General features: G+C 68.5%; 96 protein-coding genes and 2 pseudogenes (2 of these 98 running past the window's edge). 51 read left to right on the plus strand and 47 right to left on the minus strand.

Annotation, left to right across the window (positions count from 1 at the left end):
• Window positions 1-583, minus strand: partial view of a sensor domain-containing diguanylate cyclase gene (locus tag ASD28_RS21890; protein ID WP_056133256.1) — the 5' portion only. The gene continues 359 nt to the left of window position 1, outside the view; 583 of the gene's 942 nt are visible here — the first part of the coding sequence; its start codon is at window positions 581-583; its stop codon lies beyond the left edge, outside the window.
• Window positions 584-702: 119 nt separating this feature from the next.
• Between ASD28_RS21890 and ASD28_RS21895 the strand changes: the two genes are divergently transcribed.
• From ASD28_RS21895 to ASD28_RS21910, 4 genes are all read left to right on the plus strand, one after another.
• Complete coding sequence (locus tag ASD28_RS21895) at window positions 703-1,251, plus strand: Dps family protein (RefSeq protein ID WP_056133262.1); 549 nt, start codon at window positions 703-705, stop codon at window positions 1,249-1,251.
• A gap of 128 nt (window positions 1,252-1,379) precedes the next feature.
• The gene (locus ASD28_RS21900) at window positions 1,380-2,156 is read left to right on the plus strand and encodes a sensor histidine kinase (protein WP_056133264.1); all 777 of its coding nucleotides are present in this window, start codon (window positions 1,380-1,382) and stop codon (window positions 2,154-2,156) included.
• The gene (locus ASD28_RS21905; protein WP_056133267.1) at window positions 2,149-2,781 is read left to right on the plus strand and encodes a response regulator transcription factor; all 633 of its coding nucleotides are present in this window, start codon (window positions 2,149-2,151) and stop codon (window positions 2,779-2,781) included. Before ASD28_RS21900 ends, ASD28_RS21905 begins: the two co-directional genes overlap by 8 nt.
• A 9-nt stretch (window positions 2,782-2,790) precedes the next feature.
• Window positions 2,791-3,744 carry an MBL fold metallo-hydrolase gene (locus ASD28_RS21910; RefSeq protein ID WP_056133272.1) on the plus strand — a complete coding sequence of 318 codons (954 nt, stop codon included), beginning with the start codon at window positions 2,791-2,793 and terminating at the stop codon, window positions 3,742-3,744.
• Window positions 3,745-3,747: 3 nt separating this feature from the next.
• On the opposite strand, the gene ASD28_RS21915 is transcribed toward ASD28_RS21910, so the two are convergent.
• Entirely contained in the window at window positions 3,748-4,059 is a 312-nt protein-coding gene (locus ASD28_RS21915; RefSeq protein WP_056133275.1) for a hypothetical protein, read from the minus strand.
• A gap of 194 nt (window positions 4,060-4,253) precedes the next feature.
• Between ASD28_RS21915 and ASD28_RS21920 the strand changes: the two genes are divergently transcribed.
• Window positions 4,254-4,889 carry a response regulator transcription factor gene (locus tag ASD28_RS21920; RefSeq protein WP_056133278.1) on the plus strand — a complete coding sequence of 212 codons (636 nt, stop codon included), beginning with the start codon at window positions 4,254-4,256 and terminating at the stop codon, window positions 4,887-4,889.
• Window positions 4,890-4,900: 11 nt separating this feature from the next.
• Entirely contained in the window at window positions 4,901-7,885 is a 2,985-nt protein-coding gene (locus ASD28_RS21925) for a sensor histidine kinase (RefSeq protein ID WP_056133281.1), read from the plus strand.
• Here ASD28_RS21925 and ASD28_RS21930 read toward each other — a convergent pair.
• Window positions 7,855-8,769 (minus strand): annotated as a pseudogene (locus tag ASD28_RS21930) (LysR family transcriptional regulator). The gene ASD28_RS21925 and the pseudogene ASD28_RS21930 overlap by 31 nt on opposite strands.
• A gap of 101 nt (window positions 8,770-8,870) precedes the next feature.
• Between ASD28_RS21930 and ASD28_RS21935 the strand changes: the two are divergent.
• Window positions 8,871-9,926 carry an NAD-dependent epimerase/dehydratase family protein gene (locus tag ASD28_RS21935; protein WP_056133284.1) on the plus strand — a complete coding sequence of 352 codons (1,056 nt, stop codon included), beginning with the start codon at window positions 8,871-8,873 and terminating at the stop codon, window positions 9,924-9,926.
• On the opposite strand, the gene ASD28_RS21940 is transcribed toward ASD28_RS21935, so the two are convergent.
• Window positions 9,835-10,752: a LysR family transcriptional regulator gene (locus tag ASD28_RS21940; protein ID WP_056133288.1), complete on the minus strand. Its 918-nt coding sequence runs from the start codon at window positions 10,750-10,752 to the stop codon at window positions 9,835-9,837. The genes ASD28_RS21935 and ASD28_RS21940 overlap by 92 nt on opposite strands.
• A gap of 126 nt (window positions 10,753-10,878) precedes the next feature.
• On the opposite strand from ASD28_RS21940, the gene mdcA reads away from it, so the two are divergent.
• From mdcA to mdcH, 9 genes are all read left to right on the plus strand, one after another.
• The gene (gene mdcA, locus ASD28_RS21945; protein WP_056133291.1) at window positions 10,879-12,534 is read left to right on the plus strand and encodes a malonate decarboxylase subunit alpha; all 1,656 of its coding nucleotides are present in this window, start codon (window positions 10,879-10,881) and stop codon (window positions 12,532-12,534) included.
• Entirely contained in the window at window positions 12,534-13,400 is an 867-nt protein-coding gene (locus ASD28_RS21950) for a triphosphoribosyl-dephospho-CoA synthase (protein ID WP_056133294.1), read from the plus strand. The genes mdcA and ASD28_RS21950 overlap by 1 nt, the downstream gene beginning before the upstream one ends.
• Before the next feature lie 4 nt (window positions 13,401-13,404).
• Complete coding sequence (locus tag ASD28_RS21955) at window positions 13,405-13,716, plus strand: malonate decarboxylase subunit delta (protein ID WP_056133297.1); 312 nt, start codon at window positions 13,405-13,407, stop codon at window positions 13,714-13,716.
• Window positions 13,713-14,561: a biotin-independent malonate decarboxylase subunit beta gene (locus ASD28_RS21960; RefSeq protein WP_056133299.1), complete on the plus strand. Its 849-nt coding sequence runs from the start codon at window positions 13,713-13,715 to the stop codon at window positions 14,559-14,561. The genes ASD28_RS21955 and ASD28_RS21960 overlap by 4 nt, the downstream gene beginning before the upstream one ends.
• Entirely contained in the window at window positions 14,558-15,379 is an 822-nt protein-coding gene (gene mdcE / locus ASD28_RS21965) for a biotin-independent malonate decarboxylase subunit gamma (RefSeq protein ID WP_056133301.1), read from the plus strand. The genes ASD28_RS21960 and mdcE overlap by 4 nt, the downstream gene beginning before the upstream one ends.
• A 75-nt stretch (window positions 15,380-15,454) precedes the next feature.
• A complete protein-coding gene (gene madL / locus ASD28_RS21970; protein WP_056133304.1) occupies window positions 15,455-15,856 on the plus strand; it encodes a malonate transporter subunit MadL in 402 nt (133 codons plus the stop codon).
• Window positions 15,857-15,867: 11 nt separating this feature from the next.
• Entirely contained in the window at window positions 15,868-16,632 is a 765-nt protein-coding gene (madM, locus tag ASD28_RS21975; protein WP_056133307.1) for a malonate transporter subunit MadM, read from the plus strand.
• A gap of 1 nt (window position 16,633) precedes the next feature.
• Window positions 16,634-17,227, plus strand: a complete 594-nt coding sequence (locus tag ASD28_RS21980; protein WP_056133310.1) for a malonate decarboxylase holo-ACP synthase — start codon at window positions 16,634-16,636, stop codon at window positions 17,225-17,227.
• Window positions 17,224-18,141: a malonate decarboxylase subunit epsilon gene (mdcH, locus tag ASD28_RS21985; protein ID WP_056133313.1), complete on the plus strand. Its 918-nt coding sequence runs from the start codon at window positions 17,224-17,226 to the stop codon at window positions 18,139-18,141. The genes ASD28_RS21980 and mdcH overlap by 4 nt, the downstream gene beginning before the upstream one ends.
• Here the strand turns inward: mdcH and ASD28_RS21990 are convergent.
• Entirely contained in the window at window positions 18,135-19,133 is a 999-nt protein-coding gene (locus ASD28_RS21990) for an alpha/beta fold hydrolase (RefSeq protein WP_056133316.1), read from the minus strand. The genes mdcH and ASD28_RS21990 overlap by 7 nt on opposite strands.
• 142 nt (window positions 19,134-19,275) lie before the next feature.
• On the opposite strand from ASD28_RS21990, the gene ASD28_RS21995 reads away from it, so the two are divergent.
• Window positions 19,276-20,994: an MFS transporter gene (locus tag ASD28_RS21995; RefSeq protein ID WP_056133319.1), complete on the plus strand. Its 1,719-nt coding sequence runs from the start codon at window positions 19,276-19,278 to the stop codon at window positions 20,992-20,994.
• Window positions 20,995-21,074: 80 nt separating this feature from the next.
• Here the strand turns inward: ASD28_RS21995 and ASD28_RS22000 are convergent, their stop codons facing one another.
• From ASD28_RS22000 to paoA, 4 genes are read right to left on the minus strand one after another with little or no spacing between them, the layout of a single operon-like run.
• Window positions 21,075-23,858: a PAS domain-containing protein gene (locus ASD28_RS22000; protein ID WP_056133324.1), complete on the minus strand. Its 2,784-nt coding sequence runs from the start codon at window positions 23,856-23,858 to the stop codon at window positions 21,075-21,077.
• Window positions 23,859-23,891: 33 nt separating this feature from the next.
• Entirely contained in the window at window positions 23,892-26,096 is a 2,205-nt protein-coding gene (gene paoC, locus ASD28_RS22005) for an aldehyde oxidoreductase molybdenum-binding subunit PaoC (RefSeq protein WP_056133327.1), read from the minus strand.
• Between the two features lie 10 nt (window positions 26,097-26,106).
• Window positions 26,107-27,060: a xanthine dehydrogenase family protein subunit M gene (locus ASD28_RS22010; protein WP_056133330.1), complete on the minus strand. Its 954-nt coding sequence runs from the start codon at window positions 27,058-27,060 to the stop codon at window positions 26,107-26,109.
• Entirely contained in the window at window positions 27,057-27,719 is a 663-nt protein-coding gene (gene paoA, locus ASD28_RS22015) for an aldehyde dehydrogenase iron-sulfur subunit PaoA (protein WP_056133332.1), read from the minus strand. The genes ASD28_RS22010 and paoA overlap by 4 nt, the downstream gene beginning before the upstream one ends.
• A 241-nt stretch (window positions 27,720-27,960) precedes the next feature.
• Between paoA and ASD28_RS22020 the strand changes: the two genes are divergently transcribed.
• From ASD28_RS22020 to ASD28_RS22060, 10 genes are all read left to right on the plus strand, one after another.
• Entirely contained in the window at window positions 27,961-28,356 is a 396-nt protein-coding gene (locus ASD28_RS22020) for a hypothetical protein (RefSeq protein WP_056133334.1), read from the plus strand.
• Entirely contained in the window at window positions 28,340-29,137 is a 798-nt protein-coding gene (locus ASD28_RS22025; RefSeq protein WP_056133337.1) for a DUF2145 domain-containing protein, read from the plus strand. The genes ASD28_RS22020 and ASD28_RS22025 overlap by 17 nt, the downstream gene beginning before the upstream one ends.
• 78 nt (window positions 29,138-29,215) lie before the next feature.
• Window positions 29,216-29,491: a hypothetical protein gene (locus ASD28_RS32325; protein WP_160410463.1), complete on the plus strand. Its 276-nt coding sequence runs from the start codon at window positions 29,216-29,218 to the stop codon at window positions 29,489-29,491.
• Window positions 29,488-30,525, plus strand: a complete 1,038-nt coding sequence (locus ASD28_RS22030) for a HupE/UreJ family protein (RefSeq protein WP_056133340.1) — start codon at window positions 29,488-29,490, stop codon at window positions 30,523-30,525. The genes ASD28_RS32325 and ASD28_RS22030 overlap by 4 nt, the downstream gene beginning before the upstream one ends.
• A 76-nt stretch (window positions 30,526-30,601) precedes the next feature.
• Complete coding sequence (locus tag ASD28_RS22035) at window positions 30,602-31,012, plus strand: GntR family transcriptional regulator (RefSeq protein ID WP_056133343.1); 411 nt, start codon at window positions 30,602-30,604, stop codon at window positions 31,010-31,012.
• Window positions 31,009-31,929, plus strand: coding sequence for an ABC transporter ATP-binding protein (locus ASD28_RS22040; RefSeq protein ID WP_056133347.1), 921 nt, complete (start codon window positions 31,009-31,011; stop codon window positions 31,927-31,929). Before ASD28_RS22035 ends, ASD28_RS22040 begins: the two co-directional genes overlap by 4 nt.
• Window positions 31,930-31,938: 9 nt before the next feature.
• Window positions 31,939-33,795 (plus strand): hypothetical protein, encoded by a 1,857-nt coding sequence (locus ASD28_RS22045; RefSeq protein WP_056133350.1) that lies wholly within the window; start codon window positions 31,939-31,941, stop codon window positions 33,793-33,795.
• Window positions 33,792-35,753 carry a CocE/NonD family hydrolase gene (locus tag ASD28_RS22050; protein WP_056133352.1) on the plus strand — a complete coding sequence of 654 codons (1,962 nt, stop codon included), beginning with the start codon at window positions 33,792-33,794 and terminating at the stop codon, window positions 35,751-35,753. Before ASD28_RS22045 ends, ASD28_RS22050 begins: the two co-directional genes overlap by 4 nt.
• A 146-nt stretch (window positions 35,754-35,899) precedes the next feature.
• Window positions 35,900-37,609, plus strand: a complete 1,710-nt coding sequence (locus ASD28_RS22055) for a diguanylate cyclase (RefSeq protein WP_056133355.1) — start codon at window positions 35,900-35,902, stop codon at window positions 37,607-37,609.
• Between the two features lie 34 nt (window positions 37,610-37,643).
• A complete protein-coding gene (locus ASD28_RS22060) occupies window positions 37,644-38,951 on the plus strand; it encodes an amidohydrolase (RefSeq protein WP_373994801.1) in 1,308 nt (435 codons plus the stop codon).
• Here the strand turns inward: ASD28_RS22060 and ASD28_RS22065 are convergent.
• On the minus strand, window positions 38,948-39,250 hold the full coding sequence (locus ASD28_RS22065) for a DUF5710 domain-containing protein (protein WP_056133360.1): 303 nt from the start codon (window positions 39,248-39,250) through the stop codon (window positions 38,948-38,950). The genes ASD28_RS22060 and ASD28_RS22065 overlap by 4 nt on opposite strands.
• A gap of 96 nt (window positions 39,251-39,346) precedes the next feature.
• Here ASD28_RS22065 and ASD28_RS22070 point away from each other — a divergent pair, with 96 nt between their 5' ends.
• Window positions 39,347-39,844 (plus strand): GNAT family N-acetyltransferase, encoded by a 498-nt coding sequence (locus tag ASD28_RS22070; protein WP_056133363.1) that lies wholly within the window; start codon window positions 39,347-39,349, stop codon window positions 39,842-39,844.
• Between the two features lie 3 nt (window positions 39,845-39,847).
• On the opposite strand, the gene ASD28_RS22075 is transcribed toward ASD28_RS22070, so the two are convergent.
• The 8 genes from ASD28_RS22075 to ASD28_RS22110 form a co-directional block, all read right to left on the minus strand.
• Window positions 39,848-40,204, minus strand: coding sequence for a DUF1622 domain-containing protein (locus tag ASD28_RS22075; RefSeq protein ID WP_056133366.1), 357 nt, complete (start codon window positions 40,202-40,204; stop codon window positions 39,848-39,850).
• Window positions 40,205-40,211: 7 nt separating this feature from the next.
• Window positions 40,212-40,577 (minus strand): c-type cytochrome, encoded by a 366-nt coding sequence (locus ASD28_RS22080; protein WP_082577054.1) that lies wholly within the window; start codon window positions 40,575-40,577, stop codon window positions 40,212-40,214.
• The gene (locus tag ASD28_RS22085) at window positions 40,574-41,476 is read right to left on the minus strand and encodes a cytochrome c oxidase assembly protein (protein ID WP_162252953.1); all 903 of its coding nucleotides are present in this window, start codon (window positions 41,474-41,476) and stop codon (window positions 40,574-40,576) included. Before ASD28_RS22085 ends, ASD28_RS22080 begins: the two co-directional genes overlap by 4 nt.
• Window positions 41,464-41,799, minus strand: coding sequence for a hypothetical protein (locus ASD28_RS22090; protein WP_056133373.1), 336 nt, complete (start codon window positions 41,797-41,799; stop codon window positions 41,464-41,466). The genes ASD28_RS22085 and ASD28_RS22090 overlap by 13 nt, the downstream gene beginning before the upstream one ends.
• Before the next feature lie 9 nt (window positions 41,800-41,808).
• Window positions 41,809-42,450, minus strand: coding sequence for a cytochrome c oxidase subunit 3 (locus ASD28_RS32005; RefSeq protein WP_056133377.1), 642 nt, complete (start codon window positions 42,448-42,450; stop codon window positions 41,809-41,811).
• Entirely contained in the window at window positions 42,447-44,369 is a 1,923-nt protein-coding gene (gene ctaD, locus ASD28_RS22100; RefSeq protein WP_056133380.1) for a cytochrome c oxidase subunit I, read from the minus strand. The genes ASD28_RS32005 and ctaD overlap by 4 nt, the downstream gene beginning before the upstream one ends.
• The gene (locus tag ASD28_RS22105; RefSeq protein ID WP_229411947.1) at window positions 44,366-45,355 is read right to left on the minus strand and encodes a c-type cytochrome; all 990 of its coding nucleotides are present in this window, start codon (window positions 45,353-45,355) and stop codon (window positions 44,366-44,368) included. Before ASD28_RS22105 ends, ctaD begins: the two co-directional genes overlap by 4 nt.
• 117 nt (window positions 45,356-45,472) lie before the next feature.
• Window positions 45,473-46,390, minus strand: a complete 918-nt coding sequence (locus ASD28_RS22110) for a polysaccharide deacetylase family protein (protein WP_056133383.1) — start codon at window positions 46,388-46,390, stop codon at window positions 45,473-45,475.
• Between the two features lie 233 nt (window positions 46,391-46,623).
• On the opposite strand from ASD28_RS22110, the gene ASD28_RS22115 reads away from it, so the two are divergent.
• Together ASD28_RS22115 and ASD28_RS22120 are read left to right on the plus strand one after the other, a co-directional pair.
• Window positions 46,624-47,325 carry a S9 family peptidase gene (locus ASD28_RS22115; protein WP_056133387.1) on the plus strand — a complete coding sequence of 234 codons (702 nt, stop codon included), beginning with the start codon at window positions 46,624-46,626 and terminating at the stop codon, window positions 47,323-47,325.
• Window positions 47,326-47,433: 108 nt separating this feature from the next.
• Complete coding sequence (locus ASD28_RS22120) at window positions 47,434-49,161, plus strand: glycoside hydrolase family 9 protein (protein ID WP_082577052.1); 1,728 nt, start codon at window positions 47,434-47,436, stop codon at window positions 49,159-49,161.
• A 55-nt stretch (window positions 49,162-49,216) separates the two neighbouring features.
• Here ASD28_RS22120 and ASD28_RS22125 read toward each other — a convergent pair whose 3' ends face one another.
• From ASD28_RS22125 to ASD28_RS22160, 8 genes are all read right to left on the minus strand, one after another.
• Window positions 49,217-50,296 (minus strand): SGNH/GDSL hydrolase family protein, encoded by a 1,080-nt coding sequence (locus tag ASD28_RS22125; protein WP_082577051.1) that lies wholly within the window; start codon window positions 50,294-50,296, stop codon window positions 49,217-49,219.
• Window positions 50,293-51,408: a glycosyl hydrolase gene (locus ASD28_RS22130; RefSeq protein ID WP_229411945.1), complete on the minus strand. Its 1,116-nt coding sequence runs from the start codon at window positions 51,406-51,408 to the stop codon at window positions 50,293-50,295. Before ASD28_RS22130 ends, ASD28_RS22125 begins: the two co-directional genes overlap by 4 nt.
• Window positions 51,405-54,281: a TIM-barrel domain-containing protein gene (locus ASD28_RS22135; protein ID WP_056133393.1), complete on the minus strand. Its 2,877-nt coding sequence runs from the start codon at window positions 54,279-54,281 to the stop codon at window positions 51,405-51,407. The genes ASD28_RS22130 and ASD28_RS22135 overlap by 4 nt, the downstream gene beginning before the upstream one ends.
• Window positions 54,282-54,430: 149 nt before the next feature.
• Complete coding sequence (locus ASD28_RS22140) at window positions 54,431-56,092, minus strand: DUF5597 domain-containing protein (RefSeq protein WP_056133401.1); 1,662 nt, start codon at window positions 56,090-56,092, stop codon at window positions 54,431-54,433.
• A 73-nt stretch (window positions 56,093-56,165) separates the two neighbouring features.
• A complete protein-coding gene (locus ASD28_RS22145) occupies window positions 56,166-59,171 on the minus strand; it encodes a TonB-dependent receptor (RefSeq protein WP_056133403.1) in 3,006 nt (1,001 codons plus the stop codon).
• Window positions 59,172-59,263: 92 nt separating this feature from the next.
• Window positions 59,264-61,540 (minus strand): glycoside hydrolase N-terminal domain-containing protein, encoded by a 2,277-nt coding sequence (locus ASD28_RS22150; protein ID WP_056133407.1) that lies wholly within the window; start codon window positions 61,538-61,540, stop codon window positions 59,264-59,266.
• Between the two features lie 55 nt (window positions 61,541-61,595).
• Entirely contained in the window at window positions 61,596-63,746 is a 2,151-nt protein-coding gene (locus ASD28_RS22155) for a hypothetical protein (protein WP_056133410.1), read from the minus strand.
• 33 nt (window positions 63,747-63,779) lie between these two features.
• Window positions 63,780-65,696 carry a hypothetical protein gene (locus tag ASD28_RS22160; RefSeq protein WP_056133413.1) on the minus strand — a complete coding sequence of 639 codons (1,917 nt, stop codon included), beginning with the start codon at window positions 65,694-65,696 and terminating at the stop codon, window positions 63,780-63,782.
• Window positions 65,697-66,277: 581 nt separating this feature from the next.
• Here ASD28_RS22160 and ASD28_RS22165 point away from each other — a divergent pair.
• Together ASD28_RS22165 and ASD28_RS22170 are read left to right on the plus strand one after the other, a co-directional pair.
• A complete protein-coding gene (locus ASD28_RS22165; protein WP_056133414.1) occupies window positions 66,278-69,331 on the plus strand; it encodes a TonB-dependent receptor in 3,054 nt (1,017 codons plus the stop codon).
• A 108-nt stretch (window positions 69,332-69,439) separates the two neighbouring features.
• Window positions 69,440-71,011 (plus strand): aldehyde dehydrogenase (NADP(+)), encoded by a 1,572-nt coding sequence (locus tag ASD28_RS22170; RefSeq protein ID WP_056133417.1) that lies wholly within the window; start codon window positions 69,440-69,442, stop codon window positions 71,009-71,011.
• On the opposite strand, the gene ASD28_RS22175 is transcribed toward ASD28_RS22170, so the two are convergent.
• The 7 genes from ASD28_RS22175 to ASD28_RS22205 all read right to left on the minus strand — a co-directional run bounded on the left by ASD28_RS22175 (window position 71,012) and on the right by ASD28_RS22205 (window position 81,531).
• Window positions 71,012-73,003, minus strand: a complete 1,992-nt coding sequence (locus ASD28_RS22175) for a glycoside hydrolase family 2 TIM barrel-domain containing protein (protein WP_082577050.1) — start codon at window positions 73,001-73,003, stop codon at window positions 71,012-71,014.
• 58 nt (window positions 73,004-73,061) lie between these two features.
• Window positions 73,062-74,846 (minus strand): IlvD/Edd family dehydratase, encoded by a 1,785-nt coding sequence (locus tag ASD28_RS22180; protein WP_056133424.1) that lies wholly within the window; start codon window positions 74,844-74,846, stop codon window positions 73,062-73,064.
• Between the two features lie 6 nt (window positions 74,847-74,852).
• Window positions 74,853-75,734, minus strand: coding sequence for an SMP-30/gluconolactonase/LRE family protein (locus ASD28_RS22185; RefSeq protein WP_056133426.1), 882 nt, complete (start codon window positions 75,732-75,734; stop codon window positions 74,853-74,855).
• On the minus strand, window positions 75,731-76,519 hold the full coding sequence (locus tag ASD28_RS22190) for an SDR family NAD(P)-dependent oxidoreductase (protein WP_056133428.1): 789 nt from the start codon (window positions 76,517-76,519) through the stop codon (window positions 75,731-75,733). The genes ASD28_RS22185 and ASD28_RS22190 overlap by 4 nt, the downstream gene beginning before the upstream one ends.
• Window positions 76,520-76,529: 10 nt before the next feature.
• Window positions 76,530-77,708, minus strand: a complete 1,179-nt coding sequence (locus ASD28_RS22195; protein WP_056133433.1) for a fumarylacetoacetate hydrolase family protein — start codon at window positions 77,706-77,708, stop codon at window positions 76,530-76,532.
• Between the two features lie 16 nt (window positions 77,709-77,724).
• The gene (locus ASD28_RS22200) at window positions 77,725-80,115 is read right to left on the minus strand and encodes a glycoside hydrolase family 3 N-terminal domain-containing protein (RefSeq protein ID WP_056133436.1); all 2,391 of its coding nucleotides are present in this window, start codon (window positions 80,113-80,115) and stop codon (window positions 77,725-77,727) included.
• A gap of 303 nt (window positions 80,116-80,418) precedes the next feature.
• Window positions 80,419-81,531, minus strand: coding sequence for a LacI family DNA-binding transcriptional regulator (locus tag ASD28_RS22205; protein WP_056133438.1), 1,113 nt, complete (start codon window positions 81,529-81,531; stop codon window positions 80,419-80,421).
• A gap of 183 nt (window positions 81,532-81,714) precedes the next feature.
• Between ASD28_RS22205 and ASD28_RS22210 the strand changes: the two genes are divergently transcribed.
• The 4 genes from ASD28_RS22210 to ASD28_RS22225 all read left to right on the plus strand — a co-directional run bounded on the left by ASD28_RS22210 (window position 81,715) and on the right by ASD28_RS22225 (window position 87,854).
• Window positions 81,715-83,928, plus strand: coding sequence for an alpha-glucuronidase family glycosyl hydrolase (locus ASD28_RS22210; protein ID WP_082577049.1), 2,214 nt, complete (start codon window positions 81,715-81,717; stop codon window positions 83,926-83,928).
• Window positions 83,929-83,970: 42 nt separating this feature from the next.
• On the plus strand, window positions 83,971-85,104 hold the full coding sequence (locus ASD28_RS22215; protein ID WP_056133440.1) for an endo-1,4-beta-xylanase: 1,134 nt from the start codon (window positions 83,971-83,973) through the stop codon (window positions 85,102-85,104).
• A 103-nt stretch (window positions 85,105-85,207) separates the two neighbouring features.
• Window positions 85,208-86,572 carry a glycoside hydrolase family 27 protein gene (locus tag ASD28_RS22220; protein ID WP_056133442.1) on the plus strand — a complete coding sequence of 455 codons (1,365 nt, stop codon included), beginning with the start codon at window positions 85,208-85,210 and terminating at the stop codon, window positions 86,570-86,572.
• 94 nt (window positions 86,573-86,666) lie between these two features.
• Window positions 86,667-87,854, plus strand: a complete 1,188-nt coding sequence (locus tag ASD28_RS22225; RefSeq protein ID WP_229411943.1) for a diguanylate cyclase — start codon at window positions 86,667-86,669, stop codon at window positions 87,852-87,854.
• Here the strand turns inward: ASD28_RS22225 and arfB are convergent.
• Window positions 87,851-88,255 (minus strand): alternative ribosome rescue aminoacyl-tRNA hydrolase ArfB, encoded by a 405-nt coding sequence (gene arfB / locus ASD28_RS22230; protein ID WP_056133445.1) that lies wholly within the window; start codon window positions 88,253-88,255, stop codon window positions 87,851-87,853. The genes ASD28_RS22225 and arfB overlap by 4 nt on opposite strands.
• A gap of 5 nt (window positions 88,256-88,260) precedes the next feature.
• On the minus strand, window positions 88,261-89,553 hold the full coding sequence (locus ASD28_RS22235) for a cyanophycinase (RefSeq protein ID WP_056133448.1): 1,293 nt from the start codon (window positions 89,551-89,553) through the stop codon (window positions 88,261-88,263).
• A 180-nt stretch (window positions 89,554-89,733) separates the two neighbouring features.
• Here ASD28_RS22235 and ASD28_RS22240 point away from each other — a divergent pair, with 180 nt between their 5' ends.
• Window positions 89,734-90,135 (plus strand): hypothetical protein, encoded by a 402-nt coding sequence (locus ASD28_RS22240; protein ID WP_056133450.1) that lies wholly within the window; start codon window positions 89,734-89,736, stop codon window positions 90,133-90,135.
• 151 nt (window positions 90,136-90,286) lie between these two features.
• Here ASD28_RS22240 and ASD28_RS22245 read toward each other — a convergent pair whose 3' ends face one another.
• Both ASD28_RS22245 and ASD28_RS22250 read right to left on the minus strand, forming a co-directional pair.
• Window positions 90,287-93,157, minus strand: coding sequence for a glycosyl hydrolase 115 family protein (locus tag ASD28_RS22245; RefSeq protein ID WP_056133453.1), 2,871 nt, complete (start codon window positions 93,155-93,157; stop codon window positions 90,287-90,289).
• A gap of 28 nt (window positions 93,158-93,185) precedes the next feature.
• Window positions 93,186-94,442, minus strand: a complete 1,257-nt coding sequence (locus ASD28_RS22250) for an SGNH/GDSL hydrolase family protein (protein ID WP_056133454.1) — start codon at window positions 94,440-94,442, stop codon at window positions 93,186-93,188.
• Between the two features lie 114 nt (window positions 94,443-94,556).
• Between ASD28_RS22250 and ASD28_RS22255 the strand changes: the two genes are divergently transcribed.
• Window positions 94,557-95,924 carry an enolase C-terminal domain-like protein gene (locus ASD28_RS22255; RefSeq protein WP_056133457.1) on the plus strand — a complete coding sequence of 456 codons (1,368 nt, stop codon included), beginning with the start codon at window positions 94,557-94,559 and terminating at the stop codon, window positions 95,922-95,924.
• A 205-nt stretch (window positions 95,925-96,129) separates the two neighbouring features.
• Here ASD28_RS22255 and ASD28_RS22260 read toward each other — a convergent pair whose 3' ends face one another.
• From ASD28_RS22260 to ASD28_RS22270, 3 genes are all read right to left on the minus strand, one after another.
• A complete protein-coding gene (locus ASD28_RS22260; RefSeq protein WP_056133459.1) occupies window positions 96,130-98,514 on the minus strand; it encodes a bifunctional diguanylate cyclase/phosphodiesterase in 2,385 nt (794 codons plus the stop codon).
• 169 nt (window positions 98,515-98,683) lie between these two features.
• The gene (locus ASD28_RS22265) at window positions 98,684-99,643 is read right to left on the minus strand and encodes a chemotaxis protein (protein ID WP_056133461.1); all 960 of its coding nucleotides are present in this window, start codon (window positions 99,641-99,643) and stop codon (window positions 98,684-98,686) included.
• 143 nt (window positions 99,644-99,786) lie between these two features.
• The gene (locus ASD28_RS22270; RefSeq protein ID WP_056133463.1) at window positions 99,787-100,746 is read right to left on the minus strand and encodes an MYG1 family protein; all 960 of its coding nucleotides are present in this window, start codon (window positions 100,744-100,746) and stop codon (window positions 99,787-99,789) included.
• A 102-nt stretch (window positions 100,747-100,848) separates the two neighbouring features.
• On the opposite strand from ASD28_RS22270, the gene ASD28_RS22275 reads away from it, so the two are divergent.
• Both ASD28_RS22275 and ASD28_RS22280 read left to right on the plus strand, forming a co-directional pair.
• On the plus strand, window positions 100,849-102,081 hold the full coding sequence (locus tag ASD28_RS22275; protein ID WP_056133466.1) for a cyanophycinase: 1,233 nt from the start codon (window positions 100,849-100,851) through the stop codon (window positions 102,079-102,081).
• A gap of 165 nt (window positions 102,082-102,246) precedes the next feature.
• The gene (locus ASD28_RS22280) at window positions 102,247-102,567 is read left to right on the plus strand and encodes a hypothetical protein (protein ID WP_056133468.1); all 321 of its coding nucleotides are present in this window, start codon (window positions 102,247-102,249) and stop codon (window positions 102,565-102,567) included.
• On the opposite strand, the gene ASD28_RS22285 is transcribed toward ASD28_RS22280, so the two are convergent.
• The gene (locus ASD28_RS22285; RefSeq protein WP_056133470.1) at window positions 102,564-103,049 is read right to left on the minus strand and encodes a winged helix-turn-helix transcriptional regulator; all 486 of its coding nucleotides are present in this window, start codon (window positions 103,047-103,049) and stop codon (window positions 102,564-102,566) included. The genes ASD28_RS22280 and ASD28_RS22285 overlap by 4 nt on opposite strands.
• Window positions 103,050-103,155: 106 nt before the next feature.
• Here ASD28_RS22285 and ASD28_RS22290 point away from each other — a divergent pair, with 106 nt between their 5' ends.
• Window positions 103,156-104,460 carry a D-amino acid dehydrogenase gene (locus ASD28_RS22290; protein ID WP_056133472.1) on the plus strand — a complete coding sequence of 435 codons (1,305 nt, stop codon included), beginning with the start codon at window positions 103,156-103,158 and terminating at the stop codon, window positions 104,458-104,460.
• Entirely contained in the window at window positions 104,457-105,596 is a 1,140-nt protein-coding gene (alr, locus tag ASD28_RS22295) for an alanine racemase (protein ID WP_056133475.1), read from the plus strand. The genes ASD28_RS22290 and alr overlap by 4 nt, the downstream gene beginning before the upstream one ends.
• 13 nt (window positions 105,597-105,609) lie before the next feature.
• Here the strand turns inward: alr and ASD28_RS22300 are convergent, their stop codons facing one another.
• Window positions 105,610-106,653 (minus strand): non-reducing end alpha-L-arabinofuranosidase family hydrolase, encoded by a 1,044-nt coding sequence (locus tag ASD28_RS22300; RefSeq protein WP_082577046.1) that lies wholly within the window; start codon window positions 106,651-106,653, stop codon window positions 105,610-105,612.
• A 255-nt stretch (window positions 106,654-106,908) separates the two neighbouring features.
• Between ASD28_RS22300 and ASD28_RS33365 the strand changes: the two genes are divergently transcribed.
• A complete protein-coding gene (locus ASD28_RS33365) occupies window positions 106,909-107,022 on the plus strand; it encodes a hypothetical protein (protein ID WP_373994865.1) in 114 nt (37 codons plus the stop codon).
• Window positions 107,023-107,037: 15 nt separating this feature from the next.
• Here the strand turns inward: ASD28_RS33365 and ASD28_RS33370 are convergent.
• Together ASD28_RS33370 and ASD28_RS22310 are read right to left on the minus strand one after the other, a co-directional pair.
• Window positions 107,038-107,592 (minus strand): annotated as a pseudogene (locus tag ASD28_RS33370) (2-hydroxychromene-2-carboxylate isomerase); the annotation flags it as partial.
• A gap of 12 nt (window positions 107,593-107,604) precedes the next feature.
• On the minus strand, window positions 107,605-108,426 hold the full coding sequence (locus tag ASD28_RS22310; RefSeq protein WP_056133478.1) for a CmcJ/NvfI family oxidoreductase: 822 nt from the start codon (window positions 108,424-108,426) through the stop codon (window positions 107,605-107,607).
• Between the two features lie 115 nt (window positions 108,427-108,541).
• On the opposite strand from ASD28_RS22310, the gene ASD28_RS22315 reads away from it, so the two are divergent.
• Both ASD28_RS22315 and ASD28_RS22320 read left to right on the plus strand, forming a co-directional pair.
• Window positions 108,542-109,453, plus strand: a complete 912-nt coding sequence (locus tag ASD28_RS22315; protein ID WP_056133481.1) for a LysR substrate-binding domain-containing protein — start codon at window positions 108,542-108,544, stop codon at window positions 109,451-109,453.
• Between the two features lie 66 nt (window positions 109,454-109,519).
• A complete protein-coding gene (locus ASD28_RS22320) occupies window positions 109,520-109,750 on the plus strand; it encodes a hypothetical protein (protein ID WP_056133485.1) in 231 nt (76 codons plus the stop codon).
• On the opposite strand, the gene nhaR is transcribed toward ASD28_RS22320, so the two are convergent.
• Window positions 109,740-110,642: a transcriptional activator NhaR gene (gene nhaR, locus ASD28_RS22325; protein ID WP_056133619.1), complete on the minus strand. Its 903-nt coding sequence runs from the start codon at window positions 110,640-110,642 to the stop codon at window positions 109,740-109,742. The two genes, ASD28_RS22320 and nhaR, sit on opposite strands and share 11 nt — an antisense overlap.
• 118 nt (window positions 110,643-110,760) lie before the next feature.
• Between nhaR and ASD28_RS22330 the strand changes: the two genes are divergently transcribed.
• From ASD28_RS22330 to ASD28_RS22345, 4 genes are all read left to right on the plus strand, one after another.
• Window positions 110,761-111,726 carry a TerC family protein gene (locus ASD28_RS22330; RefSeq protein ID WP_056133623.1) on the plus strand — a complete coding sequence of 322 codons (966 nt, stop codon included), beginning with the start codon at window positions 110,761-110,763 and terminating at the stop codon, window positions 111,724-111,726.
• Between the two features lie 23 nt (window positions 111,727-111,749).
• Entirely contained in the window at window positions 111,750-112,148 is a 399-nt protein-coding gene (locus ASD28_RS22335; RefSeq protein ID WP_056133488.1) for a TerB family tellurite resistance protein, read from the plus strand.
• 77 nt (window positions 112,149-112,225) lie between these two features.
• The gene (locus ASD28_RS22340) at window positions 112,226-112,807 is read left to right on the plus strand and encodes a DUF6058 family natural product biosynthesis protein (RefSeq protein WP_056133492.1); all 582 of its coding nucleotides are present in this window, start codon (window positions 112,226-112,228) and stop codon (window positions 112,805-112,807) included.
• 88 nt (window positions 112,808-112,895) lie between these two features.
• Window positions 112,896-113,360, plus strand: coding sequence for a carboxymuconolactone decarboxylase family protein (locus tag ASD28_RS22345; RefSeq protein ID WP_056133496.1), 465 nt, complete (start codon window positions 112,896-112,898; stop codon window positions 113,358-113,360).
• Here ASD28_RS22345 and ASD28_RS22350 read toward each other — a convergent pair whose 3' ends face one another.
• A complete protein-coding gene (locus ASD28_RS22350; RefSeq protein WP_056133499.1) occupies window positions 113,361-113,726 on the minus strand; it encodes a VOC family protein in 366 nt (121 codons plus the stop codon).
• 71 nt (window positions 113,727-113,797) lie between these two features.
• Window positions 113,798-114,655 (minus strand): hypothetical protein, encoded by an 858-nt coding sequence (locus ASD28_RS22355; RefSeq protein WP_056133502.1) that lies wholly within the window; start codon window positions 114,653-114,655, stop codon window positions 113,798-113,800.
• 100 nt (window positions 114,656-114,755) lie between these two features.
• On the opposite strand from ASD28_RS22355, the gene ASD28_RS22360 reads away from it, so the two are divergent.
• Entirely contained in the window at window positions 114,756-115,082 is a 327-nt protein-coding gene (locus ASD28_RS22360; RefSeq protein WP_056133505.1) for a hypothetical protein, read from the plus strand.
• 82 nt (window positions 115,083-115,164) lie between these two features.
• Window positions 115,165-115,343 carry the 5' portion of an SRPBCC family protein gene (locus tag ASD28_RS22365; protein ID WP_056133508.1) on the plus strand. It continues 289 nt past the right edge of the window, so 179 of the gene's 468 nt are visible here — the first part of the coding sequence; its start codon is at window positions 115,165-115,167; its stop codon lies beyond the right edge, outside the window.

The raw sequence follows: 115,343 nt of genomic DNA on the forward strand, positions 1-115,343 counted from the left end.
AGCGGTCGTTGTACTGCTTGAAGTAATCGATGTCGACCATCACCAGCGACAGCGGCGCGCCCAGCGCACGGGCCTTGCCCCATTCGACGTCCAGGATCCGGTCGAACATGCGGCGGTTGGCGATGCCCGTGAGCGGGTCGCGGTACGACAGCGCCTCCAGCTCCTTCTGCAGCTGCAGGATCTTGTCCTCGGCCCGTTTGCGTTCGCTGATGTCGAACATGAAGCCCACGAGGCAGTCCACGGAACCGTCGGCACGCCGGATCACGTGCACGACGTCGCGGATCCACACGTAGTCGCCGTCGGCCGTCAGGGCGCGGTAATCGGCTTCGTGATCGGTGCCCTGCTGCGACTGGCTCACACAGAAATCGACCGTCTTCTGGCGGTCTTCCGCATGGATGCGCATGGCCCAGTCCTCGACCGTCTTCCAGCTGTCCTGGGGCCAGCCCAGCACGCGTTCGATCTGGGGACCGATGTACGTGAAGCGCGCGGACGCCCAGTCGATGCGCCACGGGATGGCCTGCGTGGATTCGAGCAGGGTGCGATAGACGCCGGCGTCGTCGCCGGTCTCGGGATGGGTGGTCATGGCGTTCCGTGGCTGAAAACCATCATACTACCGGAATGCCTGGCCTTTGGATCAGTGCCCATGCGGCGCGCGATGGATAGACTCCGCCTGTCATCCCATTTCCCACCACGAGGTCTCCCATGGACAACCAACATACCCAGGACAATGCCGGCGTCGTTCAGGAATTCGGCGCGCTGGCGCCCGTGCGCATCGGTCTCCCGGAGCAGACGCGGTCGCAGAGCGTACGCGCCCTGAACCGCCTGCTGGCGCACACAATGGCGCTGCGCGACGCCTACAAGAAAGCGCACTGGCAGACGTCCGGCGCCAACTTCTACGAACTGCACCTGCTGTTCGACAAGCACTACGAAGAACAGGTCGCGATCATGGACGCCATCGCCGAGCGCATCCAGACCCTGGGCGGCGTGACGTTCGCGCTGGCCGGCGACATCGCGGGCGAGTCGTCGATCGCACGCGCCCCGCGCGGCCGCGAATCCGCCCCCGCCCAGCTGGAACGCCTGGCCGCTGCCCACGAGACGATCCTGCTGGACGCGCGTCCGCTGGCCCGCGCGGCGTCCGACGCCGGCGACGACGGCAGCAACGACCTGATCGTCAGCCAGGTCGTGCGCGCCAACGAACTGCAGAGCTGGTTCATCGGCGAACACCTGGCGCGCCAGGCCGAAGGCGATTGAACATCATACTTTAGTGTGATGTCATATCCTTTTGTATAGCTGGACCCGGGCGGCCTTCGTCCCGACAATGACCAGGGTGGCGCGGCATTCCGTCCGCACCACCCCGATCACCGGACGAGGAGCAGCCCATGACCACCCACCCGCCACCACTGGCCGCGAGCCTTGAACCCGAACGGCAGGCGCGCCTGGCCACGATCGGCCAGCTGGCCGCGTCGATCGCCCACGAAGTCGACCAGCCGCTGGCCGCCATCGCCCTGCACGCCCACGCGGCGCTGCGCTGCATCGAACGCGCCCAGGCGCCGGCCCAGGCGCATGCCGCACTGTGCGCCGTGCTGGAAGCGTCGCAGCGCGCCAGTGCCATCGTGAAGAGCGTGCGCGCCCTGGCCGGCCAGGTCCGGCTCGAGCGCACCGCATGCCGCCTCGACGCCGCCATCGACGACGTCCTGGCCGAATACGCAGCCGACGTGCGCCGCCACGCCATCGCCTGCCGCGTGACGGTGGCGCCGGGCGCACGCACGGTGGCGGCCAGCCCCGTGCAGCTGCGCCAGCTCCTGCGCAACCTCGTCGGCAACGCCGTGGACGCCTTGTCTCCCGTGCGCGGCCGCTCCCGCTCGATGGCGATCCGCGCCCGCGTCGGCGCCGGCGGCGAGATCGTCGTCACCGTGCGCGACAACGGCACCGGCATGGATGCGGCCACCGCCGCGGACGCTTTCGACCCATTGGCGACGACGAAGCCGCACGGCATGGGCCTGGGCCTCGCGATCTGCCGCGCCATCGTCGACGCGCATGGCGGCCGCCTCTGGCTGGACGCCAATCCGGACCATGGCGCCACGGCCGGCTTCGCGCTGCCGCGCGCCGCGCACGCGCATCCGTCCACCACATCCGTGGAGGCCGTCCATGGATGACCCGCGCCCCATCACCGTGCTGATCGCGGACGACCACCCGCTGATCCGGGCCGGCCTCGCCGCGCTGATCGGCGCCGAGCCGGCGCTGCAACTGGTCGGCGAAGCGGGCGACGCCGTCGCTGCCGTCGAAGACTACCTGCGACTGCGCCCGGACGTCATGCTCGTCGACCTGAACATGCCCGGCGGCGGCGGCGTCGAGGCGATCCGCAAGATCCGCGCGCTGGTGCCGGACGCCCGCATGGTCATCCTGACGACCTACGACGGCGACGAGGACGTGCACCGCGGCCTGCTGGCCGGCGCCAGCGCCTACCTGCTCAAGCAGTCCGGCCTCGACGAGGTGGTGCAATGCGTGCGCCAGGTGGCCGCCAACCGCCGCTACCTCGCGCCTGGCCTCGCCGAGAAGCTGGCCGGCCGCGTGGACGCCAACCGCCTGTCGCGCCGCGAGCTCGAGATCCTCGCGCACCTGTCGGCCGGCATGAGCAACAAGATGATCGCGCGCACCGAGAACATCGGCGTCGGCACGGTCAAGTACCACGTCAACAATATCCTGTCCAAGCTGAACGTCTCGTGCCGCACCGAAGCGGCCTGCGTGGCGGCGCGGCGGGGGCTGATCCACGCGTACTGAGAGCTCGCCATGTCCTGTCGCTTCATCGCCGCCGCGGCCTTCATGCTCGCCACCGCGGCGCACGCCGCCGCGCCGCAGGTGCACACCCAGGCCCCGGGCTGGTATCGGACGATGCTGGGCCGCTTCGAGATCACGGCGCTGTCCGACGGCACGCACACGTTCCCGCTCGATACCGTCATGACCGGCGTGACGCCGGCCGCCGTCGACGCGGCCCTCGCCAACAACGACCTGCACCGGCCCGTGCAAGGCTCCATCAACGCCTTCCTCGTCAACACGGGGACGCAGCTCGTGCTGATCGACGCGGGCGCCGGCGCCCTGTACGGCGCTTGCTGCGGCAAGCTGCTCGCGAACCTGCGCGCGGCCGGCTACAGGCCCGAGCAGGTCGACGTCGTGCTGCTGACGCACCTGCACAAGGACCACGTGGGCGGCGTGCTCGCCGACGGCAAGCCCGCATTCCCGAACGCCGTCGTGCGCGCGGCGGGCGCGGATGCCGATTACTGGCTGTCCAGGGACCAGCGCGCCGCCGCGCCGGCGTTCCTGGCAAGCTTCTTCGACAGCGCGGCGGCCTCGCTCGCGCCGTACACGGCCGCCGGCCGCTTCCAGCCGTTCGCGCCCGGTGCGGCGCTCGTCCCCGGCATCCGCGCCGTCGCCGAACCGGGCCACACGCCCGGCCACAGCGGCTATCTCGTCGAGGACGGCGGCCAGGCGCTGCTCGTGTGGGGCGACGTCGTGCACGTGGCGGCCGTGCAGCTCGACCAGGTCCAGGCGACCGTCAAGTACGACAGCAGCGCGCCCGACGCCCGGGCGACGCGCGCCGGCCTGCTGGAGCGCGCGGCGCGCGAGCACCTGCTCGTCGGCGCCGCCCATGTGGCGTTCCCCGGCCTCGGCCACGTGCGCAGGGAGGGTGCGGGCTTTGCCTGGCTGCCGCTGAACTACGAAGGCGACCCGGCCGACCCGCACTGACGCTCAACCCTCGACCAGGTACGGCGCGGGGCCGCCGGCCATCTCCTTGAACAGCCGGCGGATCACGCGGCTGAGCGATGCGTGCGGCTTGCCGCCCTTGCGCAGCAGCGGGTAGCCGCCGGACAGGCGCAGGCCATCGAGGAACGTGACCTCGTAGTCGACACGGCTGTCGCGCCGGGCCTGCGCCGCCCACGCGGCCAGGATGCGGTTGGCCATCCGGAATTCGCTGACGACGGCCGTTGCGCCGGCGTCGGCGGACAGGCGGATGCGGATGACGTCGATGGGTTCGGTGGTTGGGGCGGTAGCGGCACGCATGCTGGGGCTCCGGAGACTTGTGTGGTGTGGAAACCGGGGTCAGAGCGCCAAAAGAAGAACCGCGCTCAGACCCCTGTGCTGTCAGCGTAGCGTCCGTTCACGCCTTTTGCCCCACCCATTTGGCGGGGGCGATGACTCGATAAGGGGGAATCTTGTACAATCTTGCCCTGTACCGCCCCCAACGACTCCACCGCATGAACCCTCCCAGCGCCACGCCGATCCGCGTCCTGATCGCGGACGACCATCCGATGATGCGCGAAGGCATAGCCGCTTCGCTGACTGCGCACGGCAACATCGAGGTCGTCGCCCAGGCCTGCGACGGCGACGAAGCGATCCGTTTCTTCACCAACTGGCGCCCCGACGTGGCCCTCGTCGACCTGCAAATGCCCGGCAAGGACGGCCTGGAAGCCATCCGCGCCATCCGCAGCCTGCATCCGGACGCCCGCCTCGTCGTGCTCACGACCTACGACGGCGATGCCCGCATCGCGGCCGCGCTCAAGGCCGGCGCGTCCGCCTACCTGCTGAAGAACGTGCCGGGCCGCGAACTGGCGGCGACCGTGCGCGAAGTGCACAACGGCTCGCACATCCTGCCGCAGGCGCTGCGGCGCGAGGTGGCGATCCACTACGCCGGCGACGCGCTGTCGCCGCGCGAGCTCGACGTGCTGCGCCTCGCGGCCGTCGGCCATTCGAACCGCGCCATCGGCGCACAGCTGCACATCGGCGAGACGACGGTCAAGACGCACATGAGCACGATCCTCGTGAAGCTGGGCGCGAACGACCGCGCACACGCCGTCACGCTCGCCGTGCAGCGCGGCTTCATCGACCTCTGACCGGTACCGCGATGCGCCGCCGCCATCGTCCCGTCCGCGCGCTCGCGGCTGCCCTGCTGCTGGCTGCCGGGTCGGCCATGGCGGCGCCGGAAGGCTTCACCGACTACCACCACACGCAATGGACGGCGACCGACGGCGCGCCACCGGCCATCCACACGATGGCGCAGACCCGCGACGGCTGGCTGTGGCTCGGCACGGCGGACGGCCTGTACCGCTTCGACGGCCAGCGTTTCGAACGCTACGCGCTGCCCGCCCAGCCGGGACGCAGCCATGAGCGCATCCAGGTGCTGCGGGCCGCGCCGAACGGCGACCTGCTGATCGCCTTCGCCGCCGAAGGCATCTCGGTGCTGCATCCGGACGGCCGCGTCGAGGACCTGCCGGGCCAACCTTCCCCGTACGAGAACGTCGGCGCACTGGCCGTCGACACGGACGGCAGCCTGTGGGCCGCCGGCGGGCACATCGCCCATTTCGCCGGCGGCCGCTGGCATGCCGTGGCGGCCGGGCCGGAATGGGAAACGGCGCACCAGGAAGACCTGCTCGTCGACGGCGCAGGCAACCTGTGGGCGTTCAACGAACACGGCGCCTGGCGCCTGGACCGGGCCGCCGGCCGCTTCGCGCGGGTGACGGACCAGGGCGGGCAACCGCTGCTGGCCCCGGACGGCAGCCTGTGGTCGCGGGCGAACGGTACGCTGCACCGGCTCGCCGACACGGGAAGCCTGCGGCCCGGCACGTACGCGCCGTCGCAATCGGGCGGGGCCGGACAGTTCGGCGCGGACGGCACCCTGTGGCTGCTGGACTGCCCGCAGCCCGTGTGCCGCGTGCCGAACGCAGCGCAGCGCAAGGAAGCGCGCTGGACCATCGCGTCCGCGGCCGCGGAGCGGGTCGTGGACCCGGCGCTGCTGTCGGGACGGGGCGCGGCGGCCATCCTCGAAGACCGCGAAGGCGACATCTGGGTGGCGACGGAGAGCGGCCTCGATCGCTTCCGGCGCAACCGGTTCCTGCACAGCGGCCTGCCCGGCAGCGGCACCCGCTACAGCTTCGGCGTGGACGGGGCCGGCCGCGTGCTGGCCGCCGACTTCGAGACGGGCGCGCTGTGGCATCTCGCGCCCGACGCCGCGCCGGCTGCCGTGCGCGGCCCGTGGGTCGGCGTGATCAACAACGGCCCCGACGGCGCACTGCTCGTCGGCGGCAAACGCAGCATCCAGCGCGTGCGCGGCACCACCGTGGAAGACATCCCGCTGCCGCCCGGCCCGGACGGCAAGCCGCGCGACTACCGCCTCGTCGGCCTGCTGGACGACGGCAAGGTGTTGTGGACGGCCTCGCTCGAGACGGGCCTGATCGGCTGGCGCGACGGCCGCTGGCTGCCGCGTGCCGCCTTCAACCTGCCCTCCAAGATCTTCCAGTCCGCGACCGACGGCGCGGGTAGCCTGTGGCTGGCGACCGGCGACGGCAAGCTGGTGCACTACCTCGACGACAAGCTGACGGACTACGATCTCGGCGCCGTGGGCCAGGCGAGCGCGCTATTCACGGGCGAACACCTCATCGTCAGCGGTTCCGGCGGCACGGCCGTGCTGCGCGACCGCACGCTGCGCCTGCTGCGCACCCAGGATCCGGGCGTGCTGCGCAACCTGTCCGGCATCGTCGTCACGCCGGACGGCGACCGCTGGATGAACGGCGTCGCGGGCCTCGTGCACGTGCGCGCCGCGGACTGGCGCCAGGCCATGCGCGACCCGGACCTGCCGCTGCGCCACGAATTGTTCGACGCGCTGGACGGCTATCCGGGCCGCGCTGCGATGGAAAACCGCTGGCGCGGCATCGTCAGCGCCGACGGCCGCCACCTGTGGCTGTCGGCCACCGGCGGTGTCATGCGCCTCGACCTCGCCCAGCTGCGCCGCAACCGCGTCGCGCCACAGGCCGTGATCCTCGGCGTGACGGCGGACGGCCGCGGCTGGCCGGCGCAAGGGACGATCCGCCTCCCGGCCGGCACCGACCACTTCCGCATCCAGTACACGGCGCCGGCGCTGCGCCTGCCGGAACGGGTGCGGTTCGAGTACCGGCTCGACGGCGTCGACAAGGGGTGGCTCGATGCGGGCGTCCGCCGTGCCACGTCGTACACCAACATCGGTCCCGGCGACTACGTGTTCCACGTGCGCGCCGTGAACGAGGACGGCCTGCCGGGCGAGGCGGTCGCCACCCTGCCGCTGCACGTGGCGCCCACGCTCGTGCAGACGCTGTGGTTCCGCATCGCCTGCGCCGGCGCGCTCGTGCTGCTGGGCGTGCTGCTGTACCGCTACCGCATCCGCTACGTGACGCGCCGCCTGACGGAGCGGCTGCAGGTCAGGACGGCCGAACGCGAACGCATCGCCCGCACCCTGCACGACACCTTCCTGCAGACCGTGCAGGGTCTCGTGCTGCGCGTGGACGCCGTCGCCGCGACCTTGCCGCCCGACGCCGGCGCGCGCCGCCAGCTGGAGCACGTGCTGGACGACGCGAGCCACGCCATCGGCGAAGGCCGCGACCAGCTGCAGGAACTGCGCGCGGGCGATGCGCACGTGCTGGAAGACGTGCTCGCCGACGCCATCGCCCGCCTCACGCTCACGTATGGCGCGCTGGCCGTCGACGTGCACGTGGAAGGCGAGCGCCGTCCCCTGCTCGCGCCCGTCGCCGACGAGATCGCGGAGATCGCGCGCGAGGCGCTGCGCAACGCGTTCGCCCACGCGCACGCCGCCCGCGTGCGCGTCACGCTGATCCATGCGCGCCGCGCGCTCACGCTGTGCGTGTCCGACGACGGCCGCGGCCTGCCCGAGCCCGTGCGGCACGGCGGCGCCGGGTTGGCGGGATACCGCGGGCACTGGGGCCTGATCGGCATGCGCGAACGGGCGGAACGCATCGGCGCGCGCCTGGAGATAGCCAGCGGCCCGCGCCAGGGCACGACGGTCACGTTGACCGTGCCCGGCGCGCACGCCTACGGGGCCGACCGGGCGCCGCCGGTATAGTCCTCCAGCCCGGCGGCGAGCGCGTCGAACGCGATCCGGCAGTGCGGGCTCGCGCGCAGGTCTTCATGCATCGTGACCCATGTATCGAGCCGGAACGCGAACGCATCCGGCAGCACGCGCACGAGCGCAGGCGCGCGCATGGCCAGCGGCACCTGGCACACGCCGATGCCGGCGCCGGCGCGGATCAGCGCCAGCTGGGCCACGTCGCTGTCCGTGCGCAGCGCAAAACGGTCGCGCGTAAAGCCCGGCAGCGCCTTCGCGGCCTGGCGCACGAACGGCGTCGGGCGGTCGTAGCCGATCAGCGCATGGTTCCCGAGATCGGCGAGCGTGGCCGGCGCGCCGCGCCGGGCCAGGTACGCCGGTGCCGCGTGCAGCCCCAGTTCGATGGCGCCGATGCGGCGCGCCACCAGCTGCTCCTGGCGCGGGGCGGTCATGCGCACGGCGATGTCGGCTTCGCGCTGCAGCAGGTCGTGCACCCGGTTCGACAGCACCAGCTCCACCTTCAGCGCGGGATGGCGCTGGGCGAGGTCCGCGACGATGGCCGGCATCACCTCGACGCCCACGACCTCGCTGACGCTGATCCTGACCGTGCCCGCCACCGACCCGGCGCCGCCGCGCAGGCCGGACGCCGTCCGTTCCAGCGCGGCGGCCGTGCTTTCCATCGTTTACGCGTGCGGGCGCAGCGCGAACGCCGCCTCCGTGGGCAGCAACCCCGTCTGGGAGCGAGTGAACAGCACGAGGCCCAGTGCTTTCTCGAGCGCAGCCACGTGGCGCCCGACCGTCGGCTGCGCCACGCCCAGCGCCCGGGCAGAGCCGGACAGCGAGCCTTCGCGCAGCACGCCGAGGAAGGCGCGATACAGTTCCCATTCGATGTCCGATGCCATGTGGTTATACAAAAATGTTGAGCGGATGGTAAAACTTATGCAATTCCATTGAGCCAGAACCGGCGCTACGCTGTCAACACTTTCAACGCACGGAGGACGGCATGAACGGGAACGACACGGTACTGGTACTGGGCGCCGGCGGCGGCATCGGCGGCGAGGTGGCGCGGCAGCTGGCGCGGGCCGGATGGCGGGTACGCGGCATGAAGCGCGGACTGGCCGCCGCGGCGCCGGACGCCGACGGCGTCGCATGGATAGGCGGGGACGCCATGTCGGCCGCCGACGTGGCCCGCGCCGCGCAGGGCTGCGCCGTCATCGTGCACGCCGTGAACCCGCCGGGCTACCGCGACTGGGACCGGCTGGTGCTGCCGATGCTGGACAATACGATCGCGGCGGCCGCAGCGAACGGCGCGCTCGTCGTCCTGCCGGGCACGGTGTACAACTATGGCGCGGACGCGTTCCCGGTCGTCGCCGAGGACGCACCCCAGCATCCGGCCACGCGCAAGGGTGCGCTGCGCGTACGGATGGAAGCGGCACTGCAGGCGTATGCGGACCGCGGCGGCCGCGCGCTCATCGTCCGCGCCGGCGATTTCTTCGGCCCCCGCGCCGGCAACAACTGGTTCGCGCAAGGCCTCGTCAAGCCGGGCAAGCCGGTGCGCCGCATCGCCAACCCGGCCGCCCCCGGCGTCGGCCACCAGTGGGCCTACCTGCCGGACGTGGCCGCGGCGATGGTCGCGCTGATCGGGCGCCGCAACGCGCTCGAGCCGTTCGCCCGCTTCCACATGAACGGCCACTGGGACCCGGACGGCACGGCGATGTGCGCCGCCATCGCCCGCATCGTCGGACGCCGCGGCGGCCGCGCGACCGTCGCTACCTTCCCATGGTGGCTCGTGCGGCTGGCCACGCCGTTCAACGAAACCCTGCGCGAACTGTGGGAGATGCGCTACCTGTGGCGCCAGCCCGTCCGCCTGGAAAATACCCGCCTCGCCGAGATGCTGGGCGCGGAGCCGCACACGCCGCTGGACGTGGCCGTCGAGCGCACGCTGGAAGGACTCGGCTGCCTGCCGCCTAACCGCCCAGCCGCTGCCCTTTCCCGTACATCCGGCACTCGGCCGCCAGCGCCAGCAGGTTCGGATCGCGCTCGCGGCTCTTCGAGATGAGCAGGCTGATGATCTGGTGCGACGCGTACGGCGCATCGAGCGGGATCAGCTGGATGCGCGTGCTGAATTCGGCCACGCGGCCCGGCAGCAGGCTGTAGCCCATGCCGCCGCTGACGAGGTTGATCAGCGAGAAGATGTCGGACACGCGCATGATCGTCTCCGGCGTGTAGCCGGCCTGGCGGAACGCGTGGTCGAAGCTGTCCGACGTAACGAAGCCGCCGCCCAGCGTGATGAATTTTTCGCCCTCCAGGTCGCGCAAGTCGACGTGCGCGCGGCCCGCGTACGGTGAGCCCAGCGGCGCGGCGAGATGCACCTCGTCCTCGAACAGCGGCACCGTCAACAGTTGCGCATCGTCGAGCGGCGCCTGCAGCCCGATCACGATCGCATCCAGCCGGCCCTCGTCGAGCCCGCGCAGCAATTCCTGGTTCGAGCCCAGCGTGAGGTCGATCTGCAGCTCGGGCCGGCGCAACTTGAGGCCCATGAGCAGTTGCGGGATGCAGCGCAGCGTCAGCGAATACAGCGACCCGATCTTCAGCCTGCCGCCCGCGAAGCCGGCCAGTTCGCGCACCTTGCGCACGCCCTCTTCCGTTTCGCTGACCGCGCGCTGCGCGTGCTTGGCGAACGCGTAGGCGGCCGGCAGCGGCGCGAGGCTCCTGCCTTCGCGCCGGAACAACGGGCAGCGCAATCCCTCTTCCAGCGAGTGCAGCGCGCGGTGGATGCTGACCGTGCTCTGGCCCAGTTCCTCCGACACGCGCGCGAGGCTGTGCAGGCGCATGAAGGCCAGGAAGACTTCCAGTTTCTTTAAAGTAATCTCTTCATCGATCATCGCGCCGCTCCTCGGTAAAGCATACCCGAATCATTAACCTGGGAGTAAACATTGCGCTGCCGCGTTGATTGAAGCCCGGCCGTCTCCTTTCTATGCTGGCCCTACCTTCCATACAAAGGAGACAACATGGAAAGCAACACTCCCCGCCGATGGGACACGCGGCGCCAGGACAAGGCGCGGCGCATGGCGGCAGCGAGCCACCTGGCCGACGGCCCCGTGCTGGACAGCGCGCGCATCGTCGATGCCCTCGAACTGCTGCTGGCCGGCGGCGACCGCGTCGTCCTTGAGGGGAATAACCAGAAACAGGCGGACTTCCTCGCCCGCGCCCTCGTGCAGGTGGACCCGGACCGGATCAACAGGCTGCACATGATCATGCCCAGCGTGAGCCTGCCGGAGCACCTGGACCTGTTCGAGCGGGGCATCGCCAGCAAGCTCGATTTCGCCTACGCCGGCGCGCAAAGCCTGCGCATCTCGCAATTCCTGCAGGAGGGCACGCTCACGGTCGGCGCCCTGCACACCTACATCGAGCTGTATGCGCGCCTGTACGTGGACCTGTCGCCGAATGTCGTGATGGTCGCGGGCTATACGGCGGACCGCCACGGCAACCTGTACACGGGACCGAGCACGGAAGACACGCCGGCGCTCGTCGAGGCGGCCGCCTTCCGCGACGGCATCGTGATCGCGCAGGTGAACGAGATCGTCGACGACCCGAAGGACCTGCCCCGCGTGGACATCCCCGGCGCGTGGGTCGACTACGTCGTACGGGCCGACAAGCCGTTCTACATCGAACCGCTGTTCACGCGCGACCCGCGCCTCATCAAGCCCGTGCATATCCTGATGGGGATGATGGCGATCCGCGGCGTCTACGAGCGCCACGGCGTGCAGTCGCTGAACCACGGCATCGGCTTCAACACGGCCGCGATCGAACTGCTGCTGCCTACGTACGGCGAGCAGCTCGGCCTGAAAGGCAAGATCTGCCGCAACTGGACCTTGAACCCGCACCCCACGCTGATCCCCGCCATCGAATCGGGCTGGGTCGACAGCGTGCACTGCTTCGGCGCGGAGCTGGGCATGGAAAAGTACACGGCCGCCCGCCCCGACGTGTTCTTCATCGGCCGCGACGGTTCCATGCGCTCGAATCGCGCGTTCTGCCAGCTGGCGGGCCAGTATGCCGTCGACCTGTTCATCGGTTCGACCTTGCAAATGGACGGCCTGGGCAACTCGTCCACCGTGACGCACGGCCGCCTGACGGGCTTCGGCGGAGCACCGAACATGGGCCACGACCCGCACGGCCGCCGCCATCCGACACCAGCGTGGCTCGACCTCGTGGAGACGGACGATCCGCTCGCGCGCGGCAAAAAGCTCGTCGTGCAGATGGTCGAGACGTTCCAGGACGGCAGCCAGCCCACGATCGTGGAATCGCTGGACGCCGTCGAGGTGGGCAAGACATCCGGCATGCCGCTGGCGCCGGTCATGATCTACGGCGACGACGTCACCCACGTCCTCACCGAAGAAGGCATCGCCTACCTGTACAAGGCGCGCTCGCTGGAAGAACGCAAGGCGATGCTGGCGGCGGTGGCGGGCGTCACGCCCATCGGCCTCACGCACGATCCGAAGCAGACGGCCCGCATGCGCGCGGAAGGCCTGATCGCGCTGCCGGAAGACCTGGGCGTGCGCCGCGCCGACGCGACCCGCTCGCTGCTCGCGGCGAAGAGCATCGCGGAACTGGTCGAGTGGTCGGGCGGCCTGTACGAACCGCCGGCGAAATTCAGGAGCTGGTGATGACGGCGCGCGATCCGATTCTCATCCCGGCCGACGCCGCGCCCGACCTCGCATTGGCGCTGGCCGACCACGCCGTCGCGGCGCTGGTCGACGAAGCGATGCTGACGCCGAAGCCCGGCCTCGTCGACCTGCGCGGCGCGGGCGCCCACCGCGACCTCTCGTGGCCGCTGATGTGCGCGTCCGCCTGCGCTCTCCGGCCCGCATTCGGCCAGATGGCGCTGGCGGGCCTGCTCATCGCGGACGACGACGCGCGGCTGCGCCGGCGCATCGGCGCCATCGGCCGCGACGGCGAAGCGGCGATGATGGCGGCCAGCGGCGGCGTGAACACGCACCGCGGCGCGATCTGGGCCCTGGGCCTGCTCGTCACGGCGGCCGCCGGCTCGACGGAACGCGAGGCGCGAACCATCGCGGCCCACGCCGGCAGGCTGGCCCGCATCGCCGACCCGGGCGCACCGTCGACCACGGGTCACAAGGGCGAGCGCGCCTGCATCGAGCACGGCGTGGGCGGCGCCCGCGGCCAGGCCCGCGCCGGCTTCCCGCACGTGATCGACCACGCGCTGCCGATGCTGACGCTGGCCCGCGCGCGCGGCGATGCCGAACACCACGCCCGCGTGAACGCCTTGCTGGCCGTGATGGCCACGCTGGACGACACCTGTTTGCTCGCGCGCGGCGGCCGCAAGGCGCTGGATGCGGCGCAGGACGGCGCGCGCCGCGTGCTCGCGTGTGGCGGCATCGCCACGCCGAACGGGCGGCGCGCATTCGACGTGCTGGAAGCGCGCCTGCGCCGGCTGCACGTCTCGCCCGGCGGCGCCGCCGACCTGCTGGCGGCCGCGCTGCTGCTGGACCGAATCGAACGAGGAGAATAAGACAATGGAGAGACTGGAATACGAATTTGCCGCCGGCCAGAGCGCGCTTGGGCGCACCGTCAGCGGCGTCGTCAGCTCCGGCGACCTGGAAGTGCTGCTGGAGCCCGCAACCGCCGGCCGCACGAAGGTGTCCGTGCAGACGTCCGTCGACGGCTATGGCGCCACGTGGAAGGCGCTGCTGGAGCGCGTGTTCGGCGCCGGCGACCTGCCGGCCGCGCACATCGAGATCAACGACAACGGCGCGACGCCGGGCGTCGTCCGCATGCGCATCGAGCAGGCGTACGAACAGTCAGCGAACAACGGAGGCACGCCATGAACATCGAGAACCTGTTGAAGCGCGACAGCTTCATCGAACGGGGTGCCCGCAGCCGCGCGCAGGCGCTGCTCGACCCGGGCACGTTCCGCGAACTGGCCGGCCCGTTCGCACGCCTGCACTCGCCGTGGCTCGCCATGCAGCACCTCGTCACCCAGGCCGACGACGGCGTCGTCGTCGCCAAGGGCAAGCTCGCTGGCCTGCCCACCGTCGCGCTGGCGATCGAAGGCGCGTTCCAGGGCGGCAGCATGGGAGAAATCGGCGCCGCCAAGATCGCCGGCGCGCTGGAACTGGCGCTGCGCGACAACGAACAGGGCACCCCGACGCAGGCCGTGATCGTGTTCGAGACGGGCGGCGTGCGCCTGCAGGAAGCGAACCTGGGCCTGGCCGGCATCGCCGAGATCCAGTCCGCCATCGTCGCCCTGCGCCGCCACCGTCCCGTCATCGGCATCAGCGCGGGCACCGTGGGCTGCTACGGCGGCATGTCGATCGCGGCCGGCCTGTGCTCGTACTTCGTGATGACGCGCGAGGCCCGGCTGGGCCTGAACGGTCCGCAGGTCATCGAGCAGGAAGCGGGCGTCGCCGAATTCGACGCACGCCAGCGCGCGCTGATCTGGGGCCTGACAGGCGGCGAGCAGCGCGCCGCGACGCACCTGGCCGATGCCTGCGTGGACGACGACACGGCCGCCGTGCGCGCGAGCGTGATCGACTGTTTCGCCCGCGGCGTGCCGGCGCTGCACCGCAGCGACCGCGCGGCGGATTTCCTCGCCTGCCTCGAACGGGTCGATACGGACCGGCAGGCCACGGCGCAGGACGTCCGTGAACTCTATGCGAAAGGACTCGAATGATGGACACGAACCACGCCTCGCGCGGCGCCATGTGGCTGCGCCTGCTCACGGGCGGGGCCCACCCGGCCCACGACTGGACCACCGTGCACGCCTGCGACGCCATCCTGGCTGGCCGGCCCGCACGCTACATCGCCGTCGTGCCCGACCCCGACAACGCATTTCCCCGCGCCCGCAACGGCGAAGTGGGCCTCGTCGAGGGCTGGCGTCTCGCCCAGGCCGTGCGCGACGTCATCGACCTGGACCGGGACGCGTCCGACAAGCGCGCCATCGTCGCCGTCATCGACGTCCCGAGCCAGGCCTATGGCCGGCGCGAGGAAGCATACGGCATCCACCAGGCGCTGGCCGCCGCCGTGGCCGCGTATGCGGACGCACGCCAGGCCGGCCACCCCGTCATCGGGCTGATCGTGGGTCTCGCGATGTCCGGCGCGTTCCTCGCGCACGGCTACCAGGCCAACCGGCTGATCGCGCTCGACGACCCGGCCGTCGCGGTGCACGCGATGGGCAAGGCCTCGGCCGCCCGCGTGACCCTGCGCTCCGTCGAGGCACTGGAAAGGCTCGCGGCCAGCGTGCCCCCGATGGCCTACGACATCCGCAGCTTCGCGTCGCTCGGCATCCTGCACGAGGTGCTGCAGCTGACGAACCTGGCGCTGCCGGACGAGCAGGACATCGCCCTCGTCCACGGCGCACTGGAAGCGGCGCTGGCGGATATCCTCGAGGACCCGCGCCGTGACCTGTCCTGCCGCCTGCGCGGCCAACACCGGGGCGCCTCGCGGTCAGTACGCGCGCTGCTCGCAGCGGAATGGGAGGGCGACGAATAATTCCCCGCAGTACCCGGCCGCCAACAACAATACCTTCGGCCGGTCCACCTTTTTCTGGAAAAAGAGGAGACACACATGATTATCTACGGAACCGCATTGCTGGCCATCTGCCACCTGCTCGGCATCTTCCTGGGCGACCTGCTCGGGGCGCTGCTGGGCGCCAAGACCAACGTCGGCGGGGTGGGCATCGCCATGATCCTGCTGATCTGCGCCCGCCTGTGGCTGCACAAGCGCGGCCTGATGCCGCAGCAGACCGAAATGGGCGTCGCGTTCTGGGGCGCGATGTACATCCCGGTCGTCGTCGCGATGGCGGCCCAGCAGAACGTCGTCTCGGCGCTGCGCGGCGGACCCGTCGCGCTGCTCGCCGCCCTCGCCTCGGTCCTCGTGTGCGCGGTGTGCGTCTCGCTGATCAACCGCGGCGAACGCCCGGTCCCCGAAGCGGACGCAGACGCCCGCGTCGCCACCCAACGCGCCTGACGGAGGCCGCCATGCTCGAACTCCTGGAAAAAACCGCGAAACACAACGGCCTCGTGCTCGCCTTCGCCCTCGTGGGCCTCGTGATGATCGTGTCGATGCAGCTGTCGCGCCGCCTCACGTTCGGCCGCGTGCACGGCTCCGCCATCGCCATCCTCATCGGCCTCGGCCTCGCCTACTGGGGCGGCATCCAGACCGGCGGCCAGAAAGGCCTCGCGGACGTCACCCTGTTCGCCGGTGTCGGCCTGATGGGCGGCGCCATGCTGCGCGACTTCGCCATCGTCGCCACCGCCTTCGAAGTGCAGGTCGTGGAAGCGAAAAAGGCCGGCCTCGTGGGCGTCGTCGCGCTGATGCTCGGCACCGTGCTGCCGTTCATCGTGGGCGCCAGCGTGGCGTGGGGCTTCGGCTACCGCGACGCCGTCAGCATCACGACCATCGGCGCCGGCGCCGTCACCTACATCGTCGGACCAGTGACGGGCGCCGCGATCGGTGCCAGCTCGGAAATCATGGCGCTGTCGATCGCGACGGGTCTCGTGAAGGCGATCATGGTCATGGTCGGCACGCCGATGGCGGCGCGCTTCCTGCGCCTGTCTACGCCGCGCTCGGCGATGGTGTTCGGCGGGCTGGCCGGCACGGTCAGCGGCGTCTCGGCGGGTCTCGCCGCCACCGACCGCAGGCTCGTGCCGTACGGCGCCCTCGTCGCGACGTTCCACACGGGCCTCGGCTGCCTCCTCGGCCCGTCTCTGCTGTTCTTCGCGACCCGCGCGCTGGTGGGCTGACATGGTCCCGCACGACCTGCTGTTCGTCCGCCGGCCCGACGCGTTCGCGTGCGACGGTGCGCGGCCGGACTGGCTGGATCCGGCCGCGCCGCTGGTCGTGCGGAGGGAGGCGACGGCGCCGGGCATCGTCCCCGTGGGCGCACGCGGCCTGGCACGCAACGAACGGTGCAAAGGCTACGTCGCCGCCAGCGATGTGGCGTCCATCGTCACCCCGCGCATGCTGGCGGCGCGGGCCCGCACGGCAGACGGCGATCTTCCCTGCATCGCGGCCCTGCGCGCGCTGGCCCCGCGGCTGGATGCGCTCGACGTCGACTGGGGGCCGGCCGGCGGTGCGGGCTTCTGGCTCGCGTGCGGCCTGCCCGTGCTGCGCGCGTCGAGCGACCTCGATCTGCTCGTGCGCCTGCCGCGCCGGCCGTCCGCCGGGTTGATCGAGGCGCTGTGCGCACTGTCGGACGGCCAGCCGTGCCGACTCGACATCCAGCTCGATACGGGCGCCGGCGGCTTCGCGCTCGCGGAATATGCGCGCGGCGGGCGCGTGCTGCTCAAGACGGACGCCGGTCCCCGTCTCGTCGACGATCCCTGGGAGGCCGCATGACCGTGCTGTTCACCTTTCCCGGCCAGGGCGCGCAAAAGCCCGGCATGCTGCACGCGCTGCCTGCGCACCCCGCAACGGAACGCACGCTGGCCGAGGCCACGCAAGCATTGGGCCGCGACGTCCTCGCACTGGACGCCGCCGAGGCACTGCGTTCCACCGTCGCCGTCCAGTTATCGCTGCTGGTGGCGGGCGTCGCCATGGCGCGCGTGCTGGCGGCGCACTGCGCGGTGCCGCGGATGGTGGCCGGCTTGTCGATCGGCGCCTGGCCCGCGGCCGTCGTCGCCGGCGTGCTGGATTTTAGCGATGCCGTGCGCCTCGTCGAACTGCGCGCCCGGCTGATGGAGGATGCGTACCCGCACGACTACGGCATGACCGCGATCGGCGGGCTCACGCGCCAGCAGCTGGAACCGCTGCTGGCGCAGGTCCACGGGCCGGCGTACCTGGCGAACCTGAACGCGCCGCGGCAACTCGTCGTCTCGGGCAGCGCGCCCGCCCTGGACGCCGTCGCCGCGCTGGCCCTGGCGCACGGCGCCACCCGCGCGGAGCGGCTCGCGGTGCCGGTGCCCTCCCACTCGCCGCTGCTGGACGACCAGGCGCGCACGCTCGCCTGTGCCTGCGACCAGGTGCCGCGCAAGCGCCCGCGCATCACGTATGTCAGCAGCAGCGCGGCGCGTGCGCTGTTCGACGCCGACCGGATCATGGCGGACCTCGCCGCGAACATGGCGCGCCCCGTGCTGTGGGCGGATACGTTGCGCCACGCGTGGGAACGGGGCGCCCGCACGGCGCTGGAAATGCCCAGCGGGTCCGTGCTGACGCGGCTCGCGCTCGAAGCCGACTTCGGCGCCGGCATCGCCCTGTGCGCCGACGGCAACCGGCTCGATACGCTGGTGCAGGTCGCGCGCGCGGATCAGTAGCCGGCGCGGTCCAGCGCCTCGTTCACGGCGTCGACGACGGCTTGCGGCTTGTCGGCCTGGATAATGTGCGACGCGCCCGCCACGACGTGCAGACTGGCGCGCGTGGACAGCGCGGCGATGTCCTTCTGGATCGCCAGGTTTTCCGCCTCCGTCGCCTTGTTCAGGGCACTCTGCGGCTTGCCCGGCACCGCGTACGGGCTCACGCCGCGCACGAGCACGACGAGCGGCAGGTCGCCGAAACTGCGGCGCGCGGCCCGCAACTCCGCTTCGCTCGCGTCGCCCGCCTTGTTGCCCGCGACGAGATCGTCCCAGTACGCGGGTTGGCGCACCGTCGCGAGGCGCGCGGCCGCCAGTTCGCGGCCATACGCCGTGCCCGTGCCGCCCGTGCAGGCGGCGAACAAATCGCTCCCCAGTTCGAATCCTTTGCGGGCCGCCTGCGCGCACTGCTCGATGAACCGGTTCTGCGCGTCGTAGAACTGTTTCAGCTTGCCCTGCGACGCGGCGTTGATCCGCTTTTCTTCGTCCTCGTGCCCTGCTTCGACAAGCACGAGCGCCTTCACATCCCGCGGATAGCGGTACGCATACAACTGGACGGCCGCGCCGCCGAACGAGTTCCCGACGAGGACGTAAGGCGGCGCGATGCCGGCCTTGCCGAGCAGCGCGTGCAGGTCGGACACGGCATTGCCGAACGTGGGCGGCAGCGGCGACGGGTCGCTGAAGCCGCGCGCCGCGCGGTCGTACACGCAGGCACGCGTGCGCGCCGCCACCTTCGGCTGCACGCCGTGCCACGTCCAGCCGCCATCCCCCGACGGCGCGTCGAACACGACGGTCACCGGCCCGCTGCCCGCGCAGTACAGGTTCAGGCGGCGTCCGCCGATGTCGACCATCTGGTGCGGGCGGGCGAACTCGCGGTCGGCGTCGTTCATGGCGGCGCAGACCGCGCCGGTCGATACGCTGGCCAGCACGAGGGAAAGCAGGACGGGACGCGCCATGGAATCTCCGGAAAAGTGGGAAACCGCCATCCTAGCGCGCGGCGCCGGCGTGAAAGCTCACCAATCTCCACACCGCAAGATTTGACACACCCGAGCGGTGCGCGGAGGTTACACTGAGCCCAAAAAACCGACTGGAGACGACATGACGGCAGCCCTCTCGAGATCCCCCGCCTGGTCCACCCGCTACCTGCTGTTCATCGCCGGCATGGGCGGCCTGCTGTACGGCATCGACGTCGGCATCATCGCGGGCGCGCTGCCTTACCTGGAATCGACGGCCGCGCTGGCGTGGAAGCTCAATGCCCAGCAACTCTCGTTCGTCGTGGCGGCCGTGCTGCTCGGGTCCGTGCTGTCGTCGCTGTTCGCCGGCCTGCTCGCCGACTTCATCGGGCGCCGTCCCGCGATGGTCGTGTCGGGCGCGCTGTTCGTCGCCAGCATTCCCCTGATCGCGCTCGCGGACGGCTATGTCGCGCTGCTGTGCGGACGCCTGCTGCAGGGGGTGAGCGGAGGACTCATCGGCGTGATCGTGCCGCTGTATCTCGCCGAGTGCCTGCCGGCGGACCGGCGCGGACGCGGCGCCGCGCTGTTCCAGCTGCTGCTCACGGTGGGCCTCGTGGCTGCCGCCGTGATCGGGCTCGTGCAGGCGCGCAGCGTGCAGGTCGCGACGGAGGCCGCGGCGGTGCTCCCGGATGCGGCCCGTGCCGCCGCGGTGCTGGCCGCCAAGGACCACGCGTGGCGCGGCATCTTCTGGATGTGCCTCACGCCCGGTGTCGTCTTTACGCTGGGCTGCCTGCTGCTGGCCGAATCGCCGCGCTGGCTCGCGCAGCGCGGCAAGCGGGAAGCGACGCCCATGCAGGGTGCGCGCGCGACGGACCCGCTGCTGTCGCGCCGCTACGTGCTGCCGTTCCTGCTGGCCTGCCTGATCCTCGCCTGCAACCAGGCGACCGGCATCAATTCCGTGCTGGCATACGTCGTCAACATCCTCAACCGCGCGGGCCTGTCCGGCGCCAGCGCCAACCTGGCGGACGTGCTGCTGAAAGTGCTGAACGCGCTGATGACGATCGTCGCCGTGCTGCTCGTGGACCGCAAGGGCCGCCGCTTCCTGCTGATGGTGGGCACGGCCGGCATCGTCGTCGCGCTGCTGACTGTCGGCCTGCTGTTCCGCGCGAACGAGATCCGGCAGCGCGACGTGAGCGCGCAGGTGACCGCGCAAGCGCGCGACGACGGCCTGGCGCTGCGCCTCGACGCGCCGACCCTGCGTGCGCTCGGCGCCGACCCGGCCGGCCCGCCGCAGGTGCTGACGGTCGCGTATGCGTACGGCCCGTTCACGAACGTGGCCAGCATGCGCAGCGACGATCCCGCCCTACCGCGGCTGGACGCGCGCCGCGCCGACACCGTGCAGCCCGACAGCGTGATCGGCGCCGCGTTCCGCCGCCTGCACCTGAACCCGTTCCCGGATCCGGCCGCGGCGGCCACCGCGCCGTTTTCGATCGAAGCCGCACGCCTCGGACCACTGCCGACGGCGGGCCACGGGTGGCTCGTCGCGGTGGCGATCTGCCTGTTCGTCGCGAGCTTCGCCATCGGGCCGGGCGTCTGCGTGTGGCTCGCGCTGTCCGAGCTGATGCCGACGCGGATCCGCTCGAACGGCATGAGCATCGCGCTGTTGATCAACCAGTTCGTGTCGACGTCGATCGCGGCCGTGTTCCTGCCGACCGTCGGCCGCCACGGCTATTCCACGATCTTCTTCTTTGGCGCCGCGTGCACGGTCGTGTACTTCCTCGCGTCCGCCTTCCTGCTGCCCGAGACGCGCGGCAAGACGCTGGAAGAGATCGACGCGTTTTTCGCGCGGCCGGCCGCAAAGTAAGCATATGGCACGTCATCCTCGCGTACGCGGGGATCCATGCTCAGTAAAAGACTTCGCTACGTCGACAATTCCGCAGTCTCTCAACGGGTTGGCTTCGGCACTTCAACATGGGTTCCCGCCTGCGCGGGAAAGACGTTGCGTAGCTGCTCGCGCCGGGCCGCCACGCCGTCCAGCACATCGAGAATGTCCGCCGCCATCACGGGCTTGACGAAATGGCGGTCGAAGCCGGCCGCCAGCGCCCGCTCGCGGTCACGCGCCTGGCCGTAGCCGCTGACGGCGACCAGCGGCACGTCCGCCATGCCGGGCAGCGCGCGCAGGCGGCGCGCCAGCTCGTGGCCGTCGAATTCGGGCAGGCCGATGTCGAGCACGCACACGTCCGGGTGCCGCTCGGCCGCGTACGCGAGCGCCTTGCCGGGGCTGTGCCACACGGTCGCGCGGTGGCCCACGGCCTCGATGTACATGGCGAGGATCTGCGCCGCGTCCACGTTGTCGTCCACGATCAGCACTTCCAGCGCCTCGGCCGGGGCGGCGGCGCCCGTCGCCACCGGCTCGGCGAACGCGTCGTCGGTGTCGCTGGCCAGGCGCGGCAGCACGACGGTGAAGCGGCTGCCCCGCCCCGGCCCGTCGCTGTGCGCGGCCACGGTCCCGTCGTGCAGCTCCACGAGGCTCTTCACGAGCGCGAGGCCGATCCCGAGGCCGCCCTGCGACCGGTCCGCGCTGCGCTCGGCCTGCGAGAACAGGTCGAACGCGCGCGCCGCCAGCTCCGGCGCCATGCCGATGCCGTTGTCGCACACGTCGACGGCGACGCTGGCGCCGTCGAGCCGCACGTGCACGTCGATGCGCCCGCCGTCCGGCGTGTACTTGGCCGCGTTGCCGAGGATGTTGGCGAAGACCTGCACGAGGCGCTTGCGGTCGCCTTCCACCTGCGCGTCGTCCGACGGCAGGTGCAATTCGAGATGGTGCGACTTCGCCCTGACCTGCGGCCGCACCTGTTCCACGGCCTCGCCGATGACACCCGCCAACGGCACGGGCGCGCGGTCCAGCGTGATCAGCCCGCGCGTGACGCGCGAGACGTCGAGCAGGTCGTCGATCAACCCTGTCATGTGGCGCGCCTGGCGGCCGATGATCGTCGTCACCTGGCGCACGCGGTCCTCGTCCAGCCGGCCGACCTTGAGGAAGTCGGCGGCCGCCGTGATCGGCGCGAGCGGATTGCGCAGCTCGTGCGCCAGCATCGCGAGGAACTCGTCCTTGCGCCGGTCGGCCTCGCGAAGGGCGCGCTGCGCGTCCTGGATCGGCGTGACGTCGACCATCACGGCCACGCCTTCCGTCGCCGGATGATCCATCGTGACGGAGCCCATCTGCACGCTCACCCGGCTGCCGTCCTTGCGCAAGTATTCCTTGACGAGGTTTTCCATGCGCCCGGTCGTGCGCAGCTCTTCCATCGCGCGCGCAGTGGCGTCGGCCCATTCCGGCGGCGTGAGCATGCGCGACTCGAGGCCGTCGCGCTCGAACTCCTCGCGCGTGTAGCCCAGCATATCGAGGAAGGCCTGGTTGGCGTCGATCAGGGTACCGTCCATGCGGTAGCGCACGATGCCCACCACGTTCGATTCGGCCAGGCGCGCGAAGCGCATCTCGCTCGCGCGCAGCGCTTCCTCGGCGCGTTTCTGCCCGCTGATGTCGAGCACGACGCCCGGCAGCCAGGCGGGCCGGCCGGCGGCATCGAGCGTGACCTTGCCGCGCGCGAGCACGTCGCGCCAGGTGCCGTCCGCACGCCGCACACGGTACGTGCATTCGAAGCCGTCGCCGGTCGCCAGGGCGTCCTCGATGCAGCGCCGCGTGTGCGCCACGTCGTCCGGGTGCACGCCCGCCAGGTAGGCGGACAGCGGACCGCCTCCCGCCGTCGCCTCGTCGACGCCGTAGATGCCGGCCAGGTTGCGGTCGGCGTACACGCGGTCGTGCGCGAGGTCGTACGTCCAGGTGCCGATGTCGGCCGCCACCAGCGCCGCCGACAGGCGCATGCGCGCATCCTGCAGGGCTTCCTCGTTGCGCTTCTGCTGATGGATGTCGGTGCAGGTGCCCATCCAGCGCGCGATGCGTCCCTGCGCGTCGCGCACGGGCTGGGCGCGGCCCAGCACCCAGCGGTATTCGCCGCTGCGGTGCCGCAGGCGGTATTCGATCTCGTACGGCGTGCCGGTCTCCAGCGAGTGGCGCCAGGCTTCCCACGCGCGCTCCCGGTCGTCCGCGTGGAACATCGCGTTCCAGCGCTCGCCGTCCGTGTCGCCTTCGCGCATGCCGGTGAACTCGTACCAGCGCTGGTTGTAGAAGTCGTGATAGCCGTCCGCCAGCGTGGACCACACCATGTGCGGCATCGCGTCGCAGATGGCGCGGAATTCCGCGTCGACGGGCCGCAGCGCGCCGGTGCCGGACACGATGCACGTGAAGCCGCGCACCGTGCCGTCCAGGTCGCGCAGCGGCGCGAACGCGAGTTCGAGCCACGCCGGCGCATCGTCGTATTCACCGAGCGGGCATGCGGGCCGGCCGACGCGGAACGATTCGCCCGCCAGCGCGCGCGCCACGTGCGGCCGCAGCTCGCTCCAGGCCTCGGGCCAGTCGGCGAGGCTGCCGCCCAGCAGGGCGGGATGGTACGCGCCGACCAGCGGCACGGCCGCGTCGTTGTAGAGCAGTCCCGGCGCGTCGCCCCAGCCGACGAACGTGGGCAGCGTGGCGTCGAGGAAGAACCGGGCCGCGTACGCGAGCGCCGGCGGCCACGTCGCCGGCGCCCCCAGTGGGGATGCCGTCCAGTCCCGCGCGCGCAGGATGCGTTCGACGCCCGGTGCGGACAACCCGCCGGCAGAATCGTTCATGATGTCGTGGCCAAAAGCGCCATTCTACCGGGGTCACGCATAGCGGGGCATCCCGGGCAGCAGCTTGTCGAGCGTGACGGGATAGTCGCGCACCCGCACGCCGGTCGCGTTGTAGATGGCGTTCGCCACCGCCGCCGCCACGCCGCAGATCCCCAGCTCGCCCACGCCCTTCGCCTTCATCGGCGACGAGACCGGATCCGTCTCGTCGAGGAAGATGACCTCCTGGTGCGGGATGTCGGCGTGCACCGGCACTTCGTAGCCGGCCAGGTCGTGGTTGACGAAGAAGCCGGCGCGCTTGTCGACGACGAGGTCTTCCATCAGCGCGGCACCCACGCCCATCGTCATCGCGCCGATCACCTGGCTGCGCGCGGATTTCGGATTCAGGATGCGCCCGGCCGCGCACACGGCCAGCATGCGCCGCACGCGCACTTCCGCCGTCGCCGCGTCGACCGCGACCTCGACGAAGTGGGCGCCGAACGTCGACTGCTGGTACCTCTTGTCGAGGTCACCGTATTCCATGGTGTCCTCGCCGATCACGTCCGCCTCGCGCGATGCCTGCTCCAGCGGCAGCGCCTTGCCGCCGGCGCGCACCATGCCGCCGCTGAAATCGGCCTGCGCGGGGTCGAGGCCCAGCTTCTTCGCCACGTTCTCGCGCAGCTTGACACAGGCGGCGTACACCCCGGCCGTCGAGCTGTTGCCGCCCCACTGGCCGCCGGAGCCGGCCGACACGGGATATGCCGAATCGCCCAGCCGCACCGTCACGCGCGACAGCGGCACGCCCAGCATCTCGGCCGCCGTCTGGCCGACGATGGTATAGGTGCCGGTGCCGATGTCGGTCATGTCCGTTTCGACGGTGACGGTGCCGTCGCGCTCCAGGCGCACGCGCGCCGCCGACTTCATCACGAGATTGTTGCGGAACGCGGCCGCCATGCCGTAGCCCACGAGCCAGCGGCCGTCGCGTACCTGGCCAGGTTTCGGATTGCGCCGGTTCCACCCGAAGCGTTCCGCGCCGAGGCGCAGCGTGTCGACGAAGCGCCGCTGCGAGAATCTGCGGCCCGGCTTTTCCGGATCGACCGTCGTGTCGTTCACGATGCGCAGCGTGACGGGGTCCATCTGCAGCTTTTCCGCCAGCTCGTCCATCGCGATTTCCAGCGCCATCATGCCCGGCGCCTCGCCCGGCGCGCGCATCGCATTGCCTTCCGCGAGGTCGAGCACGGCGAGACGCATCTGCGTGAAGCGGTTCGGGCCGGCGTACAGCAACCGGGTCTGGTTCACCGCGGTCTCCGGTCCGCCGTCCGGCAGGTCGCCCGACCAGCTCTCGTGCGCGATCGCCGTGATGCGGCCTTCGCGCGTGGCGCCGATGCGGATGTGCTGGATCGTCGCCGGCCGGTGCGTCGTGTTGTTCATCATGAGGGCGCGCTGCAACGTGACCTTCACGGGCCGGCCGACGGCCTTCGCGCCCAGCGCGGCCAGCAGCGCTTCCGACCGGAGGAACAGCTTGCCGCCGAAGCCGCCGCCGATGTAGGGCGACACGAGGCGCACGTTTTCCTCGGGGATGCCGAGCGTCCGCGCCATGTCCTTCTTGCCCCAGTTGATCATCTGGTTCGCGGTGTACAGGGTCAGCGTGTCGCCCTGCCACACGGCCGTCGACGCGTGCGGTTCCATCATCGCGTGCGTCTGGTCCGGCGTCTTGTACGTCGCGTCCAGTTTCACGGGCGCGGATGCGAAAGCAGCTTCGAAGTTGCCGACCTTCGTCGTCGATTTCGCCTTGTCCTTGCTGGCCGGCCCGGCGGCGTTCATCGCCGCTTCCAGGTCGTAGACGCCGTTGACCGGCGCGTATTCCACGTGCAGCAGCGCCGCGGCGGCGCGCGCCTGTTCGAACGTCTCCGCGACGATGAGCGCCACGGCCTGGTGGTAGTGCTGGATCTCCGGCCCGCCCAGCAGGTGCGCCGTGTTGTACTTGCCCTTGGCGAGCTTGCCCGCGTTCTCGTGCGTGATCACCGCGAGCACGCCGGGCGCCGCCCGCGCGGCACGCGTGTCGATGCGCCTGATGGTGCCCTTCGCGATGCCGGCGCCGACGACCCAGCCATACGCGGCGTTCGGCGCCACCTTGTGCTGTTCGTACGCGTACGGTGCCGTGCCCGTCGTCTTGAACGGACCGTCGATGCGGTCGGTCGGCTTGCCGATGACCTGCAGGCGGTCGATGGGATTCGTGGTGGCGGGTGTCGTGAATTTCATGGGTGCCTCCTCATGCCTGCCGTGCATCGGCCAGCACGGACGCCAGCGTGCGCTGGACCAGCGGGACCTTGAACGCGTTGTCGCTCGTGACGCGCACGCCGGCCAGCAGTCCGTCCGTCACGGCCTGCGCGCCGCGCGGCATGGCCGCTTCCGCCGCCGGTACGCGCCAGGGCCGGTGCGCGACGCCGCCCAGCGCCACGCGCCCGCTGCCGTCCGGCTGCACGACCGCGGCGACGGACACCAGCGCGAACGCATACGACGAGCGGTCGCGCACCTTGTGGTAATAGTGCTTGCCGCCCAGCGGCTTCGGCAAGGTCACCGCCGTGATCAACTCGCCCGGCGCGAGGGTGTTCTCGATGTGCGGCGTGCCGCCCGGCAGGCGGTAGAAATCCGCGATGGGGATGGTGCGCGCCGAGCCGTCCGGGCGCACCGTTTCCACGCCCACGTCCAGCAGTTGCATGGCGACGGCCATGTCGCTCGGGTGCGTCGCGATGCACGCCTCGCTATGGCCGACGATCGCCAGCTGGCGCGTAAAACCGCCGATGGCCGAGCAGCCGCTGCCCGGCTTGCGCTTGTTGCAGGCCATGTTCGTGTCGTAGAAGTACGGACAGCGGGTGCGCTGCAGCAGGTTGCCCGCCGTCGTCGCCTTGTTGCGCAACTGCGCCGACGCGCCCGCGAGCAAGGCGCGCGACAGCACCGCGTAGTCGCGCCGCACGCGCGCATCGGCCGCGAGGTCCGTGTTGCGCACCAAGGCGCCCACACGCAGGCCGCCGTCCTGCGCCGGCGCTATCCTGTCGAGGCCCAGGCCGTTGACATCGACGAGGTGCGGCGGCGTCTCGATCTCCAGTTTCATCAGGTCCAGCAGGTTGGTCCCGCCCGCGATGAAGCGCGCGCCCGGATGCTGCGCGGCGGCGGCCGCCGCTTCCGCCGGAGTGCGGGCGCGCTGGTAGGTGAACGCCTTCATGCCGGCCTCCCCGCATATTCCGTGATCGCCTCGATGATGTTCGAGTACGCGCCGCAGCGGCAGATGTTGCCGCTCATGCGTTCGCGCAGCTCGGCCGGCGACAGCAGCGGTTGCGCGTCCAGGTCGGCGCTGGCGTGGCTCGGGACGCCGCGCCGGATCTCGTCCAGCGCGGCGACGGCGGAGCAGATCTGCCCCGGCGTGCAGTAGCCGCACTGGTAGCCGTCGTGCTTCACGAATGCGGCCTGCAGCGGATGCAGCTTCTCGGGCGTCCCGAGGCCTTCGATGGTCGTGACGTCCGCGCCCTCGTGCATCACGGCGAGGCTGAGGCAGGAATTGATCCGGCGGCCGTCCACGATGACCGTGCAGGCGCCGCACTGGCCCTGGTCGCAGCCCTTCTTGGTGCCCGTCAGGCGCAGGTGCTCGCGCAGCATGTCGAGCAAGGTGGTGCGCGTGTCGAGGTCCAGCTCGTAGCGCTGGCCATTTACACGCAACGCCACCCTGGCCGTCACCGGCGCCGGCGTGGCGGCGGCGGCGGGCGGCTGGCCTGGCTCCGGTCCCTGGGCGGACGCCATGGGCGGCAATGCCGCGGCCGTGGCGGACAGCGCGCCGCCGATCAGCAGGTCGCGCCGCGTCTGGTTGATGTCGCTCGAGTCGATCATGAGTACGCTCCCTCCTGTGTACGGCATCGTCGTCAGATTGCGCATATTAAATCCGATCGCCCGGGTACCCGTGCACGATACGCGCGTCCATGCGTAGATTCGGCATTTCCAACCAGTCACCGCCGGCCGGTAGCACATTCCGATACCGTACGGCGCACACCGTGCACCCGCCGCGACATGGCCTTGGCCCGGCCCGGAACGACGGGCAAGATGGCGCCACGTTCAAAAACAAGGAGGAATCATGAAGCGCCTGTTGCTTGCAACCCTGTTTGGCCTGGCCTGTGCAAGTGCCCATGCCGCCGATGCGTCGGCGCCGTCGCATGCCGCCAGCGAACTCGCGGGCAGCGTCGCACTCGGCTCGATCGCCGTCGTGGGCGTCACCGGCAGCGCCGTCGTGGCGAGCGTCGAAACCGTGGGCGACGGCATCGAGGTCGTGCTGGAGGGCGCGGGCCAGGCCAGCCGCGCCACCGTCCGGCTGTCCGGCGCGGCGGCGCGCGGCCTGTCGATCGGCGCCGGGACCGTGCTGCATGTGGTCGCCATGGCGGCCGGCCATGCGCTGGTCCTGTCCGGCAAGGTGATCGCGTTCATCCCGAACGAAGTCGGCCAGGCGTTGCTGCACCATGCGCGCGCGTCCTGACCGCCTGGCCGGGCTGGCCTGCGCGCTGATGTTGACGACGGCGCTGCCGGCGCATGCGGGCCAGGCCTGCCGCGACGAGCCCCTGAGCGTGGACGAAGTGCGCCGGTCGCTGGAACTCGCCCAACGCACGTTCGCCGCCCTCGACGCGAGCGGCGCCAGCGTCGCGATCATCGCCCGCGCCGGCCAGGACCTCAGCAAATACGGGGTGGAGTACTCGCACATGGGCATCGCCGTGCGCGACCATGCGGCGGGCCGCTGGACCGTCGTCCACGAGCTGAATACGTGCGGGACGGCGGACTCGGACCTGTTCGTGGAAGGCGTCGGCAATTTCTTCCTGACGGACCTGTACCGCTACCGGGCCCAGGTCGTGATCCCCGGCCCGGACGCGCAGGCGCGCGTGGCGGCACTCGCCGCGGGCCGCACGGCGCGTCGGCTGCACGAACCGCGCTACAACATGCTGTCCTACGTGTACTCGACCCGCTACCAGAATTCGAACCAGTGGGTGCTGGAGACGCTGGCCGCCGCCAGCGCGCCTGCGGGCGCCGTCGAGACGCGCGCCGAGGCGCAAGCGTGGCTGAAGGCCCAGGGCTACCGCGTGCCGACGGTGGACATCCCGGCCGTGACGCGCCTGGGCGCCCGCATGTTGCGCGCCAACGTGGCGTTCGACGACCACCCGTTCGACCGGCGCATGGCCGGGCAGATCGACACCGTGACGACGAACGCCGTCGTGAATTTCGTGCGGGAGCGCGATCCACAGGCACGCGTGCTCGTCGTCGAATAAATACGCCGATGTGACAATTCTTGAATTTTGCGACACATTCCGGCTGCTATCCTTGCCTCGTTCGACCCATGAGCGGGGATGGCGCGGACCGGCGCATCTTTGCAAGGATTTACACAAACCGTCAGCACCTTGACGGCCAGCGCGTCCATACTCCGGCGCAGGAAACGACACGAGACCATGCACCTGCCCGCCCTGCCCTACAAACAGCTCGCCGCCAGCCTCGCGCTGGCGGTCCCCATGCTGCTCGCCGCACGCGCCGGCGGCGACGTCGTCCCGGTGCGGGCGCCACTCGTGCGCGTCGCCACCGCGCCGGTGCTCCATCCGTCCGCGCCCGGGGCCGCGCACACGCCGTGAGCCTCGTCCTGCGCCTCGTCCTCGTCTGGCTTGCGCTGGCCTGGTCCGGCAGCGCCGCGGCATCCGGCTCGGAAGTGCTGCTCGAATTCCGCGACGACGCCGTGCTGGCCGAACTGCGCCTGCCGCTGCGCGATCTCGCGCTGGCGCTGGGGCGGCCGCTGCCGGCCTCGCCGCTCCCCGTGCGGGGCCGCCTGCATGCGGAACTCGCGCGCTACCTGGGCGCGCACATCGATCCCGTCAGCGCCGACGGCCGCCACTGGTGGGTGGAACTCGCGGACATGCGCGTCGCCGTCGATGCGGATCCGCAGGTCCTCGTCGCGCACGCGGTCCTCGTGCCGCCCGCCGGCGCCAGCCCGCGCAGCTTCGTACTCGGCTACGACGCCATCGCGCGCGAACTGCCCGGCCATCCGACCCGCCTCGCCATCCGCAGCGACTGGCACGGCGGCGTGCTGGCCAGCCACCCGGCCACGATCGCGCTGCTGGATGCGCCGCGCGGCCGCGTCGCCGTCGACCGGGGTCGCGATGGCGCCTGGCGCGGCTGGCTGGCCGCCTGCAGGCTGGGCGTGCGCCACGCGGCGGACGGCGGACGCTACCTGCTGCTCCTGCTCGTGCTGGCCGTGCCGGCGGCCGTGCGCTCGCCGTCCCTGCTGGCGCGCATCGGCACCGCGTTCGCACTCGGGCAGACGCTCGCCCTGCTGGCGGGCGCGCCCGGCTGGTTCCGGGTGCCCGCCGACATCCTCCACGCACTGGCCGCGGGCGCCCTCGTGCTGGCGGCCGTGCACGCCGTGCGTCCCGTGTTCGCGGGACGCGAGACGTGGTACGCCACCGGCTGCGGCCTGCTGTACGGCCTGGCCGCCGCCGGGACCGTGGGCGCGCTGGACCTGGACGGCTGGCAGCTGGCCGCCGCCATCCTCGCGTTCGCCGCCGGGTGCGCGCTCGCCCAGGCGGCACTGCTGGCCGCCACGCTCGCCGTGGCGGTGGCCGCGGGCCTGCTGGTGCGGCGCCGTACGGCGTGGCTGCCCGCCAAGCGCTGACGCCACGTCCACGACACTTGACGACGGCGCAACACCGGTGCTACTGTACTACCCGTACTAGTACAGTGAATTCACCATGACCCGACGTGCCCTTTTGATGCTGCAGATCGTGACCGGCGATCCGCGCCCCATCACCCGCCAGATCACCGACGGTATCAAGCGCCAGATCGCAGGCGGCGACCTGCTGCCGGGCGACGCGCTGCCCAGCGTGCGCGGCCTGGCGCAGCAGCTGTCGATCAACCCGAACACGGTGGCCAAGGCCTATGCCGAACTGACGGCGGAAGGCTGGCTGTTGTCCCGCACCGGACTCGGATTGTTCGTGGCCGAGCAGCGCCAGCGCCTGTCGGACGAGGAACGCGAACGCCGCCTGGCCGAGGCGGTCGACCGCTTCGTCAGCGACGTGATCGGCCTCGATTATCCGCAGCAGACCATCCTCGACCGCGTGGCGGCCGACCTTTCCAACTACGAGACGAAAAAAACCGCATGAGCGATTACGCCATCGATACCGAGGACCTGTGCCTCGTCTACAAGCGCAAGCCCGCCCTCGACCACCTGACCTTGCGCCTGCCGCGCGGCGGCATCCACGCCTTCGTGGGCGCCAACGGCGCCGGCAAATCGTCGCTGTTCCGCGTGCTGCTCGGCTTCGAGCCCGCCGCCAGCGGCCGCGCGCGCATCCTCGGCCACGACTGCCGCCGCCTGACGCCCGCGCTGCGCGAACGCATCGGCTTCGTCAACGAAGAGCACACGCTGCCGGCGTGGATGCGCGTGCGCGACCTCACGGACATGCAGCGCCGCCAGTACCCGCGCTGGAACGACGCGCGCTACGACGACGTGCTGGGCCATTTCAACGTCGAACCCGGCCAGCGCATCGGCGAGCTGTCGCGCGGCGAACGCGCGGGACTGAACCTCGCCATGGCGCTGGCGCAGGGCCCCGAGCTGCTGATCCTCGACGAACCCACGCTGGGCCTCGACGTCGTCGCCAAGCGCGCCTTCCTCGACGCCATGCTGCAGGGCACCCTGGACGACGCCGGCGCCACCGTCGTCTATTGCTCGCACCAGATGGACGAGATCGAACGCGTCGCCGACAACCTCGTGATCCTCGAGCGCGGGCGCATGCGCTACATGAGCGGCCCGGACGACTTCTGCGAGCGCATCCGGCTGTGGATCGCGGCGTTTCCCGCCAAGGTGCCCGAAGTCCGCCAGCTGCCCGGCGTGCTGCAGGTGCAGGTCATCGACGACCTGACCCACGTCGTCGTGTTCGACCAGGACGACAGCTTCGGCGCGCGCCTCAAGCTGCTGGGCGCGCACTCGGTCCAGGCGATGCCGCTGGGCCTGGACCGCGCCGTGAACGCCTTCCTCGCCCACGGTCACGCCCGGCCCGTGGCCAACCTGCTTGCCGCGTAAGGAGACCCCATGCTCGAATTCTTCCTCGCCGAACTGCGCCGTTTCCGGAACGGCGCCGCTGCGTACGCGCTCGCGAATTTCATCGCCCTGGCCGTGCTGCAGCAGATGCTGGACGTCCCCAACGGGCCGGTCGGCCTGCACATCATCATGCTGGGCTTCTACGTGCTGTCCGGCCACGCCCTCGCGGTCTACCAGTTCGGCAGCTACCGCCAGCCGAGCCGCTGGATCTGGCTGCAGCACCGGCCCGTCCACCGCGCCCGCATCCTGGCGGCCCTGGTGCTGGCGGCGGCCGTGCTGAGCGCCGTGGCCGTCGCGCTGCCCCTGTGCGCGGCGCTGCGCATCCAGGCGCATTACACCCGCAGCGTCGTCGACGCGCGCCACTACGCGGGCGCCGCGTACCTCGCGCTGTCCGCATTGACCGGGTGGCTGGCCGGCGGCTACATCACGCTGCACCGCAGCCGCTGGGCGTTCGTGGTCTTCGTGCTGCCCACCGTGCTGACGATCCGCCTGGCCACCGCCTCGACGGTGCTGGGACTGACGGCGGCCAGCGCCGCCATCCTGCTGGGACTCCTCTACACGGTATTCCGCCCGGGCCGCAGCACGGCGGACGACACCGTCGCCACCGCCGCCTCCGCCCTGCCGCTGCAGGCGTGCCTGTACGTCGCCGTGTTGTGGGCGGGCTCGATGCTGTACCAGGCGGGCCTGGTGGCCACCGGCACGCATCCGCAGGTCATGACGCCGACGCCCGCGGGCGGCCCGACGGCGGCGTACCGTTCGGACCCGGTGACGCGGATGAGGGCCGCGCTGGCGGGCAGCGCGGATCCCCGCGCGGCCGGGTGGCGGGCCGCGCTGGACGCGGGCACGATGGTCCGCGTCCCGAACGCCATTCGCCAATACGGCGTGCGCGGCATCCTGACGACACAGGGCCAGGTACGGTTCGTCAAGGGCGAAACCCTGTGGACGTTCAGCCACGACCGCATGCAGTACCGCGGCATCAATCCGCGCGACCGCACGGACCAGGGCACCTTCGGCGCGGGCGGCCCGGGCACGCCCGAACGCTTCGACACGGTGCCGGACGCCCTCGGCGACCGGCAGGGTCTCCAGTGGATGTACGACGCCCACAACCTGTACCGGGTCGAGCAACCGGGCATGCGCATGCGCCACGTCCTGCGCGTGGATGGCCAGGAGCAGGTAGGCGGCGTCGCCGTGCTCGGGCAGCGCATGCTCGTCCTCACCAACCGCCGCGTCGCGATCCTCGCCCCGGCGACCGCGGCACCCGTCTCCGCGACCGACGTGCGCCTGCCGCTCCCGTATGGCGACCTCGCGCTCGCGGAAGCCGCGCAGGTCCCCGACGGCATGCTCGTGAGCTTCGTGTACGGCCGGCGCCAGTTCGACGGTTCGCCCGCGTCGGACCAGGTGACCTACCTCGTCGACAAGACGGGCCGCGTGCAGGAAGTCAGCCGGCGCACGCTGGCGCACGACCTTCCGCCGCTGTTCGAGCACCGCGGTTGGTGGGTGTCGCCCGCGCTGCACGCGCTCGTGACGCTGCCCGACCTGCTGATCGACAACGGCAGCGTCCCGGACTACGGCGTCGGCCGGTTCGCGCCCCTGCTGCAGCCGCGTCCGGCCATCGTGCGGGCCGCCGCGCTCGTCGCCGCGCTCCTCGCCGGCGCGGGTGCGGCGTGGTGGACCCGGCGCGCGGGCCTCGGCCGCACGGCCCGCATCGCGTGGTGCCTGGCGTGCCTGCTGCTCGGCGTACCGGCGCTGCTGTCGCTGATGATCCTGCAGCCGCGGCGGCAGGCCGTGACGGCCGGCCAGGGCGCCATCTATACTGGCGGTTTTATCGACCTGCCAAGGAAGTCATGACCCGTCGCTCCCTGCCCGCACGCCTGCCCCTGCTTACCCTGCTGGCGGCCCTCGCATGTTCCGCCCTGCCCCCGGCCGCCCACGCGGCCGACGACGCGAAGCCCGCCCCGCGCGACCTGCGCGAAACGTACACCAAGTACGAATACCGCATCCCGATGCGGGACGGGACGAAGCTGTTCACCGTCGTCTACGTGCCCAAGGATGCATCGAAGACGTACCCGTTCCTCATCAACCGTACGCCGTACAGCGCGGGCGTGCGGGCCGAGGGCGAGCTGCACTACGGCGAGGACTGGTTCCCGAAGCAGATCGGACCGTCGAAGGAATTCGAGGACGCGGGCTACATCTTCGTCAAGCAGGATGTGCGGGGCCGCTACATGTCCGAGGGCAGGTGGCAGGAGATGACGCCGCACGTGAACCCGCGGCGGGCCGCCGGCGAAGGCCAGGAAAGCCAGGACATGTACGACACGATGGAATGGCTGCTGAAGCACGTCCCGAACAACAACGGCAAGGCCGGCATCTACGGCATCAGCTATCCGGGCTTCTACACGTCCGCGAGCATCATCGATTCGCACCCCGCGATCAAGGCCGCGTCCCCGCAGGCGCCCGTGACGGACCTGTACATGGGCGACGACTCCTATCACGGCGGCGCCTTCATGCTGGCCGCGAACTTCGGCTTCTACGCGTCGTTCACCGAGCAGCAGAACCCGACCCCGCTGCCGAAGACGTGGGCCGACTTCGACTACGGCGCCGCCGACTCGTACGACTTCTTCCTGAAGCACCGCACCTTGACGAACATCCTCGGCACGCTGACGGACAACCAGCGCGCATTGCTCGCGCCGACGATCGAGCACGACACCTACGACAGCTTCTGGCAGACGCGCGCCATCGCCCCGCATTTGAAAAACGTGAAGGCGGCCGTGCTGACGGTGGGCGGCTGGTTCGACGCCGAGGATCCGCAAGGCCCGTTCACGACCTACCACGCCATCGGGAAGAACAACCCGGCCATCTTCAACGGCCTCGTGATGGGCCCGTGGGTGCACGGCGGGTGGGCGCGCTACGACGGCAAGCAGCTGGGCCGGGTCTCGTTCGACAGCAAGACGGGCGAATACTTTCGCCAGCACATCCAGTTCCCGTTCTTCGAACAGCAGCTCAAGGGCGTCAAGCCGGCGCAGCCCATCGCGGAAGTGACGGCGTTCGAGACCGGCTCCAACGTGTGGCGCCGCTATACCGCCTGGCCGCCCGTGCAGGCGAAGGCGCGCACCCTGTACTTCGGTCAGAACGGCACGCTGGCGTGGCAGCAGCCCGCCGCGGGCGCGGGGTTCGACGAATACGTGTCCGACCCGAACAAGCCCGTGCCGTACATCGGCTACCCGGCCACGTCGGTGCCGCAGGAATACATGGTGTCGGACCAGCGCTTCGCCGCCACGCGCCCGGACGTCCTCGTGTACCAGACCGAGGTGCTCGACGAGGACGTCACGGTCGCCGGGCCCGTCACGCCGAAGCTGTTCGTGTCGACCACCGGCACGGACTCGGACTGGGTCGTGAAGCTCATCGACGTGTACCCGGCCGAGTATCCGGCTGGCGAGCAGCCGCCGCGTGGGAACGCCAACGACGTCGCGCCGCCGCGCGACACGCTGGCCGGTTACCAGCAGCTCGTGCGCGCGAATCCGCTGCGCGGCAAGTTCCGCAACGGCTACGAGCATCCGGAACCGTTCGTGCCCGGCAAGGTCGAGGCGATCAGTTACCACCTGGGCGACGTCAACCACACGTTCCGCCGCGGCCACCGCATCATGGTGCAGGTGCAGAGTTCCTGGTTCCCGCTCGTCGACCTGAACCCGCAGACGTTCGTCACGATCCCGAAGGCGAAGCCGGAAGACTTCAAGGCGGCCACGCAGCGCGTCTACCACGCGGCGCAGACGCCGTCGGGCCTGCAGCTGCTCGTCCTGCCGGCGCACTGAGTCCGGCACGCACGCTTTTGTGCAACATGCCGTATCAATACCGCCATTTCCATCAGTTAAAACTTGAACAAGTTCTCGAAATTGATGCAGAATGACGGCGATGTGCGGCCTCGGCAATGCCACCGCACGCCAACCGAGGAGCGGCCGTGCTGGTTACCGACACCCTTCCATCCAGGGGCCCCGGCGCATCGTCGGGTAATGGGCTGCGCTGGCTGGCCGCCGTCATCATCGCGATCCTCATTGGCCTCGCCACGCTGCCGTTCATTGCCAGCCGCGCGGCCGACGCCACGATGGACGCACTGCAATCCGCCGCGGACAAGCAGCGCGTCTACGGCCGCCTGCTGGACCTGCTGACCGACGCCGAGACGGGCCAGCGCGGCTACGTCATCACCGGCGATGCCGGCTTCCTCGATCCGTACCACGCCAGCGCCGCCGCGATACCTGCCGCCGTGCGCGACCTGAAGCCGCTGGCGGCCGGCCGCGGCGAGCAGGCGACGCTGGACGAGATCGAACGGCTGGCGCAGCGCAAGCTGGACGAGCTGGCCGCGACGATCCGCCTGCGCCGCGAGAGCGGGTTCACCGAGGCCGCGGCCATCGTCGGCAACCGCTCCGGCAAGGCGGACATGGACAGGCTGCGGCTGCTGATCGGCGAGCGGTCCGCCGCGCTCGAACGCGAGCGCCTGGCGCTGCGCGACCGGCTGGACACGACGCTCGGCTACAACTCGGTGATCGGCATCTGCGCGGGTGTCGCCAGCATGTTCATCCTCGGCAGCGGCCTGTTCGTCGTCACGCGCAGCCTGCACGCCGGCTCCGAAGCGGCCGACCACGCGCGCCGCCTCGCCGACGCGCAGGCCGACCAGGCGCGCCAGAGCCAGGCCCGCAGCGAGCGCCTCACCGTCACCGCCCGGATGCTGCAGGCGATGGACAGCCTGACGCGTACCGACGAATTGCACAGCGTGTTGCCGGCCTTCCTGCCCAAGGTGCTGCCCGGCAGCAGCGGCACCGTCTACCTGTACCGCAATTCGCGCGACTACCTGCAGCGCGCCGCGGCGTGGGGCGGCGGCCACCATGCGGAGCTCGTCAGCCCGAACCAGTGCTGGGGCCTGCGCTTCGGCCACGCCCATGCGGCCCAGACGGGCGACGACATGCACTGTCCCCATCTGGGCGACGTCCCGCCCGCGCCCGGCCACACGGACCTGTGCGTGCCGATGATTTCGCAGGGGGAGGTCCTGGGCCTGCTCTCGGTGAGCGTGCCGCAGGGGCCGGACACCGCGGTGGAACTCGCGGCCGCCACGACCATCAGCGAGCAGCTGGCGATCGGCATCAGCAACATCAACCTGCGCGAGGTCTTGCGGCGCCAGTCCACCGTGGACGAACTCACCGGCCTGTACAACCGCCGCTATTTCGACGAGACGCTGCGGCGCGAACTGTTCCGCGCCGAACGCATGCGCGCGTCGCTGGCCGTCGTGATGATCGACCTGGACCACTTCAAGCGCATGAACGACACGTACGGCCACGAAGCGGGCGACGTGGTGCTGCGCACCGTCGGGCGCTGCCTGCGCGAGGGCGTGCGCCGCAGCGACGTCGCGTGCCGCTACGGCGGCGAGGAGCTGGTGCTCGTGCTGCCCGAATGCGACGCGGCCGCCGCGCGCACGTGTGCCGAAACGCTGCGCAAGGCCATCTCCGCCCTCGACCTGCACCACGGCGACACCGCGCTGCCGCAGGTGACCGCGTCGTTCGGCATCGCACTGTGGCCGGCGCACGGCGAGGACGCGCAAGCGCTCGTGCAATCGGCCGACCGCGCGCTGTACGCCGCCAAGCACGGCGGGCGCAACCGGGTTTGCATGGCGTCGTGAGCCCATGCTAGGCTTGCCCTTTCGTTACCGTATGATGAGGCCCGTCTTGAAACGAACCGCCGTCTCGCTTTTCCTGCTGGCGCTGGCCGGCACCGCATTCTCCGCACCGTTGAAAACCGAGGTCGCCGGCAAGGTCGACGGCATGTACCCGTGGCTGGACGGCGTCTACAAGGACTTGCATGCGCACCCGGAGATCGCGTTCCAGGAAGTGCGCACGGCCGGCAAGCTGGCGGCGGAGATGCGCAAGCTGGGCTTCGAGGTGACGGAAAAGGTCGGCCGTACGGGTCTCGTCGCGATCCTGCGCAACGGCGCCGGGCCCACGGTCCTCGTGCGCACGGAGCTGGACGGCCTGCCGATGGAAGAGAAAACAGGCCTGCCTTATGCGAGCCGCGACCGCACGCAGGACGGCGCGACGTTCACGACACACAGCTGCGGCCACGACGTCCACATGGCCGCATGGCTCGGCGCCGCGCGCACGCTCGTGGAATTGAAACGGCAGTGGAAAGGCACGCTGATGTTCATCGCCCAGCCGGCGGAGGAAACCGTGTCCGGCGCCCGCGCGATGCTGGACGACGGCCTGTTCAAGCGCTTCCCGAAACCGGATGTCGCGTTCGCCCTGCATTCCTGGCCGCTCGCGTACGGCACGGTGGGCTTCGAGGCCGGGCCGGTGTCGTCCAACTCGGACGCGCTGGAGATCGAGTTCAAGGGCCGCGGCGGCCACGGCTCGGCGCCGGACAAGGCCATCGACCCGATCGCCATCGCCGCGCGCTTCATCGTCGACGTGCAGACGGTCGTCAGCCGCGAGAAGGATCCAAAGGCATTCGGCGTCGTGACGATCGGCGCGATCCGGGGCGGCACCGTGGGGAACATCATCCCGGACACGGTGCAGGTGCGCGGCACCATCCGCTCCTACAGCCCGGACGTGCGCTCAAGACTGCTGGACGGCGTGCGCCGCGTGGCGAACGCCTCGGCCGCGATGGCCGACGCGCCGGCACCTGACGTAAAACTGATTCCGGGCGGCGCCGCCATCGTCAACGACGCGGCGCTCGTGCGCCGCACGGAAGCCATTTTCCAGGACGCGTTCGGCGCGAAGAACGCCGTACGCATGCCCGCGATGACGGCCAGCGAGGATTTTTCCGCGTACGCGAACGAGGGAATCCCGTCGATGTTCTTCTTCACGGGCGTGTACGCGCCGGAGGCCGTGGCCGAGGCGCAGCGGGCGGGCGGCAAGCCGCTCGCGTTCAATCACTCGCCGTTCTACGCGCCCGTGCCGGAGCCGTCGATCAAGACGGCCGCCCAGGCCATGAGCCTGGCCGTGCTGGGCGCGCTGGCGCGGCCTTAACGCTTGAGGAGTGCCGCGCGCGCCTGTTCCCACGGCGTGCCCGCGAGCGCTTTCGCGCACTCGGCGCACGGCTCGAACGGATTGCAGGCGTGGTCCAGTTCGATGTAGTTGGCGCCGACCATGCGCTTGGCCGCGGCCGAGTCGACACGGCCGGACGGCGCGCCCTCCTTCAGCCATTTCTGGAAGGGTTCGAGAGCGACGCCCGTGGGCACGTACCAGCGCTTGCGGCCGGGATTCCAGCGGGCGCCGAGGGCGCGGGCCTCGTCTTTTTCTGCGTAGGGAACGTTCAGGAAGGTCATCCCGCGGATGCTAACCGATCCCGCGCCACCACGCAAACATTGGCGCATGCGATTTTCGATTATGATCGTCTTCCTCGTTTCTTTTCGGACCCCGACATGCCCGCCATCCGCACCCTGCACCCCGACGACTGGCCCATCTACCGCGACCTGCGCCTGCGCGCGCTGGCCGATTCGCCCCAGGCGTTCGGCAGCACGTTTGCCGAGGAATCGCAACGCACGGACGGCATCTGGGCCGCGCGCCTGGCCGCCCCCGCGCTCGGGTCGCACCTGCAGGGGTGGCCGTTCGCGGTGGAAGTGGACGGGACGCCGGCCGGCCTCGCATGGGTCAAGATGGAAGGCGCGCACGCCAGCATCTACCAGGTGTGGGTGGCGCCCGAGGCGCGCGGACGCGGCGTGGGTGCCGCGCTGCTGGACGCCGCGATCACGTGGGCCCGCGCGCGCAAGGCGGCGGAGGTCCGGCTCGACGTGACCGCGGGCGACGGCGCGGCGGCGCGGCTCTATCGCCGCATGGGATTCGTCGACGTGGGCGCGCCCGTGCCGATGCCCGGCAGGACGACGTTCGAACAGGCGATGGTGCTCACGCTGGGCGCGTAAGCGTCAGGCCGGAGGCTTCTCCGCGCTGGCCGCTTCCTCCTTCATCTCGCGATTGAGGAAGTAGTTCAGCGCCGTCCGGATCACGGCGATCGCGGCGAGCTTGCCGATGCGGTCCCACGTCGGCGCGACGGACGTCGACAGGACATCGGCCGCCAGCTGCAGTTCCAATGCGAGCGTGAGATAGCGCGCGAACGCCAGCCGGATCGGAATGAAGCTGCCGCCCCGGGCCAGCGCGTAGCGCACGAGCCCCACGATGACGATCACGACACCGGCCGCGATCACGCACGCACCCAGCGCTTCCACCAGCAGACGCAGCCACTCCACCCAGGCTCGGACCTGTTGTTCCGTTTGTTCGAACATTCAACGCCTATTGGCTGTACAGATAAGCCGCCATGTCGCGCGCTTCGGCCTCGGTCACGCCCAGGTCCGGCATGGCCGTATTCGGCACGATCTCGCGCGGATGGCGGATCCACTTCATCAGGTTGCCCGCGCTGTGCGGCAACACGCCCGCAATATAACCGCGCGAACGGATCTCGTCGAGGGGCGGGCCGACCTGGCTGTCCGCGTGGGCGATGCCCTTGATCTTGTGGCAGCTCGCGCAACCGTAGCGTGCCAGCAGTTCGCGGCCGTGGCGCGGATCGCCGCCCGTGATGGGCTCCGTCTTCGGCGGGGTCTTCGAACACGCGGCCAGCAAGCTTACGCACAGCAGGATGGTGAGCGGTCGCCACATCATGGTCGGACCTCCAGTGCGCGCGGCGCCGGTCCCTGGCGCAGCCAGCGGGCGCACAGCACGAGGCCCGCGATCAGGTAGGCGAGGCCGCCCGGGATCCACATGATGAGGCCACCCAGCTGCTGGTCTTCCAGCGGCGTCAGGCCGAACAGCTGCGCGCGGTTGCCGTACAGCGGATACCAGATCGTCTCCGACATGGTGAACAGGGCGCCGAGCGCGCCGGTGTGCATCATCGTCGTGAACAGGTAAACGATGGCCCCGCCGCGGCCGTGATGCCCGCCCTCGCGCCCCAGCACGGCCCACCAGAACAGCAGCGCCGTGGCGAGGAAGCTCGTGTGCTGCAGCGCGTGCATGCCGTTGTCGGCCAGCGCCAGCTGGAAGCAGGCCGGCACGTGCCACATCCACAGCGCCGCGAAGTGCAGCAGCCACGCATTCACGGGCGCCGTCAGCGCGCCCCACGCCGCGCGCACGGCGGGCCCGCGCGTGGCGGCCGCGATGCGCAACCGTCCCTCGGGCCCGAACGCCCATAGCCACAGCACGAGCGGACGGCCCAGCACGAGCAGCGGCCCCGCCACGATCATCAGGACTTCGTGCTGCACCATGTGGGCGGAAAACGCGTAGCTGCCGGCGCCGTCCAGCGGCGACGCGAGCGCCAGCACGAGCATCGCCCAGCCCGCGCTGAACCACGCGGCCTGGCGCGCCAGCCGGCGGCGTGCCCCGTGCGCGCGGGGCCATAAACGTTTCAGGCCCGCCGCGTACAGCAGCAGCGACAGCGCCAGCAAGGTCACGACCCACCATTCCGCACCCCAGCCGAGCGCCGGGCCGGCCGCAAGTTCGGCCCGGACGTCGTGGGCGCGCGCGGCGAGCGGTGCGAACGCCGGCAAAGCGATCAGGCGGCGCATGGCGACAGCACCCATTGCGGAAACCATTGCGCCAGCACGGCGAGGCAGCACAGCGCGCCGACCAGCGCGGCCACGAACGCGATGAACGGCGCCCGGTCCGGTACGTGGTCGCGCGCGGCTTCCCGTCCCAGGCTGCGCCCTTCTCTCCAGTTGCGCCACGCGGCCCGGCTCATCCACACGCACACGGCCAGCACGATGGCCGTGACGACGTTCGGCGCCACCATCGACTGGCGCGTGCACGCGGGCGTCACGAGCGCATACGTGATGGACAGGTTCGTGAGCGCCAGCGTGGGCGCGAGCAGCAGTGCCGGCCAGTTTCCCATCGTCCCTCCTTAAAAACGTGCGCCCCAGTAGATGACCGCGTAGATCGGCAGCCAGCTGAGGACGACGAAATACCAGTAGCCCGCGTTCTCGCTGACGTCCACGAAGCGCTTGCCTTCCAGCCGTCCGGTGAACATCAACACCGTCAGCACGAGCGAATCGTAGGCGTCGGTGATGAGGTGCGTCGTGTGCAGACCGAGCAGCATCCACACGACGGAGCCGTAGGCATCGGTGTCCCAGCGCGTGTTCAGCGCGCCGAACTCGAACACGCGCACGGTGAGGAAGCCGACCGACACCGCCATGCACACGGTCATCCACAACCGCACGCCCGCGAGGTCGAGGCGCTCGGCCGCCCGCTTGGCCATCTGGTTCGGCCACAGGCTCGCCAGCATGATCGCCGTGTTGACGGTCCCCCACAGCAGGTCGGGCGGGAACCGGCTCAGCGGCCACACGGTGGCATGGCTGCGCAGGTAGAAGTAGGCCATGATCGTCAGCGCGAACACGGTGCTCTCGACGGCGACGAGGCCCATCGTGCCCCACCACATCGGGCTGCGCACGCCGAATCCGAACGTCGGCAGGTTGGACACGTCGAGCGCCGCGCCCCGCTGCACCGCTTCCTTGCCCGACTTGCGGTTCTCGATGGGCGCGCTCATGGTGCGGACTCCGAACGCACGCGCTGCTCGACGACGGCGCGCTTGGGCCAGAACCACAGCGTCGCGCCGATCGCCACCGGCGCGGCGGCCCAGACGACGGCCCACGGCGTATAGATGGAGCCGACGAACAGGATCGTCGTCGCCACCGCCGACAGGAACGGCCAGATCGACGACGACGGCATCCACAGCCTGTGGTCGGGCTCGGCGTCGGTCACCGTGGTGACGAGGACTTCGCGCCAGTCGTTCGACATGCCGGTGACGTGCGTCGGCTCGGGTTGCGGCTGCCACAAGGGATAGCGGCCGTGCACCATCGGGATGACTTCGAAATTGCCCATCGGCGGCGGCGACGCGACGCTCCATTCCAGCGTGCCCGCGCCCCACGGGTCGGGGCCCGCCATCGCGCCATGCCGCAGCGTGCGCACGACGTTCACGAGGAACAGCAGCACGCTCACGCCGATCATCGCCGCACCGATGCTGGACACGAGGTTCAGGTCGCCCCACCCCATCTCGGCCGGATACGTGTACACGCGGCGCGGCATGCCCCACAGGCCGAGCAGGTGCATCGGAAAGAACGCGACGTTGAAGCCGATGAAGAACAGCCAGAAGTTCCAGCGGCCGAGGCGCTCGCCCAGCAGCCGCCCGGTGAACTTGGGAAACCAGTAATAGAATGCGCCGAACAGCGGGAATACGGCGCCGCCCATCAGCACATAGTGCAGGTGCGCGACGACGAAGAAGCTGTCGTGCAGCTGCGTGTCGAGCGACACGGACGCCAGCATCAACCCCGTCAGCCCGCCCATCACGAGGATGAAGAAGAACGCCAGCACGAACAGCAGCGGCGTCCTGAAGTTGATCCGGCCGCTGCCCAGCGTGGCGATCCAGCAAAAGATCTGCACGGCCGTGGGCACGGCGATGACGAGGCTGGCCGCCGTGAAGAACGTCTTGCCCAGTTCCGGCAGGTTGGTCGCGAACATGTGGTGCACCCACAGGCCGAACGCAAGGAACGCGGTCGTCACGAGGGCCAGCACCATGGCCGGGTAGCCGACGACGGGGCGGCGCGAGAACGTCGCCACGATCGCGGAGATGAATCCCAGCGGCGGAATGAAGATCAGGTACACCTCCGGGTGGCCGAAGAACCAGAACAGGTGCTGCCACAGGAGCGCATCGCCGCCCTTTTCCGGATTGTAGAACTGGGTGTCGACGAGGCGGTCAGTGATGAGCGCGGTACTCGCCAGCATCACGGCCGGCAGCGCGAACAGCACCATGAACGAGGTCACCAGCATGGCCCACACATACAGCGGCATGCGGTTCAGGCTCATGCCGGGTGCGCGCAGCTTGAGGATGGTCGCGATGATGACGATCGCCTCCATCAGGCCCGACAGCTCCGTGTACGTGATCATCTGGGCCCAGAAGTCCACGCCCTTGCCGGGCGAGTAGCGCAGGCTGGACAGCGGCACGTACGAGAACCAGCCGGCATCCGGCCCGGCGCCGGCGAAGAAGGCGGCGTACAGCATGATGCCGCCCATGGTGAAGATCCAGTAGGCGTAGGCGTTCAGCCGCGGGAACGCGACGCTGCGCGCGCCGATCATCAGCGGGACCAGGTAGACCGCGACGGCCTGCATCACGGGCACGGCGAACAGGAACATCATCGTCGACCCGTGCATCGTGAAGATCTGGTTGTACATCTCCGGCTTCAGGAGGCCGGCGTCCGGCTGCGCCAGTTGCAGGCGGACCAGCAGCGCGAGCACGCCGCCCAGCAGGAAGAAGATCATGGTCGTGACCATGAAGCGCTTGCTGATCGTCTTGTGGTTGATGGCCGCGAACCAGCCGTAGAGTCCCGGCGGGTCGCGCCACGTGCGTTCCAGCGCCGTGGCGGCGGCCGGGTCGGCATGCGGAACGAGGCGTGGGTCGGATGCGGTCATCGGAGAGTCTCCAGGTAAGCCAGCAGGGCTTGCAGGTCGTCGGGCGGCAAGGCATTGGCGGGCATGTTCACGCCCGGCTTGAGCGCCTGGGGATCGCTGATCCAGCCCGCGAGGTGGCCGCGGTTGTTGGGGAACATCCCGGCGCCGATCGTCCGGCGCGACGCGAGGTGCGTCAGGTCCGGTGCGATGCTCCCTTGCGCCGGCGTGCCCGCGATCGCGTGGCAGCGTGCGCAATTCGCATTCAGGAAAACGGCGCGGCCGCGGCGGGCCGCGGCGTCGCCCGGTTCGCGCGCGTTCTGGCGCTGGTTCGCGGCCCAGGCATCGTAGCTGGCGGGCGGCACCGCGTGCACGAGCAGCGCCATCAGCGCATGTTCGAGGCCGCAGAATTCCGCGCACTGCCCGCGATACGTGCCCGCGTGGTCGGCTCGCAGGTGCAGGGTGGCGGTGCGGCCCGGGATCATGTCCTTCTTGCCCGCCAGGTTCGGGATCCACAGCGTATGGATCACGTCATCGGCACGCAAGGTGACGATGACGGGACGGCCCACGGGAATCGTCAGCTCGTTCGCCGTCGTGAATTCACGGGCGCCGTCCGCGTCGCGGTAGCGCGCTTCCCACCACCACTGGTGGCCCACGAGTTCGATGTCGATGGCGTCCCGCAGCGGCAGCCGGGCCAGCGCGCGGCTCGTGAAGACGTCCCCCGCCAGCAGCACGAGGAGGCCCACGATGCACGCACCGGTCGCCCAGCCGATCCGGTGCCAGATGCGCCGCTCGGGCCCTTCCAGCGACGACGTGTCGGGTCGCGTGGCCGCGTCCGCGCGTGGCGCGCACCAGACGGCGATGATGGTCGCGACCACGATGGCCACGAACACGAACGTGCAGAGGGCCAGCGTGCCGTTCCACAGCGCGCCGATGTGGGCCGCCTGGGCGCCGGCGGCACGCAGCGCATCCTGCATGCCGCTCGCTTGCGCAACCGGCTCGAATGTCATGTGCCTCCCTGAAAAAAAGGTCGAATCTGGATGCCAAAATGTCTACATTGCAGATATACCTTTTTTTCGGCCGTTCCCGCGCACGAATGGCGGCCGCGATACCGCCTTGCTACCCCTTCAGCGGCACAGCGCGTCGAGGCTGCCAACCGGGTCGACGGCCGGCAGCCCTGCCAGGTCGATGCCCGCATCCTGCGCGCGCCGCTCGATCATCGCGCCGTTGCCGGCACCCGGACTCGGGATGCGATAAGCCGCGTCGGACTGCGCCTGGTCCAGCGTCACGTAATGCGCGCCCGCCGCGTCCAGGCGCTTCATCACTTCCGGCAGGGTGGCCGCGCTCCAGGCGCCCATGTGCGTCAGCAGCACCTGCGGAATCATGCGGCCGTACACGCGCTGCGACATGGCCTTCGTGCGTGCCAGTTGCTGGTCGATGCGGCGGTAGTAGCTCGCCTTCATGCCGTCGATCGCGGCCTGGTCGCCTTTGGCCACGCAGCGCGCGTACGTCTCCGTGTACGCCCAGTCGTCGAAGCCGAGGGTCACGTCCGCGACGCGGTAGCCGCGCGCCTTCAGCCACGCCAGCGCATCGTCGTGGCGCGCGCCCTTGCCGCCCGCATCGAGGAACGGGTAGCGCAGCACATGCCAGTCCTTGCCGGCCATGTATTTTCCCAGCACGGGTTCGTTCTTGCGCACGTCGTCTTCCCAGGCGTCCAGCGAGGCCGCCTGCGACAGGCCCATGTGCGTGTAGCCGTGGTTGCCGAGCGGGTAGCCGGCCTTGCGCCACACGTCCAGCGCGGCGTCGCTGTCCGCCTCCTTGCCGAGGGCCACGGCATTGACGAAGCCCCAGGCCTCGGGCACGCCGTGCGCCCTGAACGTCGCGACGTGCGAGCGCGCGATCTCGGCGCGCGTGATGTCGGCCGGCTTGGAACCGTGCGAAGGCAGGTCGTCGACCGTGATGGCGACGTCGAAGCGGCTGCCCGATTCGGCGAGCGCGCTGCCGCAGGCGAGTGCCAGTGCACACAGGAGGATGGATTGTTTCAAGGTTGTCTCCATAATTAGTTCGATCAATGCATTATTGCCCGGATAGCCCCGGGCAGGCAACGGCATGGAGAACGCTATATGATCGCAAGGATCGACGTCCATTCAACGGAAAAAAAACGCATGCAGACACGTTTCGCCGCCACCCTCCTCGCCGCCGTGTTGGCCGCGCCCGTCTTCGCCGCGCCGCGCGCCGTGGTCGCCGACCCGCCGCGGGCGCCGGGCCGAAGCCGACGATGGTGCTGCTGCACGGCCTGCCCGGCAACGAACAGAATCTCGACCTCGCCCAGGCCGTGCGCCGCGCGGGCTGGAACGTGCTGACCCTGCACTACCGCGGCAGCTGGGGCTCGCCCGGCCGTTTTTCCCTCGCCGGCGCGGGCGAGGACGTCGAGGCCGCGATGGCGTACCTGCGCCGGCCGGACACCGTCGCGCAATACGGCGTCGACCTGCGCCGTATCGTCGTCGCGGGCCACAGCATGGGCGGCTTCTTCGCCGCGCGCTACGCCGCCACGCACGACGGCGTCGCCGGCGTCGTGCTGCTCGACCCGTGGAACATCGGCGCCACCGGCAAGGACGTGGCCGCGCATCCGGAGACGCGCCAGGATGCCATCGCGGACCTGGGCGACGACTTCGGCAACAGCCTCGCCGGCACGGACGCCGCCGCGCTGATGGCGGAAGCGGAGCGCCATGCGCGCGACTGGGACCTGCTCGGCACGGCGCCCGCACTGGCGGGCAAGCCCGTGCTGATCGTCGGCGCGGAACACGGCAACGCGGGCCAGGTGTTGCCGCTGGCGGCGGCGCTCGGGGCACAGCGCGGCGCGCAGGTGCGGGCCGTCACGCTGCCCAGCGACCATGCGTTCGCGGACCAGCGCATCGGGCTCGCGGGCATCGTCGTCGACTGGCTCGCCGCGCGCCGTCCGCGCACCGCGCCGAAATGAACGGCGCCCGTATTGACGGGCGTCCTGCGCGATTGGATGATTGACTTTACTTTCGCGGGCGGGGTAGGATGAAATCGATTTCAATTTCATAAGACCCAAGGAGACTGCATGTATTCGTCGCGCCCGCGCCTTCCCACCGCCCTCGCTTGCGCCGCCCTGCTCGCAACGGGCGCCGCACACGCGGCCGCCGGTATCGAAGTGAACCAGCTCGGCTTCCTGCCGGCCGCGCAAAAACTGGTCGTCGTGCCGGCCGGCGCGAACGAGCGCTTCAAGGTCGTCGATGCCGGCAGCGGCAAGACCGTGTTCGAAGGCACGCTGGGCCCGGCCGCGACGTGGGACGCATCGGGCGAGCGCGTGCGCATCGCCGATTTCTCCGGCCTGCGCACGGCCGGCAGCTACCGGGTGGCGGTGGCGGGTCAGCCGGATTCGCCCGTCTTCGCGATCGGCGCCGAACCGTATCGCGCGCTGGACGCCGGCGCCATCCACGCCTACACCTTGAACCGCGCAAGCATCGCGCTGGACGCGCGCGTCGCGGGTCCGTACGCGCGGCCGCTGGGCCATCCGGACGACAAGGTGCTCGTGCACGAATCGGCCGCCTCCGCCAAGCGGCCGGCCGGCACTGTGATCTCGAGCCCGAAAGGCTGGTACGACGCGGGCGACTACAACAAGTACATCGTCAACTCCGGCATCAGCACGTACACGCTGCTGGCCGCGTACGAACACTTCCCGGCCTGGTTCGACAAGCTCGCGGTCAACGTGCCGGAGTCTGGCAACGGTGTGCCCGACCTGCTGAACGAGGTGCAGTGGAACCTCGACTGGATGATCACCATGCAGGATCCGGACGACGGCGGCGTCTACCACAAGCTGACGAACAAGAGCTTCGACGGCATGGTGATGCCGGACCGCGCGACGGCGCCGCGCTACGTCGTGCAGAAGACCACGGCCGCGGCCCTCGACTTCGCGGCCGTGATGGCGACGGCGAGCCGCGTGCTGGCGCCGTTCGACGCCAAGGCGCCGGGCCGGTCGCAGCGTTACCTGGCCGCGGCAGAGCGCGCGTGGCGCTGGGCGGTCGACCATCCGGCCGTGCTGTACCGCCAGCCGGCCGACATCAAGACGGGCACCTACGGCGACGAAAAGGTCGACGACGAATTCTCGTGGGCCGCGGCCGAGCTGTATATCGCGACCGGCAAGGACGAGTACCGCAGCCGCGCCCTTGCCCAGGCGGCGGGCGTGCAGACGGAACCCGGGTGGTCGGACGTGCGCCCGCTCGGCTGGATCTCGCTCGCGCAGCAGCGCGCGCGCCTGAAGAACCCGGCGGACGGGGACGTCGCCCGCACCCATATCCTCGCGGCGGCCGACACCTTGCTGGCGCGCTGGCAGGCGTCGCCCGCGCGGCTGTCGCTGGCGAAGTCCGACTTCGTCTGGGGCAGCAATGCCGTGCTGCTGAACCAGGCCATGATGCTCGTGCAGGCCTACCGCCTCACGAACAAGGCCGACTACCTGAACGCGGCGCAGTCGGCGCTCGACTACACGCTGGGCCGCAATCCGCTCGGCATCAGCTATGTGACGGGCTTCGGCACCCGTTCGACCCTGCATCCGCACCACCGCCCGTCGGAAGCGGACGGCATCGCCGCGCCGGTCCCCGGCTGGCTCGCGGGCGGTCCGAATCCGGGCCAGCAGGACGCCAAGGATTGCAAGGACGTGTCGTACGCATCGAAGCAGCCGGCCCTGTCGTACCTGGACCATGGCTGCAGCTACGCCAGCAACGAGATCGCGATCAACTGGAACGCGCCGCTCGTGTACGTGGCCGCCGCGCTGCAAGCGCTCCAGCGCTGACGCGGGACATCCGCGGCTCCACTAACGTCGCCCCCGCCTGCGCGGGGCGACGGTTTCACCAGTTCATCTTCTTCTTGATGAACGCTGTCAGGATCTCGGCATTGTCGCGCTGGTGCTTCAGGCGCGGATGCTGTCCGTAGCCGGTGAACGGAAAGAACACGGTATCGATGCGCTGGTCGCCGCCCTTGCGCATGTCTTCCACCGCCGACTTGATATAGCCCGGCCACTGCGACCCCGGCTTCGTCGCATCCATGCTGCCCAGCGCGCACACGATGTAGGCCTTCGGGTATAGCTGGCGAATGCGCTTGACGAACGTTTCGTACGCGGCGATGCGGCCCGCGTCGTCCGGTTCCGGCTGCAGCTGGTGCCGGTCGCCGATCAGCCAGCGGTCGTTCTGCAGCAGGTTGACGACGACGACGTCCGGCGTCCAGTGCGCGAAATCCCAGCGCGTGTCGTTGTTGCCGACGGCGCTCAGCTGGTCGTAGAAGTCCGGCATCGTGAACGGGAACCAGCTGATCATCACGCCGATGCCGCTCTGCGACGTCTGGTGCAGTTCCGCGTTCAGGGCGCGCGCCGTGATGCCCGCGTACGACAGGTAGCTGTTCTTGTCGCGGACAACGTCGTCGCGGCCGTTCATCGGCGCTTCGTCGCCCATGCCGCTCGTGATGGAATCGCCGAAGAATTCGATGCGGCGCTTGGGACGCGCGGGCGGCGCCAGCATCTGGCCGCCGTCCGCCAGTTCGAGGCCGCGGAACACGGTCGCGCCCTCCTCGCCTTCCGTGCGCTTGGTGATCAGGAAGCTGTGCTTGCCCGGAGCGAGACCCGCGATCACGTCATACTTCTTCGAACCCTGGGCCGCTTCGATGATCAGCGGGCTCGCCGTGTCGCCGTCGATGAAGACGTTGAAGTAGTTCTTGCCCTTCTCGTCGTCCAGCGTGACGGACAGCGAGGTGCCCGTGAAGTTGCCGGCGATGGCCGTGTTCGGCCACGTGATGACGGGAGCGTCCGGCTGGGCGAAGTCGATGCGGCCCGTGTACAGGAGGTGCTTGTCGCTGGGCGCCACGGCCACGGCCGCGCAGGCGAGGCCGGCATGCAGCAGCGCGGCCAGCACGAAAGTCTTGGTCAGTCGTTTCATTGGGGAGCTTTCAGGAATGCGGGCAGCTCGTCGAGGGTGATCACGTCGGGGTGGTGATACACCTTCGTCTTGTGCGCCGCGTTGTTGTAATAATCGCCGGTCCAGAAATTGTCCTTGTCCGACGTGCCGGCGGGCGCGCGGCCGTCGTTCCACGTCAGGAACCACAGCCAGCGCGCGCCGTCGCGCCGCATGTGGTCGGGATCGGGAATGTAGCTGTTCTCGGTCATGGCCACGGGTTTCGTCACGGGGCCGATGGCGGCCATGCGGCGGTAGGTGTCGATCTGCGACCCGTACGTCTTGCGGTCGCGCTCATCGTACACGTCGTAACCGGCGATGTCGACGACGTCGTCGCCCGGATACCAGCCCGCGTCCTGGCCATTCCAAACCCAGATCAGGTTGTGCAGGCCATGCTCGCGCACGAGCCGATCGAACATGTGGCGGTACAGCAGTTTGTAGGCCTCGGCGTTCGACACGCCGTCCGCTCGCTTGCGCCCCCACCAGAACCAGCCGTCGCCGTTGCTGCCCGACGCTTCGTGCAACGGCCGCCACAGCACCGTCACGCCGGCCGCCTGCAGCCTGCCGAGTTCCACGGCCACGCGGTCGATGTCGGCATCGATCTGCCGGCCGGCCTGGCTGAACACGTCCAGGCGGCCGTCACGCACGGGGATCGTGAACGCCGTGTTCTTGCGCGCATCCGGCTCGCGCGCATAGAAGTTGCCCTGCGTGCCTGCCGGCGCGGACGGATCGCGCCAGTGCCAGCAGAACGTCACGAGGCCGCCGCGCCGCGCCCAGGCGATCGCTTCATCGACCTGGTGCGATCCATCGCCCTTCTGCCACGTGTTCATGAAGTCGAAGCCCATCAGCGCGGGATACTTGCCGGTGTCGTCGAACACGCGCCGCGCCATGTCGACGCTGTCGTTCCACGTCAGGTCCTGCTGGCCGGCGATGGTCTGCCGGCCCCAGGTCTGCACGAGCCACGTGTATTCGGCACGCGTGCGGGCATCCGCCTGCGCATCGACCGGCGTCGCGCGCGGGGATGCCGGGCGCGGCACCGCCGCGCCGCTCGGACCGGCCAGCGCGAGCATCAGCGCAAACGGAAGTCCCCGCTTCACAGCTTCACGGTGACCGGCTTGCCGTCATACGTCACGGTCTTGTCGGCCGCATCCATGTCCGCGCTCGTCGCGACGCCGGCACGCAGCACGCGCACCTTGATCTGGCGGGTCTGCGGCATGCCCTTGTACTGGCCGCTGCGGGCGCCGATCGTGACGGTCCCCGTCTTGTCGTCGTAGCTGAACGGGATGCGGCTGAACTCACCGCGCTCGTACGCATTGGTGACGCCGTCGTCCTCGTACAGGCTCGCCTGGCCGTTGGCGCCGGCATACACCTGCAGCACGATCGGCGCGTCCGGCTTCTCGTCGACATACTGCATGACCGGACCGGTCGGGATCACGGCGCCCGTGCGCACGAACACGGGGATGCGGTTCAGCGGGGCATCCACCTTCGCGCTGGTGCCGCCCGCGTAGCGCTTGCCGGTGTCGAAGTCGTACCAGTCCGCGCCCGCCGGGAAGTAGACGGTGCGCTCGCGCGCGCCGTACGACGTCACCGGCGCCACCATCAGCGCGTGGCCGAACAGGTACTGGTCCTTGATGTCCTTGACCTTGTCGTCCTGCGGGAAGTCCATCACGAGGCCGCGCATCATCGTGCCGTTGGCGTAGTGCGTGTCGGCCGCCAGCGAGTAAATGTACGGCATCAGGCGGTAGCGCAGCTTCAGGTAGCCCACCATCGAATCGCGCATCGCGTCGTCGCCGGCCGCGATGTTGTAGATCTCGCGCTTCACGACTTCGCCGTGCGAGCGGAACAGCGGCGAGAACGCGCCGAACTGGAACCAGCGCAGGTTCAGCTCGCGCCATTCCTTCATGTCTTCCGGTTTGGCCTGGCCGCCCGTGGTGGTGCGGTTTTCCTGCGCGGAGCCCACGTCGCCGTACTGGAATCTGTTTTCCTGCGCATAGCCGCCGATGTCGTGCGTCCAGTTCGGGATGCCGGACATCGAGAAGTTCACGCCCGATGCGATCTGGTCGTACAGGTTGTTCCAGCGGCCCGCCGTGTCGCCGCTCCACACGGCGACCGAGTTGCGCTGGATGCCGGCGAAGCCCGAACGCGACAGGATGAACTGGCGCTTGTCCGGCTGGTCGCGGCGCAGGCCTTCGACCATGCCGCCCGAGTGCACGAGGCTGTACGGGTTGAACGTGATCTCGCCCGGACCGTAGACGGTCGGCCCGATCAGCTTCTTGAAGTCTTCCAGGCGCGAATTCGACAGCACGTCAGGTTCGGTGTTGTCCATCCACCAGGCGTCGAAGCCCTTGGCCACCAGTTTGTCCTTCATCTGGCGATAGTAGATGTCGCGCGCTTCCTGCGTGTACGGGTCGTAGTGGCTGTTCTTGTAGCCCTTGCCCACCCAGTCCAGCGCGCCGTCCTCGACGTTCTTCGTCCACATATGGCCCTTCGCCGCCAGTTCCTTGTAGTTGTCGGTATTGGCGTAGAACTTGCCCCAGATGGAGATCATGATGTGCGCGTGCTGCTTGTGCACTGCGTCGACCATGCCCTTCGGATCCGGAAAGCGGACCTTGTCGAAGTCGTGCGAACCCCAGCCGTCTTCCGGCCAGTAGAACCAGTCCTGCACGATGTTATCCAGCGGCCAGCCGCGCTTGCGGTATTCGGACACCGTGTCCAGCAACTGCTGCTGCGTCTCGTAGCGCTGGCGCGACTGCCAGAAGCCGTACGCCCATTTCGGCATCATCGGCTGCTGGCCCGTCAGCGTGCGGTAGCCGCCGATGACGTTGTCCATGCTGTCGCCGCTGATCACATAGTAGTTCACGGCCTCGGCGATCTCCGACGACATCGTCAGCGAATGGCGCTCCGGTGCCGGCAGCGGATCGTTGTGCGTCATCGCGATCATGCCGCCCGACGGCTTCCATTCCAGGTGCAGCTTGACGGGTTTGTTCGCCGCGAACTTCACCTCGAAGTTGTGGTACCACGGATTCCAGCCCTGGCGCCACACATCCATGACCTGCTTGCCGTCGACGGTGAGCGTCGCGTAATCCGATGCGTACAGCTGCATCTTGTGCACGCCCGCTTTCGGGCTGGCCATCGCGCCGTCCCACACGACTTTCACGTCCTTGCCGCCCAGCGCCTTCATCGACGGGAGTTCCTTCGGCCAGAACTCCTCGACATCCTTCAGGAACTGGTAGGCGATGTCCTTCTCTTGCCGGGTCAGCGCGAGCTTGCCGTCGATGTAGTAGCGCGCCGTCAGGCCGCCCGGCTTGCCCTGCTCGTCCGTCAGCTTCAGGTCGCGCGACAGCCAGGCATACGGCTTCGAATCGCCGAAGCGCGTGATCGAGTTCTGGTCCCACAGCAGGCCGTAGTTCCTGTCCGAGACGACGAACGGCACCGACGCGATCATGTTGTGCTGCTGCAGCAGCACGTCCTCGCCGTTGTAGTTCATCTGCGCGTTCTGGTGCTGGCCCAGGCCGTAGAACGCGTCCTTCGTGCCGTAGTTGAAGCCTTCCTTGATCGCGAGGTAGGGCTTGCCGCCGACCTGGATCGGCGTGATGGTTTCCGCCGCCTGGGTCAGGAACGCCTTGCCGGCAGCGTCGAAGAAACGCACCTGGCCATCCTTCAGCGACACCTGCGCCGAGATCCTTTGTGCCTTCAGCGTCACGGCATCCTTGCCGTCGGCGACGGTGAACGCGCAGCTGTTGCACGGTTTGGCGACCGTCATCAGCGACGGCGTGAGCTGCTTGCCTTCCTGGTCCAGCTTGACGACGTGGACGATGTTATCGGCCATCAGCTCGAGGCGCACGAGCTTCGCCGGGCCGGTGTCCGGGCGCACGTCGATGCCGGCGGCGGTTTTCTGGACGGTGCCCGCGAGGGCGTGGCCGCCTGCGGCCAGCAGCAGCGCGGCGGCTGCGATTCGCGTTAATTGCATGATTGTCTCCTAGAGTAAAGCGACGCCGCTAACTCCGTCATTCCCGCGCACGCGGGAATCCATACTGAATCGGCTGAAGACGCGCAGCATGGGTTCCCGCTTTCGCGGGAACGACGACGATTTTGCACCGCCGCGAGGGTTTGTTTGTTTTAGTACGACCCCATCTTCACCTTCAACACCGTCGGCACGGCCGGCAGGTTCAGGCCATAGTCGGTCTGGTCCCCATTCCAGTTCCGTTCCATGACCCATTTGCCGTCGGCGTCGAACCGGCCCTCTTCCACCCGCGCGTAACCCGTGGGCTTGCCGGCATTCGGGCCGGTGCCGGACAACTTCACGCGGATCTGCTGGCCCACGATCACGAATTCGTCCGGGCCGATCTGCGCGATCGCGGCGCCGCCGGACGGCTGGTCCGTGCCTTCGGCGTATTCGTTCTTGTCCTTCAAATATTCGCGCTCGCCGAACTGGAATTCGCGGAACGACAGGTGCGCGTTCCAGCCGTTCATGGCCACGGTCTGCGGCTTGCGGTCGTCGCCTTCCGCGACGCCGTACGTGCGGCCTTCGTACGCCCACTTGGCCCACACGCGCTGCATAGTCGCGAATACGTCGTAGACTTTCGCGAACGGCTCGATCATGCGCTTGTCCGTGTACTTCGAGCCGAGCGGGTAGTTGCTGTACATGGCGTAGTCGAAGCCGAACGGCGCGACGCCCAATGCGCCCTTGCCGATGATCTGGTAGACGTAGCGCGCATAGCCGGCCGCGTTGCCCATCTCCGGCACCATCAGCGGATTGTCCGGACGCTGGAACAGCTGGAGCGTGGCGCTCACGTTGCTGGACTCCGGCATGTAGATGTCCGGGCCGGCGAAATCGATGTGCGGCGCGGCCGCTTTATAGATGCCGATGACGTCGTACGTCGGGCCGCCGGAGGCGAAGTCCGCCTTCCACGGCGGCGCGGGCTTGTCCAGCACCGGCGCGCGCAGCGCGTTGTTCACGTACATCGGCAGGTCGTACACGGCGCGGCCGGCCTTGGCGATGTCTTCGATGTAGCTGGCGATGGCCCACGTATGGAAATACTGGTCGGCGTAGTCGCCGTACACGTCGCTCCACGAGCCCTGCTTCGCACGTCCCGCCGGCGGCGGCTGGTGCGCGAGGACGGCGGCCGGCACCGGCTGCTGGAACGCGGCCTGGGCGCGCGCCGCGTAGTCGCGCGCGACGCCATAGGTGCCCACTTCGTTCTCGACCTGCACCATGATCACGGTGCGCTTGTCCGAGTCGATCTTTTTAATATGCTCCATCAGCGCGACGAAGGCTTTCTTGTCGGCGGCCAGCGTGGCTTCGCCGAACGGCGACAGGCAGTAGCTCGTCTTGCCGTCCTTGTCGATCATGCGCGGGAAGCGCTTGTTGTCGAACTTGACCCATTCCGGCGCGTACGCCGGGCCGGTATTCTTCCAGGTGCCGAACCACAGCAGCACGAGGCGCGTCTTGTGCTCGCGTGCCTGTTGCACGAGCTTGTCGACGTAGCTGAAGTCGAACGCCCCTTCCTTCGGCTCGATCTGTTCCCACGCGACGGGAATCTCCAGCGTGTTCGCATGCACGTCCTTCATGGCGGCCCAGACCTTCGGCAGCGCGGCCGGGTAGTTGCTGGAATTGTGGGCCTGGCCACCGAGGATCAGGAACGGGGCGCCATCGACCATCAGGGCGTAGCGGCCGTCCTTGCCCACGATGCGGGGCAGTTCGGACGCGGCGTACGCGGCGTGGCAGGTGGCGGCGGCGAGCAGGCCGGCGGCCAGCAGGCGGAAGGACTTGGTTTTCATATGCGAACGGGTCTCCTTCGGTCGCAGGGTTGTAAAAACGGGCGGCCTGTCAGGCCACCCGTCCATGATGCGCTTAGAACGAATAGCGCAGCGAAGCCGTGTAGCGGCGGCCGGACACGAAGACCGCGCGGGTCATCATGCCGATCGACTGCTGCATCAGCTGTCGGTACTTCGAGTTGGTCAGGTTCTGCGCTTCCACGCCGAGCGACAGCTGCTCGTTGATATTGTAGAAGAACGAACCATCCAGTTGGCCGTAGCTGTCCGACCACGTCGGCAGCGCCCACGCGACCGTCTGCGTGGCGCCGGTGGCCGGGTCGACGCGGCGGCCGTCCGTGCCGTTGGTGCCGTTGACGTTCACGTTCTGCAGTGCCTTCGAACGCCATGCCCATGCGAGGCGCGCCGAGACCTTGCCCTTGTCGTACAACAGGGCCAGGTTGTAGGCGTTCTTCGACAGGTTCTGCAGCGGCAGGTTGCCGAAGGTGGCGCCGTTGGTGTCGCAGCCGTTCTGGTTCAGGTTCAGGTTATCCGCGCCGTTCGAGCTGCCCGTGCAGAACGCCGAGTTGACCGGATGGTACAGGTCTTCCTTGCTGTCCACGTAGGTGTAGTTCGCCTGGACGCCGAAGCCCGACATCCAGCCCGGCAGCTTGTCGAAATACTGCTGGTACGCGATCTCCATGCCGCGCGCATGGCCGCGCGCGCCGTTGACCGGGCCCGTGACCGTGAACGTGTACGGCGTGCCCGTCACGCCCGCGACGTCGTAGCCGTAGGACTGGTTGATGATGATGTCCTTCAGCTGCTTGTTGAAGACGGCGACCGTCAGCGAGCCGGCCGGTGCGAAATACCATTCCGCCGACAGGTCGACCTGGCGCGACTGCACCGGACGAAGCTTCGGATTGCCGGTGCCCGTGCCCGTCAGGCCGACGTTGTTCACGGTGACGACGTTGCCGGTCGTGGTCTGGTCGACGTTTTCCGACAAGGTCGTGTAGCTCTGCAGCTGCGAGTAATCCGGCTTCGAGATGCCCATCGCGGCCGCGAAGCGGAACTGCAGCTTGTCGGTCGCCTTCATGCGCAGGTTCAGGCTCGGCAGCACGTTGTGGTAGTGGTTGTCGAAGTCCTGGCGCGTCGAGAATGCCGCGATATTCGGGATTTCCGGACCGATCACCGTCGTGCCCTCTGCCGGCTGCGTGATGTTCGGATTGAACACCGTGTAGCCGTGCGCCTTCAGCAGCGTCTGCACGTAGCGCACGCCGATGTTGCCGTCGATCGGGTACTTCAGGTCGTCGAAGCCGAAGCGCAGCTGCGTGTAGAAAGCGCCGGTGCGCTCGGACAGGTCGTTGGTGCCGGCCGGGTCGGTGCCGAACGTCGCGGGCGACCACGGCGTGCACGGGTTGCTCGTGCCGTTCGCCTGGTTCGCCTGCTGGCACAGGATGTCGTGGTAGCTGTGCAGCGTGGCATAGCTGCCCGGGTAGCCCGTGGCCAGCGCCACGTTCGGGAACACGAGGGACGGAACCGGGGTGTTATTGTTGAAGAAGTTCGTGAACTGGTGGACCTGCGTCTGGTTCGAGAAGCGCGGATCGCTCAGGTACGCGAGCTGGCCGCCCGTGTCCGACTGCCACGGCTGCGTGATCGCGGCCCAGTTGTAGCTCGGGTTCGAGTTCGTCGTCGTCGAATCGGCCTTCGTCAGGCGCACGCCGAAGCGCACGTCGCGCAGGACCGGATGGTCGAACGTGTACTTCGCATCGGTCTTCCACGCCCATTCGCCGGCATGGCTGTCGTCGAAGTGCTCCTGCGTGAACGCCCAGTAGTAATTGGCCGGGTTGGCCAGGTAGGCGGTCTGGACGTCGTCGAACGTCAGCCTCGGCACGGAGCCGGACAGGTCCACGTTCTCGTACGGCATCTTGACGGCCGTGGCGACGGTCGAGTCGAAGCTGTTGCTCGTCGCGCGCACGCGCTGCACGTCGGTGTCGATCTGCCAGTCGCTGTTCGGACGCCACATCAGGTGCCACGAGATGTCGGTCGTCTGCGACTTGCGGTTGGCGGCACGGGTGTCGGCGCCGAAATCGATGCCCTTGTCGGTGGCGTCGGTCAGGGTGCCGGTCAGCAGCTGGCCGTTGGCGCCGTAGGTGCCGTTCGTGACGCCGATGTTGTACGGGCTCGCCGACGAGAAGATCGCCTGCTCGTCCCACTGCATGCGGTACTTCGACTTGAAGTACGTGAGCGACGACTGCAGGTTTGCGTCCCGCTTCCATTGCAGCGCACCGTAGAGGCCCTGGCGCTTGCGGTCGAAGTTCAGCGTGCGGTATTGCGAGCCTTTCGGCACCCACACGTTCTGGCCGGCGACGACGTCGCTGCGCTGGTAATACGGTTCGACCTGGAACGCGTCGGTACGCGTGCCGCTCTCCGAATACGCGTAGTCGACCAGGGCGCCGATCTCGCCGAAGCCCGTCTTCCAGCGGTCCGAGAACATGAAGGAGCCGGACGGCTGGCGCTTGCCCTTCTTCAGCTCCGAATACGTGTCCTGCAGCGACGCGGCCATCTTGCGGCCCTTGAAGTCGAACGGCATCGCGGTGCGCAGGTTCACGAGGCCGCCGATGGCGCCTTCGATCTGTTCCGCCGACGGGTTCTTGTAGATGTCGATGCCGGCCATCAGCTCGGGCGGGACGTCTTCGAAGTTGAGCGAACGGCCGCCGTTGGCCGAGAACGAATCGCGGCCGTTCAGTTCCGAACGCGTGTACGACAGGCCGCGGATCGTGACGCCCGAGCCTTCCACCGAGTAGTGTTCCGGGTCGCCCTTCGACATCGTGCGGTCGATGGTGACGCCGACCACGCGCTGCAGCACTTCCGTGATCGAACGGTCCGGCAGCTTGCCGATGTCGTCCGCGACGATCGAATCGACCATCTCGTCGGCATCGCGCTTGAGCGCCTGCGCCGAATCCAGCGCGGCGCGCTGGCCCGTCACGACGACGACATTGCTTGCCGTCGGCGCCCCGGGCCCCGTCTGCGCGGCCGCCATGCCGCTGGCCAGCAACGCGACATGCGTCACGGCCACGGCAATGGCTGTTTTCTTGAATTGATACATCTACATCTCCTTTGGCTGACAACAGGGCCCATCGAATGACGGCGCCCACTCACTGCAAAGAGACGACCTCTCAGGGTCTGCCTCTGAACTCCTCAAAACCGTGCCGCGTCCAGCCGCAGGCTTTCGCCCGGACGCAGTGTCACCGCGACGGTGCGCGCGCCATAGCGCACGGTCGCGGCACCGCTGCCTGCTACGCGGCGCACGACGGCATCGACGAGACGGCCGCGCGTCCAGCGCATGTCCACCTCGAATCCGCCGCGCGCACGCAGGCCTTTCACTTCACCCTCCGGCCACGCCGCAGGCAGCGCGGGCAGCAGCTCGATCGCGCCGGCCTGCGACTGCAGCAGCATCTCCGCGATGCCGGCCGTCGCGCCGAAGTTGCCGTCGATCTGGAACGGCGGGTGCGCATCCAGCAGGTTCGGATACGTGCCGCCGGCATTCAGTTGCTCCGAGCCGGCGCTGGCCTGCTGGGCCGCGCGCGCGCCGGGGCTGGCCAGCACGCCGCGCAGCATCCTGTAGGCGTGGTCGCCGTCGTACAGGCGCGCCCAGAACGCCATCTTCCACGCCATCGACCAGCCGGTGCCCGCATCGCCGCGCGCTTCCAGCGTGCGCTTCGCGGCCGCGGCCAGCGCCGGCGTGCGCGCGGGACTGATCTCGCGCCCTGGGAACAGCGCGAACAGGTGCGACACGTGGCGGTGCGTGTCGCCCGGCGTGTCGAGCACCGGGTCCTTCTTCTCGTCGAGCCACTCGAGCAGCTGGCCCCAGCTGCCGACCTTCGGCGCCGCGAGCCGGTCGCGCATGCGCGCGAGCCTGTCGCGCAGGGGCCTGTCGACGCCGAGGACGTCCGCCGCTTCCACCGTGTTGTTGAACAGGTCCCAGACGATCTCCTGGTCGTACGTGACGCCGTCCTCGATGGGGCCGTGCTCCGGCGACCAGCCCTGCGGCGCGACGAGGCGGCCGTCCGGCAGTTCCTTCAGGTAGTCCTGCCAGAACGCGCTCGCTTCCTTCATCATCGGGTACGCGACCTCGCGCAGGAACGCTTTGTCCTGCGTGAACGCGTAGTGTTCCCAGAAGTGCTGGGCATACCAGGCGTTCCCCGTCTTGTTCCAGGTGTAGCTCATGCCGCCGAACGGGTTCGACTCCGTGCGCAGGGTCCAGCCGCGCACCGGCCGCATCTTCCCTTCCTTATCCGTGGTCTTGAATTCCGCCGCCGTCGCCCGGCGCCACACCGGCGCGACACTCGTCACGAAGCCGAAGAACGGCCTGGCCATCTCGGACAGGTTCGTCACCTCGGCCGGCCAGTAATTCATCTGGACGTTGATGTTCGTGTGGTAGTCCGAGCGCCACGGCGGCGTGAGGCTGTTGTTCCACAGGCCCTGCAGGTTCGCCGGGAGCGAACCGCGCGAGCTGGACGCCAGCAGGTAGCGGCCGTACTGGAAGTACTGCGCTTCCAGTTCCGGGTCGTTGCCGTCCTTCGTGTAGGCCAGCACGCGCGCGTCCGTCGGCAGCGCCTTGCGGTCCGCCGCGGTCGCGCCCAGGTCCAGCTGCACACGGCCCAGCAGGCTCGCGACGTCGCGCTCATGCTCCGCACGCAGCTGGTCGACGGGACGCGTGGCCGCCTGCGCGACCTGCGCCGTCACGCGCGCCAGCGGATGTTCGCCGCGGAAGCGCTTTGCCGCGTCCGCGACATAACTCGTGCCCGCGCCGACGATCACGGTCAGCGCATCGCAACCCGTGAACACGATGCGGCCGTTCTCGACGGCCGCCTTGCCGCCCTCGTTCACGACGCGCACCTGGCTCGCGTAGTCCAGCGTGTTCGTCGTCGGCGCCTCGTTCGGCAGCGTCCAGCCGGCCAGCGTGCCCGTCGCGTACAGGGTGTCCTTGCTGGAAGCGAGATGCGCGCCATGGCGGTCCGACAGCGCGATCGATCCCGTGTACTGGCCCGGCTTGTCGGCCGTCAGGCGCAGGATCATCACCTGCGCCGGATGGCTGGCCCATGCCTCGCGCCGGAAGCGCACGCCGCCGTGCGTGTACGTGACGACGTGGACGGCGCGCGCGATGTCGAGGGTGCGCCGGTAGTCTTGCGCATCCCTGTCGTGCCCGGGGAGGTCGACGACGACGTCGCCGAACGGCTGATACGTCCCCGTCTCCTTCGCGTCGCCCGACCACAAGGTGATGTCGTTGAACTGCAGGTGTTCCCGCGCGAGCCCGCCGAACACCATCGCGCCGATGCGGCCGTTGCCGATGGGGAGCGCTTCCTTTTCCCAGCCCTGGTCGTTGTCCTGGGCCGGGCGGTCGTAGCGCAGCACCAGGTCGGGTGCGGCCAGCGCGGTGGACACGGCGCCGGCCAGCGCCAGTGCGATCATCATCTGATGAAATCGATTACAAATCAAGGCCATAAAAATCGCTGTCGAAAAGCGTTGTTCAGTTGGCGGCGGGTTTGCCGTAGACGATGCCGCGGCCGGCAGTGCTCATGTAGACGACGCCGTAGCGGTTCATGTCGCCCACGATGAACTGGCCGTCGCCCGGTCCGCCGTACTGGTGGGCGTCGTCGTTGATGCGGGTCCAGGTGACGCCGCCGTCGATGGAACGGTGGATGCCGCGCACGCCCTTCACGTCGCCCCAGATGTAGACCGCGGGGTAGTCATGGCCCGGCGCCGCCTTGCCGAAGCCGACCGCGCCGCAATAGCGCACCGCATCCAGTGCGGCGAAGTGGGCGCCGCCGTCGACGGAGCGTACGAGACCGCCGTTCTTCAGCGCGACCCACACGTCGCCGCCCCTTCCCGGCGCCGTGCGCACGAGACGCGACCCGCCCGCGGGCAGGCGCGCGCGGGGCGCGAACGAGGCGCCGCCGTCGGTGCTGGCGAGGAGCGCCGTGTCGTCGTATGCGTAGAACGTCTTTGCATCGAGCGGATCGCCCACCGGCCGCAGATTGGCCTTCGCGAGGCCCGCGACGGCAGTCCACGTGGCGCCGCCATCGGCCGAGCGCCAGACCTCTTTCGCCTTTTCGGGGGCGTGCAGGATCACGGCGCCGTCGGCCGACACGGCGACCTGTCCGCGCCTGCCCTTGATGGCCGCGGTCTTCGTCCACGTGGCGCCGCCGTCGTGCGTGACGAGCATGCTGTCGCCCACGCGCACCATCATGCGCGGGTCCCTGGGAGCGTAGGCGAGGCCCGTCGTCGTGCCGATCTGCGGATCGTGGATGCGGCCGTGGCGCGACGGATCGTCGTGCAGGTAGCCGTCGATGTCGCCGATGGCGGAAACCAGCGGGCCGCCGGGAATGCTGGCGAAGCCCAGCGGGACCGTCTCTTCCAGGCCGTCGACCGTGAACGTCCACGTCGTGGGCGACGCATCGATGTTCGCGGTGCGGAACACGCCGTTGCCGGACGTGACCCAGACGGCGTGCGTGTCGGCCGGGTCGAACTCGACGGAGCCGGCCCAGTGGATCGAGTGGCCTTTCAGCCAGGGCACGCCGGCCGCGTCGCGCGCGAAACCGCGGCCGATCACGTCGGTCCACGAGGCGCCGCCGTCGTTCGACAGGAAGATGCGGTCGCCCTTCGCGTCGCCCTGCGGCAGGAACGTGTTGATGGTCGACGCGACGAGGCGCTGCGGATTCTTCGGATCGACGCTGATGCCTGCGAACGGCCGTGTCCAGCCGGCGGGCGTGATGTTCGTCCAGGCGCCGCTCGCGATCGCGTACTTCCACACCTGCCCGCGGTCCATCGGCTCGCGCCCGCTGCGGTCCGGGTGCGGGCCGGCGCCGTTCGCGAACGTGACGAGGAGGTTCCCTGCCCCGTCGAGGATCGCGCGCTGGGGCATCAGGTCGACGGGCGCGCCGGCCACGGGTTCGAACGTCGCGCCGGCGTCGTCGCTGCGGTACAGGTTCGGGCCGACCGCGCCGAAGCGCGACACGCCGACGAACACGCGGCGCGCCTGGCCGTCCTTCACGCTGGCGGGATCCGGCACGACGACGGTCAGGCCCACGTCGTTCGGCGTGGACGTCACCGGCAGCGCCGGCACGCGCGCCCACGTGCGGCCCGCGTCGACACTCTTGAACAGGCCGTCGCGGCGCGTGCCGACGTAGAGCGATTTGCTGTTGCCCGGATCGACGGCGAGGCGCTCGCCATCCTGGCGGCCCATGCCGTTCCCGTGCGTCTTGAACTGGCTGGAGACGTCGACGATGGAGAAGGTCTTGCCCGCATCCGTCGAATGCAGGATCGCGGTGCGGCCGCCGTTCAGGTAGGCGATGCCGGCGAGCAGCCAGATGTTGTCGGCGTCGCGCGGGTCGATGGCCAACGCGTCGATGCCGAGGTACCCGGTCTGGTCTTCCGCCACCCAGTCGAGCAGCGGCGTCCAGCGGCGTGCGCGCGGATCCCAGCGATAGGCGCCGCCCACGTCGGTACGCGCGTATGCGACACCCGGCGCGGCGCGGCTGGGCACGACGGCCGTGACGAAGCCGCCGCCGCCGATGGCCACGCTGTCCCACACGTACGGCTCCTGCTGCTGCGCCGCCACGGGCCCGGCCAGCAGGCTCAGCGCTAACGTTACCATAGCGGCCAGCTTCATCGACTTCATCACACCGTCTCCATCATGCGTACATACACCTGTTTAGCCCTTGTAGACACGGAAGCTGTGCGGCGGAATCACCACCTCGCTCACCGTGTCGCGGCTTGCGCCCGGCACCGTCTCGGCCGCCGGACGCGCCTTGCCGTCCACCGCGTGCTTCACGACCTTCACCGTCGTCGGCGTATCGCGGAACGACTGGATGACGTAGGCGCCGTTTTCGTAAGTGAACAGGCTCACGCCGGCCGGCGCCTCGATGCGGACGGGCGTGTCGGCCATCAGGTAGGTCTTCACGCTGTTCATCACGCCTGGCGGCATACTATACAGGTCGCCGATATTGCTGGGAATGGACAGGATGTAGAGAACGCCCTTCGAATACCGGTTCATCAGCAGCACCGGGAAACCGCGCGCGCCGGCGACGCCGCGGATGATGGGCCACGCGTCGTTCGTGAAATAGTGCAGCTCGGGGAACAGCACGTCGCGCGGCGCCACCTTCGGATCGTCGCGCAGCGATTCGCCGTTGCCCGCGCCATAGCCGTTGTAGTAGTCGTTCAGCAGCACCTGGTTCCCCGTCGCGTAGACTTCGACGAGGTCCTGGAAGCCGCGGTCCTTGCGCTTCGGATCCTGCGTCGCCTTCACGAAGCCGGACGTCACGAACACCGCCTTCCCCGCTTCCAGCTGGCGTTTCACCTTGTCGAGGATGTCCGGATCGGCCGCCGATGCCTGCGTGAGCAGGATCGTCTGCGCATCCTGCGGGAAGCGCGCGGTCAGCGCGATCGGGATGCCGACATTGCCCAGGTAGTTGGGCAGGAAGTCTTCCGCCGACGACGAGTTGGCCGGGCGATAGGTCGGGATCCCGGTGGGCTTGCCCAGCTGGTCCAGCACCGCGTCGATCTGTTTCAGGGCGGCGCCGGCGGCGAGGCCCCAGCCCGGCGGCACCGCCGCGTCCGGATTCGCGGCCTTCCAGTCGGCCACGATGCGGTCCCAATTGAACGAGGTGTCTTGCCCGGCCCACGGACGCGCGCCCGCTTCGGCCGGCGTGTCCTGCGCGGCAGGGTGCCAGTTGAACAGGGTGATCTCGGGCGCCTTCGCGAGCATCGTGTCCCACAACTGTTCCGCATAGCGGTCGACGTAGCGGATCGAATACGTGTCGACCCAGCCGCCGCCATTCTTCCCGTCCTTACGGAGGGTCTCGTAGTAGCGGATGATGTTGTACGACTCGTATTGCTGCAGCAGCTGGTCGGTGATGACCGGGTCGCGTGTCTCGGTGCCCGCGTAGATCCCGTCGAACATCTCGGGCTGCTGCGCGAGGTCGAAGCCCAGGCCCTCGAAATGCTCGTACCAGTTCGGGTACTTGATGACGATCTTGACGTTCTTGTTGACGGCGCGCGCCGGATCGATGATCAGGTCCTTCGATACCTTGCGCATGGTGGCGAGGCGGTAGTCCGTCCACGTGCGCTTGCCCTTCGCTTTGATATCGGCGTCCGACTTCGACGTGTAGAACGTGAAGTCGTCGAGGATCACGTGGTCGAAATGGCGCGCCATCAGTGCCATCGCGCGCTTGCACGTGTCGCGGTCCCTGGACGATTCGTAATCGAAGGTCATGAACTGGCCGTTGAATCCGCCCGCGGCCAGCGTGACGCCGCCCGCCACCTCGATGCCCTTGGCCTGGAACTGGCGCTTCACGGCCTCGATCTCGGCGTCGCTGGCGAAGTGGTTGTCGCGGTAGCCCTCGATGTAGACCTTGTCGAACGGGACCTGGCTCATGGCACGCGCGAACTGGTGCTCGAAGACCTGCGGGTCGACGAGGCTTTGCGTGACGTTCACCGGGATGTAGATCGCCGTCTTGAAATGCTTGTAGTGCCCGGCGGCCTGCGCGGGGATGGGCGCCAGCATGGCATTGCCGGCGACAGCAAGGAAGGCCAGCGCGGCGGCGGTCTGGCGGGCGAGCGAGTTACGCATGTGTCTCCGGAATTATTTTTATAGTGCTAATGACCGGTATCCTAAGCCAAGGAATGTTGGATGCGCAAGCCAAATGTTCGCGCTAACACGTCAATATACTGTTAGCCGCCTTGTTTAGCATGTTTAGTTGCTAATGTCTGCAACACCACGAGACGGTGTCAAAAGGTAGCGCTCCCAAGACACACATGTTGTATTTCTCACACGCACGATAAGATTTTTTTGGCAGTTATGAAATCGATTGCGTATAACATCGATTTGGTGAACTTACTGCCGAGGTCAGTTGCGACACGCAAACACGTGCGTTCTCTGAACAAGGCGGTTTTCACTCGGAACACAGGGCCGTGCCCGCTTCCTGCCCAGCGCTCTCCCGGCTGGCCGGTACACGGCGGCGCGGTCCTGGCAACGGTTCGTTTGCTGACCATGTCGGAAAAAAGACACGTTGCGTTGTCACAAAACTGACAACTGAGTAGCAAATAATAAAAATTTTATGGTAGCGTATAACAGTCAGTGTTAGGTCTCACATTCACACTGTCTTTGTTAGAGCTTGTTATAACAACACTACCTGATCATCGGGGGAGATAATGAGGAATTTCCAGAAGACCGCGATTGCGGCAGCGGTTGCGCACGTAGCCGTTCTTTCCAGCGCCGCAGCATGGGCACAGACCAGCGCCGACACCACGGCAAACCCAGCCCCTACCGTCGTCCACATCAGCGGCCAGCGCGCGGCACTGCAGTCGGCGCAACAACTCAAGAAGAACGCCGACGAAGTCGTCGATTCGATCGTCGCCGAAGACATCGGCAAGCTGCCGGACCGTTCGGTCACCGAGGTGCTGCAGCGTATCGCCGGCGTCACCATCGACCGCAACATGGCCGGCGACCCGAACCGCCAGTCCGTCGAAGGCTCGGGCGTCTCCGTCCGCGGCCTGACGTACGTGCGTTCGGAAGTCAACGGCCGCGACGCGTTCTCGGCCGGCGGCGGCCGCTCGCTCGGCTTCGCCGACGTGGCACCGGAGCTGATGGCCGGCGTCGACGTCTACAAGAACCCGTCCGCGGAACAGGTCGAAGGCGCCGTCGCGGGTCTCGTGAACCTGCGTACGGCCATGCCGTTCGACTACAAGGGCTTCAAGGGCACCTTGGGCGTGTCGGAATCGTATTCCACGCTGCGCAAGGGCGCGCCGTCCCCGACCGGCACCATCCTGCTGTCGAACCGCTGGAAGTCGGACACGTTCGGCGAATTCGGCGCCCTGGTCGACTTCGCCCATGCGAAGAGCCCGACCCGTTCCGACGGCGTCGGCGTCGACCCCTACTTCCCGCACGTGAACTCGACCGATCCGGCCAAGTACGACCGCTCCAAGACCCAGTGGATCCCGCTGGGCGTCGGCTACCGTTCGCAGGACTTCGAGCGTACCCGCCGCGGCGACTACGCCGCCTTCCAGTGGCGCCCGAACCGCGACTTCACGGCCGCCCTCACCTACTTCAAGACGAAGTACAAGGAAGACCTGGACGAGCACGTCGTCACGTCGTCCGAGGACAAGTGGTACCAGCAGGTCGCGAGTAAGGATTCGGTCTTCGACAGCAACGGCGTGTTCCAGAGCGGTACGATCTCGAACCCGACCTACGGCGGCTCGCCGTTCAACAGCTCGCAACGCATCAACACGCGTGAATCGAGCACCCGCGACACGTCGCTGAACCTGCAATGGCGCGTGACGCCGGACCTGACCTGGACCAACGACTTCCAGCACGTCCATTCGACGACCGAAGGCTTCGACGCCGACGTGTCGACCGGCTTCATCATGCCGAACCAGCAGATGGACATGCGCGGCAACGTCCCGCAGATCACGCTGGGTTCGCCGGCCTACATGGCCGATCCGAACAACTACTACTGGGCCTACACCCAGGAAGCGCTGGACCACGCCACGGCCACCCAGAAGGCGTGGAAGACCGACTTCAAGTACGCGTTCGACCATCCGGTGCTGCGCGACGTCCGCTTCGGCTTCCGCATGGCCAACCGCGACGGCGAGAACCACAAGGCCCAGAAGTTCTACAACTGGCAGGCCATCACGTTCCCGTGGATGGAAGGCTGGCAGATCCCGCACGTCGCCCGCCTGGGTGACCCGCGCTTCGCCGGCGGCGCCTCGCTGCAGAAGATCGACAACTTCTTCGACGGCAAGTACAACATTCCGCCGATGCTGTTCGCCAACGAGTCGGTGGTGCGCGGCTTCCCGGACGAATGGTCCAAGATCCACGCCTACCACGACGTGCTGTGCAAGGAACAGGGTTCGACCTGTGACCCGTGGAAGGCTGCGACCTTCAACGACCCGGCCGCGACCAACACGCAGAGCGAGAAGACCCGCGCCGCCTACACGCAGCTGCGCTTCGGCTTCGACGACCTGAAGTATCCGATCGACGGTAACATCGGCATCCGCTACGTGAAGACGACCGGCGCCGGCAGCGGCTACGTCGCCTACAGCCCGGCCGGCGTCACCATCCCGACCGACGCTCCCGTCACCGGCGTGGACACGCTCATCTACATCAAGCCGTTCGCGGAAGCCCAGTCGTACAACAACTCGTACCACAACTGGCTGCCGAGCCTGAACCTGCGCCTGAAGTACAGCGACGAGCTGCAGTTCCGCTTCGCCGTCGCCAAGGCGATGGCCCGTCCGGACTTCAACCAGCTGCAGGTGCAGACCACGCTGAACTCGGCGCCGAACCAGACGACGATCCGCGATTCGTCGGGCAAGACGACCAATGTCATCTTCAACGGCACCACGCTGACCGGTACCAGCGACGGCAACGCGATGCTGAAGCCGACCACGTCGACCAACGTCGACCTGACCGCGGAATGGTATTTCGCGAAAGCCGGCTCGCTGACCTTCTCGGCCTTCAACAAGGACCTGAAGGACATCATCATCACCCAGGACTACTCGTACAAGGCGACCGACGTCAACGGCAAGCCGCAGACGTTCGTGGTCACGGGTCCGGTCAACGGCGCCAAGGGCTACGCCCGCGGCTTCGAGATCGCGCACCAGCAGTACTACGACTTCGTGCCCGACTGGCTGAAAGGCATCGGTACGCAGGCCAGCTGGACGTACGTCTCGAGCGAGCGCACGCTGAACAAGCCTGTGTTCAACGCCTGGTGCTCGGGTAACGACGCGTCGTCGAACTACAACCTGTCGATCAACGGTTGCGATACCGACGGTCGTGCATTCGGCAAGACCCCGCTGCAGGGCCTGTCGCGTCACACGATCAACTTCGCGGTCATGTACGAGCAGCACGGCCTGTCGATGCGCCTCGCCTACAACTGGCGTTCGCGTTACCTGCTGGGCGTGAACCAGTGGGGCAGCCGCGGCAACAACGGCCTGAACACGAACCCGGCCGCCGATCCGGCGAAGTACCTGATCCCGACGACGAACAACGACCAGGCGTTCGGCCTGCCGCTGTACCAGGCACCGTACGGCCAGCTGGACGGCTCGATCTTCTACGACTTCACGGACAAGTTCCGCGTCGGCCTGGAAGCCACGAACCTGACCAACTCGTACACGCGCCAGATCATGGAGCAGCACGCCGGCAGCTTCACCCGCCAGGTCTTCATGAGCGGTCCGCGCTACACGCTGCTGGCACAGTACTCGTTCTGATCCAACGGGAATCCGCATGATTCGATACAATCGCTGATCGATTCCTGCACACCGCCGCCGCGGCCTTCACGGGTCGCGGCGGCGCTTTTTTTTTAACAAGGAGCCCTCATGAACATCCAAGGCGAAATGATCATCGGCCGCCAGGCCGTGCGCGGCAGCGCCGGCACGCTGCGCGCCTACAACCCGACCACGCGCGCCGAGATGGAACCGGAATTCGGCGCGGCCAGCATGGACGACCTGGCGGCCGCCTGCCTGCTCGCGGAACAGGCGTTCGACGCCTACCGCGGCCAGCCGCTCGAGCAGCGCGCCCGCTTCCTGGAAACCATCGCCGACCGCATCATGGACCTCGGCCCGGCCCTGATCGAGCGCGCCTCCGCCGAATCCGGCCTGCCGGCGGCGCGCCTGGAAGGCGAGCGTGCGCGCACCTGCAACCAGCTGCGCCTGTTCGCCAAGGTCGTCCGCGACGGCCACTTCCTCGAAGCGACGCTGGACTCCGCCCTGCCCCAGCGCACGCCGCCGCGTCCCGACCTGCGCATGCGCAAGATCGGCCTCGGCCCCGTCGCCGTGTTCGGCGCGTCGAATTTCCCGCTCGCGTTCTCCGTCGCCGGCGGCGACACCGCATCGGCGCTGGCGGCCGGCTGCCCCGTCGTCGTGAAGGCGCACAACGCGCACCTGGGCACGTCGGAACTGGTCGGCAAGGCGATCCGCCAGGCCGTCGAGGACTGCGGCATGCCGGATGGGACGTTCTCCATGCTGATCGGCACCGGCTTCGAGATCGGCCTCGCGCTGGTCCAGCACCCCGTCATCAAGGCCGTCGGCTTCACCGGCTCGCGCAATGGCGGCCTCGCGCTCGTCAACGCGGCGCAGGCCCGCAAGGAACCGATCCCGGTCTACGCCGAGATGAGCAGCATCAATCCGTTCTACCTGCTGCCGGGCGCCCTGGCCGCGGGCGGCGCGAAGCTCGCGCAAGGCTTCGTCGATTCGCTCACGATGGGCACCGGCCAGTTCTGCACGAACCCGGGTCTCGTGATCGCCCTCGCCGGCCCCGACCTGGACGTGTTCCGCACGGCCGTCACGGAGGCTCTGGCGGCCAAGGGCGCCGGCACGATGCTCACCGCGGGCATCCACCAGGCGTACGTCGACGCGATCGCGCGCCGCTCCGGTCTCGAAGGCGTGGAACTCATCGCCCAGGGCAGCACGGACGGCTGCGGCTGCGCCGCGCAGGCCGCGCTGTACCAGGCGGATGCCGCGACGTTCCTGTCGAACAGCGCGCTGGAAGAAGAAATCTTCGGACCGAGCTCGCTGATCGTCGTGTGCAAGGACGACGCCGAACTGCTGGAAGTGACGCGCCACGTGGAAGGCCAGCTGACGGCCACGATCCACGCCACGGCCGCGGACCGCGACCTGGCCGCGAAGCTGATGCCGACGCTGGAACGCAAGGCCGGCCGCATCCTGTTCAACGGCTTCCCGACCGGCGTCGAAGTGAGCCACTCGATGGTGCACGGCGGCCCGTTCCCGGCCACGTCGGACAGCCGCACCACGTCGGTGGGCGCGACGGCCATCGAGCGTTTCCTGCGTCCGGTGTGCTACCAGGACGTGCCGGCGGAACTGCTGCCGGAAGCGCTGCGCGATGAGAACCCGCTGGGCCTCACGCGCATGGTGGATGGCAAGCTGCAGTAATTACGGCGCCAGCGTCCATTCGACCTTGTCGGCCTGCCCGCCCGCCTGGACCTCGATCCGGTTCGGGCCGGGCTGCAGGCGCACCGGCCAGCGGGCGATGCGGCCCTCCACGGCCCGCTCGCCCAGGTCGACGCCGTTCACCATCAGCCGCGCCGCCGGCTGGTTGCTGTACACCTTGACCTCCACGTCCGCCGCGGTCCGCTTCACGGCGCGGCGCGACGTGATGTACACCATCGGCTTCTTCGACCAGTTGGCCTGGTACCAGTAATACGCATCCTTGCGGACCTTGCGGTCCATGCTGACGAGGCCCTTGTCGTTGACGCCCCGCGCGTCGCCCTCGTTGCGCCCGGCCGACGCGAAGTCGAACCCCGTCCACACATAGCTCGCCCACAGCCACGGCGCCGCCTCGATCTGGCGCCAGGCCGCCTCGTGGTACAGCGCCTGGTACTGCTCCGGGTGCCAGCGGCTGGGCGCCACGGGGCGGCGCACCGGGTCTTCCTGGTGCAGCGCGCTGCCGCCGGCGCCGTATTCGCTCAGCGACTGCGGCGTGCGCGGCCGCTTCGCATGGTTGGCCGCCAGGAACGGCGCCAGATCGGAGAATTCCTTGTCGTACCAGCCGAAGTAGACGTTGGACCCGACCGCATCCGTGTGCAGCGCCTGCGGCCCGTCGATGGGCGCGCAGCAGTTCGCGTAAGCGGTGGGCCGGCTCGCGTCCTCCGCATGCACGAGCTTCTGCATCGCGTCGAGCACGCGGCCGCTGACCTCGTCCACCTTGTAGATCTCGTTACCGAGTCCCCACACGAACACGGACGGGTGATTGAAATTCTGGCGCACGAGCTCGCGCGCCTGCTGCGCCGCATTGGCCGCGAACGCATCGCTCGCGCCCACTTCCGACGTCAGCGGCAGCTCGGTCCAGACGAGGAAACCCTTGCGGTCCGAGAGCGCGTAACTGTGTTCGTTGTGCTGGTAGTGGGCAAAGCGCAGGCCCGTGACGCCCAGCTCTTCCAGGATGCGGTAGTCGGCGTCGATGTCCGCATCGTCGGCCGCCGTCCCCTTCCCGGGCACGTACGTCAGGTGCACGTTCACGCCGTGCACGCGGTACGGCTTCCCGTTCAGCAGCAGGCCGCGGTCCGGATCGAGCTGCACGGTCCGGATGCCGACGTCGTTGTCCACGCGGTCGAGTAGCGCATCCGCACGGGCCACCGTCACTTCGCTCGTGTACAGGTAAGGATCCTCGACGCCCTGCCACAGGTGCGGGTTCGCCAGCGCCGCATCCAGCTCGACCGGCACGACGGCGCGCGCGGGCAGCGTGGCGGACCGCTGCGCCGTCGCCACGACCTTGCCGGCCGCATCGCGCAGCCGGGCCGTGACGACGACGTTTTCCGCGCGCGCGCGGTCGTTCGCGATGCGCACGCGCCAGTGCGGGCGTTCCGCCCGTGGGGTACTGAAGTACACGCCCGGCCCGCCCGCATCGAGCATGTCGACGTGCACGTCGGCCGTCGTCACGAGCCGCACGCGCCGATACAGGCCGCCGTACGGCGTGTAGTCGCCGCCGAGCGGCGCCACGTCCGGCTGGCGTGTATTGTCGACGCGGACCAGCAGCGTGTTGGCGCCCGCCCGCAGTTGATCCGTGACGTCGAAGCGGAAGCGCGCGAAGCCGCCTTCGTGGCGGCCGATGCGCGTGCCGTTCAGCCAGACGTCCGTCGACAGCGCGGCGCCGTCGAATTCGAGATACGTGCGCCCCCCTGTTGCAGCCGGTGCGGTGAGCGTGCGCCGGTACCAGCCGGCGCCGCGGTAAGGATTGGGCGACGTGCCGTCGTCCGCGTTGAACGTATGGGGCAGCGCGACGGCCGTCCAGCCGCCGGGCGCGCCTTTGGCGAATTCCCAGCCGTCGTCCAGCGCGGTGACGGTGCGGGGTGCCGCCTGGACGGAGGCGGCGCAGGAAAGGGCCAGGACGAGTACCCGGCAAACACGAGTCATGGTAGCGTGCATCTAGGGCTCCAGAATGAAAAAAGGGCCCGCGAACGGGCCCTTTCAGGGATGGTGGCGATCAGTGGTTATGGCGCGGCATGTCGTGGCCGACGTCGCGGTACTGCAGGGCCATCTCCATCACGGCGCCGGTATGCAGCTGGCCGACGGTCGCGCGGTAGATCTGCTGCCACGGCGTCTGGTTGCCCGGGATCGGCGGCGGCGCATCCTTGCGGCGCGCTTCCAGTTCCTCGTCCGTGATCAGCACGTTGCAGCTGCCCGTGTTCAGGTCCACGCGCACGCGGTCGCCCGTGCGCAGCAGCGCCAGGTTGCCGCCCGCCGCGCTTTCCGGCGACGCGTTCAGGATCGACGGGCTGTCCGACGTACCGGACTGGCGGCCGTCGCCCAGCGTCGGCAGCGCGTTGATGCCCTTCTTGATCAGCGCATCGGGCGGTTGCATGTTCACGACTTCCGCCGAACCGGGCCAGCCCACCGGACCCGAACCGCGGATCACGAGCATCGTGTTCTCGTCGATGCCCAGCGCCGGGTCGTTGATGCGGTGGTGGTAATCGTCCGAACCGTCGAACACGACGACCTTGCACTCGAACGCGTTTTCCGAGCCCGGCGTCGACAGGTAGCGCTGGCGGAAGGCGTCCGAGATCACGCTCGTCTTCATGATCGCGAAGTCGAACAGGTTGCCCTTCAGGACCATGAAGCCGGCCTTCTGCTTGAGCGGCTGGTCGAACGGGGTGATCATCTCGCGGTCGATGCTCTCGCGGCCGACGAGGTTCTCGGCCATCGTCTTGCCGGTGACGGTGAGGCGTTTCGAGCGCAGCAGGCCTTTCTGCTCCAGCTCCCACATGATGGCGGGCGTGCCGCCGGCGCGGTGGTAACGCTCGCCGAGGTATTTGCCGGCCGGCTGCATGTTCAGCAGCAGCGGCACGTCGTAGCCGTATTCCATCCAGTCTTCCGGCTTGATCTCGACGCCGGCGTGACGGGCCATCGCGACGATGTGCGGCTGGGCGTTGCTCGAACCGCCGATCGCGGCGTTGACGACGATCGCGTCGATGAACGCGTCGCGCGACAGGATCTGCGACGGACGCAGGTCTTCGAACGCCATGCCGACGATGCGCTTGCCGGTTTCGTACGCCATCTGGCCGCGCTCGCGGTACGGCGCCGGAATGGCCGAGCAGCCCGTCAGCGACATGCCCAGCGCTTCGGCGATGGCATTCATCGTCGAGGCGGTGCCCATCGTGTTGCAGTGGCCGGCCGACGGCGCGGATGCGGTCGCGATGTCGATGAATTTCTTCTCGTCGATCTCGCCCGCGGCCAGGCGGCGGCGGCCCTTCCAGATCGCCGCGCCGGAGCCGACCAGTTCACCTTCGAACCAGCCGTCCAGCATCGGACCGCCGGACAGCACGATCGCGGGGATGTCGACGGTGGCGGCGGCCATCAGCTGGGCCGGCGTCGTCTTGTCGCAGCCGGTCGTCAGCACGACGGCGTCGATCGGGTAGCCGTGCAGGATCTCGACGAGGCCAAGGTAGGCCAGGTTGCGGTCCAGCGCCGCGGTCGGGCGGCGGCAGTTCTCGAAGATCGGGTGCAGCGGGAATTCCATCGGGATGCCGCCGGCATCGCGGATGCCGTCGCGCACGCGCTTGGCCAGGTCCAGGTGGATGCGGTTGCACGGCGAGATGTCGCTGCCGCTCTGGGCGATGCCGATGATCGGCTTGCCCGAACGGAGTTCCTCGGGGGTGATGCCATAGTTCATGAAGCGCTCGAGGTAGAGCGCGGTCATGTCGATGCGCTCTTCGTTGTCGAACCAGTCCTGCGACCGGAAACGCTTCGGTTTGCTGTTCTGTTGTGTCATTCCGTATTACTCCTGCAGCCGCAGCACGTGGTGCGGCAATCCGGCCGTCTCGGCGCGGAAGGTGAACAGCGCGCCCGCGAGCGGCTGCTGGGCCAGTTCCTCGGCCGTCAGGCCCTTGCGCGCCGACGTCGCGTACACGGTGCGCAGGTCGTCGCCGGCAAAGGCCAGTTTCGTGATGTTCGAGCAGGGGAAGCGTACTTCGCCCACCTTGTCGCCTTGCGGATTGCGGCGTTCGATGCGCCAGCCGCGGAACACCGCGATCCACACGTGACCCTCGGCGTCGACCGCCATCCCGTCCGGCCAGCCGCCGTCCGTGATCTCTGCGAACAGGCGCTTGCCCGACAGGCTGCCGTCTGCCGCCAGGTCGAAAGCATACACCCGTTTATCGAGCGTGTCGGTGTGATACAGCGTGCGTCCGTCCGGGCTCACGGCCGGGCCGTTCGTGATGATGTAGCCGTCGTCCATGCGCACGACGTGAGTGCCGTCGAAACGGTACAGGACACCCGACGGCGCTTCTTCCGCATCGTCCATCGAACCGAACCACAGGCGGCCCTGCGCGTCGACGTGGCCGTCGTTGAAGCGGTTGCCCGTCACGTCGGCCTCGACCTTCGCGAACGGGACGAACTCGCCGGTCGCTTCCACGAAGCGGTACAGGCCATCTTCCAGCGACACGACGAGACCGCCATCCGACGCCCGCACGACGAAGCTCACCTGGCCCGGTGCGTCCCAGCTGCGCTGGTCGGAACCGTCCGCCGCGCAGCGGTGCAGGCGCTTGCCCTTGATGTCGACGAACCAGACCTGCTGGTTCGGGGCATCCCACAGGACGCCCTCGCCCAGGGTCGCGCCGACTTCCCACAGTGGCGTGGGCTGCGTGGCGACGATGCTCATGCGCCGTACCAGCCCGCGTCGACGAAGTACTCGCGGCCGGAGATGTGGCGCGCGTTGTTCGACGCCAGGAACAGCGCCAGCGCGGCCACGTCTTCCATCTCCACGCGCTCGGGAATGCACTGGCCGGCCAGGATGCGCGCTTCTTCGTCCGGGTTGTGCCACAGCGCCTTCTGGCGCGGCGTGACGACGGCGCCCGGGACGACCGTGACGGCGCGGATGCCGTGCGGGCCGAATTCGCGTGCCATGTTGCGGGTCATGCCCTCGATGGCGGCCTTCGCCATCATGTACAGGCCCAGTTGGGTGTGCGGCAGGTGCCACGAGATCGAACCGAAGTTCAGCAGCACGCCGTACTTGCGCGCCTTCATGCCCGGGATGACGGCCTGCGCGCAGAAGTACTGGTGGCGCAGGTTCACGTTCATGCGGCTTTCCCAGTACGCCGGCGTCACGTTCTCGATGTCGTGGCGGTCGTCGTTGGCCGCGTTGTTCAGCAGGATGTCGACGCCGCCCGCTTCCTCTTCGATGCGGGCGAAGGTCGCCTTCAGCTCGTCGAGGTTGGTCAGGTCGCACTTGATGAACTTCGGCGCGATGCGCGAGTTCGCCAGCGACGCCTCCAGGGAACGCGACGCTTCCTCGGCGATGTCGAGGAAGTAGACGCGGGCGCCCTGGCCGGCGAAGGCCGTGGTCAGCTCGGCGCCGATGCCGCTGCCGCCGCCGGTGATGACGACGCGCTTGCCGGCCAGGTCGGGAAAGGTCGCGTAGACGAATGCTTGGTTTTGTTCAGACATGTAATTCTCGTTATTTGGAAAGCAGGCCGCGTTCGGCCAGGTTGGCGTACAGCGCGCGCACGCCGAAGGTCCACGGTGCGATCTGGTCGCTGCGCTGGACGGTGTTGACCAGCGTGCCCAGCGACGGCGTGGAGATGCTCACGCGGTCGCCCGCGTGGTGGGTAAAGCCGCCGCCTTGCGCATCGCGGTCCTTGATCGGCGAGAACATCGTACCGAGGAACAGCATGAAGCCGTCCGGGTATTGGTGGTGCTTGCCGCAGGTCTGGCGCACGAGGTCCAGCGGATCGCGGCTGATTTCGCGCATGAAGCTGGCACCGGCCAGTTCGAAGTTGTCGTCGACGCCTTCGATCAGCATGCGGACTTCCGCGTTGCGCAGGGTGTCGATATCGAAATCACCGTCGAACAGGCGGATGAACGGGCCGATGGCGCACGAGCCGTTGTTGTCCTTCGCCTTACCGAGCAGCAGCGCGCTGCGGCCTTCGATGTCGCGCAGGTTGACGTCGTTGCCCAACGTGGCGCCGACGACTTGCGCGCGGCTGTTCACGGCCAGGACGATTTCCGGTTCCGGGTTGTTCCAGTGCGACGACGGGTGCAGGCCGACGGCGGCGCCGTGGCCGACCGCCGACATCGGCTGCGACTTCGTGAACACTTCCGCGTCCGGGCCAATGCCCACTTCCATGTATTGCGACCACAAGCCGCGTGCCGACAGGTCGGCCTTCAGGCGCATGGCAGCTTCGCCGCCCGGTTCCAGTTCCGACAGGTTGGTGCCGATGGTTTCCTGCAGCTGCTGGCGCAGCGCCGTTGCGCGGGCCGGGTCGCCCTTGGCCTGTTCCTCGATCACGCGTTCCAGCAGGCTGACGGCGAACGTGACGCCGCACGCCTTGATCGCCTGCAGGTCGCACGGGGCCAGCAGGCGCACCGCGTTGCCTTCATCACCGGCCAGCGCGGCCGCGACCAGCGCGTTGACGTCGCCCAGGTCCTCGCCTTCCGCGCCGCGCACGATGGCGACGAGGTCGTCGCGCTCGAGCAGTTCCGACACGGTCGGGGCGTGGCGGGTGATATCGATTACACGACCGTTACGAACGGCGACCACGGCCGGGCCGTTGGTCGGGGAAGAACGCCACACGCGGCCGACCATCAAGGCCTGGTCGAGGTCCTGGGGCAGCGGGTTGGCTTGGATAGCTGTCATGTCTTGTCTCTCTTGGTTATGCCACCGTCAGGGTCGCCTTCTTCAGGTCGACGCTGTTCGGTCCTGCGAAAATGGTGAACGTCCCCGGTTCCACGACGCGTTTCATGTCGCCGTTGTAGAACCACAGGTCGGTCGGTTTGATGTCGAAGGTGACCGTGCGCTTTTCGCCCGGTTCCAGCGTCACGCGCTGGAAGCCCTTCAGTTCGAGCAGCGGACGGGTGACGGAGCTGACGTCGTCGCGGATGTACATCTGCACGACTTCGTCGCCGCGCACGGCGCCCGTGTTCTGCACGTCCACTTGTACCTGGGTCGTGCCGGAGACTCCCATCCGGTCCTTCGTGAGGCGCGGTGCGGAGATGTCGAAGCGGGTGTACGACAGGCCGTAGCCGAACGGGTACAGCGGCGTGGTCACGTCGTCGATGTAGCCGCGGCGGCTGCTCGGCTTGCGGTTGTAGAACATCGGCAGCTGGCCGACGTTGCGCGCGATGGTGACGGGCAGCTTGCCGCCCGGGTTCGCGCGGCCGAAGATCAGGTCGGCGACGGCATGGCCCGTCTCCTGCCCCATATACCAGCATTCCATCAGCGCGTCGGCGCGTTCGGCCAGGTAGTTCACGGACAGCGGACGGCCGTTCAGCAGCAGCACGACGGTCGGCTTGTTCAGCGCGAAGATGGCGCGGGCCAGGTCGTTCTGCTGGGAGACGAGGTCCAGCGACGTGCGGTCGCCCAGGTGGTTGTCGGCCCAGGCTTCACGCGCGGTCTGCTCGTTGTCCCCCAGGACCATCACGATGGTGTCGGCCTTCTTCGCCGCTTCCACCGCCTCGGCGATCAGGCGCGCATTGACTTCCGGCTTGGTCCAGACGATTTCGTCCTGGCCCCATACGTGGCCTTCGGTCAGGCGCACGCCTTCCGAATAATCCAGCGTGAAGCCGCCCGCCTGCGCTTCCTTCTGCAGTGCCTCGTACACGGAGACGACGTGGCGCGGCTTGTCCGAATAGCCGCCGATCGGCGTGTCCTTCGCATGGGTGCCGACCAGCAGCAGCTTGCCGACCTTCTGCGGCGCCAGCGGCAGCAGGCCCTTGTCATTCTTCAGCAGGACGGCGGTGCGCTGGGCGGCCGTGCGCGCGAGGGCGATGGCTTCCGGCGTCGCGGTGCGGGCGGCGGCCTGGTCGGCGTCCGCGTACGGGTTCTCGAACAGGCCCGCGTCGAATTTCCAGCGCAGGATGCGGCGCACGACGGCGTCGAGTTCCTTCGTGGTGATCTTGCCTTCCTTGACCAGTTCATCCAGCGCGGCGAAGCCGGCGGGGTCCGGCGTCTCGATGTCGACGCCGGCCTTGAATGCGCGCAGGCCGCCTTCCTTCACCGAGCCGACGAGGTGGTGGCGGCTGCCCAGTTCCGCGACCGCCATGTAGTCGGACACGGTCAGGCCCTGGAAGCCCCACTCCTTGCGCAGCACGTCCGTCAGCAGCCAGCGGTTGGCGTGCGACGGGACGCCGTCGATCTCGTTATACGACGGCATCACGGCCGCGATCTTGGTTTCCTTGATGATCTTCTCGAACGGCGGGAAGAAGTCTTCGCGCAGCGCGCGTTCGCCCACGTTCGCCGGACCGATGTTGGTGCCGGACTCCGGCTGGCCGTGGCCCGTCATGTGCTTCAGCGTGGCGAAGACCTTGTCCTGCGCCAGCGGCAGCGTGTTGCCCGAGAAGCCCAGCACGGCGGCCTTGCCCATCACGCCGCACACATGCGGGTCTTCGCCATAGGTCTCTTCGATCCGGCCCCAGCGCGGCTCGCGCGCCACGTCGACGACCGGCGCCAGCGCCAGGTTGGCGCCGCGGGCGCGCATTTCCTTCGCGGCGAGCGAGAAGATCTGCTCGACCAGTTGCGGGTCGAACGTGGAAGCCAGGCCGATCGCCTGCGGGAAGCTGGTCGCTTCCGGCGCCACGTAACCGTGCAGCGATTCCTCGTGCATGAAGACCGGGATGCCCAGGCGCGTGTGCTCCAGCGCCCACTTCTGCACGGCGTTCACGTAGTCCGCCGTTTCCTTCGGACCGCGGTTGCCGACGGCACCGGAGTTGCCGGCGTTGTTGTCGGCGCCGATCTGGCGGTCGGACGGGCGCGCGAACATGCCCATGCCGTGCGGGTGGACTTTTGCCGCCTTCTCGGCGTTGAAGCTCGTGTCGTCGTTCTGGAGGTCTTTCTTCGTCAGCCAGACGCATTGCAGCTGCGCGATCTTTTCGTCGACCGTCATGCGGCCCAGCAGGTCTTCCACGCGCGCCGCGACGGGCGCGTTCGCCTGCTTGTAAACTGGTGCGCCCCCTTTGGCGGCTTTCGCCGCCAGCGCGCCCGGCACGACTGCCATGCCGGCCGCGCCCCCAACGGTGGCCAGAAACTCTCTGCGTTTGATACCCATCGACTTATGTCTCCTGCTTGTTTTTGTAGGTGCCGCCGTGTGGCCGGCGGAGTGTGGTCTGCCTGGCATGCGGTGGATCGAGGTCCAACATTCTAATAACAGAAATGTTACCGCAACCATTCCAGTCTAAACGTCTAATTTGGCGCTTGTCAATGAATTATTGGGAAGATGTCCGGCAGAGGCGACGCAACGGCCTTGGGCCGTGGCGGAATTGGCGGGAAAAGCGGGAAAACTCGATGTTTGCGCGAACAGTTTATGCGTCGCGCGTAGGTCGGCCGCGGCTGGGCGCCGCGGCCGGGAGGATCAGCTGGCGCGCTTGGCGGCGCTGAGCGGCAGCAGTGCCGATGGACGGGTGCGCGGCGCGGCGTCGGACTGGCGGCGTACCAGTTCGAAGTCCATGCGCACCTGTTCCGGCTCCGCCTCCTCGCCTTCGCGCAGCGCGCGCACGCGGCGCACCAGCGACTGCACCGCTTCGCGCGCCATACCGGCGATCGGCTGGCGCACGGTGGTCAGTTCCGGCCAGATCGTCGTGGCGAGCGCCGTGTCGTCGAAGCCGGTGACGGTCAGGTCGCCTGGCACGTCGAGTCCGAGGCGGTGTGCGACGGCCACGCAGGCGGCCGCCATGTCGTCGTTGCTGGCGAAGATGGCCGTCGGGCGTTCTTCCAGCGCCAGCAGGTGCTCGGCCGCGTCCAGGCCGGAGCGGTACGTGAACATGCCCTGCACGATGAGTTCCTCGGACGCGTCCGCACCCTGCTCCGCGATCGCCGCGCGATAGCCTTCGAGGCGGCGCGCGCTCGCGGTCTGGTTCGGATGGCCGACGACGAAGCCGATGCGGTGGTGGCCCAGGTTGACCAGGTGGCGCGTCATCGCATGCGCCGCTTCGTAGTCGTCGATGCTGACGGCGCCCACGCGGCTGTCCGGCAGGCCGCACGCGACGACGACGGCCGGGATGTTCGCGTCCGCGATGGCGGCGAGCACCTCCTCGCTGTCGCACAGCGGCGGCGGCAGGATGATGCCGTCCAGGCCGTTCTCGACGAGGCGGCGCGTCTGTTCCGCTTCGTGCTCGCCGGCCTCGCATTTTTCCACGAACAGCTGGACGTTGTTCAGGCCCGACTGGCTCAGGAGGCCGACGAGGAACTCGCTCAGGTACGCCGCGCTCGGGTTACTGTACAAGAAGCCGACGCGGATCGGCTTGGAGCCCGCGAGGTTGCGTGCCTCCTGGTTCGGCGTGTAATTCAGCGCCGCCACGGCTTCCGCGACCTTGCGCCGCGTGCTTTCGCGCACGAGTCCCTTGCCGTTCATGACGCGCGAGACCGTCATGGCGGACACGCCCGCGAGCTTGGCGACGTCGGCCATCGTCGGCTGGCCCCGTCGTTCCAGCTCTTCCTGGACGGACTCTGGTTTGGTCTTGGTCATTCTCCCTATTCCCCATCATTTTTTGTTTGCGCTATCTTAGCACTTTCGCCCCGTGTAATGATAGCCATAAACATGACCGTAAACACTCAGAAATCGATTTCCCATTTTCAGAGTTTGCGCTAACATTCCTGCGCCGGACGGGCCGCCGCATCCGGCACTCATATAAATACAACGGAGACTACGATGCAATATTTGCTGCGGCTCGTCCGCGCACGGTTCATGGCGGCGTTCGTCCTGAACGTCGTGCTTGGCCTGGTCGGTACCCACCTCGCCCACGCCGCCGATGAAGACGGCTACGACCTGTGGCTGCGCTACCGCCCTCTTCCCGCCGCCCAGAAGACCGCGCTGGCGGCGGCCGCCACCGGCATCGCGGCGCCGGACGACACCCCGACCGTGCGCGCCGCCGCCGCGGAACTCAAACGCGGCCTCGCCGGCATGCTGGGCCGCGCCCCGGACGCCATCCCCGCGAACGCGAAGGTACGCGCCGGCACCATCGTCCTCGCCCGCGCCACGCTGCCGGCAGGCCTGGCCGACGCGGATGCCGTGCGCCGCGACCTCGCCAGCGTCGGCAGCGAAGGCTACGTCGTGCGCCGTACGCGCCAGGACGGCGTCCCAGTCACGCTGATCGCGGCGAACTCGGACATCGGCCTCCTGTACGGCAGCTTCGCGTGGCTGCGCCAGCTGCAGCTGGGCACCGCGCCCGACGGCATCGCCCTCGCCGACAAGCCGGCCTTGCCCCTCCGGGTACTGAACCACTGGGACAACCTGGACCGTACGGTGGAGCGAGGCTACGCGGGCGAATCGATCTGGAACTGGTGGGAGCTCCCCAACATCATCGACCCGCGCTACACGGATTACGCGCGCGCCAACGCGTCGCTGGGCATCAACGGCTCGGTCCTCAACAACGTCAACGCGAAGGCCGAGGTGCTGAGCCCCGCGTTCATCGCCAAGGCGGCGGCCATCGCGAACGTGCTGCGCCCGTACGGCATCCGCGTCTATCTCTCCGTGCGCTGGTCGACGCCGCTGGAACTGAAAGAGACGAAGACGGCCGACCCGCTCGATCCCGCCGTCGCCTCCTGGTGGGCGCGCAAGGCGGACGAGATCTACCGCACCATTCCCGATTTCGGCGGCTTCCTGGTCAAGGCCAATTCGGAAGGCCAGCCCGGCCCGCAGGACTATGGCCGCAACCACGCGGACGGCGCCAACATGCTCGCGCGCGCACTCGCGCCGCACAAGGGCATCGTGATGTGGCGCGCCTTCGTCTACAGCCCGCCGGCGCACCCGAACCAGGTCAGTGATCGTGCCGCCCAGGCCTATGACCAGTTCAAGCCGCTTGACGGCAAGTTCGACAAGAACGTGCTCGTGCAGGTGAAGAACGGCGCCATCGACTTCCAGCCGCGCGAACCGGCGCACCCGCTGTTCGGCGCGATGCCGGACACGCCGCTGGTGATGGAATTCCAGGTGACGAAGGAATACCTGGGCTTCGCCACGCACCTCGTCTACCTCGGTTCCCTGTTCCAGGAAACGCTGCGCTTCGACACCCGCGCGGGCAACCAGCCGATGACGGTCGCGCGCGTGCTGGAAGGCGCACAGGATGGCCGCGTGGGCGGCATCGCCGGCGTCGCCAACATCGGATCGAGCCGCAACTGGACGGGCTCCACGTTCGACCAGGCCAACTGGTACGCCTACGGCCGCCTCGCCTGGAACCCTGACCTCGACAGCCGCGCCATCGCACGCGAATGGGCGGGCCAGACGTTCGCGCCGGACGCGCGCGTCGTCGATCCGGTCGTCGCCATGATGATGCGCTCGCGCGAAGCCGTGGTCGACTACATGACGCCCCTCGGCCTGCACCACATGATGGGCACCGGCCACCATTACGGGCCGGCGCCGTGGGTGGACGACCTGGCCCGCGCCGACTGGAACCCCGTCTACTATAACCGCGCGGACAAGAACGGCATCGGCTTCGACCGCACGGCCAAGGGCAGCAATGCCGTGGCCCAGTACGCGCCCGAGGTCGCGCGCCGCTTCGCCGACCCGGCCACGACGCCGCCCGAATTCCTGCTGTGGTTCCACCACCTGCCGTGGGACTACCGCATGCAGGACGGCCGTACGCTGTGGACCGACCTGGTTGCGCACTACGACCACGGCGTGGCTGAAGTGGCCGCGATGCAGGCCGAATGGCAGCGCCTGCGCCCGTTCGTGGATGCGCGGCGCTTCGACGACGTCGCCCAGCGCCTGGCCCAGCAACAGCGCGAGGCCGCATGGTGGCGCGACGCGTGCATCGCTTACTTCCAGCACCAGTCCGGCCTGCCGCTGCCGGCCGGCGTGCGCGCGCCCGCGCAAGCGCTCGATTATTACCGGAAGCAAGCGTTCCCGTTCGCGCCTGGCCATGGCTGAACCGTTTCACCCCACCACGCAAAACAGAAGGATTCAACCATAATGACTACGAGACGAGAGATCATCCAGGCGCTCGCCGGCGCCGCCCTGCTGCCGGCCGCCCTCCCGTTTGCGCGCGCCCAAGGCCCCGCGGGCGAAACGCTGAAGGACGTCGCGGCGCGCAAGGGCATGCGCTTCGGCACCGCCATCAGCGCCGGCCGCAACCAGTTCGGCGACGCCGCCTACCGCGCGCTCGTCGAGCGCGAATGCAACCTGATCGTGCTCGAGAACGAGATGAAATGGCAGGCGCTCGAACCGGCGCCTGGCAGGCCGAACTTCGGCCCGGCCGACGACGTGATCGCCTGGGCGAAGGACAAGGGCATCGCCGTGCGCGGCCACAACCTGTTCTGGCAAACCGAGAAATGGGTGCCGGCGTGGGTCGCCAAGCAGAACTTCGGCCCGCAGCCCGCGAAGGCCGTCGAACAGTTGATGCGCACGCACGTGAGCACCGTGTGCGGCCACTTCGGCAAGAGCATCAAGAGCTGGGACGTCGTCAACGAAGCCGTCGACCCGGCCGACGGCAAGCTGCGCCAGAACGCCCTCACGCGGCCGCTGGGCGCCGCCGAGCAGATCGACCTTGCGTTCCGCCTCGCGAAAGAATATGCCCCGCAGGCGCAGTTGGTCTATAACGACTACATGCGCGGCGACGCCGGCAGCGCCAAGCACCGCGCGGGCGTGCTGGCCCTGCTCGCGGACCTCAAGAAGCGCGGCACCCCGGTCAACGCACTGGGCCTGCAGAGCCATATCGGTTCGTGGGACGAAACGGATAAAGGCCGTTCCGACCTGGTCGAATGGCGCAAGTTCCTCGACGAGGTATCGGGCATGGGCTACGACCTCTTGATCACGGAACTGGACGTGAACGACCGCCGCCTGCCGGCCGACATCGCCAAACGCGACGCCGGCGTTGCCGCCGCCACGCGCGACTACCTGGACGTGACGCTGGCCTACCCGCGCCTGCGCGACATTCTCGTGTGGGGCCTGGCCGACAACGTCAGCTGGCTGCAGACGTGGGACGAGGCGCCGCGCAAGGACAAGCTGCCGATGCGCCCGACGCCGTTCGACGCGCAACTGAAGGCGAAGCCGATGAAGCAGGCGATCATCGACGCCATCAAGGCGGCCCCGGCACGCCAGGGCTGAGCTGCGATACCGATTCGGGTATCGGTCGGTGCACACAAGTGATTGGTGCGCCGACAGATCGGTATTTATACTCGCGCGACGCTCATCAACTCTTAGCCCGCACATGGACTCGAATCGCCGTCGCATCCTCACCGCTTCCCTCGCCGCCGCAGCTGCCGCCGGCGTTCCCTCGCTCGCTTTCGCGGCAAAATCGAAATCCGCTTCAGCGGCCGCGGGGCTCGCGCCGACGCCGCCGATGGGCTGGAACAGCTGGAACTCGTTCGGCCCCACCATCACGGAAGCCCAGGCGCTGGAAAACGCCGACATCATGGTCGCGAAGCTGCTGCCGTTCGGGTACAACGTGTTCACCGTCGACATCCAGTGGTACGAGCCGAACGCGAACAGCTACGAATACCGCAAGGACGCCGAACTGACGATGGACCAGTACGGCCGCCTGCAGCCGGCGCCGAACCGCTTCCCGTCCGCCGCGAACGGCGCGGGCTTCAAGAAGCTCGCCGACCAGATCCACGCGCGCGGCATGAAGTTCGGCATCCACCTCATGCGCGGCATTCCGCGCCAGGCCGTGCGCCTGAACACGACTATCCTCGGCACGAGCCTGCGCGCGCAGGACATCGCCGACACGAAGGCGATCTGCGAGTGGAACGGCGACATGTACGGCGTCGACATGACGAAGCCGGGCGCCCAGGAATACTACAACTCCGTGTTCAAGCAGTACGCGGCGTGGGGCGTCGACTTCGTCAAGATGGACGACATGTCGCGCCCGTACGTACGCAACTGGCCCGAGGTCGAAGCGGCGCACAAGGCCATCGCGGCCAGCGGCCGCCCCATCGTCCTGAGCCTGTCGCCGGGCGAGATGGACCTGCGCTGGGCCAACCACGTGCCGCACTATGCGCAGATGTGGCGCATCTCGGACGACTTCTGGGACGAATGGCGCCTCCTCAACGACCAGTTCCAGCGCCTGGAAAACTGGAATCCCGTGATGGGCGCGAACTCGTGGCCCGACGCCGACATGCTGCCGCTGGGCCGGCTCGCCCTCGGCGCGCGCGACACCAAGTTCACGCCGGACGAGCAGCAGACGCTGATGTCGCTGTGGAGCATCGCCCGTTCGCCGCTGATCATGGGCGGCGACCTGCGCCACCTGGATGCGAAGACGCTCGCATTGCTGACGAACCCCGAGGTGCTGGCCGTGAACCAGCGCAGCCGCGACAACCATCCGCACCGCGCGGATGCCGGCACGCGCATCTGGAGCGCACGCTCGGCCGACAAGCGCAACCTGCAGTACCTGGCGCTGTTCAACACGTCCGATGCGCCGACCGAGATCGTGTTCGACCTGTCGCGCCTCGACCTGGGCAACCGCAGCGTCGCCGTGCGCGACCTGTGGGCGCGGCGCGACCAGCCGGCCGTGCGCGGCGCGCTGCGCATCACGCTGGCGCCGCACGCATCGACCTTGCTGGGCCTCTCGGCCTGAGGTGACAAAGGGTGACCATTCGAACGGAATAAACTGTCGGAATAGCGTCGATACAAAATTTGGAACATAATGGTCCGGTTCGCGCCGGCCCATCATGTTTCCATCCATCGACCGCATGAGAATACACCCGCTCACCGGGGAGTTTGCGCAGCGCGCAGACGAAACCGCGTTCCTCGTCCACCAACTGCCGCAGACACGGGCGCTGCTCGGCTACACGCTCGTGTTCTGCACCCTGTTCTACCTGGCGTTCTCGCTGTCGGACCTGGCCGCGCTGGGCTATGGTCCGACCTACCTGAAGCTGTGCGCCGCGCGCGCGGTCGTCGCCGCGACGGCCGGCACGTGCGCCTGGCTCGCGTACCACAGGCCGCTGACCCTGCACGCGACGCGCATCGCCGCCAGCGGCGCGGAAACCGTGGCGCTCGCGTGCTTCACCTTCATCGCGGTACAGCGTCCGGACGAGTTCCACTGGCACGCGATGTCGCTCGCGATCATGCTCATCGTGATCTACCTGTACATCCCGAACAGCTTCGCCAACGCGCTCGTGCTGGCATCCGCCGCCACCGCCGTCTTTCTCGTGCTGACGTTGAAGTACGGCCGGCTGACGGCGGCCGACGGCGTCACGATGGTCATGCTGCTCGTGCTGGCGAACGCGTTCGGGGCGCTCGCGGCGCGGCGCTTCAACCAGGTCTCGCGCGAGGAATACCAGGCGCGCGTGGCGCTGCAGCACACCGCCGCGCGCGACCACCTCACGGGCTGCTACAACCGCCGCTACCTGCACGAGACCCTGATGCGCCCCGGCCAGGTGCGCACACCGCACCACGGCGGCCTGCTGACGGTGGTCCTGTGCGACATCGACCACTTCAAGCGCATCAACGACACGTACGGCCATGCCAGCGGCGACGCCGTGCTGCGCAGCTTCGCGGAGCTGCTGCGGCACATGACGCGCGACGGCGTCGACAGCGTCGTGCGCTATGGGGGCGAGGAATTCCTGGCGATCCTGCCGGGCACGGACCTCGACGGCGGCATCCACCTGGCCGAACGGCTGCGCACACGCTTCGCCGACACGAGCGTCATGACCGACGACGGCAAGGAGCGCATGCGCACGACCGCGAGTTTCGGCGTCGCCTGCGCCGACCCCGCGGCCGATGGCGGGCACCACGTGCTGCGCGACCTCATCGCCGTGGCGGACAAGCTGATGTACGACGCCAAGCGCGGTGGCCGCGACCGCGTCCACGCATGCTGCGCCTGCAGCAATCCCCCTGCAGGGCTGCGCCGCGCCTAGTCGCGCACCTTGCCCCGCAACGCCTTCACCTGGCTGCGGCCCGCCTTGGATTCGAGCCGGCGCCGTTGCGATCCCAGCGTGGGCCGCGTGGGCCGGCGCACGAGCGGCACCGCCGCGGCCGCGTCGACGAGCGCCTGCAGCCGCGCCAGCGCGTCCGCGCGGTTGCGCTCCAGGCTGCGCGCGGACTGCGCCTTGATGACGACGACGCCGTCGCGCGTGATGCGCGCGTCCGGCAGCGCGCGCAGGCGCTCCTTCACGCCCGAAGGCAGCGAGGACGCGCCGATGTCGAAGCGCGCCTGCACGGCATTCGACACCTTGTTGACGTTCTGCCCGCCCGGCCCCTGCGCACGGATCGCGCTGAACTCGACCTCGTCCGGATCGATGGCGACGGGCGGGCGCACGGGCGTCAGCGGACCTGGGCGCCCAGGATCGCGCCGCCCGCCGTGCCGTACACGAACGGCCCGTTCAGCGACGAGCCGTCGGCATACGTCGTCGGCGTCTGCTGCGTCCAGCTGGACAGGTTGAACGTCGCATTCGTCTTGAAGCTGTACTGCGGCGCCGACGGATACGGCGACGGCTGCGCCACCTGCGCGCTCAGGCGGTAGACCTGCACGCCGCTGTTGATGTCCAGCGTCTTCTTCGCGGCACACTGCGCCGGTGTGCGCGCGAGCTTCGTGAAGTAGGCGGAGTTCTGCGGCGCGTACGGCGCCGTCGTGTTCTCGGGATTGTACGGATTGGCGACCAGTTGCGCCTTGACGCCGCCGCGCGGCCCGGACACCAGCACGGCCGTCTCCTCGTCGACGCCGATGCCCAGCACCTGGTCGAACCGTTCCACGCCGCCGGGGCAGCCGTCGCCGATGCGGGAGACGAAGCCGACCAGGCGGCCCAGGCGGTCGCGCGTATTGAAATGGTCGTCGGTGATCGTCTTTTCCAGGCCGGGGATGCCGATGAAGCTCCCCGTCTGGATGAATTTGCCGGACGACGTGTTGAGCGGGTCGATCGTCATGTAGCGGTTGAACGGATTCGCGAGCGCCTCGTCCGACGTCACGGTATCGTTCAAGGCGACGAACGCATACTGGCCCAGCATCGCATTGCCGGCGCTCGTGCCGCCGATGGGGATGCCCGCGTCGACGGCGCGCTGCAGCGCGGCCGCCAGCGGCGTGCTTTGCCAGTACTGGTAGTAATCCGCCTGGTCGCCCCCGGCGATGAAGATGGCGCTCGCTTTCGAGATCACGTCCAGCACGAACGGATCCGCGGCCGCGGTGCGGCTCGGGATCACGAGCGTCTCCACGGAGGTCACGCCCAGATCGAGGCCGCCGACCATCTCGTAATTGCGGCTCGTCGTCGTATCGACCGTACCGAGGCGGCTATAGACATACGGGTTGTACGCATCGCTGCCGGTCGCACGGAGGATGACGAAGCGGCCGCCGGTGGCCTTCGTGATGCCGGCCTGCGCGATCATCCAGCGGAACGCCTCGGCCACGTCGTAGCCGCCACCCATCAGCACGACGGACGGCGTACAGGCCGTCTGCCAGCACGACACCGGTTTTGCACGTACGGGCGTGGCCGGGTTGCCCACGTAGCTGTACGAGTATTTGGGACCGGCGTGCGCCGCCTCGGCGGCGAGCAGCGGAGCGATGGCGAGCAAGGCGCGGGCGAGCAATGCAGGGGCGGCCTTGGATTTCAGCGTGGAAGTCATGTGGGCTCCAATGGGCGGTGGGTTCGGTACGGCTGGCGTTGGCAGGCTCAGCATATTATCTTTTTTGCACCGTCGGAACCAGCTTCGCAAAGGAATTCCCGGATTTTCAGCATTTGCACCACACGCGGGCGGCGTGTATCGTCATGCCTGACCAATGAACCGCCCCGAAAGAACCACACGATGAGCTTCGACCTGATGGTGTTCGCCCCCGACGCCGCTCCGGCCAAACGGCCCGCCTTCCTCGACTGGTACGAGCAGCGGACAGAATGGACGGAGGACCACGGCTACGACGACCCGCGCGTGGCAACGCCCGCCCTGCAAGCCTTTTACACGGCGCTCGCGGCCGAGTTCCCGCCCGCGCCGGCCGGCGTCGAGGAACCCGAAACCGGCACCGACTACACCATCGGCCGCACACTCCTCTACATGTCGTTCCTCGACTGGGACCGGATCGACGCGGCCTGGGAAGCCGTGCACCGCCTGGCGGCCAAGCACGAACTGGGCTTCTTCGACGTCAGTTCCGACCTCGCCGAAGTCTGGCTGCCCGACCGCAAGGGCGGGCTGCGCGTGGCCCATTCCGATTGATGAAGCGGGAAGATACTCCGTCATGCCCGCGCACGCGGGAATCCATGCCGAGTATGCTGGCCACGTTCTTCATTGCCACCTCGTTGGTCACAAGGCGTCGGCTTCGAGCAGTCAGCATGGGTTCCCGCTTTCGCGGGAACGACGGTCCGAGCTAGTTCGTCGGCACGGACCCGACGCGCGGGCTTTCCTGCGGGCCGAGATAGCTCGGCTTCAGCCCGCCCGCATCGATCACGACGCGCTGCAGCACGAGTCCCGGATCGAGCGCCCAGAACTTCAGCGTATGGCGTCCCGCCGCCTTCACGTCGTGCGCCGTCGTGAACTGCGCGACGCCGTCCGTGACGATCTTCTCCCAATGCTGCAGCGATGCGTCCGCATGCACGTCGACGATGCGCGGCGCTTCGTCGTCGATGGAGACGGCATAGCGGAAGCCCGGTCCCGGCCGGAATTTCAAGGTGGGGGCCAGCGTCGCCTGCACGTTCACCTTGCCCGGCTCGAACAGGTAGACGTCGTACTCCAGCCGCATGCCGTCCGCCGGCGCCAGCGCGGGCGCGTCCACCGGCAGGGTCGTCATGCCGGACAGCGTGCGGCCCAGGCCCGGCACGCGCAGCCATTCGCGGCCTGTCGGCGCCAGCGCGCGGCTGTAGTGTTCCGCCTCGATGGCGACCGTGCCGCCCGTCTCCACGAAACCGGCGACCTGCGCACCGCGCTGGTCCGCGTGGCGCAGCGGGACTTCCACGGCGGCGTGCCGGCCATCCGGACCGCTCACCAGTACGCGGCCGGACGTGGCGCCGGCCGGCACCTGGTCCCAGCGCACGTCGACGGCGATCCGCTTCGACTTGTCCGTCGTGCCGGACGATTCACTCAATGCGATCCACGGCTGCTCGGCACGCGCGGTCCAGGCCACCGGCGCGGCGCCGCGGTCGAACACCTCGATGTAGCGGTTCGATTTGTCGAACGGGTCGAACGCGGGCAGGCGCAGGTCCTTCGCCGCCGGCCAGGCGGCCTCGCTGCCCTCCACCGCCACGCCCAGCGCCGGCGCGGCCGGCAGCGCGATCTCGCGCACCTCGGGCATGATGTTGGTCGCGGGATCGCGCCAGCTCGTGTAGCCGATGTGCGTCTGCGCCATCATGTGGTTCCATTTGCCGCCGTTGATCGTGTGGTACTCGCGCGAGATCGCGGCGTCCTGCGCGAACAGGTCGCGCGCCCGGGCGGCAAGGTCGTTCGTGTCGGCGCGGCCCTGCTGCGCGTGGAGGCGGTTCGCCTGCACCGTCGCATACAGTTCGCCCAGCGTGCCCGATGCGCGCACGGGATGCTCGACGAGCTGGAAGAACGCGTCCTTCTGCGCCGGCGCCAGCTTCGCCTTCACCCGCTCGACACGCGCGGCGAGGTCGCGCCAGTCGGCGACGATGCGCTCGGACTCGCGGTAGTTGGTCGCGCTGTACGTGCCCGGCTCCAGCTGTTCCGGCCGGCGACGGCCGTTGTAGCGGGCGTACGTCGCGACGATGTCGGCGATTTCCGCCGCGTTCTCGGAGCCGAACTCGCGCGTCGCCCACAGCTTCAGGTACTCCGGCAGGCGCGATGCGGGCCACGCGGCCGGGTTCCACGCATAGGTGAGGAAGAATTCCGTCGGCACTTCCATCGGCTTGAGGTCGCCCACGTTCACGACCCACAGCCGGTCCGCGCCGAGGCGCCAGGCGAGGTGCATCTGTTCCCACACCTTCGGCAGCGGCGTCACGTTGATCCACTTGTACGAGCGCGGGCCGCCCACGTAATCGAAGTGGTAGTAGATGCCGGCGCCGCCGCTGCGCTTGCGTTCCTCGGCGGTCGGCAGACGGCGGATATTGCCCCAGTTGTCGTCGCACCACAGCAGCGTGACGTCGTCGGGCACGCGCATGCCCTTCTCGTAATACTCCTGCACTTCCTTGTACAGGGCCCACACCTGCGGCACTTGCGGCAACGGTTTGCCGGTCGTCTGCGCGATCATCGCGCGCTGGTCGGCCACGATCCGCTGCAGCAGCGCGACGTTCGATTCCTCCGACATCGGCTCGTCGCCGTCGCCGCGCATGCCGAGGGTGATGACCTTGTCGTAGTCCTTCGCGCGGTCCAGCCCCTGCTGCCAGAACTCGCGCAGCACCAGTTCGTTGCGGCTGTAGTCCCACGGACCCTTGCCGTACTTTTTCCACTCCGCGTGGGCGCGCATCAGCGGTTCGTGGTGCGACGTGCCCATCACGATGCCCATCTCGTCGGCCAGCGGACCGTTCTCCGGATCGTCGTCGTAGAACGCATTGCCCCACATGGCGGGCCACAGGTAGTTGCCGCGCATGCGCAGGATCAGCTCGAACAACCTGCCATAGAACTTGTGGTTGAAGCCGCCGAACTTTTCCTTGGCCCAGCCGGACAAGGCGGGCGCCTCGTCGTTCAGGAAGATGCCGCGGTAGCGCACGACGGGCGCGTCGGCCACGCGCGTGCCGGCCGCCACGGCGAGCACGTCGTGCTTCGCGGGCGCCACGTCGGCCCACCAGTTCCACGGCGAGACGCCGATCTGCTCGGACACCGTGTACAGCCCGAAGATCGTGCCGCGCCGGTCGCTGCCCGCGACGACGAGTGCGCGCGCCACGCCCGGCAGCGGATTGCGCACCGTCTGCACCAGATAGCCTTCCCATTTCCCGCGCACGGCCTTCGCATCGATCTTGTTTTCGCGCGCGAGGCGGTCGATCAGCGCGCTTTGGCCGAGCGTGCCGACGATGACGACGTCCGACCCCTTCGCCACGGCACCGGCCGACGCCAGCAGCGCGGGCCGGATGCCGGACACGCGTTCGATGTCCGCCTGCAGGTCGGCCGCCGCCCGGCGCACGCCCTTGAATTCGTTCGGGTCCACGACGATGCGCGCGGCCTGGCCGGATCGCGCGAGTACGACGGCATCCTTGCCGGCTTCGAACGTGACGAAGGGGCGCTCTCCCAGCGCCCATGCCGGCTGTGCGGCCGCGAGCGCCAGCATGGCGGCTGCGACGAGTGATCTCATAAGTCTCCTGATGTTTTTATAGGTGGTTTCAGCGCGCGATGCGGCACGTCTTGAGCTGTTCCAGCGGCACCGCGTCCGCCATCGCCTTGTAGCCGGCGGTCGACGGATGCAGGCCGTCGTTGTCCAGGGTCTTCAACAGGTGGTCCGGCTTGGCCGGATCGCGCAGCGCCGCATCGAAGTCGACGACGCCGTCGACGACGCCCGCGGTACGGATCCACTGGTTGTAGGCGAGGCGGTCGGCCTCATTGTCCGGACCCGGCGCGTAGTAGCCGCTGCCGCCGTACGGGGTGATCGTGGCGCCCAGCACGCACACGCCCTGCAGGTGGGCGCGCGCGACGATCTGGCGGTAGGCCTGTTTCAGGTCGTCCAGCAGGGCCGCGCGCGCTGCCGGCGTGTCTTCCTTGTTCCGGTGCTGCACGCCGAAGTCGTTCACGCCGATCATGACGATGGCGTGCGTGACGCCGGGCCGCGCCAGCACGTCGCGATCGAAGCGGGACACGAGGTTCGGGCCCAGCCCGTCGCGCAGCATGCGGCCGCCGCCGATGCCCGCGTTGACGACGCCGACGTTCGTCATTCCCGCGGCGCGCAGGCGGGTCGCGAGGCCGTCCGTCCAGCGCGCATAGGTATCCGGATTCACGCCGTAGCCGTCAGTGATCGAGTCGCCGATCGCGACGACGGTGTGCGCCCCGGCGCGGGCCGGCACCTCGACGCCCGTGATCTGGTACCAGCGCGTGAAGGTGTCGGCCTGCGGCCAGCTCGCGGCCTGGACCTGGTTGCCGGGCACGCGGAAGCTCGTCGCCCGGGCGCCCGGGTGGCCCGTCTGGCGCGCGGGCGCCTGGGCGAAATGCAGCGAAATGGCAAGGTCGGCGCCCGCCGCATGCGGCAGGTCGATCGGGTCGCTCACGTATTCCGCGCCGGCGGGAATCGTAACGGACGCGGCGCCGCCGAAACGCAGCGGGCGCAGGCTGGCGCCGTCGACGTCGGCCTTGCCGGGCGCGCGCGCCAGCGCGACGCTGCCGGCGTCGATCACGAGCGGCGTCGTGCCGAACGCATTGGTGAGCTTCACGCGCAGCTGGTCGCCGCTCAGCGACACCCGCACGATCTGGCGCAGGCTGGCGTCCTGCCACTGCGCGGCGGGCAGTTCGTTCTGGCCTTCCGGCACGAGTTGGGCGCTCCCCCACGAGGCGACCCAGTGTTCGCCGGCGGGGGTTTGGACGGCGATGGCGGCACAGCCGCCGAGGGAGAGACACAGGAGGCTGGCTGCCAGAATCGATTGACGGGACATCGTTATTCCTTCACACTGGGCAAATGGTTGCGCTACCATTCTAGTTTAGATCAATGTTACGGGCAACGAGATATATTTTTTTCGTATGCCCGACATCACCAGGAGACCCATACAATGCCCCTCATCCAGCGCGCCGCCAGCCCGATCATCACCGAAATGCAGGTGATCCCCGTGGCCGGCCGCGACAGCATGCTGCTGAACTTGTGCGGCGCCCACGCGCCCTACTTCACCCGTATCCTCGTCCTGCTGAAGGACAGCGCCGGCAACACCGGCATGGGCGAGGTGCCCGGCTCGAATGGCATCCTGCGCGCGCTGGAGCGGCTCGTGCCGCTCGTGACGGGCACCGAAGTGGCGCGCTACAACCGCACCCTGAACGTGCTGCGCGCGGCGATTTCCGGCGTGAGCCACCAGGTGACGTCGAGCGCCGAGGAAGCCGTCATGAAGCAGCCGCACGAGATCAACCTGCGCCTGGAGAACGTGGTGACGGCCGTGGAGGCGGCGTTGCTGGACCTGCTGGGCCAGCACCTCGCGGTGCCGCTGTGCGAACTGCTCGGCGACGGCCAGCAGCGCACGCACGTGACGATGCTCGCGTACCTGTTCTACATCGGCGACCGCACGCAGACGGATCTGCCGTACGACGGCGACGCCGCCAAGGACGGCTGGTACAAGGTGCGCGACGAAGAAGCGTTGAGCCCCGAGCAGATCGCCGACCTGGCGTCCGCCGCCGTCGACAAATACGGCTTCCGCGACTTCAAGCTGAAAGGCGGCGTGATGCGGCCGGAAGACGAGATCGCGGCGCTGGCCGCCATCAAGCGGCGCTTCCCGGATGCGCGCGCGACGCTGGACCCGAACGGCGCCTGGTCGCTGGCGGAAGCGATCGCCGCGTGCAAGGGCCAGGGCCACGTGCTGTCGTATGCGGAAGACCCGTGCGGTCCGGAGGGCGGTTATTCCGGGCGCGAGATCATGGCCGAATTCAAGCGCGCCACGGGCATCCGCACGGCGACGAACATGGTCGCGACGGACTGGCGCCAGATGGCGCACTCGCACCTGCTGGGCGCCGTCGACATCCCGCTGGCCGACCCGCACTTCTGGACCATGCAGGGTTCCGTGCGCCTCGCGCAGCTGTGCCACGACTGGGGACTGACCTGGGGCTCGCACTCGAACAACCACTTCGACGTGTCGCTCGCGATGTTCACGCACTGCGCCGCCGCGGCGCCGGGCGACATCACGGCCATCGACACGCACTGGATCTGGCAGGAAGGCCGCGAGCGCCTGACGACGGAACCGTTGCAGATCGTGGGCGGCCAGGTCGCGGTGCCGGATGCGCCGGGCCTGGGCATCCAGCCCGACATGGAACGCATCCTCGCCGCGCACGAGTTGTACAAGAAGGTCGCCGGCGGCGCGCGCGACGACGCGATGGCCATGCGCTACCTCGTGCCCGGCTGGCAGTACGACCCGAAGAAGCCGAGCTACGCGCGCTGACGTCGTCGTTCCCGCGAAAGCGGGAACCCATACTGACTGCCCGAAGTCGATTCTTCGTAGCCGACGAGGTGGAAATGAAGACCGTAATTGGCATACTCAGCATGGATTCCCGCCTGCGCGGGAATGACGACGCTATTTCTGACGGCTTTTGAAAAACCATATTCCGGACACGAGTGCGCGAAAGCGGGAAAGACGTTGCGCGGTATCACGCGGCCTGCGCGCCCGGCACCTCGCACTGCAGGAATTTGTCGAACTCCGCCAGCGCCATCGGCCGCGCGAACAGATAGCCCTGCGCTTCGTCGCAGCGGCAGCCGCGCAGCATCTCCATGATCTCTTCCGTCTCGATGCCTTCCGCGACCACGGTCAGGCCGAGCGCGTGCGCCATGTGGACCAGCGCCGCGACGAATTCGTCGCCGTTGGGGCACTCGTCGAGGAAGAACGAGCGGTCCAGTTTCAGCACGTCGACGGGAAAGCGCTTCAGGTACGACAGGCTCGAATAGCCGGTACCGAAATCGTCCAGCGCCAGCTTCACGCCCAGGCGCTTGAGGCGGTGGAGCACGTCGACGGACTGGTCGATGTCGTCGATCAGCGCGCTCTCCGTCAGCTCCAGTTCCAGTGCGGACGGCGCAAAACCGGATTCGCGCAATGCCTGTTCGACGTCGGCCACGAGCTCCGCCGACCGCAGCTGGCGCGCCGACACGTTCACCGACACGCGCAACTGCGTGCCGTATTGGTCGGACAGGCGCTTGCCGACACGGCAGGCCTCGCGCAGCGCCCAGCGGCCGATCGCCTCGATATGGCCGCGCTCTTCCGCGATCGGGATGAATTCGAGCGGCGACACCTGCCCCAGTTCGGGATGCTTCCAGCGCAACAGGACTTCCACGCCGCGCAGGCGCCACGTGCGCACGTCGATGCGCGGCTGGTAATACAGTTCGAACTGGCCCAGCTCGAGCGCGCGCCGCAGCGCCGCCTCCACCTGCAGGCGACGGCGCGCTTCCACGCTCATCTCCGGCTCGAAGAACTGGTACGAGCTCGCGCCCAGCGCCTTCGCCTTGTACATCGCCGTGTCCGCGTTCTGGAACAGCAGCTCCGGCGTGGCGCCGTCCTGGCCCGACAGGCTGATGCCGATAGCCGCGCCCACGCACATCTCCAGCCCGTCGATGTGGAAGGGATTGGTGAGGGTCTCCAGCAGCCGCTGCGCGATGCCGGCGGCGGCGCCACGTCCCGCGCAATGGGCCGCCACGACGAATTCGTCGCCACCCAGGCGCGCCACGACGTCGCCCGGACGCAGGCACGATTGCAGGCGCAGGCCCACCTGGCGCAGCAGATGGTCGCCGGCCGCGTGGCCCAATGAATCGTTGACTTCCTTGAAGCGGTTCAGGTCGATGAACAGGACGGTGGTTTCCGCTTGGCCGCGCGCCTGGCCCAGCATCGACTGCAGATGGCCGTTCAGCCACGCGCGGTTGGGCAGGCCCGTCAGGTCGTCGCGCGTGGCCAGCTGCTCCAGCCGCTCCTCGGCGCGCTTGCGGTCGGTGATGTCGTGGAAGAAAACCGACAGTCCCTCCTCGTGCGCATACACGCGCACGCTGAGCCACACGCCTTCCGGTTCGTAGAATGTCTCGAACGCCGCGTTCGAGCGCGTCGCCATCGCCCGCCGGTAGATGACGCCGGTCTCGGTGCCGTCCAGGTCGTTCGCGAGGTCCCACAACACCCTGCCGCCCGAGGTGCCGGGCTCGACCCCGGCGAACACCTCGGCCAGCGTGTTGGCGTACGTGATCTCCCAGTTGCGGTTCACCGAGAAGAAGCCGTCCTCGATGCTTTCCAGGATCGTGCGCAAGCGCGCATGCGCATCCTCGACGCGGTGCAACATCTCCCTTTCGCGCGTGATGTCGCGCGACACGAGGACGGCGCCGAACACGGTGCCCGTGACCGGATCCGTCACTTTGCGCACCTTGGAGCCAAGCTCGACGTAATGGCCGTCGCGGTGCCGCTTGCGCACCGCGACCACGTCCGGGATGTCTTCACCGGCGAGGATGCGCGCGAGCGCGGCGCCGGCCGCCGCCTGGTCGTCCGGATGGAGGAACTCGAGGACGCTGCGCCCCACCATCTGCGCCGCGTCCCAGCCCACGACAGTCGTGTACGACGGCGACACGTGGATGTAGCGCCCATCCACGCCGCAGTGCGCGATCAGGTCCATGCTGTGGTCGACGATGAGGCGGTGCTCCGCCTCGCTGCGCAAGGCGCGGTCGAGCGTGGCCCTGTGCGCGGTGACGTCGGCGAAGGTGCCGGACCATCCCGCGCAGCGGCCGTCCGCATCCACGGTCGGCAGCCCGGACACGATGACCCGGCGCAGGCAGCCATCCATGCCGCGGAGCTCGACTTCATGGCCGAACGCCACGTGCCCGGCCAGCGCATGCGCGACATCGTCCGCCGCCTGGCGGTCCACGACGTACGAACCTACCCAGTCCTGCAGGCGCGTCGCGACGGCGAACGGCGGCAGCGCGCCGGAGCCGTGGTCGACGACCGACGTGCAGACGCCGTCCGTATCCGTGGTCCAGATGCTCGCGATAAACGTTGTGGGGTGTGGCATGGGGATTCTGAAAAGGTGGGAAACAGCATCCTGAGCAGTCATTATGCGACATGACTATTGGCGTAGGACAAGGCCCACGCAAAAACAGCTTGGATATGTTGCCCCACAACAACTCAGAAGGGCGATGCAGCACGGCGCCGGCGGCGATGCCGGCACCGCGTGAGGAGAACTACTGGCGCAGCAGCGTACGCAGGGTGCGCGACAGGTCCTCGGCCGAGAACTTGGCGACGTAGGCGTCGGCGCGGACATTCTTGACGTGTTCCTCGTTCGTGGTGCCGGACAGCGACGAGTGGATCACGACCGGCATGTTGCCGAAGCGCGCGTTCGACTTGATGTTGCGCGTCAGGGTGAAGCCATCCATTTCCGGCATCTCGAGGTCGGTCAGCACGAGGGCGACCTTGTCGTGCACGGTCTTGCCTTCGGCTTCCGCCGCGGCCGCGATGTGGTTCAGCTGTTCCCAGCATTCCTTGCCGCTCTTCGTCATCACGAACGGCAGGCCCATCGCGTCCAGGCCCTGCTCGATCAGGGCGCGCGCGACGACGGAATCGTCCGCGGCCAGGATCACGGCGCCCGGCTTCAGCTTCATCTTGGCGCCGACGGCCTGTTCGATGTTCTCGGTCTGCGCTTCCGGATTCAGGTTGCGCAGGATCGTCTCGACGTCGAGCACCTGGGCCAGGCGGGCCGGCTGGCCGTCCACCGGTTCCAGGCGCGCGATGCTCGTGACCATGCCGCTGCCGGCGCTCTTTTCGGCCGACATCACCTGCGTCCAGTCGAGGCGGACGATTTCTTCCACGCTCTCGACGGCAAACGCCTGCGTGGTGCGCGCGAATTCCGTCACCAGCATGATGTTCAGGCCGGTCTTGGGCGTGACGCCGGCAATGCCCGGCAGGTCGAGGACCTGGATGATCTGGCCCCGCAGGTTGACCACGCCCAGGACGTGGTCGGGCGCGCCGGCCACCTTGGTGATCGTCGGCATCGCGACGATCTCGCGGATCTTGAAGACGTTAATGCCGAACAGCTCGCTGTGCTCCCCGCTGGCGTCGCCGCCGAGACGGAAAAGCAAAAGCTCGAATTTGTTCGTGCCCGTAAGGTTGCTGCGCTCGTCGACTTCCTGCTGAACCGATTTCATGTCCCATCCCGAAAAAGTTGATTCTTTTGGGAAATTCTAGACGCGAACTGCGTGTCGGTGTAAAGACCAGCAAGAATCTCTGTCACTTTTCGGCGATATCGCACCAAAAAACCACACACATTTGATGAAATCGTAACGGCTGATCACGCTGTCGAGGCCTGCGCATCCACCTCACGCAGCGCCTGCCGCGCCATCTCGAGTATGCCTTCGAACGACTTCGCGGCGGCGATGAAGCGGCCGTTGTGGCAGAAACCGGCATCCGCCACGCCGGTGACGGCGGCCAGGTCGGCATCGCGCAGGCCCGCCCAGGCGGCCGGGAGGTCGGCGCGCGCGTCGAAGCTCTCGGCGCTGACGGGCACCGTGTGGATCATGTGGCGCTGCTCGGCCAGGCTGTAGCTGACGACGAACAGCACCTTCGGCATCTCCTTGCGCACGATGGCCGTCCACGGCAGCGCGGCATTTTTCAGATACAGCACGCGGCCGCCTTCGAGCACCTCGGCATGCCGCACCTGCTCCACGGCGAGCTGCGCACCGACGCGGTACTTGACCGCATTGATCATCAGGTCCGTGAGCAGGCCCAGCACGCGCCGGAACTGCTCGTCGCGGTAGGCCTCGGCCGCAGGGCCATAGCCGAGCCGTTGCTCGTCAAGCCAGTTCGGGTTGAAGCCGGAGACGATCGCGGACAGGCCATAGCTGCCCGGCGCGTTGCGGGCCGCGCCCACGTCGGACAGGTCGAGGTATTGCACGACGTCCGCATCGATCGCGTACGCCATCTGCTGGGCGCCCTCCTCCGACAATCGGTAGCCCGCGTGCCGTTCGGCCAGCAGCGCCACGCAGCGCGCGCCGTATTCGCGCCACACGAGGCCGGCGCTGGCATACGGTACGCCGCTCATGCGGGCGCCGTCGAAGCCCTTCTGGTGGTGGTCGAAGCGGCCCGCGGCCGGGTTCCACTCGCCGCCCACGTCGATGGCGACGTCGGCCCGCGCGATGATCGCGGGGTCGCGCGTGCGCACGAGCTCCGCGTCGGGATACAACAACAGCAGCACGGCCACCGCCCACGCATCGTCCGCGTGGAATTTACCGCTGTGGGTCACGATCAACATACTGGCTCCAGTCTGAATGCATACCCCGATGATACCGGCTTTGGCCGCAAGGCCGGGCACGGGTATCATGCTTTGTATTCCCATCCGCATCGAGACGACCCCATGGCGATCCGCTTTCCGACCCTGCCCCTCGCTTTCGTACTGAGCCTCGGCCTGGCGCCGGCCGCCGCGCGCGCGGACGCGCAGGCACCCGCGGGCAGCGCGAAGGGGTCGCTCGTCATCGCGGGCGGCGCGCTGCGGGCCGACAACGCCCCCGTGTGGAAGAAGATCGTCGAGCTCGCCGGCGGACGCGGCGCGCGCATCGCCGTGTTCCCGACGGCGGCAGGCAATCCGGAGCGCTCCGGCCGCCTGACGGCCGAGATCCTGGCCAGCTACGGCGCCCGCCCGTTCGTCGTGCCGCTGGCCGCCAGGCTGGCCGGCACCGACGTGCGCCGGGCCGCCGACGACCCGCAGCTGGCGGCCAGCGTGCGCTCGGCCGGCGGCGCGTTCTTCACGGGCGGCGACCAGGGCCGCATCACGGCCGCGCTGCGCCACGCCGACGGCGGCGCCAGCGCCGTGCTGGACGCGCTGTGGGACCTGTACCGGCGCGGCGGCGTCATCGCGGGCACGAGCGCCGGCGCCGCCATCATGAGCAAGACCATGTTCTACGAAGGCCGCGCTCCGTTGCCCACGCTGCGCGACGGCATCACGGACGGCCGCGACATCGCGCCGGGCCTCGGCTTCATCGGCGACGAGGTGTTCGTCGACCAGCATTTGCTGATCCGCGGCCGCTTCGCCCGCATGCTGCCCGCGATGCTGGCCAAGCACTACAAACTCGGCCTCGGCATCGACGAGAACACGGCGGCCGTGGTCGCGCCGGACCGGTCGATCGCCGTCATCGGCTATAAGGGCGCGCTGCTGCTCGACCTCGGCCAGGCCAGCGTGGACGCCGCGCGCACCGGCTTCAACGTCACGGGCGCCCGCATCAGCTACCTCGACAGCGGCGACCGCTACGACCCGGCCAGCGGCCGCTTCACGCCCGGCCCGGACAAGGAAAAAGTCGACCCGGCCGACCCGTCGTACCGCGGCCCGCTGTTCGCCGCCGACATCCTCGGCAACACGGCCGTCGTCGACCTGCTGATGAAGCTGTGCGACAGCGACCAGGCGCGCGCCACGGGCATCGCGTTCGGCGACCCGGCCGGCGCCGCGGCCGACCGCGGCTTCGAATTCACTTTTACGCGCACGCCGGAGAGCGAGGGCTGGACGTCGAACCGGGCCGATACCTATTCGGTGTACCGGGTGCGGATGGACGTGCAGCCGGTGAAGCTGGCGTTGCCGCTGTATCGGGCGGAATGACACGCCGCGCTTGTCGCCGACCCGGGTTCGACCACCCGGTTCAGCGTCCGGCACTTTGCGCCGTGTCGAGTACTGATATTTCCATGCGGAAATGTTAGAATGCCGGGGTTCGATCGATTGCGGTGCGCCAGCGTCGCGTCACCGCAAGTTTCCCCGGAAGTTCGTATGTCGGTAAAAAGAAACGATTCTGATAGCCCCGCCCGCTTCAACTATCTGGTCTGTCTCGACCTCATCGTCGTGGCCTGCATCCTGGTCGTGGCCGGCCGGCCGGACGGCCTCGCGATCACGGTCAGCGCGATCATCATCGCCGGGGCCGCGGTCATCTATCGCTGCGCGGTCGGGGTGAAGTCCCATATGTCGGCCAGGCCCGCGCAGCCGCACGCGGATCCAGGCCAGGTGGAGCGCGATTTCGTCGCCCCCACGCCGGTGGAAAGCCCCATCGTGGCCCGCTCCCGGTCGAAGTCGTGGCTGCGCGACGGCGACTAGCGCGCGATCGACACGGCCAGTGTCTCCTTGACCTCTTCCATCACGACGTAACTCTTCGACTGGCCGCCGTCCGCCACATGCAGGATCTCGCCCAGTAATCTCCGGTATTCCGTCATCTCCGGAATGCGCGCCTTGATCAGGTAGTCGAAATCGCCGGACACGAGGTGGCACTCCATCACCTCGGGAATCGCCAGCATCGCCCGGCGGAAGCGCTCGAACGCCTGCTCCGACTTCTGGCGCAGCGTGATTTCCACGAACACGAGTACCTGCAGCCCCAGCGCCCGCGGCGCCACGCGCGCGTGGTAGCCCGCGATGACGCCGTCGCGCTCCATGCGCTTGACCCGCTCGATGCACGGCGTCAGCGACAGGCCGACGCGCTCGGCCAGGTCCTTCATCACGATGCGGCCGTCGTCCTGCAGGATGTAGAGGATGTGCAGGTCGATGCGGTCCAGCACACGGTTCGAGTCTTTTTGCACGCGCATGATTTTTCACTGAAAAGTTGATGGCAAACCGAAACAATTATCGCATTCCTACCACTACAATAAAAACATCTTCTAATTCTAGAATAACAGAGACACAAGGAAAACTATGCGCGTCATCGTACTCGGCAGCGGCGTGGTCGGCGTGACCACCGCTTATTACCTGGCGAAGGCCGGCCACGACGTCACCGTGATCGACCGTCAACCGGGTCCGGCCCTCGAAACCAGCTTCGCCAACGCCGGCCAGATCTCGCCGGGCTATGCGTCGCCGTGGGCGGCGCCGGGCATTCCGCTGAAGGCGTTCAAATGGCTGTTCCAGCGCCACGCGCCGCTGGCGATCCAGCCGGACGGCTCCCTCTTCCAGCTCCAGTGGATGTGGGAAATGTATAAAAACTGCGACGCCGGCCGCTACGCCGTCAACAAGGAACGCATGGTACGCCTGGCCGAATATAGCCGCGATTGCATCCGTGCGCTCCGAGCCGAGACGGGCATTGCCTACGAAGGCCGCCAGCAAGGCACCTTGCAGCTGTTCCGCACGCAGGCGCAGTTCGACGGTGCCGCGAAGGACATCGAGGTGCTGAAACGGGCCGGCGTGGCGTTCGACGTCCTCGGCCGCGAGCAGCTCGCGCAGGCCGAGCCGGCGCTGGCCCACGTGCGCAACAAGCTGGTCGGCGGCCTGCGCCTGCCGAACGACGAGACCGGCGACTGCCAGCTGTTCACGTCGCGCCTCGCGCAGATGGCACGCGACCTCGGCGTGCGCTTCCAGTTCGACACCGCGATCGAGCGCCTCGATATCGCCAATGGCCAGATCGTCGGCGTGCAGACCAGGAAAGGACAGGAGCGGGGCCGGGTGACGGCGGACCGCTACGTGCTGGCACTGGGCAGCTATTCGCGCCTGCTGCTGAAGGATCAGTTCCGCGTCCCGGTCTACCCGCTCAAGGGCTATTCGATCACGGTGCCGATCGTCGATGCGGCCAGGGCCCCCGTCTCCACGATCCTCGACGAAACCTACAAGATTGCCGTGACCCGCTTCGACGACCGCATCCGCGTGGGCGGCATGGCGGAGATCGCGGGCTACAGCAAGGTGCTGAATCCGCGCCGGCGCGAGACGCTGGAACTCGTCGTCAACGACCTGTTCCCGGGTGGCGGCGACGTGGCGCGCGCCACGTTCTGGACGGGCCTGCGTCCGATGACGCCGGACAGCACCCCGATCGTGGGCGCGACGCCGCTGAAGAACCTGTTCCTCAACACGGGCCACGGCACGCTGGGCTGGACGATGGCGTGCGGCTCGGCCAGCGTCATCGCCGACCTGGTGAGCGGCAAGGTCCCGGCCATCCACGCCGACGACCTCGCCGTGTTCCGCTATGCCGGCACCCGCACCGCGAACGTGCGCGCGGAGCTGGCCAAGGCATGAACGCGGTCGCCCATCCCACGCACATCGTCGACCCTGGCCAGGCGGCCCGTGCCGGCGCCGTCCTGACGATCGACCTGGACGCCATCGCGGCGAATTACCGCCTGCTGGCGGAACGCGCGGCCGGCGCCGTCGTCGCCGGCGTGATGAAGGCCGATGCCTATGGTCTCGGCATGGCGCGCGTGGCGCCCGCGCTCGTGCGCGCGGGCTGCCGCGTGTTCTTCACGGCCCACGTCGACGAAGGCATCCGCCTGCGCGGCATCGTCCCGCCCGGCAGCACCGTCTACGTCCTGCATGGCCCGCCGCCGGGCACCGCCGCCGACTTCCTCGAACACGGCTTGACGCCGGTGCTGAACGACCAGGGCCAGGTGCGCGAATGGAGCGCCCTGTGCGCACGCATCGGCCGCCGTCTCGCGGCCGCGGTGCAGGCCGACAGCGGCATGTCGCGCATGGGCCTCGCGCCCGCCGATCTCGCCGCGCTGGGCGACCCGCGCGACTGGCTGGCCGCGTTCGACCCGGTCCTGCTGATGAGCCACCTGGCCTGCGCGGACGTGCCGGACCATCCGATGAACGCGCGCCAGCGCCTGCGCTTCGACGCCATCCGCGCGCAGTTCCCCGCCATGCCGGCGAGCCTGGCGAATTCGTCGGCCGTCTTCCTCGGCCCCGATTTTCATTACGACCTCGCGCGCCCGGGCGCCGCGCTGTACGGCATCAACCCGCAGCCGGGCCATGCGAACCCGCTGCGCCAGGCCGTCTCGCTGGATGCGCGCATCGTGCAGGTACGGACGATCGAGGCGGGCGCCGCCGTCGGCTACGGCGCGCGCTACGTGGCGGAGGGCACGCGCCGCATCGCCACCATCGCCATCGGCTACGCGGACGGCTGGCTGCGCGCCCTGTCCGGCCGCGGCAGCGCGTACATCGACGGCGTGCGCGTGCCGGTCGCGGGCACCGTGTCGATGGACAGCATCACGCTGGACGTCACCGGCATTCCGGACGCGCGCCTGCAGCCGGGCATGAGCGTCGAGCTGCTCGGGCCGCACCAGCATGTCGACGACGTCGCGGCGGAGGCCGGGACGATCGGCTACGAAGTGCTGACGCGGCTGGGTGCGCGGTTCGAGCGGCGTTACGTGGGCGGGTAGCCTTTACCCCTGCCTACCGGCGGCAGAGCGCGCTCACCGGATTGTCGCCTTTCGCGGTAATGACACCAAGGCGATACGGCAGCTTGATGTAATCGTCCACGCGCACTGCCGGGTCGTTCCCCTGGAACAGATATTCGAGAGGGCGGCACGGATCGATCGTCATCGTCTGATCCGCATTTGTCCGTATCATTTCACCGTGCGAGATGCCTTCGGACCACAGCCGTTCGACGTTATCGTGGCCGGCGAACGTATTCATCGGCGCGGACGAAAACGGTTCCCATTTTCCGTCCAGGCGATCGCTCTTCCAGATGCGGAAGTAGCGCCCTTTCGGCGAGATTGCCTCCACCAGCGTGATGTACGTATCCGAATTCGCGATCCGGTAGGTGTTGCTGGCCTCGAATACATCTTCGGTCTTTTCGCTGATCACCGCGACGGTATTGCGGAAGCCGTTCGGGAACTCGCTCACCCCCGTTTCCGAGCGCAGCAAGCGCCCATGGTCATCGGTATTGAACAGATAGCATTTCTTGTCGTCGCAGATCACCCAGAAGTCCAGCCAGCCCTGCCCTTGCGGTGGCTTGATGATATCCGGAGCAACGGAAAAGAACGGTTTCGGAGCGCTCCACGACATCGGATCGCCGATATCGTCCGACGTCGAATACAGCGGATCGCCGCCCTGGTAGACCAGATACCATTTTTTCTGCGGCGCGAAATAAAACACCTGCGGCGCGGCGCGATAGCCCGGACCCATCGGGGATTTGTCGAGCGGGACGATCTTCGCCGACGCGGCGTCCGTCCATTTGCCGAAGCTCGTGTAAGCGAGCCCCCAGCCCTTGGAGCCGGCGGTCGTCATGAACACATGATATTTGCCGTCCACGTACACGATCGACGGGTCTTTGACACCATAAATCGTCTGGCCTGAAGCCGGTTGAGGCGATACCAGCGGTGCGCTCGACGTCCAGTCGAACGTCGACTTTGCAGGCGCCTGTACGGGCTCGGCGGCGCTGGTCGCCAGCACGGCGGCGAGTATCGCCCCGAGAATGCACTTCCCAAATTTCATGGTGTTCCTATTGTTGGCACGTTGAATGATGCAGGCAGTCGCGGGAGATTGTATGCTATGGATCTAATGCGAAAAATCGCGGAGATGTATGTTTTCCGCCAATCGTGCCAATGAAATTGTCCGACCGGGGCGGCGGAGATGAAGCAGGACGACATCAATGAGATCGAGTGGCGTAATCCGGCCAACTGGACCTGGCGCGGACCGCTCGGCCTGTATGCCAGCAAGCGCGACACGCGCCTGCTGGTTCCCAAGGCCATGCCGATGATGGGTTGGACGCTCAACTTCGGGCACCCCGGCTGGACCGGCGTCCTGGTTGCCCTCGCGGCCCTGGCGCTCGTCCTGGCGGTGGCGCAGGGCTTGTTCACGTAGCGCGTCCTCGAGCCGGTCGTTCCCCCAGAACATCTCGTCGCCCGCGAAGAACGTGGGCGCACCGAAGATGCCGCGGGCCTGGGCGGCAGCCGAGCGCGCACGGAGTGCGGACTTGCACGCCTCCGACCGCGCCGCCTCGATGACCGCCCCGCCGTCCACGCCAAGGCCGGCCAGGATGGCGCCGATGACCGCCTCGTCGCCGATGTCCCGGTCATCCGCGAAATTGGCCAGCATGACCTGCTCGCAGAATGCGAATTCCCACGCCGTCCCCTCCCCCTGCAACGCGATCCGCGCGGCCAGCAGCCCGTTGCGCGGGAAAACGGAAGGCCGCCGCCAGCGCAAGCCGTATTTTGCGCACTGCCGCTCCATGTCGCGCCACACATAGCGCCCCTTGGCCTCCTGCAGCACGAACGGCGACGTCTCCCACCCCTGCGCCTTGAAGATCGGCCCGAGCAGGAATGGCCTGGGCACCACCCGCACGCCCGCGGCGGCCGCGAGACCACGAATCCGCATCATGCTCAGGTAGCTGTAATTGCTGCCGAAGTCGAACCAGAATTCGATCGTATCCATGTACGGCTCCTGTCAGTCGAAGATGAGAAGGCAGCGGATCTCGATGCTCTCGCGCGGCGGCGTGCCGGGCGGCGTGTCCGGATGGGCGAACGCGGCGTGCGGTGTGAAGCATGGCATGCCGTCCAGGGAATCGTACTGCTTGAACACCAGCACCTCGTCGAACTGCATCGCAGGAAAATACGACCACGCGTGGGCCGGGTTGTGCAGCACTTCGAAGATCTCGCCGGTGCGGGTCGGGTAGACGATGTCCGCGGCCACGAGATCCGACCGCGCCACGGTGCGCGCATCGCAGACCGCCAGCGGCGCGTCCAGCACCGGCAGCCTGGTCGTGCGCCACAGGTTGAGGATCGCATGGCGCGCGGCCGGCCGGAAGCCGTGCGCTTCCATCTCGAGCGCCAGCCTGCGCTGCGCCGACGCCGGCGTGAAGTCGCAGTGGACGCGCGTGGCGGTGCTGGGACGCTGGCCGTCGCGCGCGCCGAACGGCGTCAGGGTGCCGGGATCGCGCCGGCGTACGAGATGATCGAACACGATGGCGCGGCGCGCGCCGGTGACGGCCCGCGCCAGCGCCTCCATCTCGCGGTAGTACACGCGCTCGATGGCGTCGCGCCCGGCGAACGACGGCATCGCGCTCGGAGCGCTGCACAGCTGGAAGCCCTCGCGGTCGAGCGCGGGCGGCTCGGCGGCGGCGCGGCCGTCGCGGATCGTCACGGGCATGGCTGCGTAATCGCAGGTGTCCCATGCATGCCCGCCGGGCGGCGCGAGCATCCAGGTGACGGGTTTGCGGTCTGCGCTTTGCAGGTACTCGAGTGTCGCGTCGACGGTGGCGGGATGCATGCCGGGTCCTTGGATGAAGTGGCGAAGAGTCTTCATTACATGCTGTCGCGGCCTGCCCTTCAAACGTTTAAAATGACCGTGCCGCATGCCGAACCGGCATGTCAGGAACCTGCCCATGCCGAGCCGACTGATCGACCTGCCGCCGCTGGACCTGCTGCGCACCTTCGTCGCGGTGGGCCGCCGCATGAGCATCACGCTGGCCGCGCAGGACTTGTGCATCGTGCAGTCCGCCGTCAGCCGCCAGATCCAGGCGCTGGAAGCGACCCTCGGCTGCCGCCTGTTCGTGCGCGGGTATCGCAGCATCGAGTTTACGCCCGAGGGCCGGCACCTGTTCCGGAATGCCGATCCGATGCTGGAACAACTGGGGTCCGTGATCGGTATGCTGCGTCCTCCCGCCGAGCGGCCGTGCATCACCATCACGGCCACCATCGGCGTCACCGCGCTCTGGCTGCTGCCCCGGCTGGGCGCCTTCCAGCGCGGGTCGCCCGACATCGACGTGCGCGTCGCCGCCACCAATCGCGTGATGGACCTGGACCGCGACGGCATGGACCTCGCCCTCCGCTACTGCCCCGACACGGCGGCGCCGGGCGACGCGGTCCGCCTGTTCAGCGAGATCCTCATCCCGGTCGCGCATCCGTCGCTGGGCGTGTCGGCCATCGAGGAACCGGCCCAGGTGCGCCGGCACGTGCTGATCGATTACGACGACAGTTCGCGGCCCTGGCTCCAGTGGAAGCACTGGCTGCGCGGCGCCGGCCACAAGACGGGGACATCCGGCAACGGCCGTCTGCTGTTCAACCAGTACGACCAGGTGGTGCAGGCGGCGCTGGCCGGACAGGGCGTCGCACTCGGCCGCCTGGCGCTGGTCGGCAACCTGCTCGCCGAAGGCAAGCTCGCGGTGGCGACGGCGCGGCCGCCCGTGACGACCGATCACGGCTACTGGCTGCTGACGCGGCCCGGTGCGGACAGCCGCGCACTGGCGGCAGTGCGGGACTGGATTCTTGCGGAGGCCGCGGCGACAAATCGATGACAGATTTCATCCGGTATCGCGACTATATTGGCGAGACCCAAACCAATCAACGAAGGACTACCAGGCATGCTGAAACATCTCCTGAGCGCCGCGGCAGCGGCATGCGTCCTGGCCGGCTGCGCCGAAGCGCCGACCAGCGACGGACCGCAACTCGCGCGCGAGGACCGCGAGCCCCCCACCGGCAGCATGCTGCCGCGCCGGCACCAGACCGGTAACCCCCAGGTGATCAACAAGGACCAGATCGACACCAACCAGATCCTGAACCCGGGCGCCACGCAGCCGCACATCAAGCCCTGAACAGCATGTCGCGCGCGAGCGCGCCGATCGCGACCGTGGCCGGATGGCTCATGCGCCGTTCGGTCGTGATCGCGTAGACCTGCTCGACCACCGCATCGACCGTGCCGAGCGCCACGACCTGGTACTGGTCGCACACCTGCGCCGCGATGACCGTCGGCGCGAAGAACACCCCCGCCCCTGATTGGCCGAATGCCTGCATCATCGCGCTGTCGTCGAACTCGCCGATGACCCGGACGTGGATGTCGCCGCTTTCCAGCCAGTGCAGCAAACGGCCCCGGATCGCGACATCCTCGCCGGGGAACAGCACCGGGGCATTCTCGAGGCACGCCGGAAAATCCGGTCCCAGCCGGGCCGCCAGGTCCGCGGTGGCGAACGCGGTCATCGAACTTTCCCCGAGCAAGTGGTTGTAGGCACGCACGCTGAAGTGCGCGGGGATCGTCCGGTCCGCGATGACGAGGTCGAGACGATGGACGGCCAGGTCCGCGAGGAGGTTGTCGAGGCGGCCTTCGCGGCACACGAGCCTGACCGGTTCCTCCAGCTTCAGGGCCGGCTCCACGAGCCTGCACGCGATGAGTTTCGAGACCGAATCGGCACACCCCACGCGAAACGGTTGCGGCGACGCGAGCTGGCTGTTCCGCACGAGTTCCAGCAATTCATCCCCGGCCGTGAAAATCTGTTCGGCCGAGCGGGCAATGCGCCGGCCGGCCTCGGTCAACTCGAGGTTGCGCCCGGCGCGCCGGAACAGCTGCACCCCCAGCGTGGCCGCGAACTCGGACAGCTGCCCCGAGATCGCGTGCGGCGTCAGGTGGAGCTGCGCGGCGGCCGTGGCGATGCTGCCGGTCTTTGCCACCATCCAGAAGTAGCGCAAATGCTTGTAGTTGAGTGAGCTCATGGCGTTCGAATACATCGAAAAAGTCGATGAATGATGAAAGATAACACGATTAGTCCGATCCTTACCTGCCATCTATAGTGAACGTTCAATCAACCGCAACGATGACCGGAGGGCGATGATGAACGGAATCGAGACTATTGCGAGCGGCCCGATGTGGGCCGGCTTCGTCGGGTTCGTGCTGGTGATGCTCGCGCTCGACTTGTTCGTGTTCGGCGGCAACAAAGCACATAAGGTGGGCGTGAAGGAAGCGGGGCTGTGGTCGATCGCGTGGGTCAGCATGGCGCTGCTGTTCAACGGCGGCCTCTGGTGGTACCTGAAGACGACGGTCGGCGCCGACGTGGCCGACCAGAAGGCGCTCGAATTCCTGTCCGGCTACCTCATCGAAAAGGCGCTCTCGGTCGACAACATCTTCGTGTTCCTGATGATCTTCACCGCCTTCCAGGTACCCCAGCAATACCAGCGCCGGGTGCTCGTCTACGGCGTCCTCGGCGCCATCGTCATGCGCGCCGTCATGATCGGCGCCGGCGCGTGGGTCGTGAGCGAATTCAGCTGGGTGCTGTACGTCTTCGGCGCCTTCCTGCTGCTCACGGGCATGCGCATGCTGGTCGCGGCCGACAAGGAACCGGACGTCAAGCAGAGTCCCGTGATGCGCTTCGCCCGCAAGCACCTGCGCGTGGCGGAAGGCGACCATGGCGAGAAATTCTTCGTGGCCGCAAACGGGATCCGCTACGTGACGCCGCTGTTCCTCGTGCTGCTGCTGATCGAAGCGACGGACCTGATCTTCGCGGTGGACTCGATCCCGGCGATCTTCGCCATCACGACGGACCCGTTCATCGTCTTCACGTCGAACCTGTTCGCGATCCTGGGCTTGCGTGCCCTGTACTTCCTGCTGGTCGACATGGCCGACCGTTTCCACCTGCTGAAGTACGGCCTGGCGATGGTCCTGACCTTCATCGGCACAAAGATGCTGATCATGCCCTGGTATCACATGCCGGTGCAGGCGTCGCTGACCGTCGTCGCCGTGCTCATTGCCGGCAGCTGTATCGCCAGCCTGTACGTCGCGCGCAAGCACGACGCCAACTAACGTCTTTTACTGGAGAACCTGACATGCGCTCATACCCCAAGAACAGTCCCCGCGCCGCCGGCCGCCTGCTGGCCCTGACGATGATCGTCGACGGCAACGTCGCCCTCAGCGAACTGAAGGCAGTCTACCGTTCGCGGATCCTGGAGCACATCGCGCTGGACGACGACGAGTTCGACGCCGTCCTGCACGAGTTGTGCAACGACCTGCTCGCGACGGCGCACCACGGCAACGTGCACGTCGACACGGCGACGATCGACGCCTTCCTCGACGACGTCGACGCGCCCGAACTGCGCCGCAACCTGCTGGGCGCCATGTGGCGCCTCGCCGATGCCGACGGCTGGCTGGCGGACGCGGAAGCCATCGTGCTGAACCGGGCCGCGATCCGCTGGGGCGCCGAATCGGGTTTCGTCACGGCGCACTGACCCGAGGCTTGCCCATGCTGGCGGATGCTTCGGCCGCGGCCGAATCGTCGCGGACTGGCTCCCGCTAGCATGGGTGTATGGAACTCATCGACTACCTGCACACCCATTTCCTCACCCGCGGGCAGTTGCTCGCGGCCTGCGCCACGGACGGTGCGCATCTCGACGCCGTCACGGCCGCCGGCGCGATGCCGGCACCGTCGTACCGGCTGCACGTCAGGATCGATTGCGCGTCGTACTTCGGCGACCACACGGAAACGCACACGCAAGACTGGTTTGCGAAAGGCTATGTCGAGTGGCTGCGCATGCTGCTGGATGGATCCCAGGATCCGTACACGCTGTTCGCGGCGCGCTACCGGGCGGCGCTGGCCGCCCTGCCCCTGTTCGACATGGACGCGACGGACGCGCACCTGCGCAGCGAATGGCAGCATTTCATCGCCGGCACCTACGGCTTGTGCACGCGCTCCGGCCTGCCCGAGGACATCGCGGCGAAGGAGCTGGCGATCCACGTCATCCGCATGCTGACCGATGACGGCCGTGTGCTCGACGCGGATGAGCGGGAACGGCTGGCCAGGGCACGCGACCTGCTGGACCGCGCGAGCAGCCCGTTCGCCCCGCACGAACGAGCCCGCAGCTCGCGCGCGCGATACGGTTTGAAATAATTCGCGGGACCTGTCACAAAGCCGGGAGCCGTTCCGTCTAATGGTTAGAAGGCTGCATTCCGCAGCCCCGCCAACGAAAGGAACCATCATGTCGCACGCTGCCCGCATCAACCTGTTCACCCTGGCCCCGTCCGCGCTGAAGGCCATGGTCAACCTGTCCCAGACCGTCAAGCAGGGCGCGCTGGGCCCGCGCCTCGTGGAACTCGTCAACCTGCGCGTCTCGCAACAGAACGGCTGCGGCGTGTGCGTCGACATGCACTGGCGCGACCTGATCAAGCAGGGCGCCGACCCGCGCCACCTGAACAGCGTGGCCGCCTGGCGCGAATCGCCGTTCTTCAGCGAGCGCGAACGGGCCGCGCTGGCCTGGGCCGACGCCGTCAATGCCCTGCCCCACCGCGACGACACGGACGCCGCCTGGCCCGCCTTGCGCGAGCATTTCAGCGAGGGCGAGATCGCGGAACTGGGCTATACGATCGCCGTCATCCGGGGCTGGAACGCGATCAACCTGTCGCTGCGCAACCCGATCCCGGTCGAGCCGCCGGCCGGCATGTAATCAGCGCACGGCGGCGGGGTCGAACAGCGGGTTCTCGATGAGCCCGAGGATGTTGCCGAACGGGTCCTGCAGTTCCGCCACCTTGATGCCCTCGCCCACCTCCTGGATCGCCGCGTGGACGGTGGCGCCGAGGCCGACGATGCGCTCGACCTCGGCCGCGATGTCGTCCACGCCCCAGAACGTCGTCGACCCCGTCGTGCCCGGCGTGCCGTCCGGAACGAGTCCCAACTCGAACCCGCCGACGGCAAAACCAACGTAGAACGGCCGGTCGAAATAGGGCTGGACGCCGAACACGTCGGCGAACCAGGCTTTGGCGCGGCCGAGGTCGGCCGCGGGATAGGTCACGGTGCGCAATCCTTTGATCATGGTGTCTCCTGTCGTAAAGGCGCCATGATGCCCGATTCGCGCGGCCGTGGATTGGAAAAATGGAAAGCGGATCAGAGCAAGGCGTCGATCTGCGGCGTGATCTGCGCCTGCAGCCCGACGAGATCGACCGTCGTGCCCTGCCCGTGTGCGACAGCCGTGTAGACGCCGTCGCCATTCCCGTCGTGGAAGACCTCGTAGTAGGCGTGATTGCCGCGGGTGATCGTCTCCACGACATAGCCCGCGGCCGCCTGCGCGTACGTGACGGTGGAGCCCAGGTGGACATCGACCGCCGTGCCGTCCGGCTTGACTGCCTGGGCCGCCGTCACCGTGGCGCCGTCGAACGTGAAGCGCATGCGTTCGTACGGCTCGACGTCCAGCGCCGTCGCCGCCGTCCCCACCGGCACCACGGTCAGCGTTTCCGCCGCGAGCTTGTACGTCGTGCCGTCCGTCGTCGTGTACGTCAGCGTCTCCAGCGTATTGCCCCGGATCGCCGTTTCCGTGACGGCGCTGCCGTCGACCGTGAACACGCTCGCCGCCAGGTCGCCGACGGCCACGTCGTGGGTCCATCCCGACGTGCCGAACGTCTGGGTCATGCCCGTCACGGCCCCATTGGCCACCGTGAAACCGTAGGTCGGCGTGTTGGCGGCGGTCGTGTCGAAGCTGCGCACTTCCTGCGTCAGGTGATACAGGCCGGCGTCGCTCGCATCCACGGTCCAGGTCAGCATCGCCGTGGCCGTGCCGCGGGTCAGCGTCTCCGTGACCGTGCCCGTGCCGACGGCGAACGTCGCGTCGGCGGGCAGGCTGGCCGCGATGGTCCGGCTGCCGATCACATGTTCAAGGCCGGTGACCTGGCCGTCGGTGATCGTGAACCTGACGTCGGCGGTTGCCAGTTCGTCGGCCAGGCGGCCGACCGGGGAATGGTCGCGCATAGAGGTGTCCTTTCGTGTCCGGGATGGTGCGAAAAGGATAAGGCGCTCGTCTGTAAAATGGCGTTAAGACCGCTCCTCACAAGTGTTACGAGATATTGCGATGCCCACCCAACACCCCGTCACGCCCGACGGCCGCTATTTCGTCGTCGCGGGCCGCCTCTGGCGCATGAGCAATCCGGACCTCGATCCGGCCACGCGGCAGGCGCTCGTCGACCGCCTGATGCGCGCGCGGCGCGCCGTCGGCGCCGCGAAGAAGGCGGGAGACGCGCAGGCGGAGCGGCGGGCGCGCGATGACGTCGACGCGGCGAAGCACGCCCTCGGCGAGCGCGGCCCCGCGTGGTGGACGGACGGCGCGCCCGACTACAACCGCCGGCTCGTCGAGAACACGCCGTACGCGGACTGGTACGCCGCGCTTCATCTTCCGTGAGTTGCATATTCGCGCTTGCTGTCCTACACTGCTCAATGCGCAACCGTTTGGTTGCATCTTAAGCGCAACAAGGAGAGCCATCATGGAGCACGCATCGGATACCGACCGGATCGAACGCAGCATCGTCATCGACGCGCCGCGCGCGACAGTGTGGAACGCGCTGGCCGACGCCGACGCCTTCGGCCGGTGGTTCGGCGCCGACCTGAAGGGCCGGACGTTCGCACCGGGCCAGCGTGCACGCGGGAACATCACCTACCCGGG

Origin of the sequence: Massilia sp. Root133 (genome assembly GCF_001426525.1) — a bacterium.
Classification (GTDB): Bacteria; Pseudomonadota; Gammaproteobacteria; order Burkholderiales; family Burkholderiaceae_D; genus Telluria; species Telluria orientalis.

Bases quoted from the DNA above. Each gene is read 5' to 3' on its own strand.
- ASD28_RS21895 (WP_056133262.1), top strand. From the start codon at position 703: ATGGACAACCAACATACCCAGGACAATGCCGGCGTCGTTCAGGAATTC.
- ASD28_RS21900 (WP_056133264.1), top strand. From the start codon at position 1,380: ATGACCACCCACCCGCCACCACTGGCCGCGAGCCTTGAACCCGAACGG.
- ASD28_RS21905 (WP_056133267.1), top strand. From the start codon at position 2,149: ATGGATGACCCGCGCCCCATCACCGTGCTGATCGCGGACGACCACCCG.
- ASD28_RS21910 (WP_056133272.1), top strand. From the start codon at position 2,791: ATGTCCTGTCGCTTCATCGCCGCCGCGGCCTTCATGCTCGCCACCGCG.
- ASD28_RS21915 (WP_056133275.1), bottom strand. From the start codon at position 4,059: ATGCGTGCCGCTACCGCCCCAACCACCGAACCCATCGACGTCATCCGC.
- ASD28_RS21920 (WP_056133278.1), top strand. From the start codon at position 4,254: ATGAACCCTCCCAGCGCCACGCCGATCCGCGTCCTGATCGCGGACGAC.
- ASD28_RS21925 (WP_056133281.1), top strand. From the start codon at position 4,901: ATGCGCCGCCGCCATCGTCCCGTCCGCGCGCTCGCGGCTGCCCTGCTG.
- ASD28_RS21935 (WP_056133284.1), top strand. From the start codon at position 8,871: ATGAACGGGAACGACACGGTACTGGTACTGGGCGCCGGCGGCGGCATC.
- ASD28_RS21940 (WP_056133288.1), bottom strand. From the start codon at position 10,752: ATGATCGATGAAGAGATTACTTTAAAGAAACTGGAAGTCTTCCTGGCC.
- mdcA (WP_056133291.1), top strand. From the start codon at position 10,879: ATGGAAAGCAACACTCCCCGCCGATGGGACACGCGGCGCCAGGACAAG.
- ASD28_RS21950 (WP_056133294.1), top strand. From the start codon at position 12,534: ATGACGGCGCGCGATCCGATTCTCATCCCGGCCGACGCCGCGCCCGAC.
- ASD28_RS21955 (WP_056133297.1), top strand. From the start codon at position 13,405: ATGGAGAGACTGGAATACGAATTTGCCGCCGGCCAGAGCGCGCTTGGG.
- ASD28_RS21960 (WP_056133299.1), top strand. From the start codon at position 13,713: ATGAACATCGAGAACCTGTTGAAGCGCGACAGCTTCATCGAACGGGGT.
- mdcE (WP_056133301.1), top strand. From the start codon at position 14,558: ATGATGGACACGAACCACGCCTCGCGCGGCGCCATGTGGCTGCGCCTG.
- madL (WP_056133304.1), top strand. From the start codon at position 15,455: ATGATTATCTACGGAACCGCATTGCTGGCCATCTGCCACCTGCTCGGC.
- madM (WP_056133307.1), top strand. From the start codon at position 15,868: ATGCTCGAACTCCTGGAAAAAACCGCGAAACACAACGGCCTCGTGCTC.
- ASD28_RS21980 (WP_056133310.1), top strand. From the start codon at position 16,634: ATGGTCCCGCACGACCTGCTGTTCGTCCGCCGGCCCGACGCGTTCGCG.
- mdcH (WP_056133313.1), top strand. From the start codon at position 17,224: ATGACCGTGCTGTTCACCTTTCCCGGCCAGGGCGCGCAAAAGCCCGGC.
- ASD28_RS21990 (WP_056133316.1), bottom strand. From the start codon at position 19,133: ATGGCGCGTCCCGTCCTGCTTTCCCTCGTGCTGGCCAGCGTATCGACC.
- ASD28_RS21995 (WP_056133319.1), top strand. From the start codon at position 19,276: ATGACGGCAGCCCTCTCGAGATCCCCCGCCTGGTCCACCCGCTACCTG.
- ASD28_RS22000 (WP_056133324.1), bottom strand. From the start codon at position 23,858: ATGAACGATTCTGCCGGCGGGTTGTCCGCACCGGGCGTCGAACGCATC.
- paoC (WP_056133327.1), bottom strand. From the start codon at position 26,096: ATGAAATTCACGACACCCGCCACCACGAATCCCATCGACCGCCTGCAG.
- ASD28_RS22010 (WP_056133330.1), bottom strand. From the start codon at position 27,060: ATGAAGGCGTTCACCTACCAGCGCGCCCGCACTCCGGCGGAAGCGGCG.
- paoA (WP_056133332.1), bottom strand. From the start codon at position 27,719: ATGATCGACTCGAGCGACATCAACCAGACGCGGCGCGACCTGCTGATC.
- ASD28_RS22020 (WP_056133334.1), top strand. From the start codon at position 27,961: ATGAAGCGCCTGTTGCTTGCAACCCTGTTTGGCCTGGCCTGTGCAAGT.
- ASD28_RS22025 (WP_056133337.1), top strand. From the start codon at position 28,340: ATGCGCGCGCGTCCTGACCGCCTGGCCGGGCTGGCCTGCGCGCTGATG.
- ASD28_RS32325 (WP_160410463.1), top strand. From the start codon at position 29,216: ATGGCGCGGACCGGCGCATCTTTGCAAGGATTTACACAAACCGTCAGC.
- ASD28_RS22035 (WP_056133343.1), top strand. From the start codon at position 30,602: ATGACCCGACGTGCCCTTTTGATGCTGCAGATCGTGACCGGCGATCCG.
- ASD28_RS22040 (WP_056133347.1), top strand. From the start codon at position 31,009: ATGAGCGATTACGCCATCGATACCGAGGACCTGTGCCTCGTCTACAAG.
- ASD28_RS22045 (WP_056133350.1), top strand. From the start codon at position 31,939: ATGCTCGAATTCTTCCTCGCCGAACTGCGCCGTTTCCGGAACGGCGCC.
- ASD28_RS22050 (WP_056133352.1), top strand. From the start codon at position 33,792: ATGACCCGTCGCTCCCTGCCCGCACGCCTGCCCCTGCTTACCCTGCTG.
- ASD28_RS22060 (WP_373994801.1), top strand. From the start codon at position 37,644: ATGAGGCCCGTCTTGAAACGAACCGCCGTCTCGCTTTTCCTGCTGGCG.
- ASD28_RS22065 (WP_056133360.1), bottom strand. From the start codon at position 39,250: ATGACCTTCCTGAACGTTCCCTACGCAGAAAAAGACGAGGCCCGCGCC.
- ASD28_RS22070 (WP_056133363.1), top strand. From the start codon at position 39,347: ATGCCCGCCATCCGCACCCTGCACCCCGACGACTGGCCCATCTACCGC.
- ASD28_RS22075 (WP_056133366.1), bottom strand. From the start codon at position 40,204: ATGTTCGAACAAACGGAACAACAGGTCCGAGCCTGGGTGGAGTGGCTG.
- ASD28_RS22080 (WP_082577054.1), bottom strand. From the start codon at position 40,577: ATGATGTGGCGACCGCTCACCATCCTGCTGTGCGTAAGCTTGCTGGCC.
- ASD28_RS22085 (WP_162252953.1), bottom strand. From the start codon at position 41,476: ATGCGCCGCCTGATCGCTTTGCCGGCGTTCGCACCGCTCGCCGCGCGC.
- ASD28_RS22090 (WP_056133373.1), bottom strand. From the start codon at position 41,799: ATGGGAAACTGGCCGGCACTGCTGCTCGCGCCCACGCTGGCGCTCACG.
- ASD28_RS32005 (WP_056133377.1), bottom strand. From the start codon at position 42,450: ATGAGCGCGCCCATCGAGAACCGCAAGTCGGGCAAGGAAGCGGTGCAG.
- ctaD (WP_056133380.1), bottom strand. From the start codon at position 44,369: ATGACCGCATCCGACCCACGCCTCGTTCCGCATGCCGACCCGGCCGCC.
- ASD28_RS22105 (WP_229411947.1), bottom strand. From the start codon at position 45,355: ATGACATTCGAGCCGGTTGCGCAAGCGAGCGGCATGCAGGATGCGCTG.
- ASD28_RS22115 (WP_056133387.1), top strand. From the start codon at position 46,624: ATGGTGCTGCTGCACGGCCTGCCCGGCAACGAACAGAATCTCGACCTC.
- ASD28_RS22120 (WP_082577052.1), top strand. From the start codon at position 47,434: ATGTATTCGTCGCGCCCGCGCCTTCCCACCGCCCTCGCTTGCGCCGCC.
- ASD28_RS22125 (WP_082577051.1), bottom strand. From the start codon at position 50,296: ATGAAACGACTGACCAAGACTTTCGTGCTGGCCGCGCTGCTGCATGCC.
- ASD28_RS22135 (WP_056133393.1), bottom strand. From the start codon at position 54,281: ATGCAATTAACGCGAATCGCAGCCGCCGCGCTGCTGCTGGCCGCAGGC.
- ASD28_RS22140 (WP_056133401.1), bottom strand. From the start codon at position 56,092: ATGAAAACCAAGTCCTTCCGCCTGCTGGCCGCCGGCCTGCTCGCCGCC.
- ASD28_RS22145 (WP_056133403.1), bottom strand. From the start codon at position 59,171: ATGTATCAATTCAAGAAAACAGCCATTGCCGTGGCCGTGACGCATGTC.
- ASD28_RS22150 (WP_056133407.1), bottom strand. From the start codon at position 61,540: ATGATGATCGCACTGGCGCTGGCCGGCGCCGTGTCCACCGCGCTGGCC.
- ASD28_RS22155 (WP_056133410.1), bottom strand. From the start codon at position 63,746: ATGAAGTCGATGAAGCTGGCCGCTATGGTAACGTTAGCGCTGAGCCTG.
- ASD28_RS22160 (WP_056133413.1), bottom strand. From the start codon at position 65,696: ATGCGTAACTCGCTCGCCCGCCAGACCGCCGCCGCGCTGGCCTTCCTT.
- ASD28_RS22165 (WP_056133414.1), top strand. From the start codon at position 66,278: ATGAGGAATTTCCAGAAGACCGCGATTGCGGCAGCGGTTGCGCACGTA.
- ASD28_RS22170 (WP_056133417.1), top strand. From the start codon at position 69,440: ATGAACATCCAAGGCGAAATGATCATCGGCCGCCAGGCCGTGCGCGGC.
- ASD28_RS22175 (WP_082577050.1), bottom strand. From the start codon at position 73,003: ATGCACGCTACCATGACTCGTGTTTGCCGGGTACTCGTCCTGGCCCTT.
- ASD28_RS22180 (WP_056133424.1), bottom strand. From the start codon at position 74,846: ATGACACAACAGAACAGCAAACCGAAGCGTTTCCGGTCGCAGGACTGG.
- ASD28_RS22185 (WP_056133426.1), bottom strand. From the start codon at position 75,734: ATGAGCATCGTCGCCACGCAGCCCACGCCACTGTGGGAAGTCGGCGCG.
- ASD28_RS22190 (WP_056133428.1), bottom strand. From the start codon at position 76,519: ATGTCTGAACAAAACCAAGCATTCGTCTACGCGACCTTTCCCGACCTG.
- ASD28_RS22195 (WP_056133433.1), bottom strand. From the start codon at position 77,708: ATGACAGCTATCCAAGCCAACCCGCTGCCCCAGGACCTCGACCAGGCC.
- ASD28_RS22200 (WP_056133436.1), bottom strand. From the start codon at position 80,115: ATGGGTATCAAACGCAGAGAGTTTCTGGCCACCGTTGGGGGCGCGGCC.
- ASD28_RS22205 (WP_056133438.1), bottom strand. From the start codon at position 81,531: ATGACCAAGACCAAACCAGAGTCCGTCCAGGAAGAGCTGGAACGACGG.
- ASD28_RS22210 (WP_082577049.1), top strand. From the start codon at position 81,715: ATGCAATATTTGCTGCGGCTCGTCCGCGCACGGTTCATGGCGGCGTTC.
- ASD28_RS22215 (WP_056133440.1), top strand. From the start codon at position 83,971: ATGACTACGAGACGAGAGATCATCCAGGCGCTCGCCGGCGCCGCCCTG.
- ASD28_RS22220 (WP_056133442.1), top strand. From the start codon at position 85,208: ATGGACTCGAATCGCCGTCGCATCCTCACCGCTTCCCTCGCCGCCGCA.
- ASD28_RS22225 (WP_229411943.1), top strand. From the start codon at position 86,667: ATGTTTCCATCCATCGACCGCATGAGAATACACCCGCTCACCGGGGAG.
- ASD28_RS22235 (WP_056133448.1), bottom strand. From the start codon at position 89,553: ATGACTTCCACGCTGAAATCCAAGGCCGCCCCTGCATTGCTCGCCCGC.
- ASD28_RS22240 (WP_056133450.1), top strand. From the start codon at position 89,734: ATGAGCTTCGACCTGATGGTGTTCGCCCCCGACGCCGCTCCGGCCAAA.
- ASD28_RS22245 (WP_056133453.1), bottom strand. From the start codon at position 93,157: ATGAGATCACTCGTCGCAGCCGCCATGCTGGCGCTCGCGGCCGCACAG.
- ASD28_RS22250 (WP_056133454.1), bottom strand. From the start codon at position 94,442: ATGTCCCGTCAATCGATTCTGGCAGCCAGCCTCCTGTGTCTCTCCCTC.
- ASD28_RS22255 (WP_056133457.1), top strand. From the start codon at position 94,557: ATGCCCCTCATCCAGCGCGCCGCCAGCCCGATCATCACCGAAATGCAG.
- ASD28_RS22260 (WP_056133459.1), bottom strand. From the start codon at position 98,514: ATGCCACACCCCACAACGTTTATCGCGAGCATCTGGACCACGGATACG.
- ASD28_RS22265 (WP_056133461.1), bottom strand. From the start codon at position 99,643: ATGAAATCGGTTCAGCAGGAAGTCGACGAGCGCAGCAACCTTACGGGC.
- ASD28_RS22270 (WP_056133463.1), bottom strand. From the start codon at position 100,746: ATGTTGATCGTGACCCACAGCGGTAAATTCCACGCGGACGATGCGTGG.
- ASD28_RS22275 (WP_056133466.1), top strand. From the start codon at position 100,849: ATGGCGATCCGCTTTCCGACCCTGCCCCTCGCTTTCGTACTGAGCCTC.
- ASD28_RS22280 (WP_056133468.1), top strand. From the start codon at position 102,247: ATGTCGGTAAAAAGAAACGATTCTGATAGCCCCGCCCGCTTCAACTAT.
- ASD28_RS22285 (WP_056133470.1), bottom strand. From the start codon at position 103,049: ATGCGCGTGCAAAAAGACTCGAACCGTGTGCTGGACCGCATCGACCTG.
- ASD28_RS22290 (WP_056133472.1), top strand. From the start codon at position 103,156: ATGCGCGTCATCGTACTCGGCAGCGGCGTGGTCGGCGTGACCACCGCT.
- alr (WP_056133475.1), top strand. From the start codon at position 104,457: ATGAACGCGGTCGCCCATCCCACGCACATCGTCGACCCTGGCCAGGCG.
- ASD28_RS22300 (WP_082577046.1), bottom strand. From the start codon at position 106,653: ATGAAATTTGGGAAGTGCATTCTCGGGGCGATACTCGCCGCCGTGCTG.
- ASD28_RS33365 (WP_373994865.1), top strand. From the start codon at position 106,909: ATGCCGATGATGGGTTGGACGCTCAACTTCGGGCACCCCGGCTGGACC.
- ASD28_RS22310 (WP_056133478.1), bottom strand. From the start codon at position 108,426: ATGCATCCCGCCACCGTCGACGCGACACTCGAGTACCTGCAAAGCGCA.
- ASD28_RS22315 (WP_056133481.1), top strand. From the start codon at position 108,542: ATGCCGAGCCGACTGATCGACCTGCCGCCGCTGGACCTGCTGCGCACC.
- ASD28_RS22320 (WP_056133485.1), top strand. From the start codon at position 109,520: ATGCTGAAACATCTCCTGAGCGCCGCGGCAGCGGCATGCGTCCTGGCC.
- nhaR (WP_056133619.1), bottom strand. From the start codon at position 110,642: ATGAGCTCACTCAACTACAAGCATTTGCGCTACTTCTGGATGGTGGCA.
- ASD28_RS22330 (WP_056133623.1), top strand. From the start codon at position 110,761: ATGAACGGAATCGAGACTATTGCGAGCGGCCCGATGTGGGCCGGCTTC.
- ASD28_RS22335 (WP_056133488.1), top strand. From the start codon at position 111,750: ATGCGCTCATACCCCAAGAACAGTCCCCGCGCCGCCGGCCGCCTGCTG.
- ASD28_RS22340 (WP_056133492.1), top strand. From the start codon at position 112,226: ATGGAACTCATCGACTACCTGCACACCCATTTCCTCACCCGCGGGCAG.
- ASD28_RS22345 (WP_056133496.1), top strand. From the start codon at position 112,896: ATGTCGCACGCTGCCCGCATCAACCTGTTCACCCTGGCCCCGTCCGCG.
- ASD28_RS22350 (WP_056133499.1), bottom strand. From the start codon at position 113,726: ATGATCAAAGGATTGCGCACCGTGACCTATCCCGCGGCCGACCTCGGC.
- ASD28_RS22355 (WP_056133502.1), bottom strand. From the start codon at position 114,655: ATGCGCGACCATTCCCCGGTCGGCCGCCTGGCCGACGAACTGGCAACC.
- ASD28_RS22360 (WP_056133505.1), top strand. From the start codon at position 114,756: ATGCCCACCCAACACCCCGTCACGCCCGACGGCCGCTATTTCGTCGTC.